Here is a 113,847-nt window from a genome sequence, read left to right on the forward strand (position 1 = left end):
CGCCCCTGTGGATAATCATTGGCTTCAAAGCCGGTCCGGCCACGCACATCCGCTTCGCTGGTCAGGGCAATTTGCTCCACGCGCTGCGGTTTACGCCAGGCATCAATGGAATCGAACAGTTTGACGATCGTTTTCGGCTGCAAAATCGCAAAGGTGTGGATCAAATCGTGGAATTCAGCCACCAGTTTTGCGAGGTCACGGATCTCATTCGGCACGCGCAGGCGTTTACACAGGCCATCTACCAGTTTTACCCCTGCAGGACCGTGCCCGTGATGGCGCGGCCACTGTTCTTTCGGCGTTAAGCCTTTGCCCAGGTCATGGCAGAGTGTGGCGAAGCGGACATCAACGTCCGGGCTGAGCATCGCCGCCATTGTCAGTGTCATCAGGGTATGCACGCCGGTGTCAATTTCCGGGTGCCATTTTGCCGGGGCAGGAACGCCATATAGCGCATCCACCTCAGGGAACAGCACCGCCAGTGCGCCACAATCACGTAAAACCTGGAAGTAAACCTGGGGATTACGCGTACGCAGCGCATTTTCGGTTTCCTGCCAGACGCGCTCGGGGGTGAGATGCGCCAGTTCGCCAGCTTCCGCCATGGCGCGCATTAAGGCCATGGTTTCATCAGCGATACGGAAGCTGAGGTGCGCATAGCGGGCAGCAAAGCGCGCCACGCGCAACACGCGTAACGGATCTTCACTAAATGCCGGGGAGACATGACGCAGAATGCGATTATGCAGATCCTGCTGACCATTAAAGGGGTCGATAATGTGACCGTTTTCGTCCTGCGCCAGGGCGTTGACGGTTAAGTCCCGCCGCAGCAAATCTTGCTCAAGCGTGACGTCAGGTGATGCGTGGACAGTGAAGCCTGTGTAACCGACGCCGGATTTACGTTCGGTACGAGCCAGCGCGTACTCCTCGTGGGATTGCGGATGGAGAAATACAGGAAAATCGCGGCCTACCTGCTGGTAGCCCGCTTTTTGCATTTCATCCGGCGTGGCGCCGACCACCACCCAGTCTCTGTCTTTAACTGGCAGGCCTAATAATGTATCGCGTACTGCACCACCAACCAGATAACTCTTCACCCACCACCTCTCATACGTCATTTTGCCGACAGATAATACGTAAGTGTAGAGAAGATGGCTAATGTGCTTAGTTCATCCAGCGATCTTTGCGTTTACGGCTCGGGATCAAATGCGGCAGCAACAGACCCAGAATCAGCCCCGCGCCCAGCACGCCGCCGCCATACATAAACCACTGCATAATGATGGTGCGCTGTTTGTCATCCAGTTGCAGGTTGGCGGCATTCACCTTTTTCTGCGCCACAATCAGCTCGTTTTTGAGCTTTTGGTTCTCATCTTTCAGGCCGTTAATCACCCCATCACTCTGCGCGACCTTCTGCTGCATTTCTGCAGTACGCTGATTCCAGGTGTTATCAATGTTGTTGAGCTTATCAGTCAGCGTCTTGACCTGGTTTTCCAGTTCCGGCACTCGGGTGCGCAGGCTCGGCTGGGTATTCAGCTCTTTCAGCGGGATCCACGCGGTACGACCTGTGCTATCGCGCACCTGGCCATAGTCGCTATTGGATTGCAACAGCACCACTTCCTCGCCGGCATTCACGGTGCCCACAAGGCGATAATTATCTCCCGGGCCGCTACGCACCCAGGTGTTCAGTTCGTCGGAAACGTAACGTTTTTCTTCCGCGTGGGTTCCTGCGGACACGCTAAGCGCAAATAAGGTCAATCCAATTAAGCGTAATTTTGGCATCAGTTAATCGTTATTTTCATGGAACGTGAATGGAAAACAGTGGCAACAGTCTGACGATACGCGGCGTGCAGCATCAATCGGAATCTTCCAGGTCAAACTGTGCACTTATGCGAACTTTTGCAGCGGCCAGATTGCGCATTGCATGGCAATTTGACGCAAAATACTATCTACTGACAAACATCGGGCGCGTTAGTTCGCCGTAATTTTCACTGATGTGACATAACCATAAGTGCAAGGCCATGGCTCAGGAAATTGAATTAAAGTTTATCGTGAATCACGAGAGCGTGGAAACGCTTCGTCAACATCTCCATACGCTGACCGCAGAACATATTGCGCCCAGTCCGTTGCTGAACATCTATTACGAAACGCCGGATAACTGGCTGCGCGGCCATGATATGGGGCTGCGCATTCGTGGTTTCGATGGCAAATACGAAATGACGATAAAAATCGCCGGCCGGGTGATTGGCGGGTTGCACCAGCGTCCGGAATACAATATTCCGCTGGAGAAACCAGAGCTGGATCTGGCGCGTTTCCCTGCAGAAGTGTGGCCGCAAGGCGAGCTGCCAGCTGACTTGCAGGCGCGTACCCAACCGCTGTTCGGCACCGATTTTCAACGCGAGAAATGGCTGGTCAATGTCGGCAGCAGCCGCATTGAAATTGGCCTCGATTCTGGCGAAGTCAAAGCCGGAGAATTTGCAGAGCCGATATGTGAACTGGAGCTGGAACTGCTGAGCGGCGATGCGGCAGACATTCTTAAACTGGCGCGTCAGCTTGTTTCACTTTCAGGTTTGCGGCAGGGCAGTCTGAGCAAAGCGGCGCGAGGTTATCATCTGGCGCAGGGCAATGCGCCACGAGAAATCCGCCCGACGACGATTCTGCAACCCCCGGTAAAAGCGACCATTGAGCAGGGCTTTGCTGCTGCGCTGGAGCTGGCGCTCGCGCAATGGCAGTACCACGAAGAGTTGTGGGCGCGCGGTAATGCTAAAGCAAAGCAGGATGTATTACGCGCCATTGCGCTGTTGCGCCACACGCTGGTGTTGTTCGGCGGCATTGTTCCTCGTAAAGCGAGCGCTCACTTACGTGAACTGTTGACCCAGGCCGAAACCACAATAACTTCAGCAGATTCGGCGTCGGCTGCGATATGGGATACCCCTTCGGGAATGGCGAAGCTGCTGCTGACTGAGTGGCTGGTGTCACAAGGCTGGCGCGCATTTCTTGATGAAAAAGCGCAGGCGAAATTTGCCGGTTCATTCAAACGCTTTGCGGACATCCATCTGTCGCGCACGGCGGCAGAGCTGAAAAACGCGTTTGCCCAGCCGCTTGGCGACAGCTACCACGATCAGTTACCGCGCCTGGCGCGCGATATCGACAGCGCGCTGCTGCTGGCGGGTTTTTATGACCGGGCGCAAGCGAGCGAATGGCTGGAAAACTGGCAAGGGTTGTACCATGCCATCACTACCCGGCAGAGTATCGAAATTGAGCATTTCCGTAATACCGCTATTAATCAACAGCCGTTCTGGCTGCACAGCGGAAGACGCTAACTTTTAAGGATATCCTGGATGCCGCACGCTTCGCCGTTATCACAGCACTGGCAAACGGTATTTTCCCGTTTGCCGGAATCACTGACCTCGCAACCGCTTAGCGTACAGGCGCAGTCAGTGCTCACTTTCAGCGACTTTGTTCAGGACAGCATCGTGGCGAATCCTGCGTGGCTGGCGGAGCTTGAAAATGCGCCGCCCCATGCGCAGGAGTGGCAGCACTATGCTTCGCAACTGCACACCGCGCTGCAAGACGTGACCGATGAAGCAGCCCTGATGCAGGCGCTGCGCCAGTTCCGGCGCCGTGTGATGGTGCGGATTGCCTGGGCTCAGGCGCTGCGGCTGGCGGCGGAAGAGGACATCCTGCAGCAATTGAGCGTGCTGGCCGAGGTGCTGATTGTGGCCGCGCGGGACTGGTTGTACGACGCCTGTTGCCGTGAGTGGGGCACGCCGTGCAACCCGGCGGGCGTTGCACAGCCGATGTTGGTGTTAGGGATGGGCAAGCTGGGCGGCGGTGAACTCAATTTTTCTTCAGATATCGATCTGATTTTCGCCTGGCCGGAAAATGGATCAACCCGTGGCGGCAGACGCGAACTGGATAACGCGCAGTTTTTCACGCGTCTCGGTCAGCGGCTTATCAAAGTGCTGGACCAGCCCACTCAGGATGGCTTTGTTTACCGCGTCGATATGCGTTTGCGTCCCTTTGGCGACAGCGGCCCGCTGGTGCTTAGCTTTGCCGCGCTGGAAGATTATTACCAGGAACAGGGGCGCGACTGGGAACGCTATGCGATGGTGAAAGCGCGGATCATGGGCGATGATGATGGCGAGCACGCCAAAGAATTACGGGCGATGCTGCGCCCGTTTGTTTTTCGCCGCTATATCGATTTCAGCGTAATCCAGTCGCTGCGTAATATGAAGGGCATGATTGCCCGAGAGGTGCGTCGCCGTGGCCTGAAAGACAATATCAAGCTCGGGGCGGGCGGTATTCGCGAAATCGAATTTATTGTGCAGGTCTTTCAGTTGATTCGCGGAGGGCGCGAGCCCGCACTGCAATCCCGTTCACTGTTGCCGACGCTGTCTGCTATCGATCAGCTGCACCTGTTGCCGGATGGCGAAGCTACCACGCTGCGCGAAGCGTATCTCTGGCTGCGGCGGCTGGAAAACTTACTGCAAAGTATCAATGACGAGCAGACGCAGACGCTGCCGGGTGATGAGCTTAACCGTGCGCGGCTTGCCTGGGGAATGGGCGTCGCCGACTGGCCTGCGTTGGTCGCTACGCTGGATAGCCATATGGCGGCCGTACGTCGGATTTTTAATGAACTGATTGGCGACGACGAAACCGATTCGCCGGAAGAGGCTCTCTCTGAACACTGGCGCGAATTGTGGCAGGATGCGCTTCAGGAAGATGACACCACACCTGTGCTGGCCCACCTTTCCGACGATGATCGCCATCGCGTGGTGGCGCTGATTACCGATTTTCGCAAAGAGCTGGACAAACGCACCATTGGCCCGCGTGGGCGCCAGGTCCTCGATCATTTAATGCCGCACCTGCTGAGCGATGTTTGCTCGCGTGCTGATGCCCCGGTGCCGTTGTCGCGGCTGACGCCGCTGCTGACCGGCATTATTACCCGTACCACGTATCTGGAGTTATTGAGTGAGTTCCCCGGCGCGCTCAAGCACCTGATTTCCTTATGTGCAGCCTCTCCGATGGTCGCCAGTCAACTGGCGCGTTACCCGATCCTGCTGGATGAACTGCTCGATCCGAACACCTTGTATCAGCCCACGGCGATGAATGCCTACCGCGACGAGCTACGGCAATATCTGTTGCGCGTGCCGGAAGAGGATGAAGAGCAACAGCTAGAGGCGGTACGGCAGTTTAAGCAGGCGCAGTTGCTGCGCGTGGCTGCTGCCGATATTGCCGGAACGCTACCGGTGATGAAAGTGAGCGATCACCTGACCTGGCTGGCGGAGGCGATTATTGATGCTGTCGTACACCAGGCCTGGGGGCAGATGGTGGTGCGTTATGGTCAGCCGACACACTTGCGCGATCGTGAAGGGCGTGGTTTTGCCGTTGTAGGTTACGGCAAACTGGGCGGCTGGGAGTTGGGCTACAGCTCCGATCTCGATCTGGTGTTTTTACATGACTGCCCGTCAGACGTAATGACCGACGGTGAGCGGGAAATTGATGGCCGTCAGTTTTATCTGCGTCTGGCCCAGCGCGTCATGCATTTGTTTAGCACCCGCACTTCGTCCGGCATTTTGTATGAAGTGGATGCTCGTCTGCGTCCCTCCGGTGCTGCAGGGATGTTGGTCACCACGGCCGAATCGTTTGCCGATTATCAGAAAAACGAAGCCTGGACATGGGAGCACCAGGCGCTGGCGCGGGCACGCGTTGTCTATGGCGATCCGCAACTGACTGCTGAGTTCGATGCCATCCGCCGCGATATTCTGATGACACCGCGCGATGGCAACACGCTGCAAACGGAAGTGCGTGAAATGCGCGAAAAAATGCGCGCCCATCTGGGCAATAAGCAGAAAGATCGCTTTGATCTGAAAACCGATGAAGGCGGGATTACTGATATTGAATTTATTGCGCAATACCTGGTGCTGCGTTATGCCCATGACAAACCGAAGCTGACGCGCTGGTCGGATAATGTGCGCATTCTCGAAGGGCTGGCGCAAAACGGCATTATGGAGGTGCAGGAGGCGCTGGCGTTGACCCATGCGTACACCACGCTACGTGATGAACTGCACCATCTGGCCCTGCAGGAATTGCCGGGAAATGTGGCGGACACCTGCTTTGTTGCGGAACGTGCACTGATCAAAGCAAGCTGGGAGAAGTGGCTGGTGGAACCGTGCGCCCGTCAGTAAGTATGGTATTATCGCGCGCAAATTTTGTATCTCTCAGGAGACAGGAATGAAAGTAACGCTGCCCGAGTTTGAACGAGCCAGTGTAATGGTGGTGGGCGATGTGATGCTGGATCGCTACTGGTATGGCCCAACCAGCCGTATTTCGCCGGAAGCGCCGGTGCCGGTGGTGAAGGTCGATACGATCGAAGAGCGCCCTGGCGGCGCAGCAAACGTGGCGATGAACATTGCGTCGCTGGGCGCAACAGCACGTCTGGTCGGGCTGACCGGCATTGACGATGCAGCGCGCGCGCTGGGTAAAGCGCTGGCAGATGTTAACGTCAAATGCGACTTTGTTTCTGTTCCGACACACCCGACGATCACCAAGTTGCGCGTGCTGTCCCGCAATCAGCAGCTGATCCGTCTGGATTTTGAAGAAGGTTTTGAAGGCGTTGATCCGCTGCCGATGCACGAACGCATCAGCCAGGCGCTGGGTAATATTGGCGCTCTGGTGCTGTCTGACTACGCTAAAGGCGCGCTGGCCAGCGTGCAACAGATGATTGCGCTGGCACGTAAAGCCGGCGTTCCGGTGTTAATCGATCCGAAGGGCACCGATTTTGAACGTTATCGCGGTGCGACGCTGCTGACACCAAACTTGTCTGAGTTCGAAGCCGTGGCGGGCAAATGCAAAAACGAAGATGAGATCGTTGAACGCGGCATGAAAGTGATTGCCGATTACGAACTTTCTGCGCTGCTGGTGACACGTTCAGAACAGGGTATGACGCTGTTGCAGCCGGGCAAAGCGCCGCTGCATATGCCGACCCAGGCGCAGGAAGTGTATGACGTCACAGGTGCGGGCGATACGGTAATTGGCGTGCTGGCGACAACGCTCGCCGCGGGCAATTCGCTGGAAGAGGCATGCTACTTTGCAAACGCTGCTGCAGGTGTCGTGGTCGGCAAGCTGGGTACCTCGACGGTTTCCCCCATCGAGCTGGAGAACGCCGTACGTGGCCGTTCGGAAACCGGTTTTGGCGTGATGACGGAAGAGGACCTGAAAGACGCTGTCGCGGCGGCGCGTAAGCGCGGCGAAAAAGTGGTGATGACCAATGGCGTTTTCGACATTCTGCACGCCGGGCACGTCTCCTACCTGGCGAATGCGCGCAAGCTGGGCGATCGTTTGATTGTTGCGGTGAACAGCGATGCCTCCACCAAACGCCTGAAAGGCGAAACCCGCCCGGTAAACTCGCTCGAGCAACGCATGATTGTGCTGAGCGCTCTGGAAGCAGTGGACTGGGTGGTATCGTTCGAAGAAGACACGCCGCAGCGCCTGATTGCAGGCATTCTGCCAGACCTGCTGGTCAAAGGTGGTGACTACAAACCGGAGCAAATTGCTGGCAGCGAAGAAGTGTGGGCTAACGGCGGTGAAGTGCTGGTACTCAACTTTGAAGACGGTTGCTCAACCACCAATATCATCAAAAAGATCCAGAAAGACAGCCAGTAACGGCGAAGATAATAAAAAGCCCTCTTAACGAGGGCTTTTTTATTACTGATTTGCAGCCGGTGTTGCCGGTTCGACCGGCAGATCATTCACTGCCACGTCCACGCCTTCGGTCGCAGCTGCAGCGTGGTCTGTGTTTTTCAACGGTTCCGACAGCGCAGAGAGTGAGCCGCCGGTGATACCGATTTCCTGCAATAATGAGTCAATCAACGGTGCCTGTGCACGGTAAGAGAGCGCCGCAGAGAGTGCCTGCTCCGCAAGATTACCCCCGCCCGCGCTCAGCGTTGCGCCCTGAGCGACTGCGCCACCCCGGTTAAGCCCGTCCACCTGTACAATCTTAATACCGTCGATGGATTTCATCGGCTCAACGGATTTTTCAATGACCGCTGGCAGCGTTTGCAGCAGCGCCAGTTTAAATTTCAGACTGGTTTGCTCGTTGGAAAGTACGTTAATTGCATCGTTTAACGCACGCTGCGCTTCGGCTTCTGCAAGGCCTTTTTTCCGCGTTGCTTCTGCCAGTTCCACAATGGCGGCAGCCTGCAATTCCGCTGCCTCTTTTTCCGCTTTGGCGCGTACCGTCAGCTCAACGGCTTTGGTTTCGGCGTCCTGCGCGGCGGCAATTAACGCGACCTGTTTGGCACGATCGGCTACGGCAGTCTGACGCATGGTTTCCACGTTTTGCTGCGCACGAACCGCGTCGGTTTGTGCGTCGCTGGCGCGCGCTTCCGCCTGTGACTGCTGTTCTGATTTCGCCGCAATGGCGATCGCTTTGGTTTGGTTAGCGATTTCCGTGACCTGCTGCTGCTCGATCTCTTTGATCCTGATCTCACGGTCTGCTTCGACTTTACGGGTTTTCACTGCCTGTTCACGTTCGATCTCGCTTTCCTGGATCTGCCGATCGGCAAAAATGCGTGTCTGCTCGGCTTCACGGCGGCGCTCCGCTTCAAAGCCCGCAATTTTGGCATTTTGCTCGGCGGTGCGGGTTTTCACCTGCTGTTCCTGCTCAAGGGTCATGAACGCTTCTTGCTGTTCGATTTCCAGCTTACGTGCCAGCGCGTCACGGTTTTTTTCGCGGACGGCAACTTCCACATCCTGTTCCACTTCGTTACGTTCGCGACGGCGACGTTCCGTTTCCTGCGTCAGTTTGGTCAGGCCCTCGGCATCAAAGGCATTATTCGGGTTGAAGTGCTCTTTCGATGTCTGGTTAAAGTTGGTCAGCGAGACACTTTCCAGCTCCAGACCATTCTTGGTGAGGTCTTCCGCCACGGTGTTCTGCACGCCCTGCACGAAGTTTTCACGCGTGTCCTGCAGCTCGTACATGGTCATCTGTGCGGCGGTAGCACGCAGTGCATCGACAAACTTGTCCTCCACCAGAATGCGCAAATCTTCCGGCGACAGCGTACGCTGGCCGAGCGTCTGTGCTGCGGTGGCGATCCCTTCAACTGTGGGTTTCACCCGCACAAAGAAAGCGACGACCACATCGACACGCATACGATCTTTAGTGATCAGGCTGTCGACAGTCGAGCGGCTCACTTCGAGCTTCAGCGTATTCATATTAATAGGGACGATTTCGTGGAAGATCGGCATTACGATGGCACCGCCGCTCATTACCACTTTTTGCCCGCCCAGGCCGGTACGAACAAACGCCTGCTCGGCAGAAGCCCGGCGGTACAGCCTGGCGAAAATAATCCCCACCACCAGAATGACAATTGCGGCCACTAACGCGGCAAAAACCCCTGAGGGCAGTGTATTAATAATACTTTCCATTGTTGTTGTTCCTTGGATTTACAAATGATTTGGCCAGGGATTGGGTTCAGCTAAATAGCGACTTGCGGATAAGCGACAAATTATCAGCACCTTGTCGCCTTTGTGAAATGTGTGTCCTGCTTCTGGCTCCAGCAGTAAATAATGCGTCTGGCCAAATTCGTCGGTGAATTTGCCTTCACATGGGCTGCCCTGTGTTGCGTTATGACCCGTAATCATCGCCATCTTGCCAATAAAGCGATCTTCGGTAATTGCGCTGCTCTCATCAACCGGCAGCCAGGGCGCGATGGTCCGCCCGGTGTAATGCACGGCTACGCAGGCTAGCAGGAAGCAAACAGGTGCCAGCAACAGGTTCGTCAGCGGCGTTTGCCACAACGTTATCCAGCCATGCTGGATAAGAATGCCGAGCAGACCAAAATAGCCCGCCAGCAGACACACGATAATCAATGAGGGGATTCGGCCTATATTCAGGTAATGCAGGGCCTGACCGATGTGGCCAGAGCTAAAGAAATCGGAGTCGCTGATATGCGTGTCGATAATACCGGAAAGCATACTGCCGAAAATAAGCGAGATAACTTCCAGCAGGCCAATAAATATGACGAGCGAAATGGCAAATAAATAGGGGCTGTTATATTCGGAAAGTAGTTGCATCCTGCGCTCTCTGGGGGTTTCACCGCATCATCCTCACCAGACTATGCTATCCCGCGTGCTTTGAGCATGCAAAGCCTAAATACCCGTCATAATTGGTAGATAGGCCGCAAGACAGGACGCCGGTGGGCCAGAGACAACAACGGGCCGTAAGGCCCGTTGTGCTTACTGCTGAGAATCGACGGGCGGGATCGCCGGTGCGGGTTTGACTTCTGCCGTGCGGCCCTGATTTTCCAGATCGCTGAGACGCTGTTCCAGCAACGCCAGTTTTTCGCGCGTGCGCAGCAGGACTTGCGTTTGTACATCGAACTCTTCGCGGCTGACCAGATCGAGGCGGGTTAACTGCGCCTGTAACGTCTGGCGGATTTTTTTCTCGACGTCTTCCCCGAACTCACGGATCCCTTTCGGCATGGATTCGTGAACCTGACGCGCAATTTGTTCAATTTTCTTTGGGTCAATCATTTTGGGTTCCCTGTTCGGATAGGTTCATGCACTTATTGTAGTGTGATAACACCAGGTGATAAACCAGAATTGTTTGAAGCTTATGCATTGCCGAAGGTAATCAATGGCGTTATAGTTATCCCGCTTATTCTCAGGGCGGGGCGAAATTCCCCACCGGCGGTAAATCAGCAGTTGCTGAAAGCCCGCGAGCGCTTCAGGCTAACGCCTGAAGGTCAGCAGATCCGGTGTAATTCCGGGGCCGACGGTTAAAGTCCGGATGGGAGAGAGTAACGATTCTGTCGGGCAATGATGCCCGCTCGCGTTATTTTTTTGCCGCATTGCGACACTCCTAAGACTGCCCTGATTCTGGTAACCATAACTTTATTGAGGTCTTTTACCATGAATCAGACGCTGCTTTCTTCTTTTGGCACGCCATTCCAACGCATTGAAAATGCGCTTGCTGCACTACGCGAAGGCCGTGGTGTGATGGTTCTCGATGACGAGAATCGTGAAAACGAAGGCGACATGATTTTCGCCGCCGAAACCATGACTGTTGAGCAGATGGCGCTTACCATTCGCCACGGCAGCGGCATTGTATGCCTGTGCCTGACCGAAGAGCGCCGTAAACAGCTTGATCTGCCGATGATGGTCGAAAACAACACCAGCGCTTACGGCACCGGTTTTACCGTGACCATCGAAGCGGCACACGGTGTGACGACTGGTGTTTCCGCCGCTGACCGTATCACGACGGTTCGTGCAGCAATTGCGGATGGCGCGAAACCAGCTGATTTGAATCGCCCTGGCCACGTTTTCCCGCTGCGTGCGCAGCCGGGCGGTGTGCTGACCCGCGGCGGTCACACTGAAGCCACTATCGATTTAGTCACGCTGGCGGGTTTTAAACCTGCAGGTGTGTTGTGCGAACTGACCAATGATGACGGCACCATGGCGCGCGCGCCAGAGTGCATTGCGTTCGCTAAACAACATAATATGGCGGTCGTGACCATTGAAGATCTGGTGGCGTATCGCCTGGAGCATGAGCGTAAAGCCAGCTAATACTCCCGCGGCATAATAATAAATCCGAAGCCACCCGCTTCGGATTTTTTTTGCCTGTTCTGTATCAAACTTTGGCGAGCTTCTGGTACTCACGCATTGAAATTTCACCCCTCTACTTATAAAGTGGTAATCATTGTGGATGGCGAGAAAATTGGTTTTATTCTCGGATAACCCATTAAATTAAAAGTAATATTTTGATTACGACTGCTATTTTTGCCAAACGGTTAGATGGGGTTGCAATGTTTATTTCCTGGTATTGGCTACTGCTTATTGTTCTGGTCATTGTTATCTATATTCATGCGCTTAAACGCAACAATAAAGCCTGCCGGCACGATCGCGAGGCGCTGTATCAGGCGTACCAGCGTGTAATGGAAGATTTGAAGAAAGTCAGAGGCAGCAGGCAGGGGGAGTAAGCATCGCTGCCCGACGATCCCGGGCAGCAGGCGTGTTATCCACCTATCCCCATTGCTTGCAGGGCGACCAGGCTTAATCCCATCACCGACATACCGCACAAAACCCCATAGCTTGGATTGTTATTGGGGTCGATCTCTTTAGCCAGCGGCATTAATTCATCCACTGAAAGCGCGACCATAATCCCTGCCACCGCCGCCATAATAGCCGCCATGACGACAGGTGAAACCAGCGTTCCCAGCAGCAACCACGCCAGCACACCGCCAAGGATCTCCGCCAGACCTGAAATCCCCGCCCAGAACACCGCTGTGCGTTTTGATCCTGTGGCGGCGTAAACCGGTCCGGCAACAGCAAGTCCTTCAGGAATATTGTGTAAGGCCACCGCAAAGGCGATACCGAAGCCCAGTTCCAGGTCGTTGCTGGCGGTCACGTAGGTCGCAATCCCTTCAGGAAAATTGTGCAAGCTGATGCCGAGCGTGAGCAAAATAGCGGTGCGGCGAATACCGTGCGGGAAACTTTTTTGCGAGCCCTGCGTTAGATCCTGCGGATGTGCATGTGGCAGCAGGCGATCCAGCGCGAAGTAGCCCAGCAAGCCAATAATAAACATGCCATAGCCCAGCATGGGCGACATGTTCTCCGTTGCCAGTGCGGCGGGAAGCATCTCCATCAGGGAAATAAGCAGCATGATCCCGGCGGCAAAACCGAGGGAAAAAGCCAGCAGGCGGTTAGACGGTTTCTGACCCAATACGCCCAAAAACGCGCCGATGAAGGTGGCGGCGCCAGCTAATAAGGTCAGAATCAAGGGGGCCGACATGTCTCACTCCTTTATGATAATGATTCTCATTAATGTATTTCTCTGGCCGATGAAAAGCGAGACGAAGAGCCCACCTTTACGCATTTCTTACAATCAAAATTACTGAAGATCTTCATCATGGTTATCAGAGTTCTTCCTGCAGCGAAAGGGCGTAATGTAGCCCCATCAAATTGTCACATTCTGTAAGGATATCACCATGTCAACACCACGCATGCCAGCACTGTTTTTAGGGCACGGTAGCCCGATGAATGTTCTGGAAGATAATAGGTATACCTGTGCCTGGGGGCAACTGGGCACTACGCTGCCCCGCCCGAAAGCAATTGTGGTGGTATCCGCTCACTGGTTTACTCGCGGCACGGGCGTCACCGCCATGGAAGCGCCACAGACTATCCACGATTTCGGCGGTTTCCCACAGGCGTTGTATGACACGCATTATCCGGCGCCGGGTTCCCCTGAGCTGGCTCAGCGTTTGGTTGAATTACTGGCGCCTGTGCCCGTCACGCTCGACAAAGAAGCCTGGGGCTTTGACCATGGTTCGTGGGGGGTATTGATCAAAATGTACCCGCAGGCTGATATTCCAATGGTGCAACTGAGTATTGACAGTACCAAACCGGCAGCATGGCACCTGGAAATGGGACGTAAGCTGGCATCGTTACGTGATGAAGGCATTATGTTGGTGGCTAGCGGTAACGTGGTGCATAACCTGCGTACCGCCCGCTGGCATGGCGAGAGCACACCTTACCCGTGGGCAACGGCGTTTAATGATTTTGTGAAAGCGAACCTGAGCTGGCAGGGGCCGGCGGAGCAGCACCCGCTGGTTAATTACCTCGACCATGAAGGCGGTGCGTTGTCTAACCCGACGCCAGATCATTTCTTGCCCCTGCTGTATGTGCTTGGCGCATGGGATGGCAATGAACCGATATCCGTCCCGGTGGACGGGATAGAGATGGGATCGCTAAGTATGCTCTCCGTGCAGGTGGGCTAAAACAATGGCGCGTAATGCGCCATTTTGCTTTGATTTGATCCTAAAAATGGAAAAATACAAGGCAGATCTCAAAAAAACAGCTCTGAAATACGGTTTTTTTGAAAATAAAAAGATCTACTCAGCAAATCTAAAACGCTGTGCTGAATTTCGTGCTTTTTTGTGAACATCATCGTCGCATGAACTCCGCCGGACGACTACTCTTCTGATTGTCTACCGTCTCAGACAAACCCATAAAAATTTTGCTGTTACGTCACGAACGCTTTGTTCGCGGACGCGCTGACTTTTCTCAAAATTATCTCTGGAGATACGGAAATATGAACTCAGCAAAAACCTTACTGAAAGTCTGTATTAGTTCTGCTCTGTTATTTATCTCACATGCTTCACTCGCCCAAACCTTTCGTGCCGCAGATGTACACCCGGCCGACTATCCCAATGTAGTGGCTGTGAAACATATGGGTGAAAAGTTAAGTGCGGCGACAGAAGGTAGACTGGATATTAAAACCTTTCCCGGCGGTGTATTAGGCGATGAAAAGCAGGTTATTGAGCAGGCACAAATTGGCGCGATTGATATTATCCGCGTTTCGATGACGCCAGTCGCTGCGATATTACCGGAGATCAATGTCTTTACATTGCCGTATATTTTCCGCGATGAAGATCATATGCATAAAGTTCTGGATGGCATGATTGGCCAGGAAATTGGTAACCGTCTCTCGGAGAGCAGTAAATCACGGCTGATTTTCTTAGGCTGGATGGATGCCGGTACGCGAAATCTCATCACCAAAGCACCGGTTACCAAAGCGGAAGATTTAAAAGGCATGAAGATCCGTGTTCAGGGGAGCCCGATTGCGCTAGATACCCTGAAGGCTATGGGGGCGAACTCCGTGGCAATGGGGGTAAGTGAAGTGTTTAGCGGCATGCAAACCGGGGTGATTGATGGCACGGAAAATAACCCCCCCACTTTTGTTGCGCATAACTATCTGCCAGTGGTGAAGAATTACACCTGGAGTAAGCATTTCATTATTCCTGAGCTGTTTTTATTCTCTAAAGCCAAATGGGATAAGCTGAAAAAAGAGGACCAACAGCTGATCCTGAAACTGGCAAAAGAAGCGCAGGTGGAACAGCGTGAATTATGGAAAGCGTATAACGAAAAATCGCTGGCGGCGATGAAGGCGGGCGGGGTGCAATTCCATGAAATGGATACCTCCGTATTCTTTAAAGCCACTCAACCGGTACGTGATAAATACGGGAAAGAACATCAGGATTTAATTACCCGTATTCAGGAAGTGCAATAACGTTTAGCGGGCAGGGGGAACCTTGCCCGAATGACGTGTTTCCGTATGTCTGTTTTCATTCTTTGCCGGGGAAACGGTTATGGCTGAACGCTATTCGTTATTGATGGATATTCTTTACCGCATTGCAATGTGGGTTGCAGGTCTGGGGCTGTTAGTGATGGTGGCCATTATTCCGATCGGTATTTTTGCACGCTACGTATTAAACAGTGCCTTATCCTGGCCTGAACCGGTGGCGATTATCTGCATGGTCACGTTCACTTTTATTGGCGCTGCGGTGAGTTATCGCGCGGGGTCACATATCGCCGTCAGCATGGTTACTGACCGCCTGGGGGAGGGAGCACGCAAAGTTTGCTCTGTCATCGCCGATCTGATGATGACGGCAATCAGCCTCTTTATTCTCTGGTACGGCGGCGCGCTGTGTCTGGAGTTGTGGGATCAACCGGTTGCGGAATTTCCGCTGTTCACCGCAGGCGAGAGCTATCTGCCGCTTCCTGTCGGCTCGGCACTGACCATCCTTTTTATTGTTGAGAAGATGCTGTTTGGCGCGCAGTACCACCGCCCAATGGTGATGCTCGGCTCGTCAAGCTGATCGCTGGTGACATCCAGTAAGGAAAATCTGTGGATGCATTTATTCTGATCTTTACGCTGGTCATTATGCTGGCGGTGGGTGTACCGGTGGCATACGCCGTGGGTATCAGTGCCGTGCTGGGTGCGTGGTATATCGATATCCCGCTGGAAGCGGTGATGATCCAGTTAACCAATGGCGTAAATAAATTCTCGCTGCTGGCGATCCCGTTTTTTATCCTCGCGGGGGCGATCATGGCCGAGGGGGGGATTGCCAGACGGTTAGTCAATTTCGCCTATATTTTTGTCGGATTTATTCGCGGTGGTTTGTCGCTGGTGAATATCGTTGCGTCGACCTTTTTTGGTGCAATTTCCGGATCGTCCGTCGCTGATACGGCATCGATCGGTTCGGTGATGATCCCGGAGATGGACAAAAAAGGCTATCCCCGAGATTTTGCTGCAGCGGTGACCGCCAGCGGATCGGTGCAGGCCATCTTAACGCCGCCCAGCCACAACTCGGTTATCTACTCGCTGGCGACTGGCGGCACCGTCTCCATTGCCGCGCTGTTTATTGCCGGGATCCTGCCGGGATTATTGCTCAGCTTCACGCTGATGGTGATGTGCGTGGCCTTTGCCCATAAGCGCGGGTACCCGAAAGGGGAACGCGTGCCGTTTCGCCAGGCGTTGAGGATCTTCGTCGACACGCTATGGGGCTTAATGACCGTCGTGATCATCATGGGCGGGATCCTCTCGGGCATATTCACGGCTACGGAATCGGCGGCAATCGCCTGCTTATGGGCGTTTTTCGTCACCATGTTTATTTATCGTGATTACAAGTGGTCAGAGCTGCCGAAGCTGATGTACCGTACCGTGAAGACGGTAACGATCGTCATGATCCTGATCGGCTTTGCTGCAGCATTTGGCGCTGTCATGACTTATATGCAGTTACCGGGCCGCATTACCGAAGCCTTTACACAAATCTCTGACAACAAATATGTGATCCTGATGTGCATCAACATCATGCTGTTGCTGTTGGGAACATTAATGGATATGGCGCCGCTGATCCTCATCCTCACGCCGGTACTGCTGCCGGTAACCAATACGCTGGGTATCGATCCGGTTCACTTCGGGATGATCATGCTGGTTAACCTGGGGATTGGTTTGATTACGCCGCCGGTGGGATCGGTGCTGTTTGTCGCCAGTGCGGTGAGTAAGCAGAAGATTGAACAGGTAGTAAAAGCCATGCTGCCGTTCTACGTAACCCTGTTCGTAGTGCTGCTGCTGGTGACGTATATCCCTGCTATTTCACTGTTCCTGCCGAAGTTGTTTGGCGTGATGTAAGGTAGGGCTGAGCAGGCTTAGTAAAAAGAAAACCCGGCGCGCCTGGCCGGGTTTTATGTTACTCCACAAAAATATGTGGGTAGAAACGCGAAAGATCCTGGGTGATCAGCGCGCGGTCTTCACGAATGCCAATCCCGGCAGGCTGATCGTTGATAAGCCAGCTGCCAATCAGTGTATAGCTGTCGCCAAATTTTGGCAGTGGGCAGAATTGTTGCACAATCATGCCCTCTTCACCGTACGGCCCTTCGACAGCTTCCAGCGTTTTGCCGTTCTCGATGATCGACACATTGGCGCCTTCACGAGAAAAGATCGGCTTAACAACGTATTTTTCCATCTCCGGATGCGCATCCTCTGCAAAATAAGCGGGCAGCAGGTTCGGGTGATCCGGAAACATTTCCCACAGCATAGGCAGCAACGCTTTATTGGAGATAATGCTCTTCCAGGCCGGCTCCAGCCAACGCACGCCGGCGTCTTCGAGCTTGGTAGAGAACACTTCCCGCAGCATAAATTCCCAGGGGTAGAGCTTGAACAGATTACTGATAACCTGATCCTGCAGATCGCTGAACTGGCCTTTTTCGCCCAGCCCGATATCTTCGATATAAAGGAATTCGGTTGCCAGTTCCGCCTCGGCCGCGCAGTCCTGTAAATACTGCACCGTCCCGCGATCTTCAACGGTATCGCGGCAGCAGGCGAAATGCAGCAGTTGAAAACCATGCTGCTCGCGCAGTTCCGCAAAGCGTTCAATCAACTTTTCTTGCAGGCTGTTGAACTGATCGCTGTTAGCCGGCAGGTTACCGGCATTGAGCTGATCTTCCAGCCAGATCCACTGAAAGAAGGCTGCTTCGTACAGCGATGTTGGCGTATCGGCGTTGTTTTCCAAAAGCTTAGGCTCGCCCACGCCGTCCCAGGCTAAATCGAGACGTGAATAAAGCGAAGGCTGTTGCGTCGCCCACGATTGACGCACAAAGCCCCAGGTATGCTTCGGAATACGGAACTTCGCCATCAGCTCATCGCTGGCGACGACTTTCTCCACCACTTGCAGGCACATCTGGTGCAGTTCTGCGGTCACGTCTTCGAGCTTCTCAACCTGGGCGAGCGTCAGCGTGTAATATGCCTCTTCGCACCAGTACGGTTCACCGTACATGGTGTGAAAATTGAACCCGTACTCCGTGGCTTTTTCGCGCCAGTCCGGGCGCTCAGTAATCGCGACTCTTTCCATGGCGATTAGCCGCCCATCGAACGGGTTGGCGTGCCGGAAACACGACGCTGCATGGTGTTCTGCTTCGCGACTGACTCACCAAAGCCGCCGCGAGTAACGGTGGTGGTGGTCGCCGGTTTTGGTGCCATTGCCGTTTTCGGTACGGTCATGGTTCGGCCCGGTTGAGCTGCGCCGTAACCTTTACCAGAGGCGTCAGTGTACTGGCCATAAGCCGGGCTTGCCGGATTGCGAGAACTGAACAGCGGTTGCTGGGCAAACCCTGCGCCGCCGCCCATCAGGCGGCCCATCATATAACCTGCCATTAATGGCATCCAGAAACTGCCGCTGGACTGCGCCTGCGCCTGGTTTTCCGGCGCGGTACCTGCCTGGACTGGCGTTTGCTGGCACTGGCCTTCGCCGAACTCCGCTACGCAATCTTCACGCGTGGCGTATTTCGGTGCGGTACGCTGTGCTTCTTTCATTGCGTTGTTATAGGCGGTGGTACATTCGGCGCTTTTGCCCGGATTCGCCGCCGAGCAGTCGTCGGCATTTTGATACAGAGACACTGTCTCATCGCTTTTTTCACAGCCTGCGAGCATAAACACGGCAGTGACGGCCAGCGCGACAGGCGTCAGATGGCGAGCGCCCCAGCTTTTGCGGAACGTCGCATGTTGAATGTTTTTTGTCCGTTTCATTTTTATTTACCTGGACCCCAAAGGCATTAACAGACGCTCAGGATAGAGGATGAGGGGGGGAAGTTAAAGCAAGGTGGAAGGGCCTTTACGTTGCCTTACGTAAAAACGGGGGCTGTGCGCCCCCGTGATAACAAATAACGGCTTCGCTTAGCGTTTTGCGCTGGTGCGGGCAGCGGCAGGCTGCGCATTGCCGTTGAAATTATTGACCGCAGCGGCTTGCTCTGCGTTTTCCGGCGCCACGCTTTCTGGCGAGGTGGAAACGGATTTGCCCAGCGTGTTATTCAGCGCGACCAAATCCTGCTCGTTGAGCGTACCCAGTGCAGATTTGATATTCAACTGGTTAATCAGGTAGTTGTAACGTGCACTGGAGAGTTGCTGTTTGGCGTTATACAACGTGGTGGTGGCATCCAGCACGTCAACAATGGTGCGTGTCCCCACGGAATAGCCTGCTTCCATCGCATCCAGTGAACTCTGGGCAGACACAACAGCCTGTTTATAAGCGTTGATGCTGCTAATTGAGGCATTCACGTTGTTGAAGGAGGAGCGTACGGTCTGCACGACGCTGCGGTGCGCGCTTTCCAGTTGCTCGCTTGAGCCGACAAAGTTGTACTGTGCCTGTTTCACCTGCGAGTTCACCTGGCCACCCTGATAGAGCGGAAGGGAGAAGCTCAGGCCGACTTTATTCTGGCCCGCGTCGTTATCGTCATACTGCGCGTTGTTACGGGTTTTTGAACCGCTGTACGAGGTGTTAGACACGCCGGTAGAGGCAGTTAAATCCAGCGTCGGCAGATGGCCGTCCTGTGCCTGGCGAATTTGCTCACGCGCCAGATCCTGGTTCAGACGCGCCTGCAACAGCGTCAGGTTACGGTTTTCCGCTTCTTTCAGCAGTGCATTCACTGCCTGCGGTTTTTCCGTTTTAAAGGTGTCGATGTTCAATGACGCCAGTTCCGGGTATTCATTGCCGGTAACCTGACGCAGCGATTCAAGTGCATTGTCCAGGTTGTTGCGGGCGGTGACTTCGTTAGCCAGCACGGTGTCATATTGCGAACGGGCGTTCTGTACATCAGTAATGGCGACCAGACCCACGTTAAAACGCTGGGTGGTTTGATCCAACTGACGATAGATCGACTGCTTTTGCGCTTCGGTGTAGGAAAGTGTGTCAATGGCGCTCAGCACGTTAAAATAGGCGGTAGCGGTGTTAAGGATCAGCGATTGCTGATCGGCCTGCCAGCTGACATCCTGAATACCGGCTGTTTTTTCCTGTAAGGTCAGCGCACGCCATTTCGACATATCGAAAATAGTTTGTGTTAACTGCAGGGAAGCACTGGTCGCAGAGGAGTTAACACCTTTGCTGTCGCGAAAGCCATTGCTGTATGCGTAATCTGCACCCAAACCGAGCTGAGGCAGTAACGGGCTGCGAGCTTCGTTGATTTTTTCAAATGCCGCATCGCGATCGGCGGCGGATTTACGCAGATCCGGGTTACTTAAACGCGCCTGCTGATAAACCTGCAGCAGGTTTTCTGCCTGGCTCATAGCGCTGAAGCCGGTCAGGCTCAGGCCGATAAGGAGGGGGAGCAATTTCTTCATTTGCATTCCTTGTTGTGAAGCAGTATTAGCGCTGGTCTAAATTGGAAAAATAATCGCCGATTCTACCAGAGGTTCACGGGGCTTCAGCTTGGCGTAACGTGCCATCGGCAGAAATTTGCCACAATCTATCACATCGTACTTGAAACGATAGTAAAACGGGCTTGAAATCCACAGTTTGATCATTATTTCGTATGGGATGCCGCTAATGAGTAAGCCAAAACCTTCCACAGTGACTTTCACCAAAAACGATGTAGAAATTATTGCACGCGAAACGCTGTATAGCGGTTTTTTTTCGTTGGAATTATACCGTTTTCGCCACCGTTTATTTAACGGCGGCATGAGCGGAGAAGTGCGTCGCGAAATTTTTGAACGCGGTCATGCTGCAGTCTTGCTACCCTTTGACCCAGTGCGTGATGAAGTGGTGCTGATAGAGCAGATCCGCATTGCCGCGTTCGACACCAGTGAAAGCCCGTGGCTGCTGGAAATGGTCGCCGGTATGATTGAAGAGGGCGAAACCGATGAAGATGTTGCGCGCCGCGAGGCCCAGGAAGAAGCAGGTTTGCACGTCGGGCGAGTGAAAAAAGTGTTGAGCTATTTGGCGAGTCCAGGCGGCACCAGTGAGCGCTCATCTGTATTGGTTGGCGAAGTGGACGCCACACAGGCCGAAGGTATTCATGGTTTGGTGGATGAAAACGAAGATATTCGTGTTCAGGTGGTGAGCCGGGAACAGGCTTACCAGTGGGTAGAAGAGGGGAAAATCGATAACGCAGCGTCTGTCATCGCCTTGCAATGGCTGCAGCTGCATCATGAGAGCTTACGAAACGAGTGGAAAAAATGAAGCGTTACACACCTGACTTTCCTGAAATGATGCGCCTGTGCGAAACCAATTTCGCTCAGTTGCGCCGCCTGCTGCCGCGTAATGACGAAGCGGGTGAAACAGTGAGCTATCAGGTGACCAACGCGCAATACCGGTTAACGATAGTTGAATCCACCCGCTACACTACGCTTGTGGAAATTGAACAGACAGCGCCTGCTGTCAGCTACTGGAGCCTGCCGTCCATGACGGTGCGTCTTTACCACGACGCCATGGTGGCCGAAGTGTGTTCGAGTCAGCAGATCTTTCGTTTTAAAGCGCGTTATGATTATCCGAATAAAAAGTTGCATCAACGCGACGAAAAGCATCAAATTAATCAGTTTCTGGCCGACTGGCTACGTTACTGTTTAGCACATGGAGCAATGGCGATTCCGGTTTGTTAGCGTAGTGAAACCTAAGGACACCATTTGGAAAGCCTGTTAAACCTTTCTCTGGCTGGTGAGGCCAGGGTCAGGATATTACAAATTACTGACTCTCACCTGTTTGCCGAAAAGCATGAAACGCTGTTAGGGGTCAATACCTGGGAGAGCTATAAGGCGGTACTGGACGCGATAAAAGCTCAGCAGCGTGAGTGCAATCTGATAGTCGCTACCGGCGACCTGGCACAGGATCATACCGCTGCGGCTTATCAGCACTTTGCTGAGGGCATCGCAAGCTTTAACGCGCCTTGCGTCTGGCTGCCCGGCAATCACGATTTTCAACCTGCCATGTACAGCGCGCTGCAGGACGCGGGTATATCTCCGGCGAAACGCGTTTTCGTGGGCGACCACTGGCAGATCTTATTGCTCGATAGCCAGGTCTTTGGCGTTCCGCACGGTGAACTGAGCGAATTCCAACTGGAATGGCTGGAGCAAAAGCTGGCGGATGCCCCTGAGCGTTACACTCTGTTGCTGCTTCACCATCATCCACTTCCTTCCGGCTGCAGTTGGCTTGATCAGCACAGCCTGCGCAACGCGGGTGAACTGGGCAATGTGTTGCAGCGTTTTCCAAAAGTACGCCACCTGTTATGCGGGCATATTCATCAGGAACTGGATCTCGACTGGAATGGTTGCCGCCTGCTGGCGACGCCCTCCACCTGCGTGCAGTTCAAGCCGCACTGTGCCAACTTCACGCTGGATACCATCGCGCCGGGCTGGCGCTGGCTGGATTTGTACGCAGATGGCACCTTACATACTGAAGTGTGCCGTTTGCAAAGCACGAAATTCAGTCCAGATACGGCTTCAGAAGGATACTGATGTCTACGCTTCTTTATTTGCATGGGTTTAACAGTTCGCCGCGTTCCGCTAAGGCTACGCAGCTTTCGCAATGGCTGGCGCAAAATCACCCGGAGATCGACGTTCTTGTGCCGCAACTGCCGCCTTATCCTGCGGCGGCGGCGGAACTCGTTGAATCGCTGGTGATGGCGCAGGGCGGGAAACCGCTGGGCATTGTCGGTTCATCGCTGGGGGGGTATTTTGCTACCTGGCTTTCGCAGTGCTTTATGCTGCCAGCGGTGGTGGTGAATCCGGCTGTTCGGCCGTTTGAACTGCTGGCGGATTTTCTCGGGAATAACGAGAACCCCTACACAGGGCAACAATATGTGCTAGAGTCTCGCCATATTTACGAGCTCAAAGTAATGCAAGTTGACCCGCTCGAAGCGCCGGATCTGATCTGGTTGCTACAACAAACCGGGGACGAAGTGCTGGATTACCGCCAGGCGGTGGCATACTACGACGCATGCCGCCAGACAGTAGAAGAGGGCGGAAACCACGCTTTTGTAGGCTTTGAGAATCATTTCACACAGATTATCGAGTTCCTTGGGCTGAGTTGAGCTACCGGGAAACGATGCGGTCACTATCTACGAACACACCATGACGCAATCCTATAACGCTGATGCCATAGAGGTACTCACCGGGCTTGAGCCGGTTCGCCGCCGTCCGGGGATGTACACCGATACCACGCGTCCTAACCATTTGGGTCAGGAAGTTATTGATAACAGCGTGGACGAAGCGCTGGCAGGCCACGCCAAACGCGTGGAGGTTATCCTGCATGCCGATCAATCCCTGGAAGTCATTGATGACGGGCGCGGGATGCCGGTGGATATTCACCCGGAAGAGGGCGTTCCCGCCGTTGAATTGATCCTTTGCCGCCTGCATGCGGGCGGGAAATTTTCCAATAAAAACTATCAGTTCTCCGGTGGTTTGCACGGCGTAGGGATTTCGGTGGTTAACGCCCTGTCCCGTCGGGTGGAAGTGCAGGTCAAACGTGACGGTCAGGTGTACAGTATCGCCTTTGAAAACGGCGAAAAAGTGCAGGATCTAAACGTGATCGGTTCCTGCGGCAAACGCAATACCGGTACCAGCGTCCATTTCTGGCCTGATGAGTCGTTCTTCGATAGCCCGCGTTTCTCTGTGTCCCGCCTTACGCATTTGCTGAAAGCCAAAGCAGTACTGTGCCCGGGCGTAGAGATCATTTTCAAAGATGAAGTGAACAACGCCGAACAGCGTTGGTGTTATCAGGATGGTCTGAACGATTACCTCTGCGAAGCGGTTAATGGCCTGCCGACGCTGCCGGAAAAACCGTTTATCGGTAATTTTGCCGCTGAAACCGAAGCCGTAGACTGGGCATTGTTGTGGCTGCCGGAAGGCGGTGAGCTGCTGACCGAAAGCTACGTCAACCTGATCCCGACCATGCAGGGCGGGACGCACGTCAATGGCTTGCGTCAGGGGCTGCTGGATGCGATGCGCGAGTTCTGTGAATACCGAAATATTCTGCCGCGCGGCGTGAAGCTCTCAGCGGAAGATATCTGGGAGCGCTGCGCATATGTGCTGTCGGTGAAAATGCAGGATCCGCAGTTCGCCGGGCAGACCAAAGAACGTCTCTCCTCCCGCCAGTGCGCCGCGTTCGTTTCCGGCGTGGTGAAAGATGCCTTCAGCCTGTGGCTGAACCAGAATATCCAGACCGCTGAACTGCTGGCTGAGATGGCCATCTCCAGCGCACAGCGTCGTATGCGCGCCGCCAAAAAAGTGGTGCGTAAGAAACTGACCAGTGGTCCGGCGTTGCCGGGTAAGCTTGCCGATTGTACGGCGCAGGATCTGAACCGCACTGAGTTGTTCCTCGTGGAAGGTGATTCGGCGGGCGGTTCCGCCAAACAGGCGCGCGATCGTGAATATCAGGCAATCATGCCGTTAAAAGGCAAGATCCTGAACACCTGGGAAGTCTCTTCCGACGAAGTACTTGCCTCGCAGGAAGTGCATGACATATCGGTGGCGATCGGTATCGATCCGGACAGCGACGATCTCAGTCAGCTGCGTTACGGCAAGATTTGCATCCTCGCGGATGCGGACTCCGATGGTCTGCATATTGCCACGCTGCTGTGCGCACTGTTTGTGAAACACTTCCGCGCGCTGGTGAAAAATGGCCATGTCTATGTGGCGCTGCCGCCGTTGTACCGTATCGATCTGGGGAAAGAGGTCTATTACGCGCTGACGGAAGAAGAGAAGACCGGTGTGCTTGAGCAGTTAAAACGCAAAAAGGGTAAACCGAACGTGCAGCGCTTTAAAGGGCTGGGCGAGATGAACCCGATGCAGTTGCGTGAAACCACGCTGGATCCGAATACCCGCCGTCTGGTGCAGCTGATCATCAGCGATGAAGATGAACAGCAGACCAATGCCACCATGGATATGCTGCTGGCCAAGAAGCGTTCGGAAGATCGCCGTAACTGGCTGCAGGAAAAAGGCGATATGGCGGACATCGAAGCCTGATAACGTTACCCGCCCGGCAGCGCTGTGTTTGCCGGGCTTGTTACGCAGACTACCGTCTTCTGATGTTGTAAATCTCAATGTAGTCATGCTTGTCCACCCCGAAAACTGCTCCCTCTTTTAATCCTTCGTACCGTATCCATTAAATCGCGCCTTAGCGCGCCGTAGCCTGGTGGTTTTTGCGGTATTGCAACGGTGTCTCGCCAATGCCCTTTTTGAACGCGCTAATAAAGTAAGTCACGTCGGAAAAACCAACCTCATCCGCTATTTCGCTGATGCTAAGCGCACTGTGCAGCAGGCAGTCGCACGCTTTACGCAAACGAATGGTGTTCAGGTACTGAGAGATATGTTCACCGGTTTCGTAATAAAACCGGCGGGAGAGATAGCTGCGGGATTTACCTAACTCTTGCGCCAGGCGGTCCAGACTGAATTTCTGCCGGTAGTTTTCCTCAAGCCAGAACATCACTGGCGTGGCAATCCCGCTGTGCTCTTCAGGAAGTTCCTCGTTATTTTCTGGCAACATACTCAGCAGGTTGAGCAACAGGCAGGCGACCTGCTCGCCATTCAGGCTGCGGTTGTCGGCGAGTTTTGCGTAGCAACTAAACAGATGATCAATATGCGGATGGATATCGGCGGCATCCATCACTGCTGCCGCGCCGCCGCGGAGCGAAAGTCGCTGTAAACGGTGGTGATTGTGCGGGAAATCGCGCAGATGTTTAAGCACTGCGTGGTGATCGACATGAATAATGGTACGCCGGTAAATGTGCTGAGCTTGCTCATCCACCATCACTTTATGGATGGTAAACGGCGGAAAGAAAAACAGCCGTCCAGGCCGCATGGTGTACTGACGATTATCTACGATCACCACGCCAAAGCCCTCTTCTACATACAGCACCTCCAGGCACTGGTGCCAGTGGTGGTAACGCACGGTGTTGGCAAACAGTCGGCTGAACGACACGATCGCATCGTTCAGGGTGATCAGTTCAAGACGCTCTTCCTGCAGGGTGTGGCTCATAGTGCAATCATTCTCAATTTTTACCTCATTGCTTCTATTTATAAACCACGGTTTTAAATTTCCTCAACAGCGGGTTCAGGCAAATTCCGGCGGTGTGACAAAGCTAACATTTCCACTTCTGCTCCATTCACTATCCTTCAGCCACACCACGGGGAGAGCAAACAATGCAGGCGGCGGAAGTGAAAACATCAAATTTATTGTCATCCCGCGACGACGTTGTCGCTGCGTTAACAACGATGCTTGGCGCGCTGGATCGCCAGTTTCCGCAGGGCGAATCACGTTTCTCGCTGGGGGAAACCAGCGCTCACTACAGCGTTGCTATTGCTGAGATGGAAGGGCTGTCGCGGGCGTTGTGGGGGCTGTTTCCGTTGATGGCAGGCGGTGACGACGAAGCGTTTAGTCCAAAGTACCTGACTGCCATTAAGCAGGGTACCGATCCGCAGAGCGCAGGCTATTGGGGCGAAACAGGCCCTTACGATCAGCGTCTGGTGGAAATGGCGGCGTATGGTCTTGGGCTGACGTTGTTGGGCGAGAGATTAACCGCGCATTTTAACGAACAACAAATCCGCAATCTGTACCAGTGGCTGAACCAGATCACCGACGCCGAAATGCCCGACAGCAACTGGAATTTTTTCGCCATTATGGTGCAACTGGGCTTTAAACGTGCCGGATTGCCCTGGGATGTGGCGGCAATTGAGCGCCGTTTTACTCTGATGGAAGCCTACTACCTGGGCGACGGCTGGTACTCCGACGGCCCTGGACGGCCAAAAGATTACTACATCTCAATGGCGTTCCATTTCTATGGTCTGATTTACGCCACCCTGAATGGCGACGACGATGCGCAGCGGGCTGATGTGATCCGCCAGCGGGCGCGCCTGTTTGCGGAGGATTTTATCTATATGTCGGCGGCGGAGGGGGAGTCGGTACCCTTTGGCCGTAGCCTGACTTATCGCTTTGCAATGGTCGCGTTCTGGAGCGCTGTGGCGTTCTCCGGGCTGGATACGTTTTCGCCTGGTGTCGTGAAGGGGGTGATCCTGCGTCATTTACGCTGGTGGTTACAGCAACCTATTTTCGATCGCGATGGCATTTTAACGCTGGGTTTTGCTTATCCCAATCTGGCGATGTGTGAGGACTACAACTCTCCTGGCTCGCCTTACTGGGCGCTGAAAGTGTTTCTTATTCTGGCGCTGCCTGCTTCGCACCCCTTCTGGCAGGCAGAAGAACTGCCGTTACCGTCGCTAGCCGCACAGCTAACGATTACCCCTGCCGGGCAGATCCTTGTGCACAGTGACCATTCGCGGCATGTCTGGATGCTTACCGCCGGTCAGCTGGAGCTGAACAACTACGTTAACACGGAGGCGAAATACACCAAGTTCGCCTATTCAAGCCGTTTCGGTTTCACCATTGAACGAGGGCGCTATGGCCTGAAACATGCGGCCTGCGACTCTATGTTGCTGCTCAGCGAGGGCGATAACTATTTTCGCGGCCGCCGCGAATGCGAAGAGGTGATCGTCAGTTCGCAGGCCATTTTCTCCCGCTGGTCGCCTTGGCATGACGTGCATATTGCCAGTTGGCTGATTCCTTGTGGCGACTGGCACCTGCGCGTGCATTGCGTCGATTCCGCCCGCCATTTACAGAGCGTCGAAGGAGGATTCGCCGTCCTTAACGCGCCCCCTCGTTGCGAGCAGGGCCGCAGCCTGGTAGTGGCTGAAAATGGCGTCAGCGGCATTTATGCCCTGGCAGGCGGCATGGCGCGTGAGGCGGACTGCGTGGTCACGCCGCCGAACAGCAGCATCATGTTTGCGCCCTGTGCTGCCATCCCCGTATTGCGCGGGGATATCGCCCCTGGCCGCCACTGGATGGCCTGTGCGGTACAGGCAGCAATAACCGAAGTGGCGTTTGATCCTCATATTCCGCAACTGCAAATAGAAGAACAGGCGCTGGTTATTACGCAGCCTGGTAAAGAAAAGATGGTCATTGCTTTTTAATTCCCGGTTGCCGACCGGGGGCTGAACTCTGAACCCTATACGCTTCGTCGAGGATAGTATGGAAAAGATCGCTATCAACACTAAAACCGAATATTACAAAATCAGTTCGTTTATATTCCTCTACTTTTTCACCTGGTCAGCAAGCATTGGTTTGCTGGCAATCTGGCTGGGGCAAAAGGCAAATCTTAGCGGTACGGTCATTGGTACCGTCTTTGCCGTTAACGGTATTTTTTCGGTGATCCTCAAACCGATTTATGGCTATATCCTGGATAAAATCGGCATGAGCAAATACCTGCTCTATTTTGTGGTGCTGATGTCAGCACTGATGGCACCGTTCTTTATTTATGTCTATCAGCCATTACTTATCTCCAATACCCTGTTGGGAATTGTTGTCGGGGCAATTTATTTAAGTTTTGCCTGGTATGCCGGGGTGGCGGCTTGTGAATCGTATACCGATCGCTACAGTCGGTTAAACGGTATGGAGTTCGGGCAAATTCGGATGTGGGGCTCACTCGGCTGGGCCGTGGCTTCTTCCTTTTCTGGCCTGCTGTTTAACCTCTCGCCGGCATATAACTTCATTATGGGATCGGTGGCCTCGCTCATTATGCTGGGGGTATTGCTAAGCCTGAAAGTGAATGTGCATGCAGCACATGCCGGCGAAGTGTTAGCAAAAGAGAAAATCGTGCCGGCAGATGTCTATGCATTACTCCGTAACCGCAAATTCTGGGCCTTCTGCCTGTATGTTGCTGGTGTGGCGTGGATGATGTTTATTGCTGAGCAACAGTTTTCACGGTATTTCGTCACCTTTTTCGATGATATTCACCAGGGGAATGCCGTATTCGGTTATCTGGGAACCGTTCAGTCTGGCATGGAATTCGTCATGTATATGGTGATCCCACTTTTCGTGAATTTCATAGGTGCCAAACGCGGCTTGCTAATTGTTGGCACGGTGGTGGGGGCGCGGTTGATTATTTCCGGATTATGCGAATCGCACCTGCTTATTTCTGTACTTAAACCATTGTACGGTCTGGAGATCTGCCTGCTGCTGGTTTCAGTCTTTAAATATATTGCCGAGCATTTTGATAAGCGTGTCAACGCCACCATGTATTTGCTCGGTTATCAGGCGATGCTGTACGTCGGTAATGTTGTGGTTTCTTCACCGGCCGGAATTTTGTATGACCGGATCGGCTTTGAACATACCTACATCATTATGGGAGGAATTGCGCTGCTGTTTACCCTGATTTCTTTCTTTACGTTATCTGCCTGCCAGAGCAAATGGCGTCACAACGGCCCGCTGGATATTGCGCGAAATAATGCGACACGTTAATGGCTGATCTTATTTTCTGTAAAAAGAAGGAACCGAAATATGTTAAGTAAAATCGTTGAGGAAACGTTACGCGACTATCCTGGCGCTGCGATTGATGTGCAGACCTTTAAAGATGAACTGGATTCCGCGCGGGCGCACACCCTTGAACTGATTCGCCGTCATTTAACGGAATTCGGTGATCGCTTTCCCGCCGAAACGTGTGTGCAAGGCTATTATCCTTTAACCGATAATATCGAGTGGACCACCAGTTTCTGGACCGGGCAATTATGGCTGGCGTGGGAAATGAGCGGAGATGAACAATTCCGCGCGCTGGCGGAACGCCATGTTCGTTCCTTTGGCATGCGTATTGCCGGACGGCATGACACTAACACCCATGATCTCGGCTTCTTATATACCCTCTCCTGTGTGGCGGGCTGGCGGCTGACCGGCAACCGCGACGCGCGCGGTTTCGCCTTGCTGGCGGCCGAGGCGCTGCTTGAGCGTTTCCATCAACAAGCGCAGATCATTCAGGCTTGGGGTGATCTGGCCGATCCCGAACAGGCGGGGCGCATGATCATCGACTGCAATATGAACCTGCCATTGCTCTATTGGGCGACGGAACAAACCGGGGATCGCCGTTTTGCCGACGCGGCAGTTGCCCACGTCAGACAAGCCGCGAAGTACCTTATCCGTGAAGATGCCTCGACGTTTCATACCTACTATATGGACGTACAAACCGGCGCACCCAGGTACGGTAACACCCAACAAGGCTATGCAGATGATTCCTGCTGGTCGCGGGGCCAGGCGTGGGGGATTTACGGTTTTCTGCTGAGCTTTATCTACACCGGCGATAAAGAGATGGTGGCGTTGTCGAAGCGACTGGCGAATTATTTTCTCAATCGTCTGCCAGAAGATGCGGTCTGCCACTGGGATCTGGCGCTGGTGGGCAGCGATGCGCTGCGCGACTCCTCTTCGGCGGCAATTGCCGTGTGCGGTTTGCTGGAGCTGATTAAGCACTTGCCGATCACTGACCCGGATCGCGCCCGTTACCAGCAGTGGGCCATGCAGATCATGTCATCGTTAGGCAAGCACTACCTGGCGGGCAAAAACGAGGCCACAAACGGGTTGCTCAAACACTCGGTATACCATTTATCGGGCAACAAAGGGGTGGATGAGTGTTGTAGCTGGGGGGACTATTTTTACGTGGAGGCGCTGGCGCGTTTTTCGCAAAGCTGGAAACTGTACTGGTAAGCGAGGCATTCCCTCTCCCGTCAGGGAGAGGGCAGAGAAACTCACAGACCCGGTTCGAGAATACGGATATGGGTTTCCAGAACATCCCCTTTTACAGCTTCACTCCACGCCTTCATGTGTGGCGTTTGCAGGTGTGCTTCAAGGTGAGCCACGCTTTCCCACATTTCGACCATTGTGATGGAGTCCGGCGCGGTGGCCTGAAAGCTAACGTCCGCCGCATGATCGACCAGCGGCGCATAGCCGTGGCAACCCTCTTCCTGCAACACCACCGGCACAATCTTCGCGAACTGATCGAGTACCGCCTGGCGGTGATGCTGACCTGGACGGGTACGGATTTCTGCAATTACTGTCAACATGATTTCACTACTCCCTTTAGATCCAGCTTCACAGTTAAGCAAAAATCTCGGCTAGATGCTTGCGATATTCTGCTACGGAACGCGGGACATCCGGCATTTTGATCACATCGTTCGTAATAAAGGTGGGCAGCGCATCCATACCCAGGAACTGGTTAGCTTTATGGAACGGCAGATAAACCCCATCGACTCCTACGCCATGAAAAAATTGCGCTTTATCGGTAAAGGCTTCCATTGGCGCATTCCACGTCAGCGACAACATATAAGTCTTGCCCTGCAGCAACCCGCCGGAACCGTATTTCTTCGAGGCGTCTGAACGTGTGCGGCCATCGCTGGCATACAGCGAACCGTGGCCTTCAGTGAACACATCATCCATATATTTTTTTACCGTCCATGGGGCACCCATCCACCAGCCAGGCATTTGCCAGATCAGGGTGTCGGCCCACAGGAAATTTTGCACTTCTGCTTTCACGTCATAGTCACTGTCGGCACGTACGGTACGGACATCGTGCCCGAGGTCGCGCAGAAAACTCTCCGCGACTTCGGTCAGGGTATCGTTGAGTTGACCATTGGAGTGGGCAAATTTCTTCGCGCCATTGATAATCAGAATATTGCTCATGAGAATTCCTCAAGTAAAAGTCTTTGCCGCTTATGTTACGCCTAACGATAGGGCTGTTTAATTGGCAAAATGTGCAAAGACTTTTGCTTTCAGAGCAATAATTAAGCTACCAGCGTACCTGTGCCATGAACCCGCCTTGCGGATGGTTGCCAAACGTCACCGTCATCTGATGCAGCCTGGCGATACGCTGCACAATCGACAAACCCAGCCCGCTACCCGTTTCTGTTTGCCCTGGCGGGCGGTAAAAACGTTCCCCTACGCGTGCCAGCGCTTCATCGCTAATACCGGGGCCATTATCCCGCACGCTGAACCCATTCGCGTCCTGTGTGACATCCACCGTGCTGCCCGGCGGGCTATAGCGAATGGCATTATCCAGCAGGTTACGCACCAGCAGACTCAGCAATAGCGGCTGCGCCTGACGGCTGACGGACGCCACGTGAAGATGCAAACGGACCTCAATGCCTGACTGCTGTGCAGGCAGGTAACTGTCCATCACAGCCGATTGCAGTAATGCAGCCAGCGGGACGGTTTCAATATCATCAAGGTTATTCAGCGAGTCCAGTCGGGAAAGGGTCAGTAACTGCTCCACCAGGCGGCTGGCGCGATCGATACCCACATGCAACTGGCGAAGCGCTTTTCCCCGGGCCTGCGGATCGTCGTCCGAAAGCTGGGCAACTTCGGTCTGCACTTTCAGGGCCGCAAGCGGGCTACGAAGTTCGTGGGCGGCATCCGAGGTAAAACGCCGTTCACGCCGCATCATGGTGAGAGTACGGGCAAATAACTGGTTGAGTGACTCCACCAACGGGCGTACTTCACCCGGTACGCCTGCGGTACTGAGCGGTTCAGCACTTTCAGGCGCGCGCCGTTTGAGGGCCTGCGCCAGTTTTTCCAGCGGGCGCAGTTCAAGACTCAGCAGCACAATCAGCAAGATAAGCATCAACGGCAGTGCGACCAGCCACGGTGTAAGCTGCGACGTGATAATGTCCAGCGCCATCTCCTGGCGGTAGTCCCACTCCTGGCCCACGACAATGCGAAAGCGCGTATCTTCGGCGGTCAGCCACAGAAAGCGCCATTTGTCATCATCATCACGCAGATGACCATTATCAAAACCGTCGCGGTGATAGTCATAAACAATGTCTTTACCATTTTCGCCATCGTTGAGCAGCATTTTGCCATCAGTGGAATAGATGGCGAACGCCAGCGCGTCATCATCAAGATGCCCGTGTTTCAGCTTTTGATGGGTGAGCTGCGGCGCGGTTTTTTTTAACTGATCAAACTCCATCACGCTCAGCCGTTTGGCGAACAGCATTTGTTGCGTGTCGAACAGCTTATCGAGCTTATCGCGGGTTTGCTGCCAGGCCACAACGCTGGCGCACAGCCAGGCCGCCATCGACAACAATAAAAACAGCAGTGTCAGGCGCAAACGCAGGCTTAACTGGCGAAACTGTTTCATGCGTCTCCCAACGTATAACCGATACCGTGAACGGTACGAATGAAAGCGGTACCCAATTTGCGTCGCAGATGATGCACATGCACTTCTACGGCGTTACTGGTGACGTCATCATCCCAGTTATAGAGTTTTTCTTCGATTAACTGACGCGGCAGTACACGCCCGACGTTGCGCAGTAGTAGCTCCAGCAGGGCAAATTCTTTCGGTTTAAGCTGTAGGGGGGCACCATCCAGCGTGGCGACATGGCTTACCGGATCCAGCATCACTTCACCGTGGCTGAGTGTACTTTGCGTTTGACCGTGGGTACGACGAACCAGCACTTCCAGCCTCGCAGCGACCTCGATAAGCGCAAAGGGTTTGCACAAGTAATCATCGGCGCCCAGACGCAGGCCTTCGACACGTTGATTAATGGCGTCGCGTGCGGTGAGGATCAGCACCGGCTCGACCCGTTTTTGGCTGCGCCAGTCGCGCAGAATATCCAGCCCATCTATACCCGGTAGCGTTAAGTCGAGGATCACGGCATCGTAAGGGGCGGTAAACAGTGCGGCTTTCCCCTGTTTGCCGTCAGTAAACCAGTCGATGCTAAATCCCTTTTTGCTCAACCCGGCTTTGATCCCATCGCCGATGAGCGTGTCGTCCTCGATCAGTAAAATACGCACAACGCCTCCGTTTCCTCTCGCTTTTATGGCAATAAAACCGCTGACAGCGGGCAATGTACAGCAAAAAAATTATCTTTGTACCCTTTAAGAAATCGTTAAGAACTGTCGGGTTAAATGGTCGCAAACCACAGGAAAAAGGGAGAAGAAAATGAAAAAGACAGCGGCAATCCTTGCTGTACTCGCCATATGTTCCGCGCCGGCTTTCGCCGCAAACCAGGGCGGTTTTACCGGGCCGGCAACCACGCAACAGAGCGGCGGATTCACCGGGCCAGACGGCAGCAAAGCCACCGTCGAAAGCGCAAAATCGTTGCGTGATGATGCCTGGGTAACGCTGCGCGGTAATATTGTTGAGCGCGTCTCTGATGAAACCTATTTATTCAAGGATGCGACCGGCACCATAAATGTTGATATCAACCGTAAGCGCTGGAACGGCGTTACCGTAGGACCGCAGGATACGGTTGAGATCCAGGGGGAAGTGGATAAAGACTGGAACTCGGTAGAAATCGACGTCAAAGAGATACGTAAAGTCGCGCAGTAAGCAGCGATAACGTGTGAAAAAATCGCGCATCGCTATGACTCCTCGCCGCAGATAAGGTAGTATCTGCGGCAATATTGCCGCCGTACAGGCTGGCGCATATGTTGAGGAATCACGATTAATGAGCGATATGGCAGAGCGCCTTGCGCTGCATGAATTTACGGAAAACGCCTACCTGAACTACTCCATGTACGTCATCATGGATCGTGCGTTGCCGTTTATCGGTGATGGCCTGAAACCTGTTCAGCGCCGCATCGTTTACGCAATGTCTGAACTGGGGCTGAACGCCAGCGCCAAGTTCAAAAAATCGGCCCGTACCGTGGGTGACGTTTTGGGTAAATATCACCCGCATGGCGACAGTGCCTGTTACGAAGCTATGGTGCTGATGGCGCAGCCGTTCTCCTACCGTTATCCGCTGGTTGATGGCCAGGGTAACTGGGGTGCGCCGGATGATCCCAAGTCCTTCGCCGCCATGCGTTATACCGAATCCCGCCTGTCGAAATACGCCGAGTTACTGCTGAGCGAACTGGGCCAGGGCACCGTTGACTGGGTGCCGAACTTCGACGGTACGCTGCAGGAGCCGAAAATGCTGCCTGCGCGTCTGCCGAACATTTTGCTGAACGGCACCACCGGTATTGCGGTGGGGATGGCGACAGATATTCCGCCGCATAACTTGCGTGAAGTCGCCAATGCGGCCATTACCCTGATTGAACAACCAAAAACCACCCTCGACCAGTTGCTGGATATCGTGCAGGGGCCGGATTATCCGACCGAAGCGGAAATCATCACTTCGCGCGCGGAAATCCGCAAAATCTACCAGAACGGTCGCGGGTCGGTGCGCATGCGCGCCGTATGGAAAAAAGAAGATGGCGCGGTGGTGATTACAGCTCTGCCTCACCAGGTTTCCGGCGCGCGTGTGCTGGAACAAATCGCCGCGCAAATGCGCAATAAAAAGTTGCCGATGGTCGATGATCTGCGTGATGAGTCAGATCATGAAAACCCGACGCGTCTGGTGATCGTGCCGCGCTCCAATCGTGTTGATATGGAACAGGTGATGAACCATCTGTTTGCCACGACCGATCTGGAAAAAAGCTACCGTATTAACCTCAATATGATCGGTCTGGATGGGCGCCCGGCGGTGAAAAATCTGCTGGAGATCCTCACCGAATGGCTGACGTTCCGCCGTGATACGGTGCGCCGCCGCCTCAATCATCGTCTGGATAAAGTGCTCAAGCGCCTGCATATCCTTGAAGGTTTGCTGGTCGCGTTCCTCAATATCGACGAAGTGATTGAGATTATCCGTACTCAGGATGAGCCGAAGCCAGCCCTGATGTCGCGTTTCGGCATCAGTGAAACCCAGGCTGAAGCGATCCTGGAGTTAAAACTGCGCCATCTCGCCAAACTGGAAGAGATGAAAATCCGTGGTGAGCAGGACGAGCTGGCGAAAGAGCGCGATCAACTGCAGGCGATCCTCGCTTCCGAGCGCAAGATGAACAACCTGCTGAAAAAAGAGCTGCAGGCTGATGCCGATGCATTTGGTGATGATCGTCGCTCCCCACTGCATGAGCGCGAAGAAGCCAAAGCGATGAACGAGCACGATATGCTGCCGTCAGAGCCAGTGACCATTGTGCTGTCGCAAATGGGCTGGGTGCGTAGCGCCAAAGGCCACGATATCGACGCGCAAGGGCTGAGCTATAAAGCGGGCGATAGCTGGAAAGCGTCGGCAAAAGGCAAGAGCAATCAGCCGGTGGTGTTTATTGATACCACCGGACGCAGTTATGCCATTGACCCGATTACGCTGCCTTCTGCCCGTGGCCAGGGCGAGCCGTTAACCGGCAAACTGACGCTGCCGCCAGGTGCGACCGTTGAACATATGGTCATGAGCAACGAGGAGCAGAAACTGCTGATGGCCTCCGATGCAGGTTATGGTTTTGTCTGCACCTTTAACGACTTAGTGGCACGTAACCGCGCCGGTAAAACGTTGATTAGCCTGCCGGATAACGCCAAGGTCATGCCACCGCTGGAGATCCACAACGACGACGATATGCTGCTGGCCATTACCACGGCCGGTCGCATGTTAATGTTCCCGGTTAGCGATCTGCCGCAGTTGTCGAAAGGTAAGGGCAACAAGATCATTGGGATCCCGTCTGCAGATGCGGTCAGCGGTGCCGATGGACTTGCACACCTCTATCTGCTGCCGCCGCAGAGTACGCTGACCATTCACGTGGGTAAACGCAAAATCAAACTGCGTCCTGAAGAGCTGCAAAAAGTGCAGGGCGAACGCGGGCGTCGCGGTACGCTGATGCGTGGCTTGCAGCGTATCGATCGCGTTGAGATTGATTCCCCTTCACGCCCGGGCGCGGGCGACAGCGAAGAGTAATCTGCCTGAGCGTGTCCCTGTCCGTCGCGGGGACACGTTTCTCATTAAAATTTCCCGTAAAAGCGTTGTTAATTCGGCAATTGCGATTAACAATACGCTTTTTTAAAGGCCGCATAACACAAAAGCCCAGGCCAGTTGCTGGCTCATCGTGGCGCCGCCAGCCCCAGCATAATGCCGCTGGCGTGTATATAATGCTCAAAGGTATGGGCTTCAGAGGTCGCTATGCTATTCATTTTTCGCGTAATAATTGTCGTTATTTATTCCATTCTGGTGTGTCTATTCGGCTCCATTTACTGCCTGTTCAGTCCGCGTAACCCGAAACATGTCGCCACCTTCGGTCATATGTTTGGTCGCCTGGCACCGGTGTTTGGCCTGAAAGTGGAACTCCGCCTGCCGCCGGATGCTGACAAGTTTGGTAACGCTATCTATATCGCTAACCATCAGAACAATTACGACATGGTAACGGCGTCCAGTATTGTGCTGCCGCCAACCGTGACTGTGGGTAAAAAGAGCCTGTTGTGGATCCCCTTTTTCGGCCAGCTTTACTGGCTGACCGGCAACCTGCTTATCGATCGTAATAACCGTGCTAAAGCGCATGGCACCATTGCCGAAGTGGTGAAGCAGATCCAGAAACGGAATATCTCTATCTGGATGTTCCCGGAAGGCACCCGTAGCCGTGGCCGTGGTCTGTTGCCGTTCAAAACCGGCGCGTTCCACGCTGCAATTGCTGCCGGTGTGCCGATCATTCCGGTCTGCGTCTCTAATACGTCGAACAAGATCAACCTTAACCGCCTGCGTAACGGGCTGGTGATTGTTGAGATGCTGCCGCCTGTGGATGTTTCCCGGTTCGGTAAAGATCAGGTGCGTGAGTTATCCACCCATTGCCGTGAACTGATGGCGAAGAAAATTGAAGAGCTCGATAAAGAAGTGGCTGAGCGTGAAGCCGCCGGTCGGGTTTAACCTGTTGTTGTCAACCAAGACCGCAGGCAGTGATGCCTGCGGCGCATTGAGTCAGTGTTACACGGAGCAATTATGTCACTCAGTCGGCGTCAGTTTATTCAGGCATCCGGAGTTGCGCTATGTGCAGGTGCGGTGCCGCTGAGGGCAAATGCCGCCGGGCAGCAACCGCCATTACCCGTTCCTCCTCTTTTAGAATCCCGTCGCGGCCAGCCGCTTTTTCTCACTTTGCAACGTGCGCACTGGTCATTTGCCACCGGCACGCGCGCCCAGGTGATGGGGATTAACGGGCGTTATCTCGGGCCAACCATTCGCGTGTGGAACGGGGATGACGTCAAACTGATTTACAGCAACCGACTGGCGGAAAACGTGGCGATGACCGTCAGCGGTCTGCAAGTGCCTGGCCCGTTGATTGGCGGCGCGGCGCGCATGATGACGGCCAATAATGACTGGGCACCGGTGCTGCCAATCCGGCAGAGCGCCGCAACGCTGTGGTACCACGCCAATACCCCAAACCGCACCGCACAGCAGGTCTATGGTGGCCTGGCGGGGATGTGGCTGGTAGAGGATGACATCAGTAAATCGCTGCCGATCCCTAATCACTACGGTGTGGATGATTTCCCGGTCATTATTCAGGACAAACGGCTGGATAACTTCGGTACGCCGGAATATAGCGAACCGGGCAGCGGCGGCTTTGTTGGCGACACACTGATGGTCAACGGCGCGCAAAGTCCGTATGTGGAAGTGTCTCGCGGTTGGGTGCGTTTGCGCCTGCTGAATGCCTCTAACTCCCGCCGTTATCAGTTACAAATGAGCGACGGCCGTGCACTGCATGTTATTGCGGGCGATCAGGGGCTTCTGCCGTCGCCGGTATCGGTTAAACAATTGTCACTGGCTCCGGGCGAACGCCGCGAAGTGCTGGTGGATATGACCAATGGTGATGAAGTTTCGATCACCTGCGGCGAAGCCGCGAGCATTATGGACCGGTTGCGTGGCCTCTTTGAACCCTCCAGCATTCTGATCTCAACGCTGGTGCTGACGTTGCGCCCAACCGGGTTGCTGCCGCTGGTCACCGATACACTGCCGATGCGTCTGTTGCCATCCGATATTATGACCGGCACGCCGACGCGTAGCCGCGATATTACCCTCGGCAGCGATCCAGGTATTAATGGTCAGTTGTGGGATACGCAGCGTATTGATATCACCACCCAGCAGGGGACCTGGGAGCGCTGGACCGTACGCGCCGAAATGCCGCAGTCGTTCCATATGGAAGGCGTCATGTTCCAGGTGCGCAATGTCAATGGCGCCATGCCATTCCCGGAAGACAGAGGCTGGAAAGATACCGTCTGGATCGATGGGCAGGTCGAATTGCTGGTGTGGTTCGGTCAACCGTCATGGCCGCATTTCCCGTTCCAGTACCAGAGCCAGACGCTGGAGATGAGCGACCGTGGTTCGGTGGGGCAGTTGCTGGTCAATCCGGCGCCATAAATACCCGATGCCTGATGGCGCGACGCGCCTCAGGCCTTGACAAAATCCCCCTTCATTTCATGCAGGCTTACGGCGTATAATCGCCGCCCTTTGATTATTTTTTTACCATTTCTGGAAGCAACATGAGCGCAATATCCCTGATCCAACCGGATCGTGACCTTTTCTCCTGGCCCCAATATTGGGCTGCCTGCTTCGGTCCGGCGCCGTTTTTGCCGATGTCGCGCGAAGAGATGGATCAACTTGGCTGGGATAGCTGCGACATTATTCTGGTGACGGGCGATGCTTACGTCGATCACCCAAGCTTCGGGATGGCCATTTGCGGGCGCATGCTGGAAGCGCAGGGCTTCCGCGTCGGGATCATTGCGCAGCCGGACTGGAACAGCAAAGACGATTTTATGCGTCTGGGGAAACCGAATCTGTTCTTCGGCGTTACCGCAGGCAATATGGATTCGATGATCAACCGTTACACCGCCGATCGTAAGCTGCGTCACGATGATGCCTACACCCCGGATAACGTCGCGGGTAAACGCCCGGATCGCGCCACGCTGGTTTACACCCAGCGTTGTAAAGAGGCGTGGAAAGATGTACCGGTGATCCTGGGCGGTATCGAAGCCAGTCTGCGTCGAACCGCGCATTATGATTACTGGTCTGATACGGTGCGCCGCTCGGTATTGATCGATGCGAAAGCCGATATGCTGATGTTTGGCAATGGCGAACGTCCACTGGTGGAAGTGGCTCATCGCCTGGCTGCTGGTGAGCCGATCGCCACCATCCGCGATGTGCGCAACACGGCAATTATTGTTAAAGAAGCGCTGCCGGGCTGGAGCGGTGTGGATTCCACCCGTATCGACACCCCGGGTAAAATCGATCCGATCCCGCATCCCTATGGTGAAGATCTACCCTGTGCAGACAACAAACCCGTGGAGCCGCAGGCGCAGGAGGCCAAACGTGTTACCGTACAGCCGCCGCGTCCGAAACCGTGGGAAAAGACATACGTGCTGTTGCCTTCTTTTGAGAAGGTGAAAAGCGACAAAGTCCTCTATGCGCATGCGTCACGTATTTTGCACCATGAAACGAACCCCGGCTGTGCCCGTGCGCTGTTGCAAAAGCATGGCGATCGTTATATCTGGATCAACCCGCCTGCCATTCCGCTCTCTACCGAAGAGATGGACAGTGTCTTTGCGCTGCCTTATCAGCGCGTGCCGCACCCGTCATACGGCAAGAGCCGGATCCCGGCTTATGAGATGATCCGTTTCTCCATCAATATCATGCGCGGCTGTTTTGGCGGCTGCTCCTTCTGTTCGATCACTGAGCATGAAGGGCGCATTATTCAAAGCCGTTCCGAAGATTCGATCATTAATGAGATCGAAGCCATCCGCGACACGGTACCGGGCTTTACCGGCGTGATTTCCGATTTGGGCGGCCCGACCGCTAACATGTATATGTTGCGTTGCAAATCGCCGCGAGCGGAGCAAACGTGCCGCCGTCTCTCTTGTGTCTACCCGGATATCTGTCCGCATATGGATACCAACCACCAGCCGACGATCAACCTCTATCGCCGTGCGCGCGATCTGAAAGGCATCAAGAAGATCCTGATCGCCTCTGGCGTGCGTTACGATCTGGCGGTGGAAGATCCGCGCTATGTGAAAGAGCTGGCGACACACCATGTGGGTGGCTATCTGAAGATTGCGCCAGAGCATACGGAAGAGGGGCCACTGTCGAAGATGATGAAGCCGGGCATGGGCAGCTATGACCGTTTCAAGCAGCTGTTTGATACCTATTCGAAAGAAGCGGGTAAAGAGCAGTATCTGATCCCGTACTTTATCTCCGCGCATCCTGGCACGCGTGACGAGGACATGGTTAACCTGGCGCTGTGGCTGAAGCGCCACCGTTTCCGCCTCGATCAGGTGCAAAACTTCTACCCGTCGCCGCTGGCTAACTCAACGACCATGTATTACACCGGCAAAAACCCACTGTCGAAGATTGGTTACAAGAGCGAAGACGTAGTGGTGCCCAAAGGGGATAAACAACGCCGCCTGCACAAAGCGCTGCTGCGTTACCATGATCCGGCAAACTGGCCGCTGCTGCGCCAGGCGCTGGAAGCGATGGGTAAGAAGCACCTGATTGGCTCGCGCCGCGAATGCCTGGTGCCTGCGCCAACGCTGGATGAAATGCGCGAAGCACGTCGCCAGAACCGCCAGGCACAGCCCGCTCTCACCCGGCACGCACCGATTGCGCACCAACGCAGTAACGGTAAAACTGCTGCACCGGTGAAGAAAAAAGCCACGCGGGTACGTTAAGAAAAAATGCCTGGTGACGACCAGGCATTTTTTTGTGGCGAATGGAGGTTTAGCCGCCGAACTGATCCGGGTCCGGCCCCAGGCGTTTCCCTTCATCCAGTTTGGCGATTTCTGCCAGTTCATCTTTATCGAGACGGAAGTCCCAGACATCAAAGTTCTCGGCAATACGCGACGGCGTGACAGATTTCGGGATCACCACCAGTCCATTATCAAGGTGCCAGCGGATCACCACCTGCGCCGGGGTTTTGCCATATTTATCCGCCAGTTCGCGAATGATTTTCTGATCGAATACGCCTTCGCCGCCCTGCGCCAGCGGGCTCCAGGACTCGGTCTGGATTTTGTGCGTGGCATTCCAGGCATGCAACTGACGTTGCTGCATCAGGGGGTGCAGCTCGATTTGGTTAATCGCCGGGGCAACACTGGTTTCGTCGATCAGCCGCTGCAAATGAGGGATCTGGAAATTGCACACGCCGATACTTTTTGCCAGTCCCTGTTGTTGCAACGCAATCATGCCTTTCCATGCTTCGACATAATGATCGATAGCTGGCACCGGCCAGTGCATCAGGTAGAGGTCAACGTAGTCGAGCTGCAGTTTTTCCAGGCTCTCCTTCAACGCCTCTGCCGGGCGTTGCTGATCGTCGTTCCACAGCTTAGTGGTAATGAAGAGTTCATCACGCGCCACGCCAGCACTGGCTAAGGCTTTGCCAACACCCTCTTCATTCTTGTAGGCCGCGGCCGTATCAATAGAACGGTAGCCAACGTCCAGAGCCTTATGAATAGCGCCAACCACTTCCTCGTTGCCCGCTTTCCACACGCCCAGACCCAGTTGTGGCATCAGGCTGCCATCGGAAAGCTTAATCACGGTGGGATGTGTCATGCATTTCTCCTTTTAATAGGCTTACCGGGACAGGCCCGGTAAGGTGATGTGCATTAAGTGTGGTCGAAAAAATCAAAAACGAAAGCTGTTGCCGGGCTGGTCTTAACGCGCCGCTTCGTAGATGCGACGGCTGACTTCCAGCGTAATATCCTGATGTTCGCCCAGCTGTGTCATGCCGTGCTCTTCCAGTTTAGCCAGCAGGGCAGGAATGGAACTCCCATCCAGACCGTAACCAGACAGACGTGTCGGCACACCCATACGCTCAAAAAAGTTACGCGTCGCGTCAATGGCTGCATCAATACGCGCGTCCTCTGAACCTTCAGTGATGTTCCACACGCGTTCGGCGTACTGCAGCAGTTTGGCGCGTTTGGTGTCGCGTTTTTCATTCCACAATGCCGGCAGCACCACGGCCAGTGTTTGTGCATGGTCAAGACCGTGCATCGCGGTCAGTTCATGGCCTAGCATATGTGTGGCCCAGTCCTGCGGTACGCCTGCACCAATCAGGCCATTCAGTGCCTGGGTGGCGGCCCACATCACGTTAGCCCGCACGTCGTAATTTTCCGGTTCTTGCAGCGCTTTCGGGCCTTCTTCTACCAGCGTCAGCAGAATACCTTCGGCGAAACGATCCTGAATTTTGCCATTGACCGGGTAAGTGACGTACTGCTCAACGGTATGGACGAAGGCATCGACCACCCCATTAGCCACCTGGCGCGGCGGCAGGGTGTAGGTATAGACCGGATCCAATACTGCAAAAACGGGCTGGACAAAGGGGGAGTGAAACGCCTGTTTGTCACCGGTGGTTTTACGTGAAACGACAGCGCCCGCATTGGACTCGGAGCCGGTGGCCGGCAGCGTCAGTACGGAGCCCATCGGGATCGCGCTGTGGATTTCGCTACCGCGTGTTTGCAGAATATGCCATGGATCGATACCGTCGGCGTAGTGCGCCGCAGCGGCAATAAATTTGGTGCCGTCGAGGACGGAACCACCGCCAACCGCCAACAGGAAATTGATATTTTCATCGCGAACCAGAGTGACCGCTTTCATTAGCGTTTCATAGGTTGGGTTTGGTTCAATCCCGCTGAATTCACGCACGTCCAGACCTTCCAGCGCGCTGTAGACCTGATCCAGTACGCCATTTTTCTTTACGCTGCCGCCGCCGTAAGTGATCAATACACGTGCATTGGCCGGAATTTGTTCGCGCAGGTTGGCAATCGCGCCTTTACCAAACAGGATGCGGGTCGGGGTATGCAGATTAAAATTATTCATTGCTCGTTCCCTTCTTAATGGGTGAAAGACAGTAGGGCAGCAGAGTGCCTGATGGGAAGTATTGTGGGCGCGGGGGGAAGAACGCTCAATGCACATTCCTGCCGATGTATTGCCTGTTTCTCTTTATGGCTGGAGAAAAAGCGTAAAAATTTGCACACTGTAGCGGTCGAAATGCCTTGCCGGAGTGGCGAAAAATGAACCGTGAATTGATTTGTCAGCAGCTTACTGAAAAAATTAAACGACTGAAAGTAAATGAAAATAAGCTCAATATTCTGCTGCCGGATATTCGCCTGATGTACGGTACACAACCGGGAACACGCACACCGGTAATGTACCAGCCCGGCATCGTTTTTCTCTTCTCTGGTCACAAAATTGGTTATATCAATGAACGCATCTTCCGTTATGACACCAACGAATACTTGCTACTGACGGTACCGCTGCCGTTCGAATGTGAGACTTTCGCTTCGCCGGAGGTACCACTGGCAGGCATCCGTTTGAACGTCGATATCCTGCAATTGCAGGAGCTGTTGATGGATATTGGCGAGGATGAACACTTTCGCCCGGATGTCGCCGCGAGCGGGATTAACTCTGCAATTTTATCAGAAGAGATCCTGTGTGCTGCCGAACGCCTGTTGGATGTGATGGAACGCCCGCTGGACGCGCGAATCCTGGGTAAGCAGATTATCCGCGAGATGCTGTATCACGTGCTGACCGGGCCGCGCGGCGGGGCGTTGCTGGCGCTGGTCAGTCGTCAGACTCACTTCAGCCTGATTAGTCGGGTATTGAAGCGCATTGAAAGCCAGTACACCGAAAATCTCAGCGTCGACCAACTGGCGGCGGAAGCCAATATGAGCGTCTCTGCGTTTCACCATAACTTTAAGTCGGTCACCAGCACGTCGCCGTTGCAGTACCTGAAAACGTACCGTTTGCATAAAGCACGCATGTTGATGGTACATGATGGTATGAAAGCGGGAGCTGCAGCCATGCGCGTGGGGTATGAGAGCCCGTCGCAGTTCAGCCGCGAATTTAAACGCTACTTTGGCCTAACGCCGGGAGAAGATGTGGCAAGAATAAGGATGATTCAGGGAAGCTAATTGGTTGTCCCTCTCCGTCAAGAAGAGGGACACATGCATCAGGCGCTGCAATACTTTTTCTTCAGAACAACCGCTACTGTGCCAACCAGCCCGGCAACCAGCAGGAACAGGGGCAGGATCATCAGAAAGGTCATGACCTGGTCTTCATGCCGTTTGACAAAGGGGATCATGCTAATGGCATAGCCCAGCGAGGTGACTACGCCGACCCACAGCAGCGCGCTCAGCCAGTTGAAGAACTGGAAGCGGCGGTTCGACAGACCAGAAATGCCCGCCATGGTTGGCAACAGCGTACGCACAAACGCCAGAAAACGCCCTGCCAGCAGCGCCAGCAAACCGTGACGGTCAAACATGCAGGTTGCGCGCTCATGATATTTGACCGGCAACTGCGATAGCCAGCTTTTCACTACCCGCGTATTGCCCAGCCATCTGCCCTGCAGATAGCTCAGCCAGCAGCCAAGGCTGGCTGCAGAGGTGAGGATAACCAGCGTCGAGACAAAATCCATGCAGCCGCGCGCGATTAACGCCCCGGCCAGCAGCAGTAAACTGTCACCCGGTAAAAATGACGCAGGAAGTAAGCCATTTTCGAGAAAAAGCGTGGCAAACATCACTAAATAAACGACACCCACAACGTGTGGATTAGCCAGCGCAGCAAAGTCGTGATGCCAGAGCGCAGCAATAATATCTTGAATAACAGCCATGGACTTTCCTGTGGTACCGCGTAGAGGAGGCTATTGTACTCCAACTCGCCAAAAACACCTTGATCCGGGGCGCAAGAAACAGAGAATTTTCTGATGCTTCGCCCCGGTCACCTGGTTTACACGATACGCTGGAAGCCCGCAGCTAAATCTTCAATTAAATCGTCAACGTTTTCTAAACCAATGTGCACCCTGACCAGCGTGCCATCAAAATCTACGCCGCCATCCGGGCGGATTGCCGCCAGTTGCTCCGGCTGGTTAGCCAGGATCAGCGACTCATAACCGCCCCAGGAATAGGCCATGCTGAAGAGGGAAAAATGGTCGAGATAGGCTGAAAGCTCGTCATGACTTAAGCGCTTATTCAATACAAACGAAAACAGGCCGCTACTACCGGTAAAGTCGCGTTTCCAGAATTCATGGCCTTTACTGCCGGGAAGGGCGGGGTGATTCACGCGCGCCACTTGCGGATGCGCGGCCAGCCATTCGGCTATTTTCAGGCTGCTTTCATGATGTTGGCGCAGGCGAACACCTAGCGTGCGTAAACCTCGGCTGGTCATATAGGCGGTGTCGGCATCGACCATTTGCCCCATCAAATAGGCATTTTCACGCAATTGTTCCCAACAGCGCGCATTAGCAACCGCTGTCCCGATCATGCCGTCAGAGTGGCCAATCAGGTACTTGGTCGCAGCCTGGATGGAAATATCGATATCAAACTCCAGCGCTTTAAACAGGATGCCTGCCGCCCAGGTGTTATCGATCATAATGATGGCCTCCGGCGCGACGCTTCTCACTGCCTGAACAATCGCCGGGACGTCGTGCACTTCCATAGTGATTGAGCCGGGTGATTCCAGGAACACCACTTTGGTATTCGGCTGGATCAGACGCACAATGCTCGACCCGATCAAGGGATCAAACCAACTGGTGGTAACGCCGAGTTTAGCGAGGATTTTGGTACTGAAATCCTGGCTCGGTTCGTAGGCGGTGTTGGTCATCAACACATGATCGCCTTGTTCGACAAACGCCAGAATGGTGTTCGCGACCGCCGCCGCCCCGCAGGGGAACAGCGCGCATCCGGCGCCGCCTTCCAGCTCGCACATCGCTTCCTGTAAAGAGAAGTGAGTCAGCGTGCCGCGGCGGCCATAAAACAGTTCGCCATTGGCGCGGTTACGCGTGGCGTGCTTTTTGGCTTCGACCGTATCGAACACCAACGAGGAGGCTCGCTGGATAACGCTATTCACCGATCCCTGCGTGTATTTTTTGCTGCGCCCTGCGTTAACCAGAGCGGTATCAAGATGCTTTGCCGTCATTATTGCTCAACCTGTTTTTATACGTCTGGATGTCCAGACTACCATGATTGCATGCCGATGCACCTGTGTTTGCAGTGTGGGTGCGAATTTTTTCTGATAAGTATTCATTAGGGCGGTTTACTGAGTAAGCGCAAAGAAAAGACTTTTCAATTCAGGCACTATGCAAATACTAATGAGAACTACTATCAATTCGACGTCGTTTTGATATGATGGCGCACAGATTTTTGTGATTTGCGTCGCGGAGAAACACAGTGGGTAATAATTTGATGCAGACGGATCTTTCCGTGTGGGGTATGTATCAGCATGCCGACATCGTGGTGAAGATTGTGATGATCGGCCTGATTCTGGCGTCCGTGGTGACGTGGGCACTTTTCTTCAGCAAAAGCGTTGAGATGATTTCGCATAAGCGTCGCCTCAAGCGCGAACAGCAACAGCTGGCTGAAGCTCGCTCTCTGGATCAGGCAAGCGAAATCGCGACGGCTTTCCACGCGAAAAGCCTGAGTACACTGTTGATTAACGAAGCCCAGAATGAGCTGGAGTTGTCTGCGGGCAGTGAAGATAACGAAGGGATCAAAGAGCGTACCGGTTTCCGTCTCGAACGCCGTGTCGCCGCCACTGGCCGCTATATGGGGCGTGGTAACGGTTATCTGGCCACTATCGGCGCAATTTCTCCATTTATTGGTCTGTTCGGTACCGTGTGGGGCATCATGAACAGCTTTATCGGTATTGCGCAGACGCAAACGACTAACCTCGCTGTTGTCGCGCCGGGGATTGCCGAAGCCCTGCTGGCAACCGCTATTGGCCTGGTTGCTGCCATCCCGGCAGTGGTCATTTATAACCTCTTCGCTCGCATGATCGGCAGTTATAAAGCCACTCTTGGCGATGTTGCCGCGCAGGTTCTGCTGCTGCAAAGCCGCGATCTTGATCTGGCCGCCAGCAATGCGCAGCCGGTTCGTACCGCCCAGAAATTACGTGTAGGTTAATGCGTTATGGCAATGCGTCTTAATGAAAACCTGGACGATAACGGCGAAATGCATGAAATCAACGTAACGCCGTTTATCGACGTTATGTTAGTGCTGCTGATTATCTTTATGGTGGCCGCGCCGCTTGCCACGGTTGATGTCAAAGTGAACCTGCCGGCATCTTCCAGCCAGCCGCAGCCGCGTCCGGAAAAACCGGTTTACCTCTCCGTCAAAGCGGATAACAGCATGTTTATTGGTAATGATCCGGTGACGGATGAAACCATGATCACCGCGTTAAACACGCTGACGGAAGGGAAGAAAGACACCACCATCTTCTTCCGCGCGGACAAAACCGTGGACTACGAAACAATGATGAAGGTGATGGATACTCTGCATCAGGCGGGTTATCTGAAAATTGGTCTGGTAGGCGAAGAAGTCGCGAAAGCGAAGTAACCTGCTTCGGGCAATCTGAAAAGCTGGCGTAAGCCAGCTTTTTTTATGCCTGCCATCCTGTGGCTGGACTGTAATGACAGTCATCGTAGGAAGGAATTTATATAAGCTGGGATGGCTGAAACAGAGGTGTTGAGAATTTACTTATTATCTGGCGTTTTCCTGGCGATCGCTTCGTCCAGCGCGACGGTCGAAACGCTGGAGGTTCGGTACTCACCGTCGCTCAGCTTACGGCTCAGGCGTAGTGTGGCAGCCTCACGACCGACAATATACTGGTAGTTGGCTTCAAGGCGCGCCATGATTTTGTCCCGCAGTTCGGGCTTCTGCTCAATGATGGCATCGATGACTGCGCCATAAATCTCTTCTTTAACCTGTAGCGGGTAGATCTCCCGGCGGTTTTGCCACTTCAGGCGTACCAGCGCGGCAGGGATTGAAACCAGCTCCTGGGCAATACGATCGATAGTGGTATTCTTATCCCGGACCAGTGCTTCTATATTTTGCTTTAAGATAAATTCATCGCTATTTCTGTCATCTAAAGTCAAATAGACATTATTATTATCGACATCTTTCACGTTATTCATCCCCAAGTTTATAAAACATAGGCGTATCTTTTTCGCGGGTAATCAGGTTAAGCCAAATCTCATTGCCGGCTTCATTAATTTCTTGCGTTTTCGCGTTAATTATTTGACTTAATGTCTGGGCATCAATCTCGCCTTCAGCTTGTAAGTCATTAAGCATACGGGCAAATGTCTCGATTTTTACCACGCGAAATAGCCGGTCTTTTATATGACGATCGCGTTCTTCGAGTAACATATTTCTGGACTGCCCGGTAGAGCTGACATTCGCCAATATTTGGCTGGCATGTTCAGAGAGCGTTCTTTTTCCCTGAGCTAAATTAGCCTCTTTTTCTTCTTCCCCTGGCTTGGTTTCAACGGCGGAAATGTGAAATCGTGCCGGGACAAGATTCTCGGGAAGCATTTCTAATATCCTTTTAATATCAACAAGGAAGGGTTAAGGCAGGCGTGAGGTTCGTTGACAATATCATGGCGCAATTTTAAAATCAAAAAAAATGGAGCCAGCTCATGAACAGTATTTTTTATTCTGTCATTTTATTATTACTGCTAACGGGCGGGGTACTTTTATTGATGCGCGAGTACAATAAAGTCCCTCCCCGAAGTGAAATTGACAATCCGCCCTCACTGATTCCCCCTTTGACAAAAGAAGAAGGTGAGGATCATTTTTCGGTGTTAATGAATGCCATTACCCCAGTTTGGTACTGGCGCGTAAACCATGAATATATTGATTTTCTTCATGCCACTATAAAGCGTATGAACATGGCGGAATTAAATAACACTCCCGGTTTATTTGAGGCGCAGCGTCGCTGTAGCGATCTCAATTCTGCTGTATACAAGTACTACGACAATATTAAGAAACGTTGCCTGAATGGCGAGAAAGTTTCGCATGCCGATCTGGACGTGCTCAACCTGCGCCAGTGTTTCCGCGAGTTCAGTATGGAAGCCTATCCGGCGCTGGTGGTGTTGGTATGGCCAGAAAATCAGCGCCCGTGGGTAAATCCGGAAGATGTTTAACGCCGTCTCTCCGCCATGCCTGTCTGTTGCCCGTTTGGCAGGACAAGAGGCCGGCGCGTATCCTTATTTTTGATACAGTATGGCGCAAGGTTTGCGCGGCAGGCAGCGTTGATCCTGCGTTGTGTTGATGTTGCCAAAGTGTAGTTGGACTGAGATATACTGACCGCCGGTTTAGCTATCTGACAGGATTTTATGGAACGATTTCTGGAAAACGCAATGTACGCTTCGCGCTGGTTGCTCGCCCCGGTTTACTTTGGCCTCTCCCTTGCCCTGCTTGCACTGACGGTAAAATTCTTCCAGGAGATTTTTCACGTCCTGCCCAATATATTTAACCTGGCGGAAGCCGATCTGATCCTGACGCTGCTTTCGCTGGTGGATATGACGCTGGTTGGCGGGCTGCTGGTGATGGTGATGTTTTCCGGTTATGAGAATTTTGTGTCGCAACTGGATATTGCCGAGCACAAAGAGAAGTTGAGCTGGCTGGGCAAAATGGACGCAACCTCGCTGAAAAACAAGGTGGCTGCCTCTATCGTTGCGATCTCGTCGATTCACCTGCTACGGGTGTTTATGGATGCGAAAAACGTCCCGGACAACAAACTGATGTGGTATGTGATAATCCACCTGACGTTTGTACTTTCCGCCTTTGTGATGGGGTACCTGGACCGGTTAACCCGCGAGAAACACTAAAATGCAGGCCGGATTGCCCGGCCTGCCTGCCATTATTTATTCGAGGATGCCTGCCACAAGTTCAGCTCGCCATCCGCCACGTGTTTATCAATTTCCGCCAGTTCGTCTGCGCTAAATGTCAGGTTATTGAGTGCCTGGACGTTCTCTTCAATTTGCTCCGCGCGGCTGGCACCAATCAGCACCGACGTGACCCGCGCGTCTTTCAGCAACCAACTCAGCGCCATTTGCGCCATCGACTGCCCGCGTCGTTGCGCCATCTCATTCAGCAATCGCAGGCTCTTCAGATTGTTTTCGGTTAGCATTTTCTCGGTCAGGCCGCGAACTTTATGGCCTTCACGCTGCATACGCGATCCTTCAGGAATACCGTTCAGGTATTTACCGGTTAGCAGGCCCTGCGCCAGTGGCGTAAAAGCAATGCAGCCCATGCCATTATCTTCCAGCGCGTCCAGCAAACCGGTTTTATCTACCCAGCGGTTAAGTAAATTGTAGGAGGGCTGGTGGATCAATAACGGGATCTTCCACTCTCGCAGCAGCGCTGCCATTTGTCGCGTGCGTTCGGTGGAATAGGAGGAGATGCCAACATACAGCGCCTTTCCGCTCTGGACCGCCTGCGCAAGTGCGGCGGCAGTTTCTTCCATTGGCGTATTTTCATCTACCCGGTGTGAATAGAAAATATCCACATACTCCAGGCCTATGCGTTGCAGGCTTTGATCGAGGCTGGCGAGCAGGTATTTACGCGAACCGCCGGAGCCATACGGCCCGGGCCACATGTCATACCCGGCTTTGGTTGAGATGATCAGCTCGTCACGGTAGGGGGCGAAGTCTTCACGCAACAAGCGGCCGAAATTCTCTTCTGCGCTGCCGGGGGGCGGCCCATAGTTATTGGCTAAATCGAAGTGGGTAATGCCCAGATCGAATGCTTTACGTAAGAGCGCCCGTTGGGAGTCCAGCGCGTGTCCATGACCAAAACTGTGCCACAACCCCAGAGAAAGCGCGGGTAGCTGCAAACCACTTTTACCGCAATAGCGATAGTGCATTTGCTCGTAGCGATGCGGACTGGCGAAACCAGACATGATGTCTCCTTTCTTGTACAGGGTAAATGAAACAACGTTCCCATTTTATCGCCGGATTTCTGTACAGCAAGGTAATGGTAAGATGCGGATATTTTTTGCGCAGAAAACATGCCGCTATGCTTACCTTAGAAGGGTAAAAACGTCCTGGAGAATGCTAATGACCCGTTTAACTGCTAAAGACTTCCCTCAGGAGTTGCTCGACTATTACGACTATTACGCGCATGGCAAAATCAATAAACGCGAATTCTTACAGATGGCAGGCAAGTATGCGGTAGGTGGCGTGACCGCACTGGCGCTCTTTAACTTGCTCAAACCAAACTATGCACTTGCGACCCAGGTTGAATTCACCGATCCGGACATTCTCCCGGAATATATTACGTACCCCTCCCCGAATGGGCATGGCGCGGTGCGGGGTTATCTGGTAAAGCCAACAAAGGTGACGGGCAACGTGCCAGCGGTGGTGGTGGTGCATGAGAACCGCGGTCTTAATCCTTACATTGAAGATGTTGCACGCCGCGTTGCCAAAGCGGGGTACATTGCGTTGGCACCGGATGGACTCAGCTCGGTGGGCGGGTATCCCGGCAATGATGATGAAGGGCGTGCGCTGCAACAGAAAGTGGATCCCACCAGGTTGATGAATGATTTCTTTGCCGCTATTGAGTTTATGAAAACGCACCCGGCCGCCACCGGGAAAGTGGGTATTACCGGGTTTTGCTATGGCGGCGGGGTCGCAAACGCGGCTGCGGTGGCCTATCCGGAGCTGAATTGCGCCGTGCCATTCTACGGGCGCCAGCCGCCGGCTGCAGAGGTGGAGAAAATCAGTGCGCCGCTGCTACTGCACTATGCCGCGCTGGATAAAAACATCAATCAAGGGTGGCCCGCTTATGAGCAGGCGTTAAAAAATGGCCGCAAAATTTATGAAGCTTACCTCTATCCTGGCGTCAATCACGGCTTTCACAATGATTCGACGCCACGTTACGATCAGGCTGCCGCTGAGCTGGCCTGGCAACGTACGCTCGGTTGGTTTGAAAAGTACCTGCATTAAGCGCGCTTATGGGCAAGGATGCCGCGGAAAAGGTGCAGCGGAATATATCGCGCTGACAGCATTATTGATGGATCCGAGCGCCGCCAGATGATGGTGGCGCTCTTTATGCTGCCAGTAGCGAAAAAAATCAGCAAATAACGGTATTCTCGCTTTTTTATTGTTGCCAGCGCTGCGCTTGATAGCGGTTTTAATTTACTTTAGGCATGGCCATTCTTCTGAGAAAATTCCTGGAAAAATGGCTGAAAAATCGTCGCAGACTAAATGAGTGTGCTCTACTCATTATATTTATGAATGTATACAAATATAGGCAAAGCCTCCGGCCTCGTTTGCAACATAGCTGAATGATCCGGATCTGCTGACTGATCTGACCTCCCCGGCAGGCTGCATGGCATCTGTTGTGCAGTTTGTTAAAACGGATGAATAACGCGCCAGGCTGCATAATATTTAATCTATTTCAACAAGCGTTAATGATGATTTAATCCCCACTTAATGGAACTGTGGGTCGGTATTTTAGCGCTTATATCAAGCTTTTTTAATATTTCCGCTACGGTGCTTGGGATAGGTTGGTGCAATATTTATGGGGTAGGTTTTTTCTCGGATAATAGATTGCGATGATGCAGACTTATAATTTTATTGCGCCGTGTTTGCTGGGTGTTTGTGATAACCTCATTGTTACCTTTGATTATATTTAAAAAAATTAGTTAATTAATGTTTAATTAAATTATTCTTAAAAATTGAGGGGTTACAGATGATTTTAGCGTGTGGCTAACTTTTCTGTTCACCGGGTGTGGGGGAGAGAAACTTAGCAGAATAACGTTTTGCCCGGATGGCAAGGCGGACGGTTTCAAAGATATGAAGTGCAACTTCGACGATAATTTTTTTTACCAGGACCATACATATTTTCTAAAACTTGCCGATAAAGACGATAAGTATCGCCCGCAGGCGATAACGCACCTTCACCGCAAGGATAATATTATGGGTATGCTTCGTAACTTTACTATACGAGCCGTGATGCTGGTGATCCTCGGGATCTTTGGCTTGCTGTGGTCTGGCGTCGGTTTGTATAGCGTGTTTTCTTTGTCAAAAGTGGCCGACGGCAATGAAGTTGATCGCCAGTTAGTGTCACAGATGACGCTTCTTAGCCAGGGCAATGATCAATACTTTCGGTTTGTTACTCGTCTTAGTCGCGTAATGGAAGCCAAAGCTGCGGGCGGCTCACCAGATATGGCCCCCGTCCAACAAGCGCTGGATAACATGACGCGCCGGCTTGCTGACTTCAAAGCGATCTCGCCGGGGCCGATGGATCCGGCTGTCTCTGAGCAAGTGATTTCTGGCTGGCAGGCGTTGCTGGACCAGGGAATAAACCCGCAAATGCAGTTGGCCCAGCAGGGTACCCCTGATGCGTACCGCCAACAGGCGAATAATGTCACCCCAGGCTTGAGCCGCAATTTTGGCAACGCGACCGAAGCCTTTAATAAGGCGGCGGGTGTGATGCTTGATGAAACCCGTGTCATGGTCGACAGCCAGACCAGCAGCACCCGCGCAGTACTGATTGCTGCCATGGTACTGGGCTTGCTGATCCTGCTGTTTACCGACCGTTATCTGGTTACCATGCTGGTGAAGCCGCTAAACCGTATTCGCGCGCACTTCCGCCAGATGGCGCAGGGCGATCTGAGCCAGCCGATGGAGGACTTCGGCCGCAACTGTGTGGGCCAGGTTGTTCCGTTGCTGATGGCCATGCAGGACAGCCTGCGTGAAGCCGTAAGCAGTATTCGCCACGGCAGTGAGAACATCTGGCGCGGTGCGACAGAAATCTCCTCCGGTAACAATGATCTCTCTTCCCGTACTGAAGAGCAGGCGGCAGCGCTTGAGCAGACTGCAGCCAGTATGGAAGAACTGACCGCAACAGTGAAACTGAATGCTGATAACGCCAGCCATGCGAGTGAACTGGCGGAAGTCGCCTCGGTTACCGCCAGCAAAGGCGGCACGCTGGTCAAAGAAGTGATCAGCACGATGGATGGCATCTCCGGTAGCTCGAGGAAAATTGCGGAAATCACCAACGTCATTAACAGCATTGCATTCCAGACCAACATCCTTGCGCTGAACGCCGCTGTGGAAGCGGCGCGTGCGGGCGAACAAGGCCGCGGCTTCGCTGTTGTTGCCGGTGAAGTCCGTAATCTTGCCAGCCGAAGTGCGGGCGCAGCGAAAGAGATTGAGACGCTGATCGCTGATTCGGTCAGCCGGGTTGAAAAAGGCGCACAATTGGTCAGTGACACCGGCACCACGATGGAAGGCATTCTGCGTGCGGTGACGGAAGTGACCACCATTATGAAAGAGATCGCCGCCGCCTCTGCTGAGCAGAGCAAAGGTATTTCGCAGGTGGGCGTCGCTATCACGCAGATGGATAATGTTACACAGCAGAACGCCTCGCTGGTCGAGCAAGTCTCTGCTGCTGCTGCTGCGCTGGAGCGTCAGACAGAGGAGTTGCAGCGTTCCGTGCAGCAGTTCCGTCTGTCCAGCGATGAACAGCACACACCGGCTGCCACGGCGCTGGTCAAACCGGATCTGTCGCGCGGTACCGGCGGTACTGGCAAAAAATCTGCGGCTTCGCAGGATGAATGGGTGGCGTTTTAATCCGTACTATCACCCCTTAGAAAGATCGTTATATAATTTTTTATATAACGATTGGGGGGATAAGAATGGACAACCATTTTGGTAAAGGGTTGATGGCCGGGCTGAATGCCGCACAGGCGGATAGCGCCAGTAATGTGGCGCATTTCTGCCCGGACTATAAGCGGGGCTTTGTTCTTGGGTTTTCACATCGCATGTTTGAAAAAACCGGCGATCGTCAACTCAGCGCGTGGGAAGCAGGCATTCTAACGCGCCGCTACGGACTGGATAAGGACATGGTGATGGACTTCTTTCGCGAGAGCCACTCCAGCACCGTGATCCGCTTTTTTATGGCGGGTTACCGCCTCGAAATCTAAAAATAAGCTTTGCTCAATGTGTAGTTCTCTTTAGTGAAGGTCACTTTTGTCGAGAGTGGCTTTCATTTTTTTTTATCGTTTTGTGCCCGCAAAGACCCTTCTTCTTCTAAGTCTACTGTGCTCTCCGTCTACTTTTTGCATAATACCCTTGTTTTTTATGTGATTAATTGTCGGGGCGATCGCAGCATTCTTCAGCCAAACGCGTGGAGAATAATTGCGGTTCCGACTAAAGGATAACAAGGCAATGGCAGGAGAGAATCAGCACTTTGCATCACCGGGTGTCAGTCGTCGTGATTTTGTGAAGTTATGCGCGGCGCTTGCAGCCACGATGGGATTAAGCAGTAAAGCGGCAGCGGCCATGGCAGAAGCCGTTAGCCATCCTCAGAGACCACCGGTGGTGTGGATTGGTGCGCAGGAATGCACCGGGTGTACGGAGTCGCTGCTGCGTTCCACCCACCCGACTGTTGAAAACCTTGTGCTGGAAACCATTTCGCTGGAGTACCACGAAGTGCTTTCTGCCGCATTCGGGCATCAGGCAGAAGAGAATAAACATCGCGCGCTGGAGCAGTACAAAGGCCAGTATGTGCTGGTGGTGGATGGCTCGATCCCCATGAAAGATGGCGGTATCTACTGCATGGTGGCGGGTGAGCCGATTGTCGACCATATTCGCAGGGCGGCAGAAAACGCAGCGGCGATTATTGCCATTGGCTCCTGCTCCGCCTGGGGGGGGGTTGCGGCGGCGGGGATCAACCCGACGGGGGCCGTAAGCCTCCAGGCCGTCTTGCCGGGTAAAACCGTGATTAACATTCCCGGTTGCCCACCGAACCCGCAGAATTTCCTCGCCACCGTGGCGCATCTCATCACCTTTGGTAAACCCCCGGCGCTGGATGCCAAAAACCGGCCTGCCTTCGCTTACGGGCGGCTTATTCACGAACATTGTGAACGTCGTCCGCACTTCGATGCAGGCCGCTTTGCAAAAGCCTTTGGCGACCAGGGGCACCGCGAAGGCTGGTGTTTATATCATCTGGGCTGTAAAGGCCCGGAGACCTGGGGTAACTGCTCAACTTTGCAATTTTGCGATGTTGGCGGCGTCTGGCCTGTTGCCATTGGCCACCCCTGTTATGGCTGTAATGAAGAAGGCATTGGTTTTCATAAAGGCATTCATCAACTGGCACATGTCGATAACCCCACGCCCCGCGCTGAAAAGCCGGATGTGGATCTCAAAGAGGGCGGCAAGGTGTCGGCAACGGCCGTCGGGTTGCTGGGCGGCGTGGTTGGCCTGGTCGCGGGCGTAGGCGTGATGACGGTGCGCGAGCTGGGACGTCAGCAGAAGAAAAATGACGCTGACTCACAGGGAGACTGACCGTGAACAGACGAAATTTTCTCAAAGCCGCGTCCGGCGGGGCGCTGCTAGTGGCGGGGTCGTCGACGAGCTTTGCCGCTGCGCAAAATCGTCCGCCGATCCCGGGGGCGCTTGGCATGTTGTACGACTCCACGCTGTGTGTCGGCTGCCAGGCCTGTGTGACGCGTTGCCAGGATATCAATACCCCGCTGCGCAATCCGCAGGGCGAGCAAACCTGGTCTAATAACGACAAACTTACCCCTTATACCAACAACATTATCCAGGTCTGGCGTAGCGGGAGCGGGGAGAATAAAGATCGTCTGCAAGACGGTTACGCCTATATCAAAAAGCAGTGCATGCATTGTGTGGATGCCAACTGCGTTTCGGTCTGCCCGGTTCAGGCGCTGAAAAAAGACAGCAAAACCGGGATTGTTCACTACGACGCCAGCGTTTGTACCGGCTGCCGTTATTGTATGGTCGCCTGCCCGTTTGATGTGCCGAAATATGATTACAACAATCCCTTCGGCGAGTTGCATAAATGCCAGTTATGCAATCAGAAAGGGGTTGAGCGGCTGGATAAAGGCGGGTTGCCCGGTTGCGTGGAGGTTTGCCCTGCGGGAGCGGTGATTTTTGGCACCCGCGAAGCGCTGCTGGCCGAGGCCAGAAAACGCCTCTCGCTGAAACCCGGCACTGACTATCTCTATCCCCGGCAAACGCTGAACTCGGCAGATACTTACCAACATACTGTCGGCAGCTACTACCCGCACTTGTACGGTGAAAAAGAGGGCGGCGGCACGCAGGTGCTGGTGCTGACGGGGGTTCCCTATGAGGTGCTGGGCCTGCCGGCGCTTGATGATCTGGCAACCGGCGCTCGCTCCGAACATGTTCAGCATACGGTCTACAAAGGCATGATGTTGCCGCTGGCGGTGCTGGCAGGGCTGACTGCACTGGTGCGCCGGCATACCCGCAACGAGCACCATGAAGGAGGATCAGAAAATGAGTCATGATCCGCAACCGTTGGGTGGCAAGCTTCTCAGCAAACCCATCCTGCTTTTTGCGCCGCTGATCGTGTTATGCGCGATCTTTATCGTCAAACGTCTGGTCTTTGGGTTGGGATCGGTTTCCGATCTTAACGGTGGTTATCCGTGGGGGATCTGGATCGCCTTTGATTTGCTGATCGGCACCGGCTTTGCCTGTGGCGGTTGGGCGCTGGCCTGGGCGGTGTATGTCTTCAACCGGGGTGAATATCACCCGCTGGTTCGCCCGGCGCTGTTAGCCAGTCTGTTCGGCTATTCGCTGGGGGGACTGTCGATCACTATCGATGTGGGACGTTACTGGAATCTGCCTTACTTTTACATTCCCGGGCATTTTAATGTGAATTCGGTGCTGTTCGAAACCGCCGTCTGCATGACCATCTATATCGGTGTAATGGCGCTGGAGTTTGCGCCTGCGTTATTGGAGCGTCTGGGCTGGAAGGTGTCGCTACGCCGGTTGAATAAGGTGATGTTCTTTATTATCGCCCTTGGCGCCCTGTTACCGACTATGCACCAGTCCTCTATGGGGTCGCTGATGATTGCTGCCGGGTATAAGGTTTACCCACTGTGGCAGAGCTATGAAATGTTGCCGGTGTTTTCGTTACTGACGGCATTTATCATGGGCTTTTCGATTGTCATCTTTGAAGGCTCATTGTTGCAGGCCAGCCTGCGTGGCGAGGGGCCGGATGAAAAACGACTTTTCACCCGGTTAACCGCCACGCTCAGTGTTTTGCTGCTGATTTTTTTACTGCTGCGCGTGGGGGAAATTACCTGGCGCGATAAGTGGCATTACGCCTTTGCCGGGGATTTTTACAGCCTGATGTTCTGGCTGGAAATCGCATTGCTGCTCTTTCCGTTGCTGGTGCTGCGTTCGGCGCGTCTGCGCAACGATTCCCGTTTTTTGTTTATCGGCGCGTTAAGCATGCTGTTGGGGTGCGCTCTGTGGCGGCTCTCTTATTCGCTGTTAGCGTTTAATCCTGGCAACGGCTATCACTACTTCCCGGCCTGGGAAGAGATACTGATTTCTATCGGTTTTGTGGCAATTGAAGTCTGTGCGTACATTTTACTCCTGCGTCTGTTGCCGATTATTCCTCCGTTACAACGACAAGAACGTCATAAGGCGAGTGAAGCATGAGCCAACGAATTACCATCGATCCGGTGACCCGTATTGAGGGTCATTTACGCATTGACTGCGAAATTGAAAATGGGGTGGTGTCCAGGGCGTGGGCATCAGGCACGATGTGGCGCGGTATGGAAGAGATCGTGAAAAACCGCGATCCGCGCGATGCCTGGATCATTATGCAGCGCATTTGCGGGGTATGTACGACGATCCACGCCATTGCCTCGGTGCGCGCGGTCGAAAGTGCGCTGGAAATGAAAGTGCCTGTCAATGCCCAGTACATCCGTAACATTATTCTGGCCGCTCACTCCATTCATGATCATATTGTCCATTTTTACCAGCTTTCGGCGCTCGACTGGGTGGATATCACCTCTGCGTTAAATGCCGATCCGGCCAAAGCCGCGGCGCTGTTAAAAGGTCTCTCTGACTGGCCACTGAACAGCGAAAATGCGTTTAAAGAGGTACAGAACAAGATAAAAGCGCTGGTGGCCAGCGGGCAGTTGGGTATTTTCGCCAATGGCTATTGGGGGCATCCGGCGATGAAACTGCCGCCAGAAGTCAACCTGATAGCTGTTGCGCATTACCTGCAAGCTCTTGAGTGTCAGCGCGATGCCAACCGCATCGTGGCATTGCTGGGCGGTAAATCGCCGCACATTCAGAACATGGCTGTGGGCGGTGTCGCTAACCCGATCAATCTCGACGGGATTGAGGTGCTGAACCTGGAACGCCTGATGTACCTCAAGTCGTTTATCGATCGACTGCAGGGCTTTATCGAACAGGTTTACAAAGTGGACACGGCGGTCATCGCCGCGTTTTATCCGCAATGGCTGGAATTGGGTAAAGGCGGCGTGAACTATTTGAGTACGCCCGAGTTTCCTACTGACGGCAACAATGGCAGTTTTCTCTTTGCGGGCGGCTATATTGAAAACGCCGATCTCAGCGCCTACAAAGCAATCACTGATTATAACGATCCCTTCCTGGTGAAAGGTATTCAGGAAAGTGCTAAACACGCCTGGTATAAAGATGACGCTCCGCAGGAGCCATGGCAGGGTACAACGATACCTGATTACACGGGCTGGCAGGAAGAAGGCAAATACTCGTGGGTGAAATCGCCGACCTTTTACGGCAAAACAGTGGAGGTCGGGCCGCTGGCCAACATGCTGTGTAAATTGGCCGCGAAAAATGAAACAACCACCAATAAACTCAATGAAATTGTCGAGATTTACCGCAAACTCACCGGCAAAACTCTGGAAACTGCACAACTCCATTCCACGCTGGGGCGCATTATCGGGCGCACCGTGCATGCCTGCGAATTGCATCAGGTGGCCAGTCAGCAGTATCAGGCTTTAGTGGACAATATCGGCAAAGGTGACATGGAAACCTTTGTAAAGCCGGACATTCCCGCGAGTGGCGAGTACAAAGGTGTGGGCTTTCTGGAAGCGCCGCGCGGCATGCTCTCGCACTGGGTGGTGATCAAGGATGGCAAAATCGACAACTACCAGGCGGTGGTGCCGTCCACATGGAATGCCGGGCCGCGTAATTTTAACGATGAACCAGGCCCTTACGAATTGTCGCTGGTGGGCACCCCGGTTGCCGATCCACAAAAGCCGCTGGAAGTGGTGCGCACTATCCACTCGTTCGATCCCTGCATGTCCTGCGCCGTGCATGTACTGGATGCGGACGGTAACGATGTGGTGTCGGTGAAGGTGTTGTGATGTCGATTCTCGTGTTGGGAGTGGGCAATATTTTGCTCACCGATGAAGCAATTGGTGTGCGTGTTGTGGAGGCGCTGGAGCAGCGCTTTCACCTGCCGGAGCATATAGAAGTGCTGGATGGCGGCACCGCGGGTATGGAACTGTTAAGCGCCATGGCGAACCGTGATCATCTGATCATTGTGGACGCCATTGTCACGCGGAAAAGCCAGCCGGGGGAGGTTATCTGTCTGCGAGACGATGCGGTGCCGACGCTTTTCAGCAATAAAATTTCACCGCACCAACTGGGGTTGTCTGATGTGCTGTCGGCGCTGCGTTTCACCGGCGAGTTCCCGGCGAAACTGACGCTGATAGGCGTGATACCGGCATCGCTGGAGCCACACATTGGTATGACGCCGGTTGTTGAGGCCAGCATCGACACCGCATTACAGGCGGTGCTGGCGGCACTGGCGGAGTCCGGAGTGACGCTGCATTCCCGGGAGGCGCAGCATGCAGGATGAGTTTTCAGGCTTTGAGGCTTCGCCGCATGATGCAGTACAGGCTGCGTTAATGACTGTTGCCGACGGGGAAATGCGCGATTTACCGTTTGTTCACCCGCAAATGCCGGTCTACGTTACGCCATTCACCCTGTTTGAAGGGCAATGGCTGGGATGTGTGGTCACGCCATGGATGTTGAGCCTGGTGATTTTTCCTGGCCCGCAACAGTGCTGGGCGCGGCGCAGGGTGGGCGAACGTATCGGGCTGAAACTGCCCTACGGTGAGATGACATTTACCGTTGGCGAGTTGCCGCAGGTGGCGCAGTATCTCAGTTGTTCATTGATGTCGCCGTTGTCGCGCGATATCAACGCCGCTCAGGGGCCGCAACTGGCGAACGACTGCCTGAAAATGGCGCTCTCTCTGCCAGTGAGCGATGCTGTAAGCCGCCGGGCATTGCTTGGCAGGCTGAAGGGTGCTCAGCATGCATGAACTATCGCTGTGCCAGAATGCAGTCGAGATCATTGAACAGCAGGCCAGGCAACATGGCGCATCCCGGGTGACCGGGGTATGGCTGGAAGTGGGAGCGCTGGCCTGTGTTGAAGAAAGCGCGCTGCGTTTCGGTTTCGATATGGCCTGCCGCGATACGCTGGCGCAGGGCTGTGAGCTGCATATCATTCTTAAACCGGCGCAGGCATGGTGCTGGAATTGCAGTCAGACGGTAGAGGTTACTCGCTATGATGAGTGCCCGCGCTGTCACTGCCCAACGTTGCATATCGAACGCAGTGAAGGTGTGCAAATCAAAAGTATTGAAGTGGAGTAGCCGCGATGTGCATAGGCGTACCGGGCCAGGTCGTGGCCGTGGGAGAGGATTTTCATCAATTGGCGCAGGTCGATGTGTGCGGCGTGCGGCGCGAGGTTAATATCGCGCTGGTATGTGAAGGTGAACCGGGTGCATTGCTTGGGCAGTGGGTGTTGGTGCACGTCGGGTTTGCCATGAGTCTGATTGATGAAGAGGAAGCGAGAGCGACCCTGGAGGCGTTACGCAGTCTGGACCTGGAGGAGTTTTCACCTCAGGCGTGAGGCATTTCGGTTTTCTCATCGGTGATCATTTGCGTAACCAGCGCCAGGTTGCCGATTTTCACTTCGCTGGCGCGGTAAAATTTACTCTTATCTATCAACAATAACGACTGCTGCGCCCGGCGTAATAACTGGGCTTTAAATGCCGCGTTATGGTGCGTGGAGTCCCACATTTCTCCGTCAGCGCTCACCCCCTCGCAGGAGAAGATAAACAAATCGATCTCAATCGTCTTTAGCAGGCTGCTAAGCGTCGGGTTGACATAGCAACGCTCGGAACGTTCCAGCTGCCCGCCAGAGCAGATCAGCGTGATGTTTTGCCGGCGGGCCATTTCCTGGCAGACCGGCAAACTGTTGGTAAACACGGTGAGGGCCATATCCGGCAGTTGCCGCGCAAGGTGAAAACAGGTTGAACTGGCATCCAGCGCCAGCGCCATCCCTTCGTCGATCCAGTTCAGCGCATGGCGGGCAATGTCGGCTTTATCAGCATAATGGCTTTTCAGCCGGGTACGAAACGGCTCGCCGCCATCCTGTTGTGGTGAGTGCAGCGTGCGTGCGCGGCCATGGCGCCGTACAATTTTGCCCTGCGTTTGCAGGTCGCTGAGATCCCGGCGGATTGTTTCGATGCTGACATTCAACTGGGCAGCCAGCGCCGCGGTGGTCAGGGTGTCATGATGGGTGAGCAGTTGCACGATCGTCTGCTGGCGCGCCGCTTTCATCGGTTATGCCTCCGCCCGTGCAGACAGAGAGAGGCGTCTCTGACCAATCGCCACGCCGTTTTTACCCGTATGTTTAATGTGATACATCGCCTGATCGGCGCGTTTTAACGCGCTGACAAAATCATCTCCCGTCTGTACTTCATCAATACCAATCGACGCGCCAACGGAGGCCTCGCCATTATCCAGTTCAAACGGGGTAAGGGCGGCGCGCAGGCAATGATGCGCGGTGCTGTTAATCATCAGGCTGCTGAGTGCGAAGGGTAATAACAGAACAAATTCGTCGCCACCGAGGCGACCAACAATGGCACCTTCCGGGCAGGCGCTGCGTAGCCGCTGGCTCAGCTGGATCAACAGTTCGTCACCGCTGCGGTGGCCGAAGGTATCGTTAACCCTTTTGAAATCATCCAGATCGATAAATGCGACGCATAACGGCCCGGCGCTCTTACATTCAGCAAAGTGGTGCAGCAGCGCATGTCGATTTGCCAGTCCGGTCAGCGGATCGTGATTCGCCAGCGCCGCCAGCTGCTCCTCATACTGCTTCTCTTTGGTCATGTCGATATGCGTACCGGTCACTTTCAACGGTTTACCGTTGTCATCCCGTTCCGTTACGCGACCGCGATCGAGTACCCAGGTGACGGTACCGTTTTTATGCTGCATGCGGTGCAGCGCTTCATAGAATGGGGTCTTGCCATGCAAATGATCGTAAAACGCCTCCAGCACACGCTGGCGATCCTCCACATGCAAATGCTCGCGCCAGACATCAAAGTGGGCGCTTAGCGCTTTTGGCTGGTAACCAAGCATCGCGCCCCATCGGCGATTGAAGATAATCAGCTTGCCGCTGGGCACATCTAACTGCCACAGGCACAGACCGGTGCCGTCCAGCGCTGCGCTGAGTTTGTTACGCGCGTCGCGTGCGATCCGCACCAGCCGGGCGTTATGCTTTTTCAGATTCTGGATCTGCTGTTTGAGCGCAATATCGGACATGAGGCGGCGTTCGGGTAAATAAAAGGCATTCTTACCAGTTATCCCGGTTATGTAAATACAGTGTGAAAAAAACAGTGAAAGGCATCCACTATAGGGGAGAAAACCGGGCAGGATACGCCCGGTTTGCAGGGTTACGCGTTGCGCTTATCTTCGGTCTGGGTGTCGAAGTCGCTGGCATCGTGGCGTTCGTGGAGTTGCTCATTCGGCTCGCCGAAGGTGCGGTTCACAATGCGCCCACGCTGCACTGCCGGGCGCGCAAGAATCTCTTTTGCCCAGCGTTGCACATGCGTGTAGCTACCTGCGTCAAGGAACTCCGCCGCGTTATAGACATTGCCCAGCACCACGTTGCCGTACCAGGGCCAAATCGCCATATCGGCAATGGTGTACTCATCGCCTGCGACAAATTTATGCTGCGCCAGTTGTTTGTCCAGCACATCCAGTTGGCGTTTGGCTTCCATGGTAAAGCGATTAATCGCGTACTCAATTTTTACCGGTGCGTAATTGTAGAAGTGGCCAAAGCCGCCGCCGAGGAACGGTGCTGAGCCTTGCAGCCAGAACAGCCAGTTCAGCGTCTCGGTGCGTGCTGCCGGTTCTTCAGGCAGGAAGTGACCAAACTTCTCCGCGAGATACAGCAGAATTGCGCCGGATTCAAACACGCGGGTCGGCGGCGTGGTGGAATGATCGCGCAGCGCCGGGATTTTTGAGTTCGGGTTAACGTCAACAAAACCACTGGAAAACTGATCGCCTTCACCAATGCGGATTAACCAGGCGTCGTACTCAGCCGACGTTACGCCTTTTGCCAGCAGCTCTTCCAGCATAATGGTTACTTTCTGCCCATTCGGGGTGCCGAGCGAATAGAGCTGCAGCGGATGTTTGCCAATGGGTAAGGTTTTCTCATGCGTCGGGCCGGAAACCGGGCGATTGATATTGGCGAATGCGCCACCGCCGGATTTATCCCACGTCCAGACTTTTGGAGGTTGATAGTTGTCTGACATTTTGGTCTGCCTTTGTGTTGAGTTACCAAAGCGTTAATAAACAAAAATTGAGTGTAGCAGTGCCTCAGCCAAGGATGCGCTGCGCCCAGACGCTGACATCATCGCCACTGCCGAGGTCGGCCTGTACCAGCCCGTTCACCATGAAAGTGGGTGAGACGTGGATACCGTTCTGGCGTGCATATTTGCAGTGCCATTTGATTTCACTTTGCAGTTCCGGGCGGGCGAACGCCTGCGACAGTTTCACTCCGCTGTACTGCTCGATCCGGTCGATGATCTGTTGCGGTGTGGCATCCATATTCGGCCCACTGCAATGATCGGTAAATTCAAACTCTTCACGGTGATCGGCCACCGCTTTCAGTACCTTGTGGGCCGCACTTTTGCCTTCCGGCAGGGTAGAAGCGGCAAGGATGCAGCGCACAATCACGCCGGAAAACAGATGCCAGGGCTGTGATTGCAGGCGGATCTTGACTGTCACATTCTCTTCCCCCACGGACTGGAGAAGCGCATCGAGCTTATTAAACGCGCGAACGGAGAAAGGGCAGGTTGGTTCGAGAAACACTTCAAACGTGCGCGGCCCGTGTCCCCAGCTTAATGGTTCGGCGTGTAAAGGCTGTTGGTTCATTTTCACTCCTGATATGGGATGTGGTTATCGTGTTTGAGAATATCAGGATGCGACAGAGACGGGGAGTGCGCTTTACCCTCGATGCGGTTAATGCCCGTCTTTGGTATGAGTTATTGAAATAACAGCATAATTCCGTCAGACAGCAACGGGTTAAACAGGTAACAGTGGATGATTTTTTGCCACGCTTCTGTACCTTGCGATGTGCCATCGTGCGCGGTAACAGGGCCTGTTTGTTGGCCATACCCTGGAGTAAGTCCACTTTTGCGGACCAGAAAATCCCCCTTAACCCTGTTTAACAATTAGCCATTAATGCCGCCGTTTTTTTTCCTGCGCACAAGTTAATCTGACTTAGATTATATTTTTCATAATTATTCTGATTTAAGTAAAATCTATAAAATATATTTTAGTGTGGTTGATATTTTAATTTGTTCTGTGAATGGTGCATTGTCAGCATTATTTGTTATTAATATGTTTTATTACCCTGTCGATAATCGTTATGAGGATCTTTTTTCGACTCAGATCGGAGGAGTCATTCGTCGCAGATTATCGGGTTTAACCCTTGGTGGAGATAATGATGCAGGAGATTCAGGCGATTCAGGCAAGCACGCACCTTGCCAGCACAAAAGAGACTATCACGCATAAAATTGAAACGGCGAACAGTGCAGACCATGGCTCAGGCCACCCAACGTCGTATCAGGATGACAGCACCAAAGTGACGCTCTCTGCGCGTGCAGAAAAACATAAAGAAGCGAAGGATATAAAAGCCGAACAGCAGGTTCAGGAAAAGAAAAAGGTGGAAAATCATGAAATTGATTATTCGCTGGCGATGTCTGGCATTCCGCAATATGGCGGAAGATTAGTGACCATTGTTAAATATCCTGACGGCCGTACGGAAATGATCGATGCGTTTTCCGGAAAAAAAGTGACACAGCAAGAGTTAGAAGAGGCGCAATTAGCGAAGCAAAATAATCAGGTTGCGCAACAACAGCTGGAAGGCGTAAAAGCTATACAGAATGTCCCGGCAGAAAGTATCGGTCAGTCTGAAATGACAGACATGCAATAAGCTTTTGGCGTTATATCCTGTATATGATAAGGGTTATTCTTAACTGATTTGGGTAATTACGTGAGTACATCACTCGCATAATTCTGTTTCTGAATACGTTGCTTAAATATATCTTATATTATTTTAAGTCAAATATAATCGCCTTACGTATATATATTTAACTTAAGTCTGTAACTGCACAACTGCCTTTTCAGCGGGTATTTAGCTGAGGATGTCGGCTATCTTTTGTTTGGTTATTTGGGATGGTTCAGAAGGTTTGCCGCCTGTTTTTGACAGGCGGCAAAAGGCTCAGAACAGCACCGAGTAATTTAAACCAAAGGTACGCCCACGCCCTTTATAGGTATATAAACCCGCCGCGCCATACGTTGGGCTGTACAGCCCCGGCGCACGCTGGCCCCAGGCCGTGGTGTAATCCTCATCCAGCAGGTTTTCGACGCTGAAGCTCAGCTTACCCACGGGTAAGGCATAGCTGCCCAGCAGATCCACCGTGTTGTAACCGTCAATTTTCTTGCCGTCTGCGTCCGAAAGCGAGAAGGTCTGAGTGCTTTGCAGTCGCAGCGTCCAGTCGCCTGGCGCCCAGTTGATCCATGCGCTGACTTTCGATGGACTGGCGCTGTCTACTGTTAACTTCTGCCATTTACCCTCGACGCGCGTTTGCGATTTAATGGCGTTAAAGTTGGCCCCGGTGCTCCACTCGCTGTCGGTAAAGAAGTAATCCACCTGGCCTTCAACCCCGTAAATACGACGCTGATCATCTTCAATATTGATGGTCATGTCGGACTTATTGATGTTGATGGTCTTGTCCGATAACGAATAGTAACCCGCAACCTGGGTGCGCAAGTTGTCTCCGGTGTAACGCCAGCCCAGCTCCCAGGCATCCACTTTGATGCCATCCAGCTTCGAGTCGTTCACGTTGACACTGTTAAGCAGGGTGTAATGGCCGTTCGCCAGCCGGTAAGTACCGGAGCCGTAATATTTAGCCAGATCAGGGATCTCAAAGCCTTGCGAGAAGTTAAACCACAACTGCTGGCGGTCACTGACATGACCGAGGATCCCGGCATTGAACAACAGATTGTTGTAGTCCGTTTTCCCGCCGGGAACAGCATCAGCAGAGGTGGCGCGGCCAGCGGCGATGGCCTGTTGCTGGGTATAACCAACGAAATCATCAACTTTATTTTCAGTGTACTGATAACGTACGCCACCGCTTAAGGTGATGGCCGCAATGTCGTAACTGCTTTGCAGGAACGGGGCGAAGTTGGTGATGCTGTAACCCGGATAGCGCCCGACATTGTAGGCATTATCCAGCTTCATGCCACCGCTGGCCGCAGCTTTATTGAGATCGAAAAATTGCTGATTGGCGTCGAAGGTTTCGTGTTCCGCATCGACCCCCCAGGTCAGTATTAACGCATCGACAGGCTTGCTATTGATGGTCAGCTTGCCGCCGTAGAAATCGGTCTTCTGCTGCGATGCGCCAATAGAGGTGACTTTGCCGCCAGAAAGCGTCGGGAACGGATAGAACGTGAGGCTTTCATCGCGGTAATAAATCTGCGCCAGCAAATCCTGTCCCCAGAAATCGCTATTAGCGTATTGCAGGTTGATTAAGTGGCGTTCGGTACCCGGCAGGCGGTCAGAATCAAGGTTTCCCTTGTTATATGCATTCCCCGAGCCGGTCACAGCCGAGAAGTTTTCCCCGAGGAACAGGCCATGTTTACCGTCTGACTGGCTCTTGTAATACTGAGTGGTTAATTGCAACTGCTGATGGTCATCAATGTTCAGCGTGCCGGTGCCCATCACATCCAGACGATCGGAGTACTGTAAACCGGTCTGGGTGTTATCAATAATGACCTCATTGCCTTTGCCGTCATACCAGCCACCATAGCGCTGATACGCAACTGACAGGCGACCCGAGGCGTTATCATTGCCCCCGCTGACAGCCGCGGCAATATTTTCATCATGATCGTTATGGCTGTTAAAGCCGCTTTTCGTGCCGGTCTGAAATTCAAGCTGGGTATCCGGCTGACCTTTTTTGGTCACAATATTAATCAGGCCACCCGTACTGCCGCCGCCATAGAGTGAGGTTGCGCCAGAAATCACTTCAATGCGTTCAATATTAAACGGATCGATGGAGTCCAGTTGCCGGCTGTCGCTGCGTGAGGAGTTCAAACGCACGCCGTCGACCATGACCATCATCGAACGACCACGCATATTCATTCCGTAGTTTGTCCGGCCCTGGCTGCTGACATCCATGCCAGGAATAAGCTGAGCCAGCACCTCTTTTAACTCTTTACCGCCCTGAACTTGCTGTTCAATTTCCGCCTGCTCAATAACCCAGGTGGTTTGCGCCATATCGGTAATGCTGTGATTTGCCCTGCTGGCGGCGACAACCAACGTCTCTTCTTTTTGGCCCTCAGCCCAGCCTGGTGCGGAAAACATCATCAGTAAGCAGGGGTTTAAAGCCCAAAGATAGCGATGCTTCATTGTTATTCATTCCCGTGTAATCAGAAATAGTGCGGCGTTGACACTCCTTCGCGCGCAAATGGCATCACACCGTGTCATGGTAGTGATTATCGTTATGATAAGAATTATTGTTAACGTGTAAATGCTTTGTGTAAAAAACTATTACTTTAATGTGTTGATTTCCATGCTTTTTATAGGGTTTTTGGTGTGGCGAAACCGGGTCTGGCGTTATTTCCGCCCGGCAGGAAAGAAGAGGGGGAAAGCTGGCGATTGGCCTGTCGTGCAGGTTAAAAGAGAGGGTTAGCGCCTGGCTTTATTGTGCTTTTCTTTATAATCGGCAATGGCCTGATTAATGTTATCTGTGGCGAAAGTGTCGATCTGCTGGCCTTCGAAAAAGACAGCGTATTGGCCCGATTGATATTTGAATGTGAATATCTTGCCCTGGTAACGCACGCGTTTTTCTTTTACCGATAAACCCCTACTGCGCATAGCGACTTTAGCCATTGTGTCTATTTTTTTATTGCTCATGATTTTCTTACTTACCTGTGCAGGCGCTCTTGCGATGTTTATTAATCCTACTAAGTATACTGTTAATTTGCGATCCGCTAAAAGGAAAGTAAAGGGTGCGAGAGACGGGGAAGTAATAACAGATTAAATATTTCTTAAACGTTTTAAGGTTTTCTTAAGCTTAAGATAATCCTGCTATTCAAGAATAGCGTATTCATTTGTGTTTCTGTTTTTTTCTTCTATTAAATTTTGAAGTGTTATTCTTGATAATAATTCCGATTCTCATTCCATTGCCGCTGCGATTACACTCCTGGCGAGTCTGCAGACGTTCGCTATTACACCCATAAAAAAAGGAGTGATGATGAAGAATCGCTTTTTGCCTTTCTGTTCTCTTGCACTGGTTATTTCTTCCGTTTTCGTTATGTCTACTGCATCGGCGGCAAATAACGATGAAGGTATCGTTGTTTACAATGCGCAGCATGAGAATCTGACGAAATCCTGGGTTGATGAATTCACCAAAGAAACCGGGATTAAAGTCACGCTGCGTAATGGCGGCGATACGGAGCTGGGTAACCAACTGGTCCAGGAGGGCAGCGTCTCTCCGGCGGATGTCTTCCTGACTGAAAATTCTCCGGCCATGACGCTGGTGGATAATGCAAATCTGTTTGCCCCGCTGGATACCGATACGCTGAAACAGGTTCCTGCGCAATATCGCCCTGCACACGGTCGCTGGATTGGCATTGCCGCGCGCAGCACCGTGTTTGTGTACAACCCGGCCAAAATCAGCGAGGCGCAATTGCCCGCCTCACTGATGGATTTAGCTAAACCAGAATGGAAAGGCCGCTGGGCGGCTTCTCCTTCCGGGGCTGATTTCCAGGCGATTGTCAGCGCGATGCTGTCGCTAAAAGGCGAAAAAGCGACGCTTGAGTGGCTGAAAGGGATGAAAAACAACTTCACCCCGTACAAAGGAAACAGCACGGTAATGAAAGCGGTGAATGCCGGGCAGATTGATAGCGGGGTCATTTATCACTATTACTATTTTGTTGATCAGGCCAAAACGGGTGAGAACAGTAAAAATGTTCAGCTTCACTACTTCAAACATCAGGATCCGGGCGCGTTTGTCAGTATCTCCGGTGGTGGCGTACTGGCTTCCAGTAAACATCAAAAACAGGCGCAGGCGTTTATCAAATGGATCACCGGCAAGGCGGGTCAGGAGATGTTGCGAACAAACACGGCGTTTGAGTACGCGGTAGGCGTGAATTCCACCTCCAATGAGAAACTGATCCCGCTGAATAAGCTGGATGCGCCTAAAGTGGAGCCGTCGCAGCTGAACAGTAAAAAAGTCAGTGAATTGATGACCGAAGCGGGTCTGTTGTAATTCCGTTACCCTGAGCGCCTTATGTCGAGTTTAGCGTTATCATCGTCCGTCAACGCGACCCGCCGGACGATCCGCCATCGCCCGTCCGCGTTGTTGGTCTTGTTAGCTGTTTTTGTCGCCTTGCTGGCTTTGCTCCCCGTGTGCTTTGTTGTCGCCGTGGGGATCGAGACTGGATGGACGACCGTTAAGGCGCTCATCTTTCGCCCCCGCGTGGGCGAACTGATGAGCAATACTGCCTTGTTAATTTCCATCACAGTGCCTGCCTGCGTGACGCTGGGCACAGCAATGGCGTGGCTAACAGAGCGAACATCACTACCCGCCCGCAGGCTGTGGTCGGTACTGGCAGTTGCGCCGCTGGCTATTCCGGCATTTGTGCAAAGCTATGCGTGGATGAGTATTGCACCGGGTTTCAATGGCCTTGCTGCGGCGGTATTTATCTCGGTACTGGCCTATTTTCCGTTTATCTATATGCCCGTGGCAGCCGTATTGCGGCGTCTCGATCCCAGTCTGGAAGATGTTGCGGCGTCGTTGGGTACCCCGCCGTGGCAGGTTTTTTTTCGCGTCATCCTTCCGCAACTGAAACTGGCGCTCTGTGGAGGCGCGCTACTGGTTGCGCTGCACTTGCTGGCGGAATATGGCCTGTTTGTGATGATCCGTTTTGATACCTTCACGACGGCGATTTATGACCAGTTTCAGTCAACCTTTAGCGGCCCGGCAGCCAACATGTTGGCCGGCGTGCTTGCGCTCTGCTGCCTTGGTTTATTGCTGCTGGAAAGCGCTGCGCGCGGAACCGCACGCTATGCGCGTGTCGGAGCGGGCGCGCCACGGCGGCAACCCGTGCGCGTACTGGGGTGTTGCGGTGTGGCCGTGGGGCTGTTGCTGGCGGTGGGCACTGTGGTGTTATCGCTCGGCACGCCGGTTGTGGTTCTTGGCCGTTGGTTGTGGCTCGGCGGCATAGCGAACTGGCACAACGCCGATCTGTGGCTCTCGTTACACCAGACGCTCACCCTGGCGCTTAGCGGTGCGCTGATTACTACCTTTTTTGCGCTGCCCACCGCGTGGCTGGCGGTGCGCCACCCACGTCCCTTATTCCGTCTGCTAGAGGGGTGTAATTACGTTGCCAGCGCCCTGCCTGGCATTGTTGTTGCGCTGGCCTTGGTGACGGTAACCATTCATTATGCGCGGCCGATTTATCAAACCGAAGTGACGCTTTTTCTCGCCTATTTGCTGATGTTTATGCCCAGGGCATTGATTAACCTGCGTGCCGGTATTGCTCAGGCTCCGGTGGAGCTGGAACACGTAGCGCAAAGTTTAGGCACTCCGCCGACGCTGGCGCTGGTTCGGGTCACGCTACGGCTGGCGGCACCTGGCGCGTCTGCCGCTGCGGCGCTGGTTTTCCTGGGGGCAAGTAATGAGCTCACCGCCACGTTATTGCTCTCCCCGACGGGCACCCGCACGCTGGCAACGGGATTTTGGGCCTTAACCAGTGAGATTGATTATGTAGCCGCCGCGCCTTACGCCCTGTTGATGATCCTGATTTCGCTGCCATTAACCGGCCTGCTGTATAAGCAATCACAAAAACTTTCAGGTCTTTAAGATGTTAGAACTCACGCATATTTCGAAAGCTTTTGGCGCTGCAAAAGTGCTGGATAATATCAGCCTGTCGATCCCACCCGGCAGCCGAACGGCGATCGTCGGGCCTTCAGGCTCCGGGAAGACCACGTTGCTGCGCCTGATTGCCGGGTTCGACGCACCGGACAGCGGGCAGATTATGCTGCAGGGCAAGCCGCTGTTTGCCGACGGGCAGTTTGTGCCCGCGCACCAGCGCAGGATCGGCTTTGTGCCGCAGGAGGGCGCGCTGTTTCCCCACCTGCGTGTGGGCGAGAATATTGCCTGGGGGCTGAGTGGCTCCCGGCAGGCAAAGCAGACTCGTGTGGCAGAACTGATGGCGATGGTGGCGCTGGATGGTCAACTGGCGCAGCGCTGGCCGCATGAGATTTCCGGCGGCCAGCAACAGCGTGTGGCGCTTGCCAGAGCGCTGGCTCAGCAACCAGCCATTATGTTGCTGGATGAGCCTTTCTCCGCACTCGATACCGGATTACGTGCGGCCACACGTAAAGCGACGGCCGCGTTGTTAACCCAGGCGGGCGTCGCCGCGATTCTGGTGACACATGATCAGAAAGAGGCGCTCTCCTTCGCCAGCCAAATTGCTGTTATCCGCCATGGGCGCTTTACGCAGGTCGGGTCGCCGCTTGAGGTGTACTCGCAGCCGGTGGATGAAGAGACAGCGCTGTTTTTAGGTGATGCGTTGATCCTCCCTGCCGAGGTGGCACAAGGGAAAGCGCGCTGTCTGTTGGGCGAGGTGGCTGTTGGGCAGACTGACCTGCAGGGTTCTCAACGGATCCTGTTGCGCCCGGAACAGATCAGAATAGAGCGCTGTGCAGATGACTGCATTTATCCACAGGCACAAATTGTGGACATCGACTTTGCCGGGTACCTTTCATCGCTCACGCTGTTATTTTCGCCGAGTGGTGAATCCCTGGTGTTGCCGGGCGTTACCGATGCCAGCTGGTTGCCTGGCATGAAGGTGAAGGTCAATGTGACCGGGCGCGCTCGTGTTTTTCCTCGCTGATATGCAGCCCGGTTCCCGCCGGGCTACATAAGCAATTGTCATATTTTTGAAACCGATCTCAAAACTGCGTTTCTCATTGTGTAAAACTTCGTTTCGTTTTATGAGTTTATAAATATAAAAACCCTAGCCAACTTTCAGCCCAGCAGGTGACGTGCCGCCGGTCTGGTTTAGCGCCATTTTCCAGGAACAGAAACGCATGATTACGCCGGTGCTTGTGCGCCGGGATCACCTGTTTCGGGAGAATATTCATGTCTTATCCTGCGGGAGTTACCGCGCTGTTATATTGCCTGCCAGTGATGGCGAGCGCTGCGACAATGCTCGAAGGCACCGTCATGAGCGATGCGCCGCTGGTCGGTGCAACGGTAATGGTCGCCGACAGCAACGGAAAAAAACTCACCACGCATACTCAGCGCGATGGCCGCTATGCCTTGAATGTCGATGGCCTTCGCGCACCGTTAACCCTCTCCGCCGTGCAGCCCACAGACGGCTCGATAACCTGCCTGCGCAGCGACGTTCCGCGAGCCCGTTGTCTGGCTTCTCTGCGCCTGACCCTGCAAGCTGACCAGACCAATATTGCCAATATCACACCCGTTACCGATCGGCTGGTGTCGGAAGTGGCGGGTGCGCTGGGGTTTACCGGCCCGCAACAGTGGGTGGAACTGGGGGCTCCCGCAAAGCTGAATGCCGGGCTGCTGGCTACGCCGCTGGCAAACTTCCGCGCCGGAATGGGGGAGGCGCTACGCCTGTCGGGGATCGATCCGCAACAGTGTGATCCAGTACAAACACCGATCCGCCAGGGCGACGGTATGACTATGATCTTATCGGTGATTCATCACAACCGTAACTATGACAACAACAGCGGGGAAGCGGGCAGCACCGTGCTTACCGACAGTGCGTTCCGCCCGATTGTCGGGTTACAAAACAGCGGAGCATGGGAACCGCTGGATCTGCCGCAGGCGCTGCGTGACAAGCAGGCCATTCGCAGCGCGAAGAGGCGCATTCTGCTGGTCAGCGACTCCACGGCCGCAGCCTATGAACAAGCCCGCTTGCCGCGCATGGGCTGGGGGCAACGTTTTCAGCAGCAATTTCGTGAGGATAGCGGCGTCATTGTGCTGAATGGCGCACGCTCTGGTCGTTCCAGCCGCGATTTTTACAACGAGGGCTGGTATCAGCAAATGGCACGCGATCTGCGCGCCGGCGACTATGTGTTTATTGCCCATGGTCATAATGATCAGAACTGCGATGGTAATAAAGCAGTGCGCGGCGCAGCCGATGTGCAAAATCTCTGTACCTACCCGAATGATGCCAGCGGCAATCCGCAGTTCCCTCCAGGGCAACCGGCAATGTCCTTCCAGCATTCGCTGGAACGCTATATCACCCTGGCACGTGCGGCGGGCGCCACGCCGGTGTTGTTGACCCCAACGACGCGGGTGAAAAACCGCGCCGGAAAAACGGCTTTCCAACAGGGCGCTAACGATGTGGTCGTGAGCAGCCATTACACCGTGGCAAAGCCGGGTTATCGTTATAGCGGAAATTATATCGACACCATCAAACAGACCGCCCGGCGTAACCATACGCCGCTTATCGATCTTGAAAAAGAGACCATCGATTTTGCCAATGCGCATCCGCACGACTGGATGGACTACTGGCTGGCGGTTGATCCAAACGATCCGCGTTACCCCTGGTATAAAACGCAAACATCAGGCATTCGTAGCAATCCTGATACGACGCATTTCCAGGAAAAAGGCGCGGAGGCCGTCGCATCGATTGTTGCCGGGCAGATCCGTCAGACGCCTGAATTGAGCACGCTTGCTGATTTGTTAAAACACTAAGGAGAGTCTGATGAAAACACTGCACTGTTCCGCGTTACTGTTGGCTTGTATCAGTATTTCTGCCCAGGCGGCTGAGTGGAATGCTGTCGTTTCCACCTCGCCGCAGGCCGGCGAGTTCGCGACCATTCGCCAGGCGCTGGCCGCCGCGCCGGACAAGGGAACGCCGTGGCGTATTCTGATTAAAGAGGGGCGCTGGAACGAGCGGCTGGTGATTGAAAAACCGGTGACGCTGGTGGGTGCTTCGAAAACACAAACGCAGATTGAGGCTGATACCCCTGCCGGAGCACTGGATGAGAGCGGTCAAAAACTGGGAACCGGGCGCACCAGTACGGTGGAGATCCGCGCCAGCAATGTGACGATCGAGAATATGACCATTCGCAACAGCTTTGATTACCCGGCCAATGCAGCACTGCCGGATGGCGATGCCAAAAAACTGAAAGATACGCAGGCGGTGGCGTTAATGGTGTCTGAAGATGTCGATAAGGCCCGTTTCCGTCATGTCCGGCTGGAGGGCTATCAGGACACGTTTTACAGCAAGAGCGGTAGCCGCAGCTATTTCACCGATTGTGAAGTCAGCGGACACGTCGATTTTATCTTTGGTCCTGGGATTGCGGTTTTTGATCGCTGCGACATCATTGCCCGTAACCGCACCGATACCACTCCGCCGTATGGCTACATTACGGCACCCGCGACGCAGGCGGATCAGAAGTTCGGCCTGTTTATTATCAACAGTAAGCTGAGCAAAGAGGCAGGAGTGCCAGCGAAAAGCTATGCGCTTGGGCGCCCGTGGCACCCGACAACGCAGTTCAGCGACGGACGTTACGCCGATCCCAACGCCATTGGTCTGGCGGCGTTTATCAATTGCGAGATAGACGATCATATCTACGGTTGGGACAAAATGTCCGGCAAAGACAAAGCGGGTGAGAAGATCTGGTTTCATCCTGAAGACAGCCGTTTTTACGAGTCCGGCAACCGTGGGCCGGGTGCAGGGCAGGGTGGCGCGAAGTATCAGTTAAGCCAGCAAGACGCCGCGCAATATAACCTGGCGGCGATTTTCAGCGGGTGGGATAAGCACTTACTCGATTAACGTTTCAGGACTTCATGCCGGATAGCGGCGACGACCTTATCCGGTATAAAGTCGGGCGTAACCTGTCCGGCGTCAGTTGCCGTATTTGACATTGAAACCGAGCGTTTCACCGACGGTGTTGTACTCGCGGAAATTAAAAATCAACGGTTTCCATTTGCGGGAATCCACAATCCCCTTGTCGCCTAACAGCTCATCGTCGACCCACAAGTTGACAATATCCAGTTCGGCCAGCATAAAACGCCCTTTATCGCTGGTACTGACCAATCGGCACTCAGCTTGAATAGGGCATTCCGCAATGCGCGGCACGGCAATATCGACAGACGCTTCGGTGTGTAATCCGGCTTTGCTGAATTTATCGTGGCAAATCTCGACGCCCCATTTGGTCTGGGCTTCTGACAGCGTATCGCCGCCGGTCAGTCTGCCAATTTGCTCAACTTTTTCCCACAGGCTATGGTCGGGAATATTGATCACGGCATTGGAGCCCGCCATGAAATTACTCCACGTTTTGCTGCCTTTGCTGATACCAATAATCAGCTTTTCGCCAAGAGAAATAGATGAAGATGCAGCGCAAATATTATTGTTGCCATTGCTGTCTTGCGTGGTGACTAAAAGAACCGGGAAGCCATAATAAAATGAATTGAGTTTTGATTTGTTTTTCATTGTTGCTTTGACTCCTTCCATAAAATATTTGTTTACTATTCTTCTCCTTCGCTGTCGTAATTTTCAATAACCCTTTCTGAGTACCAAAAACCGCCGAAAAATAGCCCCTAAAAAAAGTAGTCCACAATTATCAAAACAGGTATATGATATGCAACATATGTTTTTACCTTCCCGGCGGGTTGCCTGTTGGGAACAGTGAGGATGAAACATGCAACGTATTGCGATACCCGCGAACTATGTCCACACCCGTACCACGCCGTTCTGGACAAAAGAAACCGCCCCGGCTTCCATCTGGAAGCGCCATCTTGACGCCGGAACGCGGCAGGGCGTCTACCCGCGCTTAAGCGTGCTGCAAGGCGCCATCCGCTATTACGGCTATGCTGACGAAACCGGCCCGGAACCGGTAGAAACGCTAACCATCCGCGCGGGGGAGTTTGGTGTGTTCCCGCCAGAAAAATGGCACAACATTGAAGCGTTATCCGACGACACGATATTTAGCGTGGATTTCTATGTTGACCCGAAAATTTTGATTGAAGGCTGAGGTATTCATTATGACCACTGAAAATAAAGGATATTCTTTATCGGTAGCGAACCGTAGCAATAATGAAACTAACGAAAAAGTGTTTCTTAAGCCGATGTCGTTATATGTTCCGGACGTTGCGGTGCAGGCGGTAGCAGAGCTGATTAACGGCCTTTCTGATGCAAAAAATAATGCCAGCGAATTCGTCCTGACCGTTACCAACAACAACAACGGTGTTTCCGTGGACAAAGATTTTGCCAGCCTGGAAGAATTAAACGATCCGATTAACGCCGCAGATGCAGTGAAAGATTTGATTAATATTGTGCGCGGTTACGAATCGGATGAAGAAACTAACGTGTGCGGCTGGTAATTATCGCCGGAGGAGTAAGCTATGGCTTTGCAAATTCCTGTTCATTTTCGTCACACCCGTTCCACCCCGTTCTGGACCAAAGACACGGTCCCACAGGCATTGCTCACGCACCATAACACCAAAAAAGGGGTATATGGGCGTTTGTCTGTGATGCAGGGCGCAGTGAAATATTTTGGTTTCGCCAGTGAACATGACACCACACCGGAGATGGAAGTGGTGATCGAGGCGGGCCATTTCGGCATCAGCCCACCGCAGTACTGGCATCATATTGAACTGCTTACTGATGACACCTACTTCAATCTTGATTTCTTTGCCGATCCGGACGAAACGCTGGAAGGTAAGGGAATGGGTCAGGTTGTTAACGCCCACCGCAGCTAACGCGGGGTATTGCCCGGCTGCGTGCCGGGCAATACATGTCAGAAGTTGTCAATAAAACGTCGCACGGCTGGCGAACGCTCAAATTTACGCCACGCCAGCGCAATGTCCGTTTTCAGCGCCTCTTCCATTTTGTGAAACGTCACCTGTGGATGCCTGATGCAGGCCATTGATTGCGGAATGATAGCGAAGCCAAACCCGGCTGCCACCATGCTCAGTGATGAGGAGAATTGCGAAGCCTGCTGCTGGTTGTCCATATTAATACCCGCTCGCAGACAGGCGTTATACACCAGTTCGTACAGCCCTGGCGCCACCTCCTGCGGGAAGGTCACCACCGGTGTTTTTTGCAGTTCGAAGAGCGACACTTCTTCTTTGGACGAAAGCGGATGCGTGTGATGCAGGGCAATCACCATCGGCTCTTCATCAATCAGCTTCAGGTTAAATGACTTGCTGTTCTCACAAGGCAGCCGGACAAAAGCCACATCAATCACCCCCTCATCCAGTTCCTGCATCAGCGTCGCCATATTGGCTTCTTTTTGGTGGAGCGCCACCTGCGGATAAGCGTTAACAAACTGTCGCAGCACGGAAAAAATCTTACTGTGAAAAGCATTTGAACTGGTTACGCCCAGGTAAAGTTTGCCTTTCATGCCACGGGCAATACCTTTGGCTTTTTCCAGCGCGGCGTCGCTCAATGCCAGGATCTGGCAGGCATCTTCATAGAACGCCTCTCCGGCTTCAGTCAGCTCTACCCCGCGGGTAAGTCGGTAGAACAATGGGGTGCCGACCTCCTCTTCAAGGCGGCGAATTTGCTGGCTCAGCGGCGGCTGCGACATGCCCAGCATTTCTGCTGCGCGAGTGAAGTGTTGCGTCTGCGCAACGGCCACAAAATAGCGTAGATAACGAAGTTCCATATCGAAAACATCTCAAACCCTGATGCTTTGTATATTGGAATCCTTAGCTGAAACGAGTCAATATTTAATCAGCTTTTCTAACCGTCTGCATAGCGAGGGAAAAGAGGATGAGTTATGTAAGAGATTGTTCTTGCGAAGAAAATTTACGAGAAACATTTCGTGCTTTTTCAGAAAGCAATCCACAGAGCGTGATATATCAAACATCGCTAATGAGTGCCTTACTTTGCGGTGTTTATGAAGGCAATACCACTATTAAAGATCTGCTCGCGCATGGTGATTTTGGCCTCGGCACTTTTAATGAACTGGACGGTGAGCTGATTGCTTTCAATAGCGAAGTTTATCAATTGCGTGCGGATGGCAGTGCGAGAGAAGCGCAACCGGAACAGAAAACACCGTTCGCGGTGATGACCTGGTTCACACCGCATTACCGCCAGCAATTCGATACGCCTATCAGCCGCCAGCAATTGCACGATGTCATTGATCAGCACATTCCGTCAGACAACCTGTTCTGCGCACTGCGTATTGATGGTCATTTTCGTCATGCCCATACCCGCACTGTGCCGCGTCAGAAACCACCTTATCGTGCAATGACCGACGTGCTCGACGATCAGCCAGTGTTCCGTTTCAACGGACGTGATGGCGTGCTGGTGGGTTTCCGCACGCCGCAGCATATGCAGGGGATCAACGTGGCGGGCTATCACGAACACTTTATTACTGATGACCGCCGCGGCGGTGGGCATCTGCTGGATTATCAACTCGATCACGGCACGCTGGCGTTTGGCGAAATTCGCCAGTTGATGATCGATCTGCCTGCCGATCCTGCATTTCTGCAGGCCAACCTGCACCCGGACAATCTGGATGCGGCCATTCGTTCTGTGGAGAGTTAATCACGTTACAAGGAGTGAATGATGAGCAGTGAAAGCCGTACACACCAATGGGCGCATGGCGCTGATATGGTCGTGAGACAACTGGAGGCTCAGGGCGTCAAACAGATTTTCGGCATTCCTGGCGCAAAAATCGATAAGGTTTTTGACTCCCTCCTCGATTCAACCATTCAAATTATTCCTGTGCGTCATGAAGCCAATGCGGCGTTTATGGCGGCCGCCGTCGGGCGCATTACCGGGAAAGCAGGCGTGGCGCTGGTCACGTCCGGCCCCGGTTGTTCAAACCTGATTACCGGCATGGCCACCGCCAACAGTGAGGGCGATCCGCTGGTGGCAATTGGCGGCGCGGTCAAACGCGCCGACAAGGCCAAACAAGTGCATCAGAGCATGGATACCGTCGCCATGTTTCATCCGGTGACCAAATATGCCGTTGAGATCTCCTCGCCGGATGCAATAGCGGAAGTCGTGTCAAACGCGTTTCGTGCCGCAGAGCAGGGGCGACCGGGGAGTGCGTTTATCAGCGTACCGCAGGATATTGCTGACCAGCCTGCCAGCGGCAACATTTTACCCGCGAGCGGCGTTCTTCAACTGGGCGCCGCGCCAGATAAGTCTATCGATCAGGTGGCGAAGATGATTGCTGCCGCTAAGAATCCGGTGTTTTTGCTCGGCCTGATGGCCAGCCGGCAGGAAAATATCAGCGCGTTGCACCAACTGTTAGAGAAGAGCCATATTCCGGTCACCAGTACCTATCAGGCGGCGGGCGCGGTCAATCAACAACACTTTACGCGCTTTGCCGGGCGCGTCGGCTTGTTCAATAACCAGGCGGGTGATCGGTTGTTGCATCTTGCCGACCTGGTTATCTGCATCGGTTATAGCCCGGTGGAATACGAACCGGCCATGTGGAATACCGGCGATGCGAAAGTGGTACATATCGATGTGCTCCCGGCTTATGAAGAGCGCCACTACGTACCGGATATTGAACTGATTGGCGATATTGCCAGCACGCTCGACAAGCTGGCGGAACGCATTGAGAAACCGCTGGTTCTCACGCCCCGCGCCTCGGAAATCCTCATAGAGCGGCGCAATCAGCGGGAGCTACTGAGCCGCCGGGGAGCCCAGCTCAGCCAGTTCGCCATTCACCCGCTGCGCATTGTGCGGGCGATGCAGGACATTGTGAACAGTGACGTCACGCTCACGGTAGACATGGGGAGTTTCCATATCTGGATAGCCCGCTATCTCTACAGCTTCCGGGCGCGGCAAGTCATGATTTCCAACGGCCAACAGACCATGGGCGTTTCTCTGCCGTGGGCCATTGGCGCGTGGCTGGTGAATCCACAACGCAAAGTTGTTTCTGTCTCGGGTGATGGCGGGTTTTTACAATCCAGCATGGAGCTGGAAACCGCTGTGCGCCTCGGGGCGAATGTCCTGCACATCATCTGGGTGGATAACGCCTACAACATGGTGGCAATTCAGGAAGAGAAAAAATACCAGCGCCTTTCCGGCGTGAACTTTGGCCCCGTGGACTTTAAAGCTTACGCGAACGCTTTTGGCGCGGCCGGTTTCGCCGTTGAACGCACTGAGGATCTCGAACCGACGTTGCGCGCCGCCATGGATATCGATGGCCCCGCGGTGGTCGCAATCCCGGTGGATTACAGCGATAACCCGCTACTCATGGGTCAGTTAAACCTTAATCAGATTCTATAAACAACAGGAAGATCACATGAAAAAAGTTGCATTCGTGACCGGTGCCGGTCAGGGGATTGGCAAAGCCATTGCGTTACGTCTGGCAAAAGACGGCTTTGCCGTTGCCGTGGCGGACTACAACGCAGCCACCGCAAAGGCGGTGGCGGACGAAATCAACAACCAGCAAGGCCGCGCCATTGCGGTGACGGTGGACGTGTCCGATCGTAAGCAGGTGTTTGCCGCTGTCGAAGAGGCGCGGGAAAAACTGAACGGCTTCGATGTGATTGTCAATAACGCCGGTGTTGCGCCCTCGACCCCCATTGAAGAGATCACTGAAGAGGTGGTCGACAAAGTTTATAACATCAACGTGAAAGGCGTGATTTGGGGCATGCAGGCGGCGGTGCAGGCATTTAAAGCAGAAAAGCACGGCGGCAAAATTATCAACGCTTGCTCACAAGCCGGGCATGTCGGCAACCCTGAACTGGCCGTCTACAGTTCAAGTAAATTTGCTGTTCGCGGTTTAACGCAAACCGCCGCGCGCGATCTTGCTCCGTTGGGGATCACGGTTAATGGCTATTGCCCGGGCATTGTTAAAACCCCGATGTGGGCAGAGATCGATCGCCAGGTTTCCGAAGCTGCCGGGCAGCCGCTGGGTTACGGTACAGAGCAGTTTGCCAAACGCATTACGCTGGGGCGTTTGTCGGAACCGGAAGATGTCGCCGCATGCGTCGCTTATCTTGCCGGGCCAGATTCTGACTATATGACCGGGCAGTCGCTGCTGATTGATGGCGGGATGGTATTTAACTAACTTTTTGGCTCGGACACAGCCTTTTGCCCTTGCGCTTGCGCAGGGGCTTTTTTGTTATGGAAGCCATTCTCATCGCCAGACGGTTATGATAAGTTGCATTTATAATGCATGTTTAGCAAGGGAACACCGATGGCCGAAAACGACAAAGCAGGGCACACTTTTTTAGCCAGCCTGGGCAAAACGCGTTTGCGTCCGGGCGGTGTGGAGGCTACAGAGTGGCTGTTCAGCCAGGCGCAGTTCACCCCAGAGAGCAATGTGCTGGAAGTGGCCTGCAATATGGGCACCACCTCAATGGAACTCGCCAGGCGTTTCGGATGCACGGTTTACGCCATCGACATGGATAAAAACGCGCTGGCGAAAGCACGCGAAAATGTTCATGCAGCCGGGCTTGAGCGCCTGGTTCACATCCATGAAGCCAACGCCAGTAAATTGCCCTTTGATGACAACACGTTCGATGTGGTGATCAACGAAGCGATGCTGACCATGTATGTAGATAAAGCCAAAGCGAAGCTGATTAGCGAATATTACCGGGTATTAAAACCGGGAGGTCGCCTGTTAACGCACGACATCATGTACACCCGTAATGAACTGGCCAACAGCAATCAGGCCATGCTGGAACAGGTCGTTAAATCGAATGTGAGTCCGATGACGCAACAGGCGTGGCAGGCACTGTTTATTGAGAATGGTTTCTCAGCAGTTGAGACGCATAACGGCAGTATGTCGCTGATGTCGCCCGCCGGTCTGATCCGCGATGAAGGCTTTACCCGCGCGCTGCGTATTGTATTTAACGGTCTGCGCAACCGCGACAATCGAACACGTTTTCTGGGCATGTTCCGCTTCTTTCGCCGTCATCGTCATCAACTGAATTATATCGCCTGCTGTTCACGTAAATGATCGGCTCTGGGGCAAAGCGAAAGCGCCAGCATTATGGCGCTTTGCGTGCCGTCCAGCCGTGAATCAATAGCGACTGGAAAAAACGTTGTGGCAGGGTAAATCCGGCGGTGGCGATGAGGTTTTCTGTCTGCTCCGGCGGCAATAACAGCAGTCGCTGCGACAGCTGCGCTTTGATTTCTGCCTTGTCACGCGGGGCCAGGCTGGCGACCTCGTGCATCGTTTTCCACATCTCCAGTTGTTCATCAAAAGCCGGGCTTTGCATATCGCCCGCTATCTCAGCCGTAATCATTCTGCCGTCATTTTTCAACTGGCGTGCCATTTGCGTATAGATGCCATCCCGTTGCGGGTGCTGAATAAAGTGGGTGACCAGCAGGCACAGCACCGCATCGTAGTCGCCACGGACGGGCAAATCACTGAGATAACCCTCATGTAATGTGCAACGGGCTGCTATTCCGGCATCTGCCAGCTTTTCATGGCAAACGGCCAGCATATCCGGCGAGGGGTCGACGCCATCGAAATGCCATTGTGGATGTTGTTGCGCCAGACGGAGTATTTCGCTGCCGGTCCCCACGCCGACACAGAGCACGCGCGCCTGTGACGGCAGGGTATTTAACAGCAGAGAGATCAGCAAATGAAGGTTATCGGTAATTTCCGCCAGTTTGTGGTTATACGCGTCGTACTGTCGGGAAAATTCGCGATTAAAGATATCGTTAGTGTGGGTGCTCATGAACTTTCTGTCAGGATAAGTGCTTTCATGTAATTTACAATATTACATGAAAAAGAGAGTGGCAAGCCATATGCGTTTTTCGGTAATCCTGCGCAAAAATTCTCGTTTTGGTTATGGCGCAGTTTGCGCTTAACTATCCCGGTCACCTTTGCGGAGAACGTGCTGATGAAGACAATACTGCAACAATGGCTTAATCGCCTTAGCCCGACGCTGACTGTACAGGTGGAAGAGGGGGAATATGACTCAGGCCGCCATGTGGCGTTGCTGATCCCGTTCGGTCTGCTTTATGGTCTTGATTACCACCCTTCTGTCTGGATTTATGATGAAAAATGAGCGCCTTTATCTGATTATGCGCTACAGCTACTGGAATGAACTGTGCGCTTCTGTTGAGAAACCAGTCTGAAAACAGACGGTTTTTTTATATCAATGGCTTCAGTAAAGATAATCCAGGGATATACTCACTCTGTTCTTATTAAGACAGGAGTGACAGGACGTGAAACGGATTATTCCGGTGTGTTTATTGACAACATTTCTTACAGGCTGCCCGATGGGTGACCGTATTCCCCCTCGCGACCCGGCAGAAGTTCTTACCGTTGCCAACTCGGTGTGCATTCGCGTTCAGCCGCAAGGCGAAGCGCGTATGAACTATCTGTGGATTGAAGAAATTGGCAATAAGGATCATCTGTTGCAGAAAGCGAATATAGGCGAAGTGCCTGTATCGCCGCAGAAATGCATTCCGACTTATGGCTATGTTTTCCAGCCCGGTAAAGCGTATAACGTTTCGCTGTCGGTTGAACTCAAAGATGCCAGCAATGGCAGCCTCACATCTCGTCAACAGACCTTCACCAGCAGCTTCATTATCTGGACAATGGCCGATCGCTGGCAGGTTTCTGAGCGATAGCCTTATCTGTAATTTAACGGCGGATGAATCGCTATTCATCCGCTATTATCTTTTTTTCATGTATTTTTCTCTCGCCTAAATAAGATTTTATTTTTTCTGGATAAATAAACCGAGGCGGTAAGATATTATTTCAGGCTGGCATTGTGCTCGTCATATTGTTCTGTGGCATAAAGCATGCTAGGTTTTCTGTCGGCCGTAGCCTTTGTTTTTATAGTCCGGTATTTATCTTCATTTTATAGATGACGCCCAGTCGAGTTGTGTATGCTGAATACCTTATTGGCATATGCCCGAATCTCTTAACGGCGTTAAGCCACTGCGGCGGGGGAGTAGCTATGACATTTCATTTTCTTAAACAATAAACGTCATTGGGTTTCCATAACAATGTTCGCTCGGTTTTATCTGTTGTTTCTTCATGGGAATTTAAAATGAAAGGACATGATATGAACACATTAAATAAGAGGCAATGTAAACCAGCAAGACTGCAATTAGCACCGTTAACCATTGCAATCATTGTTTCATTTACTGCGGTTACTCACGCGGCAGAGATAACAATACAAAACGGTGTTGCCGTTGTTGATATTAATAAGCCGAACAGTCAGGGTGTTTCCCATAACGTTTGGAGCGATCTAAATGTTGACCGAAATGGCATGATTTTTAATAACAGCGGTGCGGCATCGGATACGCAACTCGCCGGCCAGATTGGGGGGAACAGCAACCTTGCTACGGGCTCCGCGAGCGTCATTCTGAACGAAGTTAATTCGAAAAGCCGTTCTGCCATTTACGGGGCGATGGAAGTCGCCGGAAATAAAGCGGAACTGATTATTGCCAATCCAAACGGCATTACAGTGAGTAACGGTACCGCTATTAATACCAGTAAGCTGACACTCACCACGGGTACGCCAACGTTTGAGGGGGATAACCTGACAGGGTATTCGGTCAATGGCGGTAGCATTAGCATTGATAAACTGGCCATTGCCAGCCCCAGCGATATTCTTGCCCGCAATGTCGTCATCAGCGGCGATGTGACTGCCGACACGCTAACTGTAGTGGCCGGAAATAATGCGGTGAATCGCAACGGGCAAGTAACCGGTGAGGTTTCGGCAACAGGGTTACGTAAAAGCTATGGCATTGATGTGGCCATGCTAGGTGGAATGTACGCTAATAAGATCACACTCATTAGCACTGAAAACGGTGTCGGTGTTCGTAATCGCGGGGTGATTGCGGCCACTACCGGCGGTGTAGTGATCGATTCGAAAGGGCAACTATTGAACCGTAATGCCCGGATCCAGTCTGGTGGTGAAATGAATATTCGGACCAACGGCTCGCTAGAGAATGCCTCCGGTCTGATTGAAGCCCAAGGAGCCCTCTCAATCGATTCGAATCAGAATAAGCTCATCAATACCCGTATGGGCAAAATCGCTTCCTTATCCAGCGTCTCGATTAGCAGCGGCGAGGTCGATAACACCAACGGTAAACTCACTTCTGGCGGTATGCTTGCTGTAGACACGCATAAGAATACGTTCACCAATTCCGGTAAGGGCAGTGATGTGGGTGTAAGCGCGGATATTGTGTTGCTTAATACCGGCACGCTGAATAATAGCAAAGGGCAAATTACCGGTGGCTCGATGGAAATAAATACTGCTTATCTGAAAAATAAAAGTGGCCATATAGAATCTGACAGCGATATCAATATCACCAGCTCTGGAAATGTCGCTAATAATGCTGGGTTGATCCGCTCAGTGAGCGGCTATATAAAAATGGCTGCGGGTGGTGCCATTAGTAATCGTGATAATAAGACAGCTGATACGGTAAGTTCTGACTCGCTAGGTATTATTGCCGGAGCGGAGGTGGAAATGGTCGCTGACTCCATTAATAACGATGCCGGGCAAATTGCATCAAATGGCGATGTGCTAGTACAGAGCACGAAGGGTATCGATAATTATAACGGTAAACTTCTTTCCAACCGAAATGTGATAATAAAAGGGAACGCTTTGCGCAATGACACCGGTTATCTCAGTGGTGAGCAGGGGGTGAATGTCGCGGTGAACGGCTATATTGATAATTACCTTGGTGTTATCAGTTCTGCACAAGGTGATATTGTATTAGCAGCTCATACCGTGGATAACCACGGTGGTTTCATGAAAGGGCAGAATGTTACTGTCGATGTGGGTTCGTGGCTCAATAATAATACTGCGCTTATCGTTGCTGACAACAGGTTGACGATAAATGCTCACGGTAATATTGAAAATCGTGACGGTAATATTTTTGGTATCGTTTACGGTCGTTATTTAGGTATGGCGCAGCAGATCGGCGGCCTGGCAGGTAAAGGGGGCGTGGAACTGACCGCGAACAATATCTACACAACAAATAGCCGGATTGTTGCCGAAGGCGGAGCACTCAACTTACAGGCGAAAGGGAATATTGATAATACGCTTGGGTTGCTGAGCAGTAACGCGGACGCGAAAATTAACGTTGGGGGTGTTTTCTATAATAACTACGCGACGATCCGCAGCGCAGGCCATCTCGATATCGAAACGCACTATCTGGATAATCTCAGCACCGGTACTTTAGCCAATAATAATGCTACCGGCGTTATCGCGGCGGATAAGAACCTGAACCTGACGGTAGATAAGAGTATGACTAACTACGGTTGGATCAGCGCCAAAGGCGATATGAATGTTAACGTATTGGCTGGCATCCTTTATAACCACAATACACTTGATGCACAAAATGCGATGACGATTAATGCCCTGAATGGCGTTCAGAACTATAAAGACATTACCGCGGGCACAAACCTGAAGATTGAGAGCGGAAAGTCCATTACCAACAATAGCAACAGCAATATCGTTGGGAAAACTATCGAGATTACGGCTATAGACAATATTACTAACTGGGGGAATGTGTTGAGTAATGAATCCCTGTCCGTTAAAACGACGGGTAATCTGTACAATTATCTCAATATGTTGAGTCAGGGCACTGCGGAAGTCGCCGCATATAAAGTCACTAACAGTGGTAAAAAAGCGCGTTTAGGTGGCACAGGCGGATTGAGTCTGGAGTCCGACAAGCTTGTTAACACCGGTACCCTTGTAGGGATGTAAGCCGTATAAGGCAGCGCTACCTTTTATGTGCCGGGCCGTACCCGGAAAAGCAAAAACCCAGCCAAAGGCTGGGTTCTCTGAATAAGTGGTGCCCGGACTCGGACTAACGCCGTCAGGCGTTGAACAGCGCGCTGGTCGCGCTGGCCCCGAAGGGGTGAGCCGCTTGCGGCGAATAATCGAACGCAGTTCGATGGAGAGTCCGTACCCAGAAAAGCAAAAACCCAGCCAAAGGCTGGGTTCTCTGAATAAGTGGTGCCCGGACCCGGACTAACGCCGTCAGGCATTGAACAGCGCGCTGGTCGCGCTGGCCCCGAAGGGGTGAGCCGCTTGCGGCGAATAATCGAACGCAGTTCGATGGAGAGTCCGTACCCAGAAAAGCAAAAACCCAGCCAAAGGCTGGGTTCTCTGAATAGTGGTGCCCGGACTCGGACTAACGCCGTCAGGCGTTGAACAGCGCGCTAGTCGCGCTGGCCCCGAAGGGGTGAGCCGCTTGCGGCGAATAATCGAACGCAGTTCGATGGAGAGTCCGTACCCAGAAAAGCAAAAACCCAGCCAAAGGCTGGGTTCTCTGAATAAGTGGTGCCGGACTCGGAATCGATGTTCTTTATTAATGCATTGTTATATATGGTTTATTTTTAATGTGGTGATTTTTGTACCCTCATTTGTGCCCTCACTCCGATTTGGCTAGCTTTGGTGCCTCGAATCAAGAAACGAAAGTATATCCCCCACCGCTTACAATATGCATTATCAGTTATCTGGAGAGATAGACGCATATTTGAAATCATTTCTCTCACTCTGATTGCTATGACTTTAGTCTTTCATCACTAGGGGGATGAGTGCTCACATATATAGCGCGCTCCCGCGGCATTTTGCCTCATGATAAGGCTGCTTTAAGAACCTCGCCATCTCTGAGGTTTATTAGTGTTGATGCAAAGGGAATTTTTCTATTCAGCATCTCTTTGATTTTTTTAGCGGGAACCGGGTTATCTAATTTCTTATAATTTTCAAGCTTAAAGAAAAATGTATCCCCGTCATCCCCATAATAGTTTGTTTTTTGTACTTTCCCGACGGCAGTACCGAATCCGACAATACCTGCGCCGCTCTCATAATGAAAGACAATATCTCCGTCTTTGATTCTTTCAATTTTAAATTTCCATGGGTCACAAAACGCGGCAGCGATTTTATCCTCCACCATCCAGTTATGGGTATCTTCATCCTGGCTTTTATTGGTATTCAACATGAAATAATTCAAGTTGTTATCATCATTTGGTGATGGATCGCTAGTCTGTAACGCATCTTCTCTTGCATATCGCTCACGAGCTATATCTGCCCCATCACGGAGCATAGCAACCAGAACTTCATGTTTAGACACATCTAGTTGTGCGGCCACATCGCTCGCAAACATATCAATATCTGCGGGGACCTTCATAGTCTGGCTAACAATTGCCGTTTTGTTGTTTTTTAAGAGGGTACTAAAGTTCGAAGCCATAGTGTTCACTCCTTCATTTTAATGACAACTCAATAATATCAACTAAAACAAAACAAGAAAATAACTAAATTTGGTTTTATTTTGGTTTTTTTTGTGGTGGTTTTCGTGAGCTGTTGAGGCTATACAGGACTTTTATATAAACAAAAATGCCTGTCGGGTAAGGACTGGCATTCATACGTGTGGTGGATCAACTGAGGGTCATGCTGATTCTGCATCGTGTAGAAGCTGAAGATGACGGAGAAAGCGAAGGTCCTGCAATACCTGTGTGATATGGTGCAACAGCGCTGTGTGGAGTCGGTGTTGTCTTCGTCGTTGTCGAAGATCATTTCCGTACCCCAGCGAATATTGTCGCACAGCCAGTCGATCAGGATCTGCAGTACATCTTCCGTGGTTAATTCTGGCATATGAGAACCTTGTGGAGTTACCAGTCAAAGGTGGCAAAGCCTGGTAGCACTTCACTACATGCGTCAAGGTGAATAACGCCAGCGTCGTAGCGACGGATGAGCGTTATCACTAACCGGCGACAGGCTTTTGAGAGACCGAGACGCTTAAGACGCAATACCGGAAATGACTAGGCTCCCGGGCGGAGCAGATAGCCTGAGCCCGAAAAATGAATCCATTCTGATTCACCAAAGTCTTCATGCTGGTGTGACAGTTTGTGCAGCAGGGTGTTGTCGGCTTCGTTGATATGCGCTGTACTGCAATGGATACCGGTAAGGTGGGCGGCGGGCGGAAGTAGATCTTCAACAACCAGCTTTCCGGGAGTATCAGCAATACAAAGTGAATATCCGTTGTCGCAGACCACGTTAATGAGGTCGTCCAGTTCAATGCCATTGATATCCACGACGATACGACTAGTACATTGATAGTACCGGCTTCTACCGTCAGGGATAGTTTCATGAATGTCTCCCCTGAGCTGCATTTCCCGCAATGAGAAGAGTGATCCTTTGATACCCGTTGCGTTGCATCAATCCCGTTGCCCGCCAGGCCTGGAGAATATCAATCTCTCCGATAAAAGGGGACTGATGTTGAACGGAGAAACCTGGACGATCAATTTATATTGAGTAATAACCTGCTCATCAGAAAATTGAGTGTCGTTAAGCGAAAGGCCGTAATGCTGTTCCAGCAGGCACGTGAGTAAATGTTGCCAGATTTCAACGGGCGTCGGGCGTGACGGTGCCTTCCGTGTCGGGATGGCGGATAAGGTTTGCATAATGAAATACACCTGAATAAAGTCGGGTTGAAAGGGGGATGGATTAGAAAGTGGAGTTAGCGGGGGATGCTGTTGCCTGACGTCGGATAAATCGCGATATAAAGGTAACCACAACTCCCCAGTGTATCGGCATCGCAGGTTAGTTCTTTTGCATTTAACGTAACGCCGAGCTGTTGGCGAGGATTGAGCTCACCGGAAACCAGCATTAGTTCCAGCTGTTTGAGCAGTACCGGAAACGCTTGGTCAAAGTGACGTAAATCCGCATCGCTGAATGTCCCGGCGAAACTGGCCCGGTCAGCCAGATAATGCAGGTGGTTGCCTTCCTGCACCAGTCGTGCGCCAAAGCATGGCGTGACGGTGGGTTTAAGTCCCCACCAGGGCTCAGAAATATCATGGTTTGCCGCATTTATTATGCTTTGCATTTAAGTCATCCTTAATGATGCGTTAATTCAGGCTAACACTGCGTAATACGACATAGGGGCCGTTACGGTCCTGACGGCGTTCTGCGAATACGGCCAGCACACCGCTGATATCTTGCACCTCCTGACCAGCATAGTGGCAGATACTGCCGGACCACGTGTATTTCCCGGTGCAAAAGCGAAACAGCCGGGACTGAGGGTGCTGACGGTATATCGTCATCGCCTGACGTTTGCTGATAATTTTCATCGCTATTTATTCCCTATAACCAGCCGCGTTCAGCAAACGAAACGATATCCATGCCGCCAACTACCAGGTGATCCAGCAGGCGAATATCAACCAGTTCCAGCGCCTGTTTCAGACGTTCTGTAATCAGCCTGTCGGCTTTACTCGGTTCAGCCTCACCCGACGGGTGGTTATGCGCAAGAACGACAGCGGCGGCATTATTTTTCAGACCGGACTTAACGACCTCACGTGGATGTACAGTGATAGAGTTGATCGTCCCGAGGAACAGCGTGTCGTGGGCTATGAGGCGATGCTGATTATCTAGCCACAGGACGGTGAAGGCTTCGCGGTCCAGCGTGGCGAGCTGCAGACGAAGCCAGTCACGGACTGCATGGCTGGAGGAAAATGTCGCGCCGGGCTCGCGTAACTGACGTTCCAGCAGGGTCAGTGCGCGTCTGATGGTACGCTGTGCAGCGGGAGATATCCCCCTGCTGTCGGGGGCACAAGTGGTAATATTCATTTGCTTTTCCTGTCTGTTAATGCGTCCGGGACGGGCGTGTTGTACAGTTTCGCGGCAACGATGAACTCGTCGTGCAGGAATTCAAACCACGACCATATATGGAAGAGAGGGGTACCCGTCGGGAAATGCAGGAAGGGTTCGTCGATCACAACATCTCCGTCCTCATCTCTGACCGTGGTTTTCCCCAGCGCATCCCACATGGCATCAAGGTGAGACCGTTCATACGGCATGGCGGGACGCTCAGTCGGTAATGTGCATGATGGCGTTACATTCCGGGTGATGCAGCGTATAGTCACGCAGACGCCAGTAATGTTCCGTCATAGCGTCGCATTCTGTGCGCATGGTGTGATGGCTGTAAGTCATCAGACAGACGGCTATCCCTGCAGCCTCGGCGCTGAGTTCACCGCCGTTACCGTTCATACTGTTAAACAATGACCATTTTTCATCGCTGTCAGCATCGGGAGCCATGAACGCGCCACCGTTGCTGAGTAAGTAAAAATTCCAGATACCGCCTCTGTAATCCGCGCAGAAGCGGTCCATCCAGGCAAAGATTCTCGATTCGAAGGTTATCCACAGCTGTATGCTGCCGAAGTACTGTGGCCAGAAGGCAGCACGCTGTTTATCGGGTACAGGCGTGCACACGATGCGGTCTGCATCAGTACGTGATGAGGTGAGAGATTTAGTCACTGCACTGGTCAGGGTGAGTATGTTGTTCATTTAGTTTCCTTTGTATTTTCATATGGAGTGTTGAGACGAAGTGACGGGCAGGACTGCGCATAGCCGTCCTCATCACAGAGCGAGGGCCAGTTGCCCTCCGGGATGCTTAAGCTGCAGAGGCTGAGTTCACCGGGACGATAAAGAAGGTGAGAGCACCAGGCGCAGAGGTCGTCATCAGAGTTGGAGCGGCAGCCGGGAGTGTTCTCCAGGGGGCGGATGAAGGGGAGCCAGGTGGGCGTTATCAGGCAGCGGTGGCATCAGCTCAGCACCAGCTGCAGTTCCTCCGCCATTACCCAAAGCGCCCGGTTGTGCTTAACGTCGCCTTCTATGCCTTTAACCGCGCGGGTATCCCCGATGTACTGGTGAGCAGCCGGATGAGCTTTCTGTTCTGGGTAGGGATAATCTCTGAAATTCCCGTATTGTGGATGAAGGTGAACGTATCCGGCGCATGTGGCCGGAGAGGACGCCGCGCAAGGTGGTAAGTCCCGCCGGAAAACTCAATACCCAGGTGGAGCAGGCGTTGCTGGAAATCCCGTTGCAGCGTGCGTTCTGATACACCAAATTCATCAGCCAGTTTTTTCAGCGTCAGGGCATGGCCTGCCAGTAGCCGACTGATGATGATCGACAACCTGACGGCCAGCCGATCATAACGATCGTGTTGTTCTTTCATTCTGAAATCAGCCTCAGGCTCTCCGTATGCTCCTGTACGTTGTGGAAAATTATGCCGCACCGGTGCGCCACTTTATGTCGTCGCTTTATGCTGGATGACGTAAAAATTATGACAACAACCAGTTTTAGTTAAGTGGCTGTAAGTAAAAGGGTATGAGAGTATTCATGGGAGGGGAGTGATGTTTTTTTACGACACATCCTGTCATTGATGCGAAGGGCTGAAGAGATAAAAAACCGTATAACAGAGACGCCGTGGCATTCACGTTATCGTTGCCGGTGTCTTCCGAGATACGGTTGTACCCCATACCGTTTACTGGAGCTGCTGAGTGTTACGTCATATTGAAGGTCTCCTCACACTGTGTGCAGCAGTATTCATCAAACACCGTCCCGTCCAGCCTCTCACCAGCTACTGCTCCCGCTATTGCGCCAGCGCAGGCCCCTGATAGAAAACCAATGAGCCCTCCGGCCAGCGTGCCAACCACGGGGACGGCGGAGCCAATCATCGCGCCGGCCGTCGCACCTTCGATACCGGCAAGTCCCCCGGCGGTTGCGCCAATCACGCCGCCCGTTTTTTTACCCACCTGACGCAGCTGTATGTTTTGCGAACCGCAATTCGGACAATTCATTTTGTTCTCCCTTGTTACTGGCAATAAAATAAAAGCCGCCTGAATGCACAGGCGGGCCGTGGATAAAAACAGCACTGATACCGGAACAGGGAATGTGGCGATGACAGCGACGGAACGGGGGAAACATGCACGCTGGTATTTTGCATGGCAGTTCACCGGGAAGAGGGAACAAGGGTAGCGGCAGGGTATCAGAGCCCCTTTTGTTCTTATCAAGCACATTAACCTCCGTGAGTGAAATAACAAAATGGCAGCATTCCTGCTGCCGTTCTCACATTGGTAATATAGGTCTGAAATTTTTTTGAATGTGAATTTAGGTCCGCATTAGAGCCTGTCACCACCCACTTTTTTCCGTGCGGGATCCTTACTCACCGCCACAGGTTTTCCTGTAATGGTCATTAATCAGCGTTTCCAGCATATCGCTGATACGGACCCCGCTGCGTTCAGCCATAAAGTCCAGGCGCATTTTAGTTTCGTTCTTCAGGTACGTGTTTAATGCTTTTTTATCAGTTCGCGACTGGCGTAATTTTTGCTGGTTCCAGGCTTTATTTAGATTCAACAGAAATAGCCGTTTTGTATCTGGAGCATCGTCCCATAAATCCAGCGCGGTACGTAGCGCAAGGTAACGTTCAGAGTAACTTAATGGTGTGAACCAGGTCGTTAATCCAGGCGTGGATAAACTCATGAAGAGTCCGCCAATATTACTGACTTTCTCCTGCTGAACTTTTTGCAGGTTGTTCCAAGCCCATAATACCGCGTCCTCTTCATCCGGCAGCCATTTTAGCGGCAGCGGTTTACTGTAAATTATTTTCCACCGATCTTTCAGCTTTTCCAGTACCTGTTTTTTAAGGTGAGTCACCGGTGGAGTGGAAACAACAATGCTGTCAAATAGTGTGACAATAATGTCGATTCTCTCCTGGTGACTCACCGGGGACAAACTCAGATTCATTCGCTGATACCAGTTTTTGCCGAACTCAGCGTTTGCTGGTGAGCCAATACCAAATTCATAATCCCCGGCCTTACAGAGATACGCCCATAGCCAGAATGTGGCCCGCTCATCCTGTCTCAGCCAGTCAAAGCTTTCCAGTGGGATAATATTTTCCTCCCGGCCTGTTTCCATTTCAGACAGCACTCTTGCCTGCTGGTTTTTATCCGGGATGAACTGATTAATCAACTGGTTTAACGCCTGTCGGTAGCTTTCAGCATCCTGGCGAGGAATGTTGCTGGTATTTATTACTTTGTTTATTTGCAGCCAGCTGGAGTAAAACCCACAAACTCTCAGGTCCCGGCTTTTTACAGGTCCATTCCGGTCATCATTGTAGTGTATCGCCATTATTTAACCTTCAGATAACTAAACTACATAGTAGTGTTTGTGGTGGTTGTTGTTGTAGTAATAAAGTAGCATGATGATGGTTTTTGTGTCACTGAAAAACACATCTGGTAGTCATATTGAAGTAAGTTAATGGTTTTTTGTTGGTTTAGATACGGTTTCATCATGGTTTTATAGTCGTTTTTTTACTGTTTTTATCATTTTTTTTATCGTAATTTGGGTATTTTTTCCTACGTATCTGCATCTGAACTTCCTCATCTTTACCTCCCGTCCTTCTATCCTTCACGTTCTCGTTTCCATCACGTCACGATGCTTGGTTTGCTCTAGTATGAATTTCTGGCATCAGGTAGCGTTACTCTGACACATTTTCAGTTCGTCACTCAGAATCAGGGGAAGAGGTTTGTAGGTGACGTTGGTACGAGGTGCTCACGGGTTGAGATTATCTTATTTAATTGATGCTGCGTTCACCTTTAACTGAAAAAGATAATTCCAGAGTAATTAACAGAGGTTTTATTGTGGGGAGGTACTGTCTGGCGTGGTTATCTTTATCGTTGCCGCCACGCTTAGTTTGTTGGATTGGTATTAATATATTAAAGAAAGGGTTCTTATCTACTGGATTAAGTAACGGTTAAGACAATAGTACTGCTCATAAGGTTGAATTACAGCTAAGAAGTGAATCGCCACGGATAATCTAGACACTTCCGAGCCGTTGATAATACTGGTTTTCATATTCTGTCGGTGACATCTGATCGCTAGAACCATGCCGACGCTTACTGTTATAAAACATTTCGATGTAATCAAAAATATCGCTGCGGGCTTCTTCCCGCGTTCCGTAGATCTTTTTCTTTATCCGTTCGCGTTTCAACAACTGGAAAAAGCTTTCTGCAACCGCATTATCATGGCAGTTACCGCGACGGCTCATGCTGCCCTCCAGGCCGTGTGATTTCAGGAACGACTGCCACTCATGGCTTGTGTACTGACTGCCCTGATCCGAATGAACCAGCACCTGTTTTTGGGGATTACGCCGCCATACAGCCATCAGCAGTGCGTTCAGGACAATGTCCTTTGTCATCCGGGATTGCATGGACCAGCCGATAATTTTGCGTGAGAACAGATCAACAACCACGGCAAGATACAGCCAGCCTTCGTGGGTCCTGATGTAGGTTATGTCCGTTACCCAACGCTCATCCGGAGCATCCGGGTTGAACTGTCGCTGGAGCCTGTTGGGCGACACGATACTGGCCTCGCCTTTACGTGCCCGCGGGCTCCGGTATCCGACCTGAGCCTTTATCCCGACACGTTTCATCAGTCGCCAGACTCTGTTCACTCCGCACTGTTGCCCGCTGTCCCGCAGATCCAGATGGATTTTGCGATAACCATAGACGCATCCCGATTCCAGCCAGAACTGTTTAATCTGTCCTGTCAGTCTCAGGTCTGCCTGATGGCGTTGTGAATGCGGCTGCTGAAGCCAGGCGTAAAAACCACTGGGATGAACATCCAGCACCCGACAGAGCAGGCGAACAGGCCAGCAACAGGTGTTGTCACGGATAAAGGCGTACCTCAGTCGGACAGCTTTGCGAAGTACGCCGCGGCTTTTTTTAATATGTCCCGTTCGTCGGTAACCCGCTTCAGCTCTTTCTGGAGACGGCGGATCTCGGCCTGAGCATCTGACTCTTCTTTATTAGTGGAAGAATCCGGACCGTACTTCTTTATCCAGGCGTAAAGGCTGTGGGTGGTGATATCGAGACGTGTTGCAACGCTGGCAACAGAATAACCGCGATCAACAACCTGTTTGACTGCTTCAATTTTAAACTCTTCGGGATAACGCTTACCGCTCATGGGCACCTCTCTTTAAGCCATCTTAAATGACTCTGAGGTGTCTGTTAAACCCGTGGCGATTCAAATATCAATCCAGTCAATGATACAGTTTGTTGGTTACTGAACATGTTCGTAGCTAAAATTGTTCCAGGAAATATTAAAATAGACGATATTCCATTTTGGAGTGGGATTTTTTTTCTGAACACCAGCCAATCGATTAGCTGAGTTATCCAGACCGATTGCATTAACATGACCACGGCGACTGAAACAGAAATGTAATTTAGGGATATAAAGTATAGACTGGTCGTGAGCGCAAGTGGAATTCCAGACGAAATTGTTTTCAGGAGTTCTTTTCGGTGGAGATGTGTTTTTTTATTTTTTCGTATCAACATTAAACCATTGAGTAATATGGCTGAAAAGACAAAAACAAAAAAAATCACACCGCCCGTCTGCCCTCCGGGTATATTTGCTAACTTCATTAATGGTGCTGGCATACCATAACTAATTGAACCGATGAAAACAAAAAAAAGAGGGGTGCTTTTCATTTATCTATCCTATCCCGACCACCACTGTGGCCACAATCGCATGTTTGACATATAATATTTATGTCAGTTAGGTTTTTTTAAATAAAGACCATCATCTTAATCATTCTGAGGACTAACTCTGAACATAGATGACCTGTCAGACTTTGAATTCATTTCCCCTTATCCTGGATTTGGAATTTGTTTAGCTGGAGCAGCATTGGCTCCCTGGAAGGTCATGCTTATGCATGTGCCATGTACAGACATAGTCTATTGCCTCTTACTCATGCATCAGAGTGCGGGCTATCTCGCCAAAAATTGTCATGTCAGGATGAAAAGTCCTGGGTTCCTTACTTCATTACTGTTAACAACTCTCATTCATTTCATGTGCACAGAGTACTTGTTACCCTTCTCATTAGCCGGTTGGTAAGGCTTGTCTATATGTTAATTGATTGTTTAGAAACTATTTTATTTTGTTTTCTGTCCTCAGAACCAATACCTGCAGTTCGACAGTTGACACTAGACAGATGAATGTGGTCTATTGTAATCGCAGTTGACAATCGCATCATCAAGATGCGGATATACCAGGTTCTCTTTTGGGTTTCCAGCGCCGGTATATTTAATTCCCCTGAGCCCATTGGGGGAGTTATGTTCATTTTATATGTATCCTGTCAAACTTCGTTTTTTTCTGCTTTACGCCTGTTCTATGAACTGCGAATTTTTATTTTCTATAAACACACACTCGTACACTTACATAATAACATCATGAAACAACCACAATTTATCGGGGGCTGTTTCGTGTCTTTTTTCAACATAATGAATTATTCCTGAAGTTGCAAGAGTACATTATAAATTTTGTACTTTCTCCACTGCACTTGCGAAATGGAGCTGTAGAATGACAGATTACTTACGACATCCTGATATTGATCCAGTGATGATATATATGGGGCCATTTACTGTGTACTGGTATGGATTTATGTACCTGTTGGCTTTTGTCATCTGCTATTCTATTTCAAAGTATTATGCTCGGAGGCATAATACAGTGATAACCTCGGAGGAAGTTGATGATTTTTTTGCTGGTGCGTTCTTGTTTCTCATTCTGGGTGGGCGCATTGGGTATGTGGTGTTTTATGCTTTTCCACAAGTTCGCATCGATCCGCTTTATTTGTTCCGTATATGGGAAGGTGGGATGTCATTTCATGGTGGATTGCTCGGTGTCATCATATACACCGTGTACTTTGCTAAAAAGCACAATAAAAAAATACTGGAAATAACTGATTTTTTGGCACAGTTAGCTCCTGTCGGGCTCGCTCTGGGTCGTCTTGGTAATTTTATTAACGGTGAACTCTGGGGGCGTGTAGCACCAAGTTTCCCTTATGCTTTTCTGTTCCCCGGGTCGCACTCTCAGGATTTAAAATATGTAGCAACTCATCCTGAATTGCAGTCCATGCTACAGCAGTTGGGTGCACTTCCTCGTTATCCATCCCAGCTCTATGAGTTTTTTATGGAAGGGGTAATTCTTTTTATCGCAATGTATTTTATTGCACGTAGAACTTCATGTGCTGGCATGGTTTCCGGTAGTTTCTTGCTTCTGTACAGTTTATTCAGGATTTCAGGTGAGTTCTTCCGTGAACCAGATTCCCAGTTTACTGGCGATTGGATTAATTTAATTAGTATGGGGCAGGTTCTCTCATTACCTATGTTACTTGCAGGTCTTTTCTTGATTTTCTCCAAATGTACTCAAAGAAACTTATTCAATAAAAAGGTCATTAAATGAAAAAAACACTATTGGCTGTTGCTCTCGGCGCAGTTGCATTCAGTACTTCTGCCGAAAATAATAAAGAACCATTTATGTGGGGGGCTGCGTCAGCGGCCTATCAGGTTGAAGGTGCAATTGACCAGGATGGTCGAGGGAAATCAATATGGGATTATTACTTTGGTGAGAAGAATCTTGCGGGGCCAGGGGTATCTGGTGCTATTGCGATTAACTTTTATGACCGTAAGCAGTATCTTCAGGATATTAGCTTAATGAAAAAATTGGGCATTAATTCATACCGATTTTCTATTGCCTGGCCACGCATAATCCCGGACGGGCAGGGGCCAGTTAACCCGACTGCAGTGCAGCACTATCGACTCTTTATTGACGATCTCAAAGCTGCAGGGATAAAGCCACTCGTCACACTCTATCACTGGGATATGCCCCTGAGTCTGGCGCAGGCCGGAGGCTGGAGTAATCGTGATTCTGTTGAGTGGTTTGCCCGCTATGCTAGCGCGGTCTTTGCTAATTTCTCCGATCAGGTTAGTGACTTTATCCTAATAAATGAACCCTCTGTAGAGGTAGCGCAAAATATTAAAGCCCAGCGTTTTCTGAAAGGGGATTTCAGTAATCCGGTTCCGCCTATTGTGGCTACGCCGGAGACACTGGAACTTTCACTCAAATCGTACAATCATATTTTATTAGCTGCGGCAAAGGCCAAGCAGGTATTTTCAGATAGCCATTATAAAGGACGTCTAGGAATTGCAGTTCCACTGAGTCCTATTCTGACTGGCCCTGATGCATCCGATGCGGACAAATATGATGCCCGTATTGCCGATGGAGTTCTCAATCGCTGGTTCCTGGATGCAATGTATAAAGGCACTTATCCGGCAGATGTCCTTCAACTTGCTAAAGATATGAAGCTGGACATTGGCGTACAGGAGAATGATGCCAAAACAATTAAAGATGCGAATTTTGATTTTCTGGGTATCAATTATTATTCTCCCTTCTTCATTCGGCATAGTGGAAAACAACAGACTTATAACCCTGAACTGTACATGCCGAAGGGGCAACTTGCCGCATTCAATGGTGCAGTCCGACCTGACCAGCTTTCTGCCCTGCTAGGGAGAATTAAAACTGACTATGGTAATCCTCCAGTGATTATTACCGAGAATGGTGCTGGTTTTGCTGGCGAGGATAAGCTTATCAACGGAAAAGTCATTGATACCCAAAGATGTGAATACATCAGGGATCATATTTTGGCTATGCAGGATGCGATGAAGGAAGGTGCGCGGGTCGAGGGTTATATGGTGTGGTCGAGTCATGACAATCTTGAATGGTTTGGCGGCTATAATGCCAGATTCGGAATGATTTATGTTGACTGGGATACACAAGCCAGAACCCCTAAAGAGAGCGCTTACGCCTACAGCCAGATTATTAAAGGCAAGGGAAACACTTCCACTCTCTGCCAGCCATGACCTGAGTTCCGGGGCACACTTTTGTGCCCCGGATAAAAATCGTCATGTTTGCAAGGAGTGTAGTAACGATATGACATATTTCAGTGAAGACAACGGAAAGCAATTGCGGGCTATGAGCATGCTCAACACCTTCAGAGAAAAAGGTGCGCATGTTAAATTTCACAGCATTGTTGAAGTGCAATCGTTACCTCGGCCCATTACTTACGATATCACCAGGCAGACAAGGAGGAAAGACTGAATAGGAAAAGGTTTATAGCTGAGCTTATTTGTACTGATAGCAGATAACACTCCTGGAGTATGTTGCTTTAATATTATGCATAGATATTATCAAGTTGCATAAGTATGACATATCGAAAGAGCTTAAGATATTGGCGATGCTGCAGGAAAAATGCAGCATCATTATAATGGCGGGATGGAGTTTAAGGGAAATTTATGCGTAAAAATAACTTCGTTTTATCTGAACGATTTGCATTGTCTATTCTTAGGATTCTGGCATGTTACCCGTGGCTTAGCGGTGCCTTTTATGGTAAAGATGCGAAGGTGTCCATAGATTTTATCTTCGGAAACGGATTGATTGAAAGAATAAATGATGGTTTTATCCATACAGCCATAGGCCCTGGAATGGTCAGTTTTTTAACTGACATCGTTGTTCCACATGCTTCAATATTTGCATTTATGTTGGCATTAGGGGAAATGGCAGCCGGATTCTCATTTCTATTCGGGCTTTTTTCAAGATTAGGTGGTTTTATTGCTATATTGCATTCAGTTGTTAATTTATTGGTGTTATGGAATACAGGGCCAGAAACCTTTGGGCAGAATTATTTGCTAATAATTACAGCACTTACTATTATGCTATGTGGCGCGGGGAGAACTTGGGGTCTGGATGGTTTAATAATAAAAAGAACGGACATGAAAATATTTAAAATCATAGGTTAATAATAAAAACAGCAGGCTATTTTGAAAATAACCATATTCCATGATGAGACGTTTGGGTATATGGATAAAATGCTATGCCAGTAATACAAAGATAATATGGCATAGATTAGTTTCCGAGTGGGTGTCTTTCAGTCTGCGTGTACCCTTAGAGTACATACAGTAGGTCTGTTTTTTTAGAAGGTTTAAGAACCTGGGTTCGGTGTTCTCCCGAACTCAGGATTTTTGGTTTCAGAATAGTTGGGTGGTTACAATGCCAGTGCCGAAGTGATTTATCTCGATCTAGATACCAGGATCATGAACTTCGAGCTGAGGGCTTTTGCCTGCAACCTGGTGATTGAAGGCAAGAATAACTCCCTTTCTGTTCCGGACATGTGCGAAATCCCGAAGCACATTTTTATGCTTACATAAAAGAAGTTATATGTATATTGCACAACTTTTAGGATTGCTTGCTTTTCTTGTAGGGTTGGCTACCTTCCTAGCAAAGACGGACAGGAACTTACGGGTCAATATGGCCTTATATTGTGCACTCATGTCTGCACATTTTTTCTTGATGGGTGTAAGCCCGGCAGGTTTCAGTGAGGCACTTAATGCCTGTCGTACTGCTGTTTCAGTTGCTACCCATGGAACCCGTATTTTTCTCCTGTTTCTACTGGTTTCGGTGCTGGTTAGTTTTCTTACCTATGAAGAGATCTATCAGCTCCTGCCAGCAATATCTTCTGTTCTGACTTCTGTTGCACTTTTCCTCTGCAAGGGAATAAGAACCCGGCTCGTTCTCGCACTGGCTACAGCACTATGGATCTGGCATAACGCGATTATTAAATCTGTTGGGGGAGTTCTCATCGAAACTGTCTTCCTTGTTGTTAATCTATACGGTATCAGTCAGGTTTGCAGGACGTCTGCCGAGGACAAGTAACCTCTTCGTGTTCCGATAATGCGTCTGTGGCTGCGTTCATCTTCCTCTATCACAGGTGCAAAATTCCCGTATAAATCTAGCGTTTTTCTGCCCATTTAAGCATTGCATCTAGAACCGGGCAAAGCGATTGTCCCCACGCAGTAAGTCTGTACTCCACTTTAGGCGGCACCTAGGGATATACCATACGTGACACGATTCCATCCGCTTCCAGCTGCCGTAACTGCTGCGACAGCATTTTCTGTGAAATACCGGGAATAAGTTTTTCAAAATCCGAGAATCGCTGCACTTTTCCGCCGAACAGATGAAAAAGAATGATTAATTTCCAGCGACCTTCAAGCATCCTAAGAACGTTCTCCACACCGCTTGCGGCAGTTTCTGGACTATAAAACTTACTCATTATTCAGGAACTCACTTTTTTGTGCGTACTTGTCACTATCATAGTCTATGTTGAAAATAACCGTATTGTACATAACGGGAGTATGAGCCATGTCATTAGCATTACCGCAAGCTATTTCTACCTATTTCACCATCAGTAATGGTGCTGATATCACTCAAGTTAAGCACTGTTTTACTGCCGACGCTGTCGTGATCGATGAAGGTAAAACCCATGAGGGGCATGCGGCAATAGAAGCATGGCAACGTGCTGCGCAGGCTGCATTTGACTATAGTGTTGAGCCGCTTCAGATCCTCACCAAAGGTGACAGAGTCACTGTCACGTCGAATGTTGTCGGTAATTTTCCCGGCAGTCCGGTAGTGCTTAAGCATGCTTTCTGCTTGTTTGGTGGCAGGATTAACATCTTGGAGATTGTCTGATGTCATGGGCTATGGACTTTCAGGACAAACGTGTGCTGGTTACCGCAGGCATCAAAGGTATTGGTAAAGTGACCATCGGGTTATTTAAACAACTGGGTGCAAGGGATACTTACAATATTATCAGTTGCTCCTCCAGTCAAATGTCGAAGCGTTACGGGCTGGTTTACGTGAATCTCGATGATTTGACCGGATGATGGCAGACGTCCCTGTAAGAAAAGCTACTACTGGTATCAAAAGCTTATAGATAAAAATGGGTTGTCGCTGGAAGAATAAACCTCACTGGATTTGCCTTCTCCTGGGACTGACCTCATCCTGTCAATTTTGTGGTACCACATTTCAGAAGCTATTTCTGTTAATTCTGGCGTTGAAATTTTTCACTATTCCAGCACCAGAATTAAAGCTTGATGATTACTCTACAGACTGACTTTTAAAATCTTCTTTAATTTTATTATTGCTTCGAATAAAAAAGTAAATCATTGCAACAATAACAACTACGAATCCTGCAGCTACAATCCAGTATCCAGGGCCGAATGGACCCGGGTTAAGAACCATATATACCAATGAACCTATTGAACATATCACTACGCCAGTGCGTAAAATCCATTGAATGTATTTATTATCATCATCTTTCAGAAAATGATGTGCAAGCAGCATTACAACCATGATTGCCGGAAAAAGTATCAAGCTAACATCAAGATGTAACATCCTGAATGCAAAACCATAGTCCCCGAGTGGAACATCTTTTGCCGAATTGTATAAATCAGCTCTGTATTCCTCCAGGAATCCCATACCAGCTACGGTTACAACGATACTGCTCCAGGTAAGGAAAATACCGCCAAGTGTGTATTTTGCTGTTTTACTCAATGTGTGCCCTGGATATTTTTTGCCGAAAAGCGCGGCTCCTATTAACAACATTCCTCCCATCAAAAAGAATGTGCCAATGGTGAAGTCACCAAGGTCGATACCAGCCACACTCTGACCTCGAGAGGCATAAAAACCCTTCTCCGTAAAAATGTGCGGGATTTGCATACTGGAGCCACCAAACCCGGAAACGACCATTATAATGATCAGTAGAACCAGCCCCAGGATAGCCATCCATTCACCAGTGGCCTTTGCTGCTGATGATAACCCCTTCAAATGGCGTCCGTACTTCCAACTGATAACAGACAATATTAGCCCAATAACGGCAACTACCATCATATCTGAATGCGAACGCAACAGGTTGTCCTGCCACTCCTCTAATGTATAACCGATTTTTCCGGCGTACCATCCCATAACACCCGGCCAGTCACCAAAATCCAGGATAAATCCAGCCAGGTCGCCGATCAAGGCTGCGATAACAGCAGTTGCTGATGCGGACAGAACTAAATACCAGGTACGTGATTGTCTGAGCTCCATGTCTTTTGTCAGAATAAGACCGAGAGACATGGTAATTAATATTATATCAAGTGCGATAAAAGCGAGTATTTGATACCAGAGAAATAGTTTGGTATATTCCATTGAGCGGTTAATTGCACCTCCAGTTACCCCAATAATAATTGTGGCAACGGTGCAGAGAAAAATAATTTTTTTAAACTTTCTGTCAAGAGAAAAAACCTGACTGATAATCAGAGCCGTGATTCCGGCGAGTCCCACTGTCATACCATGAAAATACATTACTCTGGAATAATCAACGGGTGTGGTTCTATCTACAAAGATTGAAAAAGGGTTAGATACAAGCACGCTACCTATAGCATATATGACCAGTATAATTAAAAGAAATTTAATGACCTGTGGCCATGAATATTTACCTAATCCTATTTCCTGCAGAGTGTCAGGATGACTATTCATGTGTAAGGCTCCCACGGTTATACATGATTCGATATTGCAGTTCATCTGAGTTCATTTTCTTCTCCATTTCCTGTCCGGAGGGTAGGCCAGACTCCTGGCATGAATGTATGTCTGTGTTCTTGCCAAGGTCCCTGGCAATAGCCATCCCCCGACTGTATTCAAACTGAAAATCACTGGATAACGCACTGTCAGGCCGTAGGTTATCGAAAGGTCATCATATTGACCAATAATGATCAAAGTATTGACCTAAATCTATGTTTTTAGTTCTTACCTGTCATTACGACTAGAGTCACTCTCTTTCAGATGACGAATATGGATTTCCCTCGTTCTTTTTTGAGAGTGAGTCGAGTGTTGGGAAGCTATGTTTGAGGGGCGTGCAAAGGGGAGATGGTATGTTGAATCTGTTGGCTACCTTATCGATTTTTCTTTCCTCTGTGGTATAAAAAGGCTGTCATACCATTGCTGTTTAAGGGTTTTCATTCTGGCATATCCATACTCATAACTTCGTGCAATTGTCGTTATCTTCAGCGGGGAACTGAATTTTTCGAAACAATAAGAGTAAGAGTTTCATCATCATCTTGTCTGAGGCCTAGGTATGACAAAGCCACAATGATATTTGTAAGGAAGACAGTGCAAGTACCCTACTGATTAGTTGCGAGAGTGACGGAATTCCATTTCCGGCTTTCAATCAGGGCTCTGGTTTCAGATAAATATCCGGGCGATTGATTTGCCAGACAAAATCAGTTCGGTTCAGTGGGGTATATCCGAATTTCTCGTATAGCCATGGTGCGCTGTCAGTCACCAGCATTATCCGCCGAAGACGTGACATGACGGGGTGGTCATGGCAGCACTCGATCAGCCATCGGCCAAGTCCCGTCTTCTGATACTCCCCAAGGACATATACATCGCAGAGATAACCAAAAGTGGCATAGTCTGTCACCAGACGGGCAAATCCTACTTGTTCTGAACCATCAAGCAGACCAAAACACAGGCTGTTCTCTATTGATAAGCGAACTGTTTCTTCATCAATTCCTGGTGCCCAGGATGACTGTGAAAGGAAATCGCGTATGGCGTCAGTCTGGAAAAATGCAGGGTCTGTCGTCACCGTAAAGCGGCCTTTTTTGAAAGTGAGATGTTGATAGTTCACAAGTCAAATCCTCATCGGGAGCTGTCAGGTATGTTTTCAAGCTTTCTCATAAAGAAAATCCACACGGGATGAGCTCAGCATGGTGGTCAGCAGCATGTGAGGGATCGCAAGCCCATTTTTTTCCAGTGACGGACTGCAGGTACTCAAGTGATAACTGGCATGCGTGAGCAAATGCAGAAGGATCTCTTCACGCGTCATATCGCCAGGTGCCCCATCGGTAAACGCGAATTGAACGCGTTCAGTGGCCGTGTCTGCATCCAATGACCCGGCATAGGCAATGAGCCAGTCGTTGCTCCTGACGGCCTCTTGTCTTAACAGTTGCAGTTCAGGAGTGTCATCACTCACTGTAGACGTAAAACCATGTATTTCTCCGCACAGGTGGGCCCGAAAAATTTTATCAACGATATGGATATGATTAAGCCAGTATGACCCGGCGCGAACAACCTCCGGCACAGCATTGCATTCCGCAGAAAGTAACAGGTCATAAAAGGCCATTTCCTGAAATTTCTTGAGTTCCATCAGGGTGACTAACAGACCGGATGGCTTACGCATGATCATATTCTCCTTGTGTAAGGACAGCTCTTATCCTGTGGGACCCGACTCAGGATGCTTTTTCGCTAACTGTCATGATGAACGTCAGGATGCATTCGCCCTGGTTTTCATAGAAGTGGGGAGCATCCGTTCTCGCCGTCGCAGAGTAGCCGGTATTCACCTGAAAAAGGCTCTCCTTCACACCCAGTGTGAGCGTGCCGGACTGCACATACAGCAACTCCAATGTTCCAGAAGGATGCCCTGGCGAAGAAAACTTTTCCCCAGGCTGCATTTCCCACATCCAGAGTTCTGTCATGTCTGGCCCCCCTGAACCGGCAAGAAGTCTGGCACTTCCACCCTTTTCTCCCTTCCAGAGCTCAGGTATCTCAACATCTGCAATAATGTGGACATCAGGCTTGGTGCTGACATTGACAAAATCCGCAACGGATACCCCCATTGCAGCCGCAAGACGGCACAACAGTGCAATACTGGGGTTGGCCTTACATCCCTCAATCTCGACCAGCATGCCTTTACTGACATTTGCTCGTCTGGATAGCTCGTCGAGCGATAATTTTTTTTGCTTGCGGTACTGTTTGATTCGGTGCGAGACAGCTTCGTTCACCGTACTGACATCGGCGCCAGCATCGGTCACTAAATTGACTTTTTTGGTCATTGGTCGATATCATAAAATAAATTGGTCATTACAGGATTATCTCGTGTTCACACTCTCGCCGTCAATTGCCCCAGAAGTTTATGCCATCGCCCCCGGCTTCCGGGCTCTCAGTATCTCAGTGCAGGCCGCGCCAGTCCTGAACCCTTTCGTGGGGGAAACGGCACTGAAAGAAGCCTGTGAAGCTGTCCTGGCTGGAACTCCCGAATGGGCGCAAGCGCATCTGGCCGCATGGGCAGACGTGTTCCAGGGATTTGGTGCCAAACCCAAACGCACACCGTGCTCAGCTGACGCACTGCGTAAACGCGTTCTGCGCGATGGCGTAATGCCAGCTCTCGATCCGGTAGTGGATCTCTATAATGCCGTTAGTCTGCGGTATGCCATTCCGGTTGGTGGAGAAAATATTGCGGCCTATCAGGGTGCACCGTGTCTGATTGTGGCAAAAGGTACAGAACCTTTTGATACCGTAAAAGACGGTGAGCCCGCAGTTGAATATCCTCCACAGGGGGAAGTTATCTGGAGTGATGATGTCGGAGTTACCTGTCGCCGCTGGAACTGGCGGCAGGGGATCAGAACCCGCTTAGGCGTGGAAGCTCAGCAAATGTGGTTCATTCTGGAAAGTCTGCCGCAGATGCCGCTGGAGAAGCTTCATGAAGCCGGGAAGATGTTGACCGACGGCCTTGAAAAAATGATGCCTGGTCTGTGGTTTGATGTTGCTCTTATCGAAAAGTAGTCCCAGTAATGTCATTCAAGAGAAACAGTATGTTCACCGGCTTGTCTGCTTTCCCGTTAACTCCGGTCACAACCAACGGTATGGATGAACAGGGGTTCTGTTCCACGCAGATCCCTAGGCATTCTCGTGTGAACAGATCGATAACCGTCAGTAGACGCAGCCTGCGGCCGTCAAACAGTGCATCGGAAACAAAATCCATGCCCCAGACGTGATTCGGATACAGACCCTGGGGCTGTGGCTGGCGGCGCAGTGCCGATTTATTAAGGTGGGGGCATTGGCATATTTGCATGCCGGACGCAACGGATATGATGTGGGTGCTCAAAGAGATAGACCGGGCAGCAGATGGTATAGTTTCTGTTTAAATTAACCTCCGTGCTCGCTGGTAGCGTTTTTTGCTGCCGACGAACACGGAGTCCGCAAGTTTTGCCACCGTGTACTTTTTCTGTGAATGTTTGCCGGGCACTTTTTCGTCTTTCACCTGTTCAGCTGATTTTATCTTCAGTGTGGTGCCTTTGGTTTATCTAAGGTTGAAAAATACCATGTGTCTTTCTGTTTGTATGCGATAGATGTTTTTGATTCACTGATTTCATAATATTTTAATATATCTCCTGGATTATTGCTATTCGGTTGATAGTAATTTGCTACAAGCCATGAGCGTCCAGCTCTATCTAAAACTTCACCTGAGAAATTATTAAGATGAATTAGAATCCATGCAATTGATAGAAGGAATAAAGGTGCGGATAATATTCTGAAAAACATTGTTTTAGAATGTAATAATGCAATTTCGTTTTGTGAGAGGATCTCAATTCGTTTTCCTGTTCGTATCCTGATTGATAACTTAACAAGTCCTGGGTATTTTTTGTTAATAATATTACTGCCAGGGCTTAATAACATTAATATAAAAAGCCCTGTACATTCAGGTATAATAATAAGTAGACAAAGAAAACTTGTGATGATGATGTAAGATAATGGGGTGAGAAATATACTTATCGAGCTAACTACTTCGCTAAAAAATTTCGGGTCAAGGTTGGTTGTATTTATTATCCAACGTCTTGCCAGATAGTTTGTTATAGTGAGTGCTAATGCGGCATACAATGTCAATACTATTTTTCCTAATACTCCTTTCCATATCTTCTTTGAAATAAATTTAATTCTATGATGTATGTCTAATAGAAATGATAAGCTGAGTATTATTGTTGTGGCATAACCTAATGACATTAACTCTATATCGAATACAGCCTGGAAAATCATTATGATGAAAAATAGTGTTGCGCCTATATGCAAAAGGAAGTTATTTAATTTGGTTAGCTTGTAATACTCTCTAAAGAGTATTATAGATCTCCATGTTTTTATTTTTAAGCATCTCAACACCTCAGGGGAGAGGATTATTGTTGACTTTGTTAGTGGTATTATCATCCATATTGCTGTAGAAAACGCAAATATCTTAGAGATTAGTGTGTGTATTTTTTGACTTTCAATCCAGTAAACATTTATTGCTGTAATAATTAGGCAAAAGATTATGAAAAATAAAGATGAACGATTTGCTATCTTATACCAATCCTTATTCAAAATAATATCCTCATTGGTTTTATTAAAGTTAAAAGTTTAGCCGTTACCCTTGATACTGTTCTTGTCAAATTTCAAATGTAGAGTATGACGATGTTTTGAAAATGTGTATGATTCAGTAGTTGATGATAGCCATGATGTTAAATTTTAATCTTATCAATAAGGCTTAAATACTTACGCCTGATAAAGACCAACGCACCCTGAGTGGGTTAATCCCCCCAGGGAGCATTCATTATGATTCGTCCTTTTTCCTCGCTTGCAGCCCTTTTGTTATCATCCACCGCGCTGGACGGTACGGTTGCTTATACCGACAGTTTGCATCGTGTCCCCGACGTGCGAACTTGGCCGTAGTTTATCTTGATGCCCCGGAACAAATTCAGGTTCAGTTTTTTGGCAAACTGTCTGCTTATCCGGCTCAGGCTGAACGCGATACCATCATAAATCAGCAATCCGGTACCCGATTACCAGCGTTGTGCGACAGGTTTTACCATCACACCTGTATCTGATATTTTTATAAAACCCATTTTCTGGTAGTAACGCGTCAACCGACGTAAGGCCTTTTTTTGGTCCTGGCAAAAAAGGTCTGTGGCCATTTTTTCCTGCCATCGGATATGCTCTCCATCTTCCGATGGAACCTCAAATTGTAACGGAAATGCCTTGAGGGCAATCAACTCAACCTGACCACCAACACAGCGTATCCCGTCGTTAATAACCTGTAAAAAAAAGTTTTTCCCCCTGAATGGCGGTAATATCTCAATACGGTCGATCAGGATCAGGTCTGAGTTGAATATTTCAGTATCAAACAGGTTCTGAATTTTTCGTCTGAAAAAACATCCACCTTTATCGAAAATTGTCCCCAGAAAATGGGCGGTGCTGCTGGTGAGGTCGAGGAGATCCTCCGGTCGATAGCCATTATCCATCGCATCATTAGCATGGAGCCGGTAATATTTAACCCTCCCAGCAAGCCGTTCTTCTCCGTCATCGTCACTGGCGATAATATCGCCGGTGATTATTGTGATCCATTTGGTCTCATCGTTACCCAGAATCGATCTGACCTGATAATTAACTGACCAGATTTCTGTTTCCTGAATTTTATTTTCCATACCGACATTCCTATTCGCTGAGGCGCTGGTATTACTGTCTGGTAAAAATAGGCTTCTATTTAGCCACATAAGGACTGATTAGCATAAGTGTTGTTCGTTATCGGGACCGGCTATGATCTCTGATTGCTTTATTTCAACCCTGAAGGACACACAGGAAACCAGTTCGGGTCGCACAGAGCCCACGGGGGAGTCAGAAACTGTAATGCGCTCATGACCCAGGTGTATCCAGACTGCAGTATTGTACTGAGCGACCAGAATTCACCTGAGGCTGCCGTGAGTAATAGAGTGATCAGAATGAGCATGATGGCCGACGTCATTCGCTCAACTCGATGATATGACCGCATTGCGGCATTAATGGGAAGACCCGCCAGCTCCTGATAATCCTGTTCATCCAGAAAACCATATAACTTACTTCTCCAGGTGGTTCTGTTTTTTTCCAGCAGCGAAAGAGCATGCCGGTTGATATAGACTGACATCCCGTATGAGATGGCGATATACAAGGCCAGTGCACAAAATGCCAGGGCATACACTTTTTGTTGACCACTCGCCTTTAGGGCCTCCAGACTGTAGCGAAGGACCAGCGTACTGATGACCAGGGCCATGTCTTTCCACAACGAGGAGGACAGATCCCGCGACTGCTGAAGAATTTTCTGGGTGTCTTCTGTCAGGCTTTTTCGCAAATCGCCCAGTGATTTCAGGGTGTCTTTGCCCCCTGTCCGGATATGGGCCTTATAGAGCAGCCTAGCTGACTCCAGTGCCGGGGGGAGCCGATACACAATGCCTTCACAAAACGTGACACCCTCTGGCCATTCTCTGGCCAGTTCACTGGACAGAAAGGTATGTTTAAGCTCAGTCTCATTCCCTTCCAGAAAAATCCATTTTGCCGTTTCCTGAATGACGTCAAAGGCGGGCAGTGCCGCATGTTCTTCTCCAAAAGGGATTTTCCTCGGTGGTTTTCCGGACAGTCCGACCGTTTTTATTTCTGCAGCAAAAAGCTCATTGGCGAAACATTTCAACAACTCCCGGCAGGCGAGCGACGCCCAGAGTTTCATTGGTACGTCAGTCATTCTGTCTCCGGATACTAGGAGCCAGGGAGCAATGGTATCCGGAGGAAGAAAGTCAGTTGAAAAACACCTGATAATACTTTTTGTGACGGAGGAGGTCCCTGTAGGAACGTCGGTTTTACTCTCCTCCGGGAGCATCTGTTTCCATGGCTCGACTTTCCATTGTTGTGTTTCAAATGATTCGCTGACAAACAGGGCACAGATGCGGTGATATTGACGGAGCTTGGAATCCTGGAGTAAAAACGTGCGCCATCCTTCAAGGGTGAAGAGCCGTAGGATCCCTGAAACCTCATCGCTGATGATGGTGATAAAGTGCTTCTGGTCAGGTACTCCCTGCCAGGGGTGGATATCATCCCGGCTTTCATCAAAAAAAGTGATCCTGAGATTTTCGGCATCAGCATCTATCACTTCCCCCCATAACTGAAGGGTGTCACTATCCATGGTTCCGGAAATGAACAGTTTCCGGGAGGCTGCCTGCTGATCCTCTGTGATCACCAGATCAGATGCGCAGCGTGAGTGGTCTATTGCCTTACCGATTTTTTCCAGTATCGATATCATCTGTTATCAGCCCTGCAGTCACTATCACTATACGTTTTCGCCCGTCTTCCATCGTCTCGATATCTGGGGCATTGTCCTCATCGTAGATAACGATAACGTCTTCTAGAGTTTCCAGTTTTCTTTTCCGTGGCTTAGGGATGTTCTCAGGAACTATCCGGAAAGATTCACCTGAAATTCCTAAGTCTTTTATTTTACGGGTGAAGGATTTGACCAGAGGATGATCTTCTTCCATTGGCCCAAAAATCTGGTTCAGCAGGAAAAGGGGCTCATCGGTGTTAAAGTCCTGCGCCCCATGATGTAACGTTTCATAAATCTTGTTAACACCACTACGTCTGATGTCATCCGGTAAAAGGTCGCGGTTCTTTTTGAAGACATCCTTGAGAGCGGCAACCAGCTTGTCGCTGAGGTCAGTTGTACTGTTGACGCGCTGCACCTGCAGAAAACGCTCAAAATAAACGGAGATATTGGTTCGTTTACTGCGATCCCGTACGACAACCTGTCCACCATGAGTATCTGCTGTCAAACGGACTAGGGCAATTTTCTGCATGGCTTCCGCTTTTTTAACGAAACTTTCGCGGAAGCGTTCGAGTTTGGGAACCTGAAACTCGTTTCCCTGCGCGTCCAGTACGTAACGCACCACATCCTCATTATCGTATTTAATGAGCGCAAACAGTTTTTCATCGTTGAGGGTGTTAAGCTCAAAAAGAAAGAATACCCCCATACTGGCATTTTTGGTGTGATGATGAGACTGAAAATCGTTTGCCAGAAAGGTAGACTGTTCGGTGAAGCAATTGGCGTCAGTATCGGCATGGTTCCTGATGAGGCGTAGAATACGCTCGGTATTGGACCATTCCGTAAACCGGAACATGTTGCCGCTTAATGCAGATTTAATCCTCTCCAGAAAAAAATCGACATGTTCAGGCGGTGAGATTTCACTGAGCAGTGCGGGGATCT

General features: G+C 51.6%; 111 protein-coding genes, 5 pseudogenes and 1 riboswitch (2 of these 117 only partly in view). Of the genes and pseudogenes, 62 read left to right on the forward strand and 54 right to left on the reverse strand.

Going from position 1 to position 113,847, the window contains the following annotated elements:
- Positions 1-1,082, reverse strand: the 5' portion of a protein-coding gene (locus tag ACUY4S_RS03430; RefSeq protein ID WP_312690869.1) for a multifunctional CCA addition/repair protein. 160 nt of this gene lie to the left of the window's left edge; only the first 1,082 of its 1,242 coding nucleotides appear in the window; its start codon is at positions 1,080-1,082; its stop codon lies off the left edge, out of view.
- A 67-nt stretch (positions 1,083-1,149) separates the two neighbouring features.
- Positions 1,150-1,764, reverse strand: a complete 615-nt coding sequence (locus ACUY4S_RS03435) for a TIGR04211 family SH3 domain-containing protein (protein WP_312690868.1) — start codon at positions 1,762-1,764, stop codon at positions 1,150-1,152.
- Positions 1,765-2,003: 239 nt separating this feature from the next.
- On the opposite strand from ACUY4S_RS03435, the gene ACUY4S_RS03440 reads away from it, so the two are divergent.
- From ACUY4S_RS03440 to hldE, 3 genes are read left to right on the forward strand one after another with little or no spacing between them, the layout of a single operon-like run.
- A complete protein-coding gene (locus ACUY4S_RS03440; RefSeq protein ID WP_458022539.1) occupies positions 2,004-3,305 on the forward strand; it encodes a CYTH domain-containing protein in 1,302 nt (433 codons plus the stop codon).
- 18 nt (positions 3,306-3,323) lie between these two features.
- Complete coding sequence (gene glnE, locus ACUY4S_RS03445; protein WP_458022538.1) at positions 3,324-6,173, forward strand: bifunctional [glutamate--ammonia ligase]-adenylyl-L-tyrosine phosphorylase/[glutamate--ammonia-ligase] adenylyltransferase; 2,850 nt, start codon at positions 3,324-3,326, stop codon at positions 6,171-6,173.
- A gap of 46 nt (positions 6,174-6,219) precedes the next feature.
- The gene (gene hldE / locus ACUY4S_RS03450) at positions 6,220-7,650 is read left to right on the forward strand and encodes a bifunctional D-glycero-beta-D-manno-heptose-7-phosphate kinase/D-glycero-beta-D-manno-heptose 1-phosphate adenylyltransferase HldE (protein WP_458022537.1); all 1,431 of its coding nucleotides are present in this window, start codon (positions 6,220-6,222) and stop codon (positions 7,648-7,650) included.
- A gap of 42 nt (positions 7,651-7,692) precedes the next feature.
- On the opposite strand, the gene ACUY4S_RS03455 is transcribed toward hldE, so the two are convergent.
- The 3 genes from ACUY4S_RS03455 to ubiK form a co-directional block, all read right to left on the reverse strand.
- Positions 7,693-9,414 carry a flotillin family protein gene (locus ACUY4S_RS03455; RefSeq protein WP_312690864.1) on the reverse strand — a complete coding sequence of 574 codons (1,722 nt, stop codon included), beginning with the start codon at positions 9,412-9,414 and terminating at the stop codon, positions 7,693-7,695.
- A gap of 18 nt (positions 9,415-9,432) precedes the next feature.
- Positions 9,433-10,062 (reverse strand): OB-fold-containig protein, encoded by a 630-nt coding sequence (locus ACUY4S_RS03460; RefSeq protein ID WP_458022536.1) that lies wholly within the window; start codon positions 10,060-10,062, stop codon positions 9,433-9,435.
- A 162-nt stretch (positions 10,063-10,224) separates the two neighbouring features.
- A complete protein-coding gene (gene ubiK, locus ACUY4S_RS03465) occupies positions 10,225-10,521 on the reverse strand; it encodes a ubiquinone biosynthesis accessory factor UbiK (RefSeq protein ID WP_312690862.1) in 297 nt (98 codons plus the stop codon).
- 122 nt (positions 10,522-10,643) lie between these two features.
- Positions 10,644-10,793: riboswitch (FMN riboswitch) on the forward strand.
- 106 nt (positions 10,794-10,899) lie between these two features.
- Here ubiK and ribB point away from each other — a divergent pair.
- Together ribB and ACUY4S_RS03475 are read left to right on the forward strand one after the other, a co-directional pair.
- Positions 10,900-11,553 carry a 3,4-dihydroxy-2-butanone-4-phosphate synthase gene (ribB, locus tag ACUY4S_RS03470; RefSeq protein WP_458022535.1) on the forward strand — a complete coding sequence of 218 codons (654 nt, stop codon included), beginning with the start codon at positions 10,900-10,902 and terminating at the stop codon, positions 11,551-11,553.
- Positions 11,554-11,792: 239 nt separating this feature from the next.
- Positions 11,793-11,966 (forward strand): hypothetical protein, encoded by a 174-nt coding sequence (locus tag ACUY4S_RS03475; RefSeq protein ID WP_312690860.1) that lies wholly within the window; start codon positions 11,793-11,795, stop codon positions 11,964-11,966.
- Between the two features lie 35 nt (positions 11,967-12,001).
- Here the strand turns inward: ACUY4S_RS03475 and zupT are convergent, their stop codons facing one another.
- A complete protein-coding gene (gene zupT / locus ACUY4S_RS03480) occupies positions 12,002-12,778 on the reverse strand; it encodes a zinc transporter ZupT (RefSeq protein WP_312690859.1) in 777 nt (258 codons plus the stop codon).
- A 196-nt stretch (positions 12,779-12,974) separates the two neighbouring features.
- Between zupT and ygiD the strand changes: the two genes are divergently transcribed.
- From ygiD to ACUY4S_RS03505, 5 genes are all read left to right on the forward strand, one after another.
- Complete coding sequence (ygiD, locus tag ACUY4S_RS03485) at positions 12,975-13,763, forward strand: 4,5-DOPA-extradiol-dioxygenase (protein WP_458022534.1); 789 nt, start codon at positions 12,975-12,977, stop codon at positions 13,761-13,763.
- Positions 13,764-13,767: 4 nt separating this feature from the next.
- Entirely contained in the window at positions 13,768-13,926 is a 159-nt protein-coding gene (locus ACUY4S_RS03490; RefSeq protein ID WP_312690857.1) for a hypothetical protein, read from the forward strand.
- Positions 13,927-14,077: 151 nt separating this feature from the next.
- Positions 14,078-15,055 carry a TRAP transporter substrate-binding protein gene (locus tag ACUY4S_RS03495; protein WP_458022533.1) on the forward strand — a complete coding sequence of 326 codons (978 nt, stop codon included), beginning with the start codon at positions 14,078-14,080 and terminating at the stop codon, positions 15,053-15,055.
- Between the two features lie 79 nt (positions 15,056-15,134).
- On the forward strand, positions 15,135-15,644 hold the full coding sequence (locus ACUY4S_RS03500; RefSeq protein WP_312690855.1) for a TRAP transporter small permease: 510 nt from the start codon (positions 15,135-15,137) through the stop codon (positions 15,642-15,644).
- A gap of 29 nt (positions 15,645-15,673) precedes the next feature.
- Positions 15,674-16,960 (forward strand): TRAP transporter large permease, encoded by a 1,287-nt coding sequence (locus ACUY4S_RS03505; protein ID WP_458022532.1) that lies wholly within the window; start codon positions 15,674-15,676, stop codon positions 16,958-16,960.
- Positions 16,961-17,018: 58 nt separating this feature from the next.
- Here ACUY4S_RS03505 and ACUY4S_RS03510 read toward each other — a convergent pair whose 3' ends face one another.
- The 3 genes from ACUY4S_RS03510 to tolC all read right to left on the reverse strand — a co-directional run bounded on the left by ACUY4S_RS03510 (position 17,019) and on the right by tolC (position 20,440).
- Entirely contained in the window at positions 17,019-18,179 is a 1,161-nt protein-coding gene (locus ACUY4S_RS03510; protein ID WP_312690853.1) for a glutathionylspermidine synthase family protein, read from the reverse strand.
- 5 nt (positions 18,180-18,184) lie between these two features.
- Positions 18,185-18,853: a DUF1190 family protein gene (locus ACUY4S_RS03515; RefSeq protein ID WP_312690852.1), complete on the reverse strand. Its 669-nt coding sequence runs from the start codon at positions 18,851-18,853 to the stop codon at positions 18,185-18,187.
- Positions 18,854-19,000: 147 nt separating this feature from the next.
- Positions 19,001-20,440, reverse strand: a complete 1,440-nt coding sequence (gene tolC, locus ACUY4S_RS03520) for an outer membrane channel protein TolC (RefSeq protein WP_312690851.1) — start codon at positions 20,438-20,440, stop codon at positions 19,001-19,003.
- 205 nt (positions 20,441-20,645) lie between these two features.
- Here tolC and nudF point away from each other — a divergent pair, with 205 nt between their 5' ends.
- From nudF to parE, 5 genes are read left to right on the forward strand one after another with little or no spacing between them, the layout of a single operon-like run.
- Entirely contained in the window at positions 20,646-21,278 is a 633-nt protein-coding gene (gene nudF, locus ACUY4S_RS03525) for an ADP-ribose diphosphatase (RefSeq protein WP_312690850.1), read from the forward strand.
- Complete coding sequence (locus ACUY4S_RS03530) at positions 21,275-21,697, forward strand: DUF1249 family protein (RefSeq protein WP_312690849.1); 423 nt, start codon at positions 21,275-21,277, stop codon at positions 21,695-21,697. Before nudF ends, ACUY4S_RS03530 begins: the two co-directional genes overlap by 4 nt.
- Positions 21,698-21,721: 24 nt before the next feature.
- Positions 21,722-22,549 (forward strand): 3',5'-cyclic-AMP phosphodiesterase, encoded by an 828-nt coding sequence (gene cpdA, locus ACUY4S_RS03535; protein WP_312690848.1) that lies wholly within the window; start codon positions 21,722-21,724, stop codon positions 22,547-22,549.
- Positions 22,549-23,124, forward strand: coding sequence for an esterase YqiA (gene yqiA / locus ACUY4S_RS03540; RefSeq protein ID WP_312690847.1), 576 nt, complete (start codon positions 22,549-22,551; stop codon positions 23,122-23,124). The genes cpdA and yqiA overlap by 1 nt, the downstream gene beginning before the upstream one ends.
- A 40-nt stretch (positions 23,125-23,164) precedes the next feature.
- Positions 23,165-25,057 (forward strand): DNA topoisomerase IV subunit B, encoded by a 1,893-nt coding sequence (gene parE, locus ACUY4S_RS03545; protein ID WP_312690846.1) that lies wholly within the window; start codon positions 23,165-23,167, stop codon positions 25,055-25,057.
- Positions 25,058-25,208: 151 nt separating this feature from the next.
- Here parE and ACUY4S_RS03550 read toward each other — a convergent pair whose 3' ends face one another.
- The gene (locus tag ACUY4S_RS03550) at positions 25,209-26,069 is read right to left on the reverse strand and encodes a helix-turn-helix transcriptional regulator (protein ID WP_458022531.1); all 861 of its coding nucleotides are present in this window, start codon (positions 26,067-26,069) and stop codon (positions 25,209-25,211) included.
- A 164-nt stretch (positions 26,070-26,233) separates the two neighbouring features.
- Between ACUY4S_RS03550 and ACUY4S_RS03555 the strand changes: the two genes are divergently transcribed.
- The 3 genes from ACUY4S_RS03555 to ACUY4S_RS03565 are packed head-to-tail and all read left to right on the forward strand — an operon-like array spanning position 26,234 to position 30,614.
- Complete coding sequence (locus ACUY4S_RS03555; protein WP_458022530.1) at positions 26,234-28,057, forward strand: DUF2264 domain-containing protein; 1,824 nt, start codon at positions 26,234-26,236, stop codon at positions 28,055-28,057.
- A gap of 58 nt (positions 28,058-28,115) precedes the next feature.
- A complete protein-coding gene (locus tag ACUY4S_RS03560; RefSeq protein ID WP_312690843.1) occupies positions 28,116-29,384 on the forward strand; it encodes an oligosaccharide MFS transporter in 1,269 nt (422 codons plus the stop codon).
- Between the two features lie 39 nt (positions 29,385-29,423).
- On the forward strand, positions 29,424-30,614 hold the full coding sequence (locus ACUY4S_RS03565; protein WP_458022529.1) for a glycoside hydrolase family 88 protein: 1,191 nt from the start codon (positions 29,424-29,426) through the stop codon (positions 30,612-30,614).
- A 41-nt stretch (positions 30,615-30,655) separates the two neighbouring features.
- On the opposite strand, the gene ACUY4S_RS03570 is transcribed toward ACUY4S_RS03565, so the two are convergent.
- From ACUY4S_RS03570 to qseB, 4 genes are all read right to left on the reverse strand, one after another.
- Positions 30,656-30,970 carry a putative quinol monooxygenase gene (locus tag ACUY4S_RS03570; protein ID WP_312690841.1) on the reverse strand — a complete coding sequence of 105 codons (315 nt, stop codon included), beginning with the start codon at positions 30,968-30,970 and terminating at the stop codon, positions 30,656-30,658.
- 34 nt (positions 30,971-31,004) lie between these two features.
- Complete coding sequence (locus ACUY4S_RS03575) at positions 31,005-31,586, reverse strand: NAD(P)H-dependent oxidoreductase (RefSeq protein WP_312690840.1); 582 nt, start codon at positions 31,584-31,586, stop codon at positions 31,005-31,007.
- Positions 31,587-31,692: 106 nt separating this feature from the next.
- On the reverse strand, positions 31,693-33,039 hold the full coding sequence (gene qseC, locus ACUY4S_RS03580; protein ID WP_458022528.1) for a quorum sensing histidine kinase QseC: 1,347 nt from the start codon (positions 33,037-33,039) through the stop codon (positions 31,693-31,695).
- A complete protein-coding gene (gene qseB, locus ACUY4S_RS03585) occupies positions 33,036-33,695 on the reverse strand; it encodes a quorum sensing response regulator transcription factor QseB (protein ID WP_312690838.1) in 660 nt (219 codons plus the stop codon). The genes qseC and qseB overlap by 4 nt, the downstream gene beginning before the upstream one ends.
- A 148-nt stretch (positions 33,696-33,843) precedes the next feature.
- On the opposite strand from qseB, the gene ACUY4S_RS03590 reads away from it, so the two are divergent.
- From ACUY4S_RS03590 to ACUY4S_RS03610, 5 genes are all read left to right on the forward strand, one after another.
- Positions 33,844-34,233: a YgiW/YdeI family stress tolerance OB fold protein gene (locus ACUY4S_RS03590; RefSeq protein WP_458022527.1), complete on the forward strand. Its 390-nt coding sequence runs from the start codon at positions 33,844-33,846 to the stop codon at positions 34,231-34,233.
- Positions 34,234-34,351: 118 nt separating this feature from the next.
- Positions 34,352-36,610 carry a DNA topoisomerase IV subunit A gene (gene parC, locus ACUY4S_RS03595; RefSeq protein ID WP_312690836.1) on the forward strand — a complete coding sequence of 753 codons (2,259 nt, stop codon included), beginning with the start codon at positions 34,352-34,354 and terminating at the stop codon, positions 36,608-36,610.
- A gap of 222 nt (positions 36,611-36,832) precedes the next feature.
- Positions 36,833-37,570, forward strand: coding sequence for a 1-acylglycerol-3-phosphate O-acyltransferase (plsC, locus tag ACUY4S_RS03600; protein WP_312690835.1), 738 nt, complete (start codon positions 36,833-36,835; stop codon positions 37,568-37,570).
- A 72-nt stretch (positions 37,571-37,642) separates the two neighbouring features.
- A complete protein-coding gene (gene ftsP / locus ACUY4S_RS03605) occupies positions 37,643-39,055 on the forward strand; it encodes a cell division protein FtsP (RefSeq protein WP_312690834.1) in 1,413 nt (470 codons plus the stop codon).
- Between the two features lie 122 nt (positions 39,056-39,177).
- Positions 39,178-41,355 (forward strand): YgiQ family radical SAM protein, encoded by a 2,178-nt coding sequence (locus ACUY4S_RS03610; protein WP_312690833.1) that lies wholly within the window; start codon positions 39,178-39,180, stop codon positions 41,353-41,355.
- 49 nt (positions 41,356-41,404) lie between these two features.
- On the opposite strand, the gene dkgA is transcribed toward ACUY4S_RS03610, so the two are convergent.
- Both dkgA and yqhD read right to left on the reverse strand, forming a co-directional pair.
- The gene (dkgA, locus tag ACUY4S_RS03615; RefSeq protein ID WP_458022526.1) at positions 41,405-42,232 is read right to left on the reverse strand and encodes a 2,5-didehydrogluconate reductase DkgA; all 828 of its coding nucleotides are present in this window, start codon (positions 42,230-42,232) and stop codon (positions 41,405-41,407) included.
- Between the two features lie 102 nt (positions 42,233-42,334).
- Positions 42,335-43,498, reverse strand: a complete 1,164-nt coding sequence (gene yqhD, locus ACUY4S_RS03620; RefSeq protein WP_312690831.1) for an alcohol dehydrogenase — start codon at positions 43,496-43,498, stop codon at positions 42,335-42,337.
- Between the two features lie 194 nt (positions 43,499-43,692).
- Between yqhD and ACUY4S_RS03625 the strand changes: the two genes are divergently transcribed.
- Positions 43,693-44,592 (forward strand): AraC family transcriptional regulator, encoded by a 900-nt coding sequence (locus ACUY4S_RS03625; RefSeq protein ID WP_312690830.1) that lies wholly within the window; start codon positions 43,693-43,695, stop codon positions 44,590-44,592.
- A gap of 38 nt (positions 44,593-44,630) precedes the next feature.
- Here the strand turns inward: ACUY4S_RS03625 and ACUY4S_RS03630 are convergent, their stop codons facing one another.
- Positions 44,631-45,290: a DedA family protein gene (locus ACUY4S_RS03630; protein ID WP_312690829.1), complete on the reverse strand. Its 660-nt coding sequence runs from the start codon at positions 45,288-45,290 to the stop codon at positions 44,631-44,633.
- Positions 45,291-45,406: 116 nt separating this feature from the next.
- A complete protein-coding gene (gene metC, locus ACUY4S_RS03635; RefSeq protein ID WP_312690828.1) occupies positions 45,407-46,594 on the reverse strand; it encodes a cystathionine beta-lyase in 1,188 nt (395 codons plus the stop codon).
- A gap of 251 nt (positions 46,595-46,845) precedes the next feature.
- Between metC and exbB the strand changes: the two genes are divergently transcribed.
- Both exbB and exbD read left to right on the forward strand, forming a co-directional pair.
- On the forward strand, positions 46,846-47,577 hold the full coding sequence (exbB, locus tag ACUY4S_RS03640; RefSeq protein ID WP_312690827.1) for a tol-pal system-associated acyl-CoA thioesterase: 732 nt from the start codon (positions 46,846-46,848) through the stop codon (positions 47,575-47,577).
- Between the two features lie 6 nt (positions 47,578-47,583).
- Positions 47,584-48,009, forward strand: a complete 426-nt coding sequence (gene exbD / locus ACUY4S_RS03645; RefSeq protein WP_312690826.1) for a TonB system transport protein ExbD — start codon at positions 47,584-47,586, stop codon at positions 48,007-48,009.
- Positions 48,010-48,146: 137 nt separating this feature from the next.
- On the opposite strand, the gene ACUY4S_RS03650 is transcribed toward exbD, so the two are convergent.
- Both ACUY4S_RS03650 and ACUY4S_RS03655 read right to left on the reverse strand, forming a co-directional pair.
- Positions 48,147-48,587: a cytoplasmic protein gene (locus ACUY4S_RS03650; RefSeq protein WP_312690825.1), complete on the reverse strand. Its 441-nt coding sequence runs from the start codon at positions 48,585-48,587 to the stop codon at positions 48,147-48,149.
- Entirely contained in the window at positions 48,580-48,984 is a 405-nt protein-coding gene (locus ACUY4S_RS03655; protein WP_312690824.1) for a hypothetical protein, read from the reverse strand. The genes ACUY4S_RS03650 and ACUY4S_RS03655 overlap by 8 nt, the downstream gene beginning before the upstream one ends.
- 104 nt (positions 48,985-49,088) lie before the next feature.
- On the opposite strand from ACUY4S_RS03655, the gene ACUY4S_RS03660 reads away from it, so the two are divergent.
- Positions 49,089-49,595 (forward strand): ESA_00282 family adhesion-associated protein, encoded by a 507-nt coding sequence (locus ACUY4S_RS03660; protein WP_312690823.1) that lies wholly within the window; start codon positions 49,089-49,091, stop codon positions 49,593-49,595.
- A 192-nt stretch (positions 49,596-49,787) separates the two neighbouring features.
- Entirely contained in the window at positions 49,788-50,282 is a 495-nt protein-coding gene (locus tag ACUY4S_RS03665; RefSeq protein ID WP_458022525.1) for a TIGR00645 family protein, read from the forward strand.
- A 32-nt stretch (positions 50,283-50,314) separates the two neighbouring features.
- On the opposite strand, the gene ACUY4S_RS03670 is transcribed toward ACUY4S_RS03665, so the two are convergent.
- Positions 50,315-51,355 carry an aldo/keto reductase gene (locus tag ACUY4S_RS03670; protein WP_458022524.1) on the reverse strand — a complete coding sequence of 347 codons (1,041 nt, stop codon included), beginning with the start codon at positions 51,353-51,355 and terminating at the stop codon, positions 50,315-50,317.
- A 157-nt stretch (positions 51,356-51,512) separates the two neighbouring features.
- Between ACUY4S_RS03670 and yghX the strand changes: the two genes are divergently transcribed.
- The 11 genes from yghX (at position 51,513) to hybG (ending at position 62,152) form a co-directional block, all read left to right on the forward strand.
- A complete protein-coding gene (yghX, locus tag ACUY4S_RS03675; protein WP_458022523.1) occupies positions 51,513-52,400 on the forward strand; it encodes a YghX family hydrolase in 888 nt (295 codons plus the stop codon).
- 975 nt (positions 52,401-53,375) lie between these two features.
- Positions 53,376-55,034, forward strand: a complete 1,659-nt coding sequence (locus ACUY4S_RS03680) for a methyl-accepting chemotaxis protein (RefSeq protein ID WP_312690819.1) — start codon at positions 53,376-53,378, stop codon at positions 55,032-55,034.
- A 65-nt stretch (positions 55,035-55,099) separates the two neighbouring features.
- Positions 55,100-55,387, forward strand: coding sequence for a DUF2623 family protein (locus tag ACUY4S_RS03685; RefSeq protein ID WP_025263833.1), 288 nt, complete (start codon positions 55,100-55,102; stop codon positions 55,385-55,387).
- A 244-nt stretch (positions 55,388-55,631) separates the two neighbouring features.
- Positions 55,632-56,750: a hydrogenase 2 small subunit gene (gene hybO, locus ACUY4S_RS03690; RefSeq protein WP_312690818.1), complete on the forward strand. Its 1,119-nt coding sequence runs from the start codon at positions 55,632-55,634 to the stop codon at positions 56,748-56,750.
- Between the two features lie 2 nt (positions 56,751-56,752).
- Positions 56,753-57,736, forward strand: coding sequence for a hydrogenase 2 operon protein HybA (gene hybA / locus ACUY4S_RS03695; protein ID WP_458022522.1), 984 nt, complete (start codon positions 56,753-56,755; stop codon positions 57,734-57,736).
- Positions 57,726-58,898 (forward strand): Ni/Fe-hydrogenase cytochrome b subunit, encoded by a 1,173-nt coding sequence (hybB, locus tag ACUY4S_RS03700; protein ID WP_312690816.1) that lies wholly within the window; start codon positions 57,726-57,728, stop codon positions 58,896-58,898. The genes hybA and hybB overlap by 11 nt, the downstream gene beginning before the upstream one ends.
- Complete coding sequence (gene hybC / locus ACUY4S_RS03705; RefSeq protein WP_458022521.1) at positions 58,895-60,598, forward strand: hydrogenase 2 large subunit; 1,704 nt, start codon at positions 58,895-58,897, stop codon at positions 60,596-60,598. The genes hybB and hybC overlap by 4 nt, the downstream gene beginning before the upstream one ends.
- Positions 60,598-61,095: a HyaD/HybD family hydrogenase maturation endopeptidase gene (locus ACUY4S_RS03710; RefSeq protein ID WP_458022520.1), complete on the forward strand. Its 498-nt coding sequence runs from the start codon at positions 60,598-60,600 to the stop codon at positions 61,093-61,095. The genes hybC and ACUY4S_RS03710 overlap by 1 nt, the downstream gene beginning before the upstream one ends.
- Positions 61,085-61,561 (forward strand): hydrogenase-2 assembly chaperone, encoded by a 477-nt coding sequence (gene hybE / locus ACUY4S_RS03715; protein WP_312690813.1) that lies wholly within the window; start codon positions 61,085-61,087, stop codon positions 61,559-61,561. Before ACUY4S_RS03710 ends, hybE begins: the two co-directional genes overlap by 11 nt.
- Positions 61,554-61,892: a hydrogenase maturation nickel metallochaperone HypA gene (gene hypA / locus ACUY4S_RS03720; RefSeq protein ID WP_312690812.1), complete on the forward strand. Its 339-nt coding sequence runs from the start codon at positions 61,554-61,556 to the stop codon at positions 61,890-61,892. The genes hybE and hypA overlap by 8 nt, the downstream gene beginning before the upstream one ends.
- Positions 61,893-61,897: 5 nt before the next feature.
- A complete protein-coding gene (hybG, locus tag ACUY4S_RS03725) occupies positions 61,898-62,152 on the forward strand; it encodes a hydrogenase maturation factor HybG (RefSeq protein WP_312690811.1) in 255 nt (84 codons plus the stop codon).
- Here hybG and fucR read toward each other — a convergent pair.
- From fucR to ACUY4S_RS03745, 4 genes are all read right to left on the reverse strand, one after another.
- Positions 62,143-62,865 carry an L-fucose operon activator gene (fucR, locus tag ACUY4S_RS03730; protein ID WP_312690810.1) on the reverse strand — a complete coding sequence of 241 codons (723 nt, stop codon included), beginning with the start codon at positions 62,863-62,865 and terminating at the stop codon, positions 62,143-62,145. The genes hybG and fucR overlap by 10 nt on opposite strands.
- Positions 62,866-62,868: 3 nt before the next feature.
- Positions 62,869-63,849: a diguanylate cyclase domain-containing protein gene (locus ACUY4S_RS03735; protein ID WP_312690809.1), complete on the reverse strand. Its 981-nt coding sequence runs from the start codon at positions 63,847-63,849 to the stop codon at positions 62,869-62,871.
- Between the two features lie 131 nt (positions 63,850-63,980).
- Positions 63,981-64,844, reverse strand: a complete 864-nt coding sequence (gene yghU / locus ACUY4S_RS03740) for a glutathione-dependent disulfide-bond oxidoreductase (protein ID WP_458022519.1) — start codon at positions 64,842-64,844, stop codon at positions 63,981-63,983.
- Positions 64,845-64,908: 64 nt separating this feature from the next.
- Entirely contained in the window at positions 64,909-65,466 is a 558-nt protein-coding gene (locus ACUY4S_RS03745) for a DsbA family protein (RefSeq protein WP_312690807.1), read from the reverse strand.
- Between the two features lie 571 nt (positions 65,467-66,037).
- Here ACUY4S_RS03745 and ACUY4S_RS03750 point away from each other — a divergent pair.
- Positions 66,038-66,529: a hypothetical protein gene (locus tag ACUY4S_RS03750; protein WP_458022518.1), complete on the forward strand. Its 492-nt coding sequence runs from the start codon at positions 66,038-66,040 to the stop codon at positions 66,527-66,529.
- A gap of 288 nt (positions 66,530-66,817) precedes the next feature.
- Here the strand turns inward: ACUY4S_RS03750 and ACUY4S_RS03755 are convergent, their stop codons facing one another.
- The gene (locus ACUY4S_RS03755) at positions 66,818-69,007 is read right to left on the reverse strand and encodes a TonB-dependent siderophore receptor (protein WP_458022517.1); all 2,190 of its coding nucleotides are present in this window, start codon (positions 69,005-69,007) and stop codon (positions 66,818-66,820) included.
- Positions 69,008-69,286: 279 nt separating this feature from the next.
- Positions 69,287-69,514: a hypothetical protein gene (locus ACUY4S_RS03760; RefSeq protein ID WP_312690804.1), complete on the reverse strand. Its 228-nt coding sequence runs from the start codon at positions 69,512-69,514 to the stop codon at positions 69,287-69,289.
- A gap of 340 nt (positions 69,515-69,854) precedes the next feature.
- Here ACUY4S_RS03760 and ACUY4S_RS03765 point away from each other — a divergent pair, with 340 nt between their 5' ends.
- The 5 genes from ACUY4S_RS03765 (at position 69,855) to ACUY4S_RS03785 (ending at position 76,422) form a co-directional block, all read left to right on the forward strand.
- Positions 69,855-70,871, forward strand: coding sequence for an iron ABC transporter substrate-binding protein (locus tag ACUY4S_RS03765; RefSeq protein WP_458022561.1), 1,017 nt, complete (start codon positions 69,855-69,857; stop codon positions 70,869-70,871).
- Between the two features lie 21 nt (positions 70,872-70,892).
- Complete coding sequence (locus ACUY4S_RS03770) at positions 70,893-72,467, forward strand: ABC transporter permease (protein WP_458022516.1); 1,575 nt, start codon at positions 70,893-70,895, stop codon at positions 72,465-72,467.
- 1 nt (position 72,468) lies between these two features.
- Entirely contained in the window at positions 72,469-73,503 is a 1,035-nt protein-coding gene (locus ACUY4S_RS03775; protein ID WP_312690802.1) for an ABC transporter ATP-binding protein, read from the forward strand.
- A 248-nt stretch (positions 73,504-73,751) separates the two neighbouring features.
- Positions 73,752-75,335, forward strand: coding sequence for a GDSL-type esterase/lipase family protein (locus tag ACUY4S_RS03780; RefSeq protein ID WP_312690801.1), 1,584 nt, complete (start codon positions 73,752-73,754; stop codon positions 75,333-75,335).
- 10 nt (positions 75,336-75,345) lie between these two features.
- Positions 75,346-76,422 (forward strand): pectinesterase family protein, encoded by a 1,077-nt coding sequence (locus ACUY4S_RS03785; RefSeq protein ID WP_458022515.1) that lies wholly within the window; start codon positions 75,346-75,348, stop codon positions 76,420-76,422.
- A gap of 72 nt (positions 76,423-76,494) precedes the next feature.
- Here the strand turns inward: ACUY4S_RS03785 and ACUY4S_RS03790 are convergent, their stop codons facing one another.
- Positions 76,495-77,082 carry a flavin reductase family protein gene (locus ACUY4S_RS03790; protein ID WP_458022514.1) on the reverse strand — a complete coding sequence of 196 codons (588 nt, stop codon included), beginning with the start codon at positions 77,080-77,082 and terminating at the stop codon, positions 76,495-76,497.
- Between the two features lie 208 nt (positions 77,083-77,290).
- On the opposite strand from ACUY4S_RS03790, the gene ACUY4S_RS03795 reads away from it, so the two are divergent.
- From ACUY4S_RS03795 to ACUY4S_RS03805, 3 genes are read left to right on the forward strand one after another with little or no spacing between them, the layout of a single operon-like run.
- Complete coding sequence (locus ACUY4S_RS03795) at positions 77,291-77,623, forward strand: TehB family protein (protein WP_458022513.1); 333 nt, start codon at positions 77,291-77,293, stop codon at positions 77,621-77,623.
- 10 nt (positions 77,624-77,633) lie between these two features.
- Complete coding sequence (locus tag ACUY4S_RS03800) at positions 77,634-77,972, forward strand: DUF1869 domain-containing protein (protein ID WP_458022512.1); 339 nt, start codon at positions 77,634-77,636, stop codon at positions 77,970-77,972.
- A 21-nt stretch (positions 77,973-77,993) separates the two neighbouring features.
- Positions 77,994-78,350: a TehB family protein gene (locus ACUY4S_RS03805; RefSeq protein ID WP_312690796.1), complete on the forward strand. Its 357-nt coding sequence runs from the start codon at positions 77,994-77,996 to the stop codon at positions 78,348-78,350.
- Positions 78,351-78,388: 38 nt separating this feature from the next.
- Here ACUY4S_RS03805 and ACUY4S_RS03810 read toward each other — a convergent pair whose 3' ends face one another.
- Positions 78,389-79,258: a LysR family transcriptional regulator gene (locus tag ACUY4S_RS03810; protein ID WP_458022511.1), complete on the reverse strand. Its 870-nt coding sequence runs from the start codon at positions 79,256-79,258 to the stop codon at positions 78,389-78,391.
- Positions 79,259-79,365: 107 nt separating this feature from the next.
- Here ACUY4S_RS03810 and budA point away from each other — a divergent pair, with 107 nt between their 5' ends.
- The 4 genes from budA to ACUY4S_RS03830 all read left to right on the forward strand — a co-directional run bounded on the left by budA (position 79,366) and on the right by ACUY4S_RS03830 (position 83,527).
- Complete coding sequence (budA, locus tag ACUY4S_RS03815) at positions 79,366-80,145, forward strand: acetolactate decarboxylase (RefSeq protein ID WP_458022510.1); 780 nt, start codon at positions 79,366-79,368, stop codon at positions 80,143-80,145.
- A gap of 21 nt (positions 80,146-80,166) precedes the next feature.
- The gene (gene alsS / locus ACUY4S_RS03820; protein WP_312690918.1) at positions 80,167-81,846 is read left to right on the forward strand and encodes an acetolactate synthase AlsS; all 1,680 of its coding nucleotides are present in this window, start codon (positions 80,167-80,169) and stop codon (positions 81,844-81,846) included.
- Between the two features lie 16 nt (positions 81,847-81,862).
- Positions 81,863-82,633, forward strand: coding sequence for a (S)-acetoin forming diacetyl reductase (locus ACUY4S_RS03825; RefSeq protein WP_312690793.1), 771 nt, complete (start codon positions 81,863-81,865; stop codon positions 82,631-82,633).
- A gap of 129 nt (positions 82,634-82,762) precedes the next feature.
- On the forward strand, positions 82,763-83,527 hold the full coding sequence (locus ACUY4S_RS03830) for a class I SAM-dependent methyltransferase (RefSeq protein WP_312690792.1): 765 nt from the start codon (positions 82,763-82,765) through the stop codon (positions 83,525-83,527).
- A gap of 31 nt (positions 83,528-83,558) precedes the next feature.
- Here ACUY4S_RS03830 and ACUY4S_RS03835 read toward each other — a convergent pair whose 3' ends face one another.
- Entirely contained in the window at positions 83,559-84,254 is a 696-nt protein-coding gene (locus tag ACUY4S_RS03835) for a class I SAM-dependent methyltransferase (protein ID WP_458022509.1), read from the reverse strand.
- 165 nt (positions 84,255-84,419) lie between these two features.
- On the opposite strand from ACUY4S_RS03835, the gene ACUY4S_RS03840 reads away from it, so the two are divergent.
- From ACUY4S_RS03840 to ACUY4S_RS03850, 3 genes are all read left to right on the forward strand, one after another.
- On the forward strand, positions 84,420-84,587 hold the full coding sequence (locus tag ACUY4S_RS03840) for a hypothetical protein (protein ID WP_312690790.1): 168 nt from the start codon (positions 84,420-84,422) through the stop codon (positions 84,585-84,587).
- A gap of 160 nt (positions 84,588-84,747) precedes the next feature.
- Positions 84,748-85,155, forward strand: a complete 408-nt coding sequence (locus tag ACUY4S_RS03845) for a putative T6SS immunity periplasmic lipoprotein (RefSeq protein ID WP_458022508.1) — start codon at positions 84,748-84,750, stop codon at positions 85,153-85,155.
- A gap of 440 nt (positions 85,156-85,595) precedes the next feature.
- Positions 85,596-88,253 carry a two-partner secretion domain-containing protein gene (locus tag ACUY4S_RS03850; RefSeq protein ID WP_458022507.1) on the forward strand — a complete coding sequence of 886 codons (2,658 nt, stop codon included), beginning with the start codon at positions 85,596-85,598 and terminating at the stop codon, positions 88,251-88,253.
- Positions 88,254-89,127: 874 nt separating this feature from the next.
- On the opposite strand, the gene ACUY4S_RS03855 is transcribed toward ACUY4S_RS03850, so the two are convergent.
- The 14 genes and pseudogenes from ACUY4S_RS03855 to ACUY4S_RS03920 form a co-directional block, all read right to left on the reverse strand.
- Positions 89,128-89,742, reverse strand: a complete 615-nt coding sequence (locus tag ACUY4S_RS03855; protein ID WP_335256101.1) for a hypothetical protein — start codon at positions 89,740-89,742, stop codon at positions 89,128-89,130.
- Between the two features lie 421 nt (positions 89,743-90,163).
- A pseudogene (locus ACUY4S_RS03860) lies at positions 90,164-90,642 on the reverse strand (DUF5983 family protein).
- Positions 90,639-90,955 (reverse strand): annotated as a pseudogene (locus ACUY4S_RS03865) (TA system toxin CbtA family protein). Before ACUY4S_RS03865 ends, ACUY4S_RS03860 begins: the two co-directional pseudogenes overlap by 4 nt.
- A 56-nt stretch (positions 90,956-91,011) precedes the next feature.
- Positions 91,012-91,377 carry a type IV toxin-antitoxin system YeeU family antitoxin gene (locus ACUY4S_RS03870; RefSeq protein ID WP_335256100.1) on the reverse strand — a complete coding sequence of 122 codons (366 nt, stop codon included), beginning with the start codon at positions 91,375-91,377 and terminating at the stop codon, positions 91,012-91,014.
- A gap of 22 nt (positions 91,378-91,399) precedes the next feature.
- A complete protein-coding gene (locus ACUY4S_RS03875) occupies positions 91,400-91,621 on the reverse strand; it encodes a DUF987 domain-containing protein (RefSeq protein ID WP_335256099.1) in 222 nt (73 codons plus the stop codon).
- 13 nt (positions 91,622-91,634) lie between these two features.
- Positions 91,635-92,117 (reverse strand): RadC family protein, encoded by a 483-nt coding sequence (gene radC / locus ACUY4S_RS03880; protein WP_335256098.1) that lies wholly within the window; start codon positions 92,115-92,117, stop codon positions 91,635-91,637.
- Positions 92,114-92,347, reverse strand: coding sequence for a hypothetical protein (locus ACUY4S_RS03885; protein WP_335256097.1), 234 nt, complete (start codon positions 92,345-92,347; stop codon positions 92,114-92,116). The genes radC and ACUY4S_RS03885 overlap by 4 nt, the downstream gene beginning before the upstream one ends.
- 10 nt (positions 92,348-92,357) lie before the next feature.
- Entirely contained in the window at positions 92,358-92,804 is a 447-nt protein-coding gene (locus ACUY4S_RS03890; RefSeq protein WP_335256109.1) for an antirestriction protein, read from the reverse strand.
- Between the two features lie 287 nt (positions 92,805-93,091).
- A pseudogene (locus tag ACUY4S_RS03895) lies at positions 93,092-93,181 on the reverse strand (DUF932 domain-containing protein); the annotation flags it as partial.
- Entirely contained in the window at positions 93,160-93,504 is a 345-nt protein-coding gene (locus tag ACUY4S_RS03900) for an HTH domain-containing protein (RefSeq protein WP_335256096.1), read from the reverse strand. The pseudogene ACUY4S_RS03895 and the gene ACUY4S_RS03900, both read right to left, overlap by 22 nt.
- Positions 93,505-93,832: 328 nt before the next feature.
- Positions 93,833-94,129, reverse strand: a complete 297-nt coding sequence (locus ACUY4S_RS03905; RefSeq protein ID WP_335256095.1) for a hypothetical protein — start codon at positions 94,127-94,129, stop codon at positions 93,833-93,835.
- 361 nt (positions 94,130-94,490) lie between these two features.
- Positions 94,491-95,459: a hypothetical protein gene (locus ACUY4S_RS03910; protein ID WP_458022506.1), complete on the reverse strand. Its 969-nt coding sequence runs from the start codon at positions 95,457-95,459 to the stop codon at positions 94,491-94,493.
- A 688-nt stretch (positions 95,460-96,147) separates the two neighbouring features.
- Positions 96,148-97,295, reverse strand: a protein-coding gene (locus ACUY4S_RS03915; RefSeq protein WP_087770335.1) for an IS3 family transposase whose coding sequence is annotated in 2 segments (ribosomal slippage) — positions 96,148-97,058 and positions 97,058-97,295 — 1,149 coding nt in all. Because the reading frame shifts where the segments join, the coding sequence is not laid out codon by codon here.
- 44 nt (positions 97,296-97,339) lie between these two features.
- On the reverse strand, positions 97,340-97,819 hold the full coding sequence (locus ACUY4S_RS03920; RefSeq protein WP_458024247.1) for an EamA family transporter: 480 nt from the start codon (positions 97,817-97,819) through the stop codon (positions 97,340-97,342).
- A gap of 871 nt (positions 97,820-98,690) precedes the next feature.
- Here ACUY4S_RS03920 and lgt point away from each other — a divergent pair.
- The 4 genes from lgt to ACUY4S_RS03940 all read left to right on the forward strand — a co-directional run bounded on the left by lgt (position 98,691) and on the right by ACUY4S_RS03940 (position 102,878).
- A complete protein-coding gene (gene lgt, locus ACUY4S_RS03925; RefSeq protein ID WP_458023004.1) occupies positions 98,691-99,572 on the forward strand; it encodes a prolipoprotein diacylglyceryl transferase in 882 nt (293 codons plus the stop codon).
- Positions 99,569-101,029, forward strand: coding sequence for a glycoside hydrolase family 1 protein (locus tag ACUY4S_RS03930; protein WP_458023005.1), 1,461 nt, complete (start codon positions 99,569-99,571; stop codon positions 101,027-101,029). The genes lgt and ACUY4S_RS03930 overlap by 4 nt, the downstream gene beginning before the upstream one ends.
- A 432-nt stretch (positions 101,030-101,461) precedes the next feature.
- Positions 101,462-101,965, forward strand: a complete 504-nt coding sequence (locus tag ACUY4S_RS03935; protein WP_458023006.1) for a DoxX family protein — start codon at positions 101,462-101,464, stop codon at positions 101,963-101,965.
- Positions 101,966-102,383: 418 nt separating this feature from the next.
- The gene (locus tag ACUY4S_RS03940; RefSeq protein WP_458023007.1) at positions 102,384-102,878 is read left to right on the forward strand and encodes a YgjV family protein; all 495 of its coding nucleotides are present in this window, start codon (positions 102,384-102,386) and stop codon (positions 102,876-102,878) included.
- A gap of 76 nt (positions 102,879-102,954) precedes the next feature.
- Here the strand turns inward: ACUY4S_RS03940 and ACUY4S_RS03945 are convergent.
- Positions 102,955-103,275 (reverse strand): annotated as a pseudogene (locus tag ACUY4S_RS03945) (winged helix-turn-helix transcriptional regulator).
- An 89-nt stretch (positions 103,276-103,364) separates the two neighbouring features.
- On the opposite strand from ACUY4S_RS03945, the gene ACUY4S_RS03950 reads away from it, so the two are divergent.
- Positions 103,365-103,691, forward strand: coding sequence for a nuclear transport factor 2 family protein (locus ACUY4S_RS03950; protein WP_458023008.1), 327 nt, complete (start codon positions 103,365-103,367; stop codon positions 103,689-103,691).
- On the forward strand, positions 103,691-103,885 hold the full coding sequence (locus tag ACUY4S_RS03955) for a hypothetical protein (protein WP_458023009.1): 195 nt from the start codon (positions 103,691-103,693) through the stop codon (positions 103,883-103,885). The genes ACUY4S_RS03950 and ACUY4S_RS03955 overlap by 1 nt, the downstream gene beginning before the upstream one ends.
- A 214-nt stretch (positions 103,886-104,099) precedes the next feature.
- Here ACUY4S_RS03955 and ACUY4S_RS03960 read toward each other — a convergent pair whose 3' ends face one another.
- The 4 genes from ACUY4S_RS03960 to ACUY4S_RS03975 all read right to left on the reverse strand — a co-directional run bounded on the left by ACUY4S_RS03960 (position 104,100) and on the right by ACUY4S_RS03975 (position 107,872).
- The gene (locus tag ACUY4S_RS03960; RefSeq protein WP_458023010.1) at positions 104,100-105,521 is read right to left on the reverse strand and encodes a hypothetical protein; all 1,422 of its coding nucleotides are present in this window, start codon (positions 105,519-105,521) and stop codon (positions 104,100-104,102) included.
- Positions 105,522-106,209: 688 nt separating this feature from the next.
- Positions 106,210-106,668: a GNAT family N-acetyltransferase gene (locus tag ACUY4S_RS03965; RefSeq protein WP_458023011.1), complete on the reverse strand. Its 459-nt coding sequence runs from the start codon at positions 106,666-106,668 to the stop codon at positions 106,210-106,212.
- A gap of 36 nt (positions 106,669-106,704) precedes the next feature.
- Positions 106,705-107,220, reverse strand: a complete 516-nt coding sequence (locus ACUY4S_RS03970) for a DinB family protein (RefSeq protein ID WP_335256502.1) — start codon at positions 107,218-107,220, stop codon at positions 106,705-106,707.
- Positions 107,221-107,269: 49 nt separating this feature from the next.
- The gene (locus tag ACUY4S_RS03975; RefSeq protein ID WP_335256503.1) at positions 107,270-107,872 is read right to left on the reverse strand and encodes a helix-turn-helix domain-containing protein; all 603 of its coding nucleotides are present in this window, start codon (positions 107,870-107,872) and stop codon (positions 107,270-107,272) included.
- 43 nt (positions 107,873-107,915) lie between these two features.
- On the opposite strand from ACUY4S_RS03975, the gene ACUY4S_RS03980 reads away from it, so the two are divergent.
- Positions 107,916-108,602 carry a B3/B4 domain-containing protein gene (locus tag ACUY4S_RS03980; protein ID WP_335256504.1) on the forward strand — a complete coding sequence of 229 codons (687 nt, stop codon included), beginning with the start codon at positions 107,916-107,918 and terminating at the stop codon, positions 108,600-108,602.
- Between the two features lie 97 nt (positions 108,603-108,699).
- On the opposite strand, the pseudogene ACUY4S_RS03985 reads toward ACUY4S_RS03980, so the two are convergent.
- From ACUY4S_RS03985 to ACUY4S_RS04005, 5 genes and pseudogenes are all read right to left on the reverse strand, one after another.
- Positions 108,700-108,873: pseudogene (locus ACUY4S_RS03985) on the reverse strand (DDE-type integrase/transposase/recombinase); the annotation flags it as partial.
- 227 nt (positions 108,874-109,100) lie between these two features.
- On the reverse strand, positions 109,101-110,171 hold the full coding sequence (locus tag ACUY4S_RS03990) for a hypothetical protein (protein WP_458023012.1): 1,071 nt from the start codon (positions 110,169-110,171) through the stop codon (positions 109,101-109,103).
- A gap of 458 nt (positions 110,172-110,629) precedes the next feature.
- Positions 110,630-111,271 (reverse strand): hypothetical protein, encoded by a 642-nt coding sequence (locus ACUY4S_RS03995; RefSeq protein ID WP_335256506.1) that lies wholly within the window; start codon positions 111,269-111,271, stop codon positions 110,630-110,632.
- Positions 111,272-111,399: 128 nt separating this feature from the next.
- Entirely contained in the window at positions 111,400-112,893 is a 1,494-nt protein-coding gene (locus ACUY4S_RS04000) for a hypothetical protein (RefSeq protein ID WP_458023013.1), read from the reverse strand.
- A protein-coding gene (locus tag ACUY4S_RS04005) for a nucleoid-associated protein (protein ID WP_458023014.1) crosses the window boundary here: on the reverse strand, positions 112,865-113,847 show its 3' portion. The gene runs 79 nt beyond the window's last position; the window shows 983 of its 1,062 coding nt (coding positions 80-1,062); its start codon lies beyond the right edge, outside the window; it ends in the stop codon at positions 112,865-112,867. Before ACUY4S_RS04005 ends, ACUY4S_RS04000 begins: the two co-directional genes overlap by 29 nt.

It is taken from the genome of Kosakonia beeri, from assembly GCF_054165705.1.

What these genes read in the sequence shown, in the direction of transcription:
- ACUY4S_RS03435 (WP_312690868.1), bottom strand. Translation starts at nt 1,764, where the DNA reads ATGCCAAAATTACGCTTAATTGGATTGACCTTATTTGCGCTTAGCGTG.
- ACUY4S_RS03440 (WP_458022539.1), top strand. Translation starts at nt 2,004, where the DNA reads ATGGCTCAGGAAATTGAATTAAAGTTTATCGTGAATCACGAGAGCGTG.
- glnE (WP_458022538.1), top strand. Translation starts at nt 3,324, where the DNA reads ATGCCGCACGCTTCGCCGTTATCACAGCACTGGCAAACGGTATTTTCC.
- hldE (WP_458022537.1), top strand. Translation starts at nt 6,220, where the DNA reads ATGAAAGTAACGCTGCCCGAGTTTGAACGAGCCAGTGTAATGGTGGTG.
- ACUY4S_RS03455 (WP_312690864.1), bottom strand. Translation starts at nt 9,414, where the DNA reads ATGGAAAGTATTATTAATACACTGCCCTCAGGGGTTTTTGCCGCGTTA.
- ACUY4S_RS03460 (WP_458022536.1), bottom strand. Translation starts at nt 10,062, where the DNA reads ATGCAACTACTTTCCGAATATAACAGCCCCTATTTATTTGCCATTTCG.
- ubiK (WP_312690862.1), bottom strand. Translation starts at nt 10,521, where the DNA reads ATGATTGACCCAAAGAAAATTGAACAAATTGCGCGTCAGGTTCACGAA.
- ribB (WP_458022535.1), top strand. Translation starts at nt 10,900, where the DNA reads ATGAATCAGACGCTGCTTTCTTCTTTTGGCACGCCATTCCAACGCATT.
- ACUY4S_RS03475 (WP_312690860.1), top strand. Translation starts at nt 11,793, where the DNA reads ATGTTTATTTCCTGGTATTGGCTACTGCTTATTGTTCTGGTCATTGTT.
- zupT (WP_312690859.1), bottom strand. Translation starts at nt 12,778, where the DNA reads ATGTCGGCCCCCTTGATTCTGACCTTATTAGCTGGCGCCGCCACCTTC.
- ygiD (WP_458022534.1), top strand. Translation starts at nt 12,975, where the DNA reads ATGTCAACACCACGCATGCCAGCACTGTTTTTAGGGCACGGTAGCCCG.
- ACUY4S_RS03490 (WP_312690857.1), top strand. Translation starts at nt 13,768, where the DNA reads ATGGCGCGTAATGCGCCATTTTGCTTTGATTTGATCCTAAAAATGGAA.
- ACUY4S_RS03495 (WP_458022533.1), top strand. Translation starts at nt 14,078, where the DNA reads ATGAACTCAGCAAAAACCTTACTGAAAGTCTGTATTAGTTCTGCTCTG.
- ACUY4S_RS03500 (WP_312690855.1), top strand. Translation starts at nt 15,135, where the DNA reads ATGGCTGAACGCTATTCGTTATTGATGGATATTCTTTACCGCATTGCA.
- ACUY4S_RS03510 (WP_312690853.1), bottom strand. Translation starts at nt 18,179, where the DNA reads ATGGAAAGAGTCGCGATTACTGAGCGCCCGGACTGGCGCGAAAAAGCC.
- ACUY4S_RS03515 (WP_312690852.1), bottom strand. Translation starts at nt 18,853, where the DNA reads ATGAAACGGACAAAAAACATTCAACATGCGACGTTCCGCAAAAGCTGG.
- tolC (WP_312690851.1), bottom strand. Translation starts at nt 20,440, where the DNA reads ATGAAGAAATTGCTCCCCCTCCTTATCGGCCTGAGCCTGACCGGCTTC.
- nudF (WP_312690850.1), top strand. Translation starts at nt 20,646, where the DNA reads ATGAGTAAGCCAAAACCTTCCACAGTGACTTTCACCAAAAACGATGTA.
- ACUY4S_RS03530 (WP_312690849.1), top strand. Translation starts at nt 21,275, where the DNA reads ATGAAGCGTTACACACCTGACTTTCCTGAAATGATGCGCCTGTGCGAA.
- yqiA (WP_312690847.1), top strand. Translation starts at nt 22,549, where the DNA reads ATGTCTACGCTTCTTTATTTGCATGGGTTTAACAGTTCGCCGCGTTCC.
- parE (WP_312690846.1), top strand. Translation starts at nt 23,165, where the DNA reads ATGACGCAATCCTATAACGCTGATGCCATAGAGGTACTCACCGGGCTT.
- ACUY4S_RS03550 (WP_458022531.1), bottom strand. Translation starts at nt 26,069, where the DNA reads ATGAGCCACACCCTGCAGGAAGAGCGTCTTGAACTGATCACCCTGAAC.
- ACUY4S_RS03555 (WP_458022530.1), top strand. Translation starts at nt 26,234, where the DNA reads ATGCAGGCGGCGGAAGTGAAAACATCAAATTTATTGTCATCCCGCGAC.
- ACUY4S_RS03560 (WP_312690843.1), top strand. Translation starts at nt 28,116, where the DNA reads ATGGAAAAGATCGCTATCAACACTAAAACCGAATATTACAAAATCAGT.
- ACUY4S_RS03565 (WP_458022529.1), top strand. Translation starts at nt 29,424, where the DNA reads ATGTTAAGTAAAATCGTTGAGGAAACGTTACGCGACTATCCTGGCGCT.
- ACUY4S_RS03570 (WP_312690841.1), bottom strand. Translation starts at nt 30,970, where the DNA reads ATGTTGACAGTAATTGCAGAAATCCGTACCCGTCCAGGTCAGCATCAC.
- ACUY4S_RS03575 (WP_312690840.1), bottom strand. Translation starts at nt 31,586, where the DNA reads ATGAGCAATATTCTGATTATCAATGGCGCGAAGAAATTTGCCCACTCC.
- qseC (WP_458022528.1), bottom strand. Translation starts at nt 33,039, where the DNA reads ATGAAACAGTTTCGCCAGTTAAGCCTGCGTTTGCGCCTGACACTGCTG.
- ACUY4S_RS03590 (WP_458022527.1), top strand. Translation starts at nt 33,844, where the DNA reads ATGAAAAAGACAGCGGCAATCCTTGCTGTACTCGCCATATGTTCCGCG.
- parC (WP_312690836.1), top strand. Translation starts at nt 34,352, where the DNA reads ATGAGCGATATGGCAGAGCGCCTTGCGCTGCATGAATTTACGGAAAAC.
- plsC (WP_312690835.1), top strand. Translation starts at nt 36,833, where the DNA reads ATGCTATTCATTTTTCGCGTAATAATTGTCGTTATTTATTCCATTCTG.
- ftsP (WP_312690834.1), top strand. Translation starts at nt 37,643, where the DNA reads ATGTCACTCAGTCGGCGTCAGTTTATTCAGGCATCCGGAGTTGCGCTA.
- ACUY4S_RS03610 (WP_312690833.1), top strand. Translation starts at nt 39,178, where the DNA reads ATGAGCGCAATATCCCTGATCCAACCGGATCGTGACCTTTTCTCCTGG.
- dkgA (WP_458022526.1), bottom strand. Translation starts at nt 42,232, where the DNA reads ATGACACATCCCACCGTGATTAAGCTTTCCGATGGCAGCCTGATGCCA.
- yqhD (WP_312690831.1), bottom strand. Translation starts at nt 43,498, where the DNA reads ATGAATAATTTTAATCTGCATACCCCGACCCGCATCCTGTTTGGTAAA.
- ACUY4S_RS03625 (WP_312690830.1), top strand. Translation starts at nt 43,693, where the DNA reads ATGAACCGTGAATTGATTTGTCAGCAGCTTACTGAAAAAATTAAACGA.
- ACUY4S_RS03630 (WP_312690829.1), bottom strand. Translation starts at nt 45,290, where the DNA reads ATGGCTGTTATTCAAGATATTATTGCTGCGCTCTGGCATCACGACTTT.
- metC (WP_312690828.1), bottom strand. Translation starts at nt 46,594, where the DNA reads ATGACGGCAAAGCATCTTGATACCGCTCTGGTTAACGCAGGGCGCAGC.
- exbD (WP_312690826.1), top strand. Translation starts at nt 47,584, where the DNA reads ATGGCAATGCGTCTTAATGAAAACCTGGACGATAACGGCGAAATGCAT.
- ACUY4S_RS03650 (WP_312690825.1), bottom strand. Translation starts at nt 48,587, where the DNA reads ATGAATAACGTGAAAGATGTCGATAATAATAATGTCTATTTGACTTTA.
- ACUY4S_RS03655 (WP_312690824.1), bottom strand. Translation starts at nt 48,984, where the DNA reads ATGCTTCCCGAGAATCTTGTCCCGGCACGATTTCACATTTCCGCCGTT.
- ACUY4S_RS03660 (WP_312690823.1), top strand. Translation starts at nt 49,089, where the DNA reads ATGAACAGTATTTTTTATTCTGTCATTTTATTATTACTGCTAACGGGC.
- ACUY4S_RS03665 (WP_458022525.1), top strand. Translation starts at nt 49,788, where the DNA reads ATGGAACGATTTCTGGAAAACGCAATGTACGCTTCGCGCTGGTTGCTC.
- ACUY4S_RS03670 (WP_458022524.1), bottom strand. Translation starts at nt 51,355, where the DNA reads ATGTCTGGTTTCGCCAGTCCGCATCGCTACGAGCAAATGCACTATCGC.
- yghX (WP_458022523.1), top strand. Translation starts at nt 51,513, where the DNA reads ATGACCCGTTTAACTGCTAAAGACTTCCCTCAGGAGTTGCTCGACTAT.
- ACUY4S_RS03680 (WP_312690819.1), top strand. Translation starts at nt 53,376, where the DNA reads ATGGGTATGCTTCGTAACTTTACTATACGAGCCGTGATGCTGGTGATC.
- ACUY4S_RS03685 (WP_025263833.1), top strand. Translation starts at nt 55,100, where the DNA reads ATGGACAACCATTTTGGTAAAGGGTTGATGGCCGGGCTGAATGCCGCA.
- hybO (WP_312690818.1), top strand. Translation starts at nt 55,632, where the DNA reads ATGGCAGGAGAGAATCAGCACTTTGCATCACCGGGTGTCAGTCGTCGT.
- hybB (WP_312690816.1), top strand. Translation starts at nt 57,726, where the DNA reads ATGAGTCATGATCCGCAACCGTTGGGTGGCAAGCTTCTCAGCAAACCC.
- hybC (WP_458022521.1), top strand. Translation starts at nt 58,895, where the DNA reads ATGAGCCAACGAATTACCATCGATCCGGTGACCCGTATTGAGGGTCAT.
- ACUY4S_RS03710 (WP_458022520.1), top strand. Translation starts at nt 60,598, where the DNA reads ATGTCGATTCTCGTGTTGGGAGTGGGCAATATTTTGCTCACCGATGAA.
- hybE (WP_312690813.1), top strand. Translation starts at nt 61,085, where the DNA reads ATGCAGGATGAGTTTTCAGGCTTTGAGGCTTCGCCGCATGATGCAGTA.
- hypA (WP_312690812.1), top strand. Translation starts at nt 61,554, where the DNA reads ATGCATGAACTATCGCTGTGCCAGAATGCAGTCGAGATCATTGAACAG.
- hybG (WP_312690811.1), top strand. Translation starts at nt 61,898, where the DNA reads ATGTGCATAGGCGTACCGGGCCAGGTCGTGGCCGTGGGAGAGGATTTT.
- fucR (WP_312690810.1), bottom strand. Translation starts at nt 62,865, where the DNA reads ATGAAAGCGGCGCGCCAGCAGACGATCGTGCAACTGCTCACCCATCAT.
- ACUY4S_RS03735 (WP_312690809.1), bottom strand. Translation starts at nt 63,849, where the DNA reads ATGTCCGATATTGCGCTCAAACAGCAGATCCAGAATCTGAAAAAGCAT.
- yghU (WP_458022519.1), bottom strand. Translation starts at nt 64,844, where the DNA reads ATGTCAGACAACTATCAACCTCCAAAAGTCTGGACGTGGGATAAATCC.
- ACUY4S_RS03745 (WP_312690807.1), bottom strand. Translation starts at nt 65,466, where the DNA reads ATGAACCAACAGCCTTTACACGCCGAACCATTAAGCTGGGGACACGGG.
- ACUY4S_RS03750 (WP_458022518.1), top strand. Translation starts at nt 66,038, where the DNA reads ATGATGCAGGAGATTCAGGCGATTCAGGCAAGCACGCACCTTGCCAGC.
- ACUY4S_RS03755 (WP_458022517.1), bottom strand. Translation starts at nt 69,007, where the DNA reads ATGAAGCATCGCTATCTTTGGGCTTTAAACCCCTGCTTACTGATGATG.
- ACUY4S_RS03760 (WP_312690804.1), bottom strand. Translation starts at nt 69,514, where the DNA reads ATGAGCAATAAAAAAATAGACACAATGGCTAAAGTCGCTATGCGCAGT.
- ACUY4S_RS03765 (WP_458022561.1), top strand. Translation starts at nt 69,855, where the DNA reads ATGAAGAATCGCTTTTTGCCTTTCTGTTCTCTTGCACTGGTTATTTCT.
- ACUY4S_RS03770 (WP_458022516.1), top strand. Translation starts at nt 70,893, where the DNA reads ATGTCGAGTTTAGCGTTATCATCGTCCGTCAACGCGACCCGCCGGACG.
- ACUY4S_RS03775 (WP_312690802.1), top strand. Translation starts at nt 72,469, where the DNA reads ATGTTAGAACTCACGCATATTTCGAAAGCTTTTGGCGCTGCAAAAGTG.
- ACUY4S_RS03780 (WP_312690801.1), top strand. Translation starts at nt 73,752, where the DNA reads ATGTCTTATCCTGCGGGAGTTACCGCGCTGTTATATTGCCTGCCAGTG.
- ACUY4S_RS03785 (WP_458022515.1), top strand. Translation starts at nt 75,346, where the DNA reads ATGAAAACACTGCACTGTTCCGCGTTACTGTTGGCTTGTATCAGTATT.
- ACUY4S_RS03790 (WP_458022514.1), bottom strand. Translation starts at nt 77,082, where the DNA reads ATGAAAAACAAATCAAAACTCAATTCATTTTATTATGGCTTCCCGGTT.
- ACUY4S_RS03795 (WP_458022513.1), top strand. Translation starts at nt 77,291, where the DNA reads ATGCAACGTATTGCGATACCCGCGAACTATGTCCACACCCGTACCACG.
- ACUY4S_RS03800 (WP_458022512.1), top strand. Translation starts at nt 77,634, where the DNA reads ATGACCACTGAAAATAAAGGATATTCTTTATCGGTAGCGAACCGTAGC.
- ACUY4S_RS03805 (WP_312690796.1), top strand. Translation starts at nt 77,994, where the DNA reads ATGGCTTTGCAAATTCCTGTTCATTTTCGTCACACCCGTTCCACCCCG.
- ACUY4S_RS03810 (WP_458022511.1), bottom strand. Translation starts at nt 79,258, where the DNA reads ATGGAACTTCGTTATCTACGCTATTTTGTGGCCGTTGCGCAGACGCAA.
- budA (WP_458022510.1), top strand. Translation starts at nt 79,366, where the DNA reads ATGAGTTATGTAAGAGATTGTTCTTGCGAAGAAAATTTACGAGAAACA.
- alsS (WP_312690918.1), top strand. Translation starts at nt 80,167, where the DNA reads ATGAGCAGTGAAAGCCGTACACACCAATGGGCGCATGGCGCTGATATG.
- ACUY4S_RS03825 (WP_312690793.1), top strand. Translation starts at nt 81,863, where the DNA reads ATGAAAAAAGTTGCATTCGTGACCGGTGCCGGTCAGGGGATTGGCAAA.
- ACUY4S_RS03830 (WP_312690792.1), top strand. Translation starts at nt 82,763, where the DNA reads ATGGCCGAAAACGACAAAGCAGGGCACACTTTTTTAGCCAGCCTGGGC.
- ACUY4S_RS03835 (WP_458022509.1), bottom strand. Translation starts at nt 84,254, where the DNA reads ATGAGCACCCACACTAACGATATCTTTAATCGCGAATTTTCCCGACAG.
- ACUY4S_RS03840 (WP_312690790.1), top strand. Translation starts at nt 84,420, where the DNA reads ATGAAGACAATACTGCAACAATGGCTTAATCGCCTTAGCCCGACGCTG.
- ACUY4S_RS03850 (WP_458022507.1), top strand. Translation starts at nt 85,596, where the DNA reads ATGAACACATTAAATAAGAGGCAATGTAAACCAGCAAGACTGCAATTA.
- ACUY4S_RS03855 (WP_335256101.1), bottom strand. Translation starts at nt 89,742, where the DNA reads ATGGCTTCGAACTTTAGTACCCTCTTAAAAAACAACAAAACGGCAATT.
- ACUY4S_RS03870 (WP_335256100.1), bottom strand. Translation starts at nt 91,377, where the DNA reads ATGCAAAGCATAATAAATGCGGCAAACCATGATATTTCTGAGCCCTGG.
- ACUY4S_RS03875 (WP_335256099.1), bottom strand. Translation starts at nt 91,621, where the DNA reads ATGAAAATTATCAGCAAACGTCAGGCGATGACGATATACCGTCAGCAC.
- radC (WP_335256098.1), bottom strand. Translation starts at nt 92,117, where the DNA reads ATGAATATTACCACTTGTGCCCCCGACAGCAGGGGGATATCTCCCGCT.
- ACUY4S_RS03885 (WP_335256097.1), bottom strand. Translation starts at nt 92,347, where the DNA reads ATGCCGTATGAACGGTCTCACCTTGATGCCATGTGGGATGCGCTGGGG.
- ACUY4S_RS03900 (WP_335256096.1), bottom strand. Translation starts at nt 93,504, where the DNA reads ATGAAAGAACAACACGATCGTTATGATCGGCTGGCCGTCAGGTTGTCG.
- ACUY4S_RS03905 (WP_335256095.1), bottom strand. Translation starts at nt 94,129, where the DNA reads ATGAATTGTCCGAATTGCGGTTCGCAAAACATACAGCTGCGTCAGGTG.
- ACUY4S_RS03910 (WP_458022506.1), bottom strand. Translation starts at nt 95,459, where the DNA reads ATGGCGATACACTACAATGATGACCGGAATGGACCTGTAAAAAGCCGG.
- ACUY4S_RS03920 (WP_458024247.1), bottom strand. Translation starts at nt 97,819, where the DNA reads ATGAAAAGCACCCCTCTTTTTTTTGTTTTCATCGGTTCAATTAGTTAT.
- lgt (WP_458023004.1), top strand. Translation starts at nt 98,691, where the DNA reads ATGACAGATTACTTACGACATCCTGATATTGATCCAGTGATGATATAT.
- ACUY4S_RS03930 (WP_458023005.1), top strand. Translation starts at nt 99,569, where the DNA reads ATGAAAAAAACACTATTGGCTGTTGCTCTCGGCGCAGTTGCATTCAGT.
- ACUY4S_RS03935 (WP_458023006.1), top strand. Translation starts at nt 101,462, where the DNA reads ATGCGTAAAAATAACTTCGTTTTATCTGAACGATTTGCATTGTCTATT.
- ACUY4S_RS03940 (WP_458023007.1), top strand. Translation starts at nt 102,384, where the DNA reads ATGTATATTGCACAACTTTTAGGATTGCTTGCTTTTCTTGTAGGGTTG.
- ACUY4S_RS03950 (WP_458023008.1), top strand. Translation starts at nt 103,365, where the DNA reads ATGTCATTAGCATTACCGCAAGCTATTTCTACCTATTTCACCATCAGT.
- ACUY4S_RS03955 (WP_458023009.1), top strand. Translation starts at nt 103,691, where the DNA reads ATGTCATGGGCTATGGACTTTCAGGACAAACGTGTGCTGGTTACCGCA.
- ACUY4S_RS03960 (WP_458023010.1), bottom strand. Translation starts at nt 105,521, where the DNA reads ATGAATAGTCATCCTGACACTCTGCAGGAAATAGGATTAGGTAAATAT.
- ACUY4S_RS03970 (WP_335256502.1), bottom strand. Translation starts at nt 107,220, where the DNA reads ATGCGTAAGCCATCCGGTCTGTTAGTCACCCTGATGGAACTCAAGAAA.
- ACUY4S_RS03975 (WP_335256503.1), bottom strand. Translation starts at nt 107,872, where the DNA reads ATGACCAAAAAAGTCAATTTAGTGACCGATGCTGGCGCCGATGTCAGT.
- ACUY4S_RS03995 (WP_335256506.1), bottom strand. Translation starts at nt 111,271, where the DNA reads ATGGAAAATAAAATTCAGGAAACAGAAATCTGGTCAGTTAATTATCAG.
- ACUY4S_RS04000 (WP_458023013.1), bottom strand. Translation starts at nt 112,893, where the DNA reads ATGATATCGATACTGGAAAAAATCGGTAAGGCAATAGACCACTCACGC.